The organism is Thiothrix winogradskyi, assembly GCF_021650935.1.
Classification (GTDB): domain Bacteria; phylum Pseudomonadota; class Gammaproteobacteria; order Thiotrichales; family Thiotrichaceae; genus Thiothrix; species Thiothrix winogradskyi.
In genome coordinates, this window is the sequence record NZ_CP091244.1 from 1992284 (window position 1) to 2104169 (window position 111886).

A 111886-nucleotide genomic window follows, 5' to 3' on the forward strand; every position below is an offset into this window, starting at 1 on the left:
ACACTTTGCCATCGACAATGGTCAGCTCGTATTCGCGCCCAGCGGCTGAACCATAGCCGACGCTGGTCGGGGTCAAGGCCAGGTCTTTCCACGCCACATTCGCCGCATAATTTTTGGCTTCGGCATTAGCGCGGTTGCTGTGGGAACTGACGCTGGTAATGCAATTGGATGGGGTTTCTGCGTAAGCCGTATTCAGCGTGATCAGGCTGGCGGCGAGCAGCAAAGAGGCGCGTAAGGTCATTCAATAATCCTTGTGTTATTGGTCGTGTTGTAAGGGAAGACGGCATGGCCCCCAAAAAGATGCAGCCAGAGGGTGAAATTCCTCCGGCTGCATCGTTGACCCCACTTGCCTGATTCAGGTGTTGATGTTGTTTACGGGTGTTGCAGCGTAGCCGCACTAATGACACCGTGGTGTTTGGCTTCCCAGCGGTTGCCCAACCAGAAACCTGTTGCTGCCAATCCTGCCAGCCCTAGCAGTACCACCCACACTGGCAAGCCGAATAATTGCGCCAAGGTCTGTTTCTCTACCCCTTTGGCAGCGGTATAGAAACCATTCAGTGCATCAAACGCGCCAGCGAATACAAATGCACCGATGACCATTCCCAGCATGAAAAACAGTGCATCCAGCCGCCCGCTGAACAAGCCTGCCACCGATGTGCCGGGGCAATAGCCGCCCAGTGACAACCCCGCACCCAGCAATGCGCCACCTGTTGCGGTTGCCCACCAGAAGGTGGTTGGCACTTTCAACTTGTCAGCCTGCAACCACCCCAAGGTACTGAACAACCATAAACCGATGGCAGCCACCACAATGGCAACAAACATCACTTTGAAAACCGCCCAGTCACGCAGGGTGAACTGTGCATTCAGCTTACGCGGGCTGCTTAACCCTGAGCCTTCGAGAAAATAGCCAAAGGCAATACCGAGCAGGAATACCAGCCACATATTGTTTGCAATTACCATGTTCATTCCCAAAGCCTCCGTGTTTGCATGGACACCAGTATGCCTGTGACAAAAAATGCCAACAGGAACACAAAACCCGCCACTGCCAGCGTGGCACTGCCTGATAAGCCCGTACCGCTGGTGCAACCCCTTGCCAAGGCTGCCCCCATTCCGGTCAGGATACCGCCGAACAGTGCCAGCCCCAGACGTGTGCCGACGCGCACCTGTGAGCCACGCTCAATGTGAGGTTTGAAGCGGCGTGCCAGCACACTGCCTACCAGTGCGCCAATAGCGATACCGACGGTTTCCCACGTAATCCAGTCATTCAAGGGGTTGCCACTGGCTAATAGCGGGGCGAAATACCCGTTCGCACTTGCCCATGAGGTGGCAACTGCATTGCCCAACCACGCGGCAAAGCCACGAAATAAACCAAATCCACCCAAGCCGTGGGCAGTGACAACGAACATGCCAAATAAGGTCACACCCAAGCCCACACCCGCGACTAACGGGGACAGGAAAGGTTTGCTAGTCTGTGGTACTCGTTCCATTTTCATCTCCTGTTATCGTTGGAACACAGTTTCACTGTATGCTCAATGTCACAGGAATAAATTGATCTGACTCAAGGAATGCGGGGATTTATGTCGAAGCGGAGGGTTCACGCGGCACAAAGCAGCACACCTTGCCGTCATCGTCATAATGTACCTGGCAGTGGGTTTCCAGATGCGCTTTGAGGCGTTTGCGGGCGCGTTGCAGGCGGGATTTTGCCCCCGGCAGGCTCAAGCCGTGCTGTTGGGCATAGTCGTCCTGCTTCATGCCTTGCAGGTCGCATTGGGTGATGATGTCACGGTCTTCGGGGGGAAGTTCTGACAGGGCGCGGGGCAAGCAATCTGCCAGCGTATCGACGGGAGTGGGTTCAGCGGTTTCAGCAGGCAAATCGTCGGGCAATTCCACCTGTTCACGCCGCACCCGCAAACGGTCTGCTAATGCATTACGCGCAACTTGAAACAGCCATGCCCGCGCATTGTCGATTTCGCAGAACTTTTTGTCTTGCCGCAAGGCTTTCAGAAACAGGTCTTGCAGCATGTCCTCGGCATCGGTGGTATTGCCCAGTTGTTTGCGCAGCCACGCCCGCAGTTCACGCTCGTGGCTGTTCCATGCCTGCATCAGGCAGTTCATCCTAGCAGCACGCCTGCCCGGATGCGGTTGAGGTGCAGCAAGCACCACCACTGACAACGGGGGTGTCAGCTACAGTGTCCGCCGTTTGCGGGGCGGCTTGCTCGTCAAACGCCGCATCCAGCTTTTGGGCAGCTTCGTCACGGATATGACGGGCAATTTCCACCGCTGTGTTGATATGATCTTCCGACACGCCCAACGAGCGCAGGCGTTGCACTTGGCACAGCCCCATTGCCGGATGTTTTGCCGCAATCCCCGCCGCCAGCGATACCAGCGCAACGATGGAGGAATGTAAGGGGACAGTTTCGCTCATAATGTTCTCCGGTTTATTCAGCTTCTAGCTGCATGTAGGTTTGGTGGATATTGCGGCTGTTCCATTCCTTGTGGAATTTGAGGAAGTCGAAACGGGTGTCAGCCGCGAGGCGTTTGACCGCATCACCAATGTCTTCCATGTCGGTAACTGCCTTACCCACTTCTTCGACCAGCCAGCCGAGGTAATCACCCACGGCTTTTTGTGCCGTTGCCATGTCACTGGGGTAGCCATGTCCCGGTACGACGTGTTCGGGCTTAAGTTCCGCCAGTTTGTTGAAGGTTGCCAGCCATGCCTTGACCTTGCTGGTTTCCGGCAACAAGCCGAGCATCCGGTCATTGAACACAATGTCACCCGCAAACACGGTTTTTTCATCCGGCAACCACAGCACGGCATCACCGGGGAAATGCGCCTCACCCAGATAGCGCAGGGAGAAGGCTACGCCGCCCACGGTGAAATCCTTGGTGTCCGCATCCACCACGTTATCCGCAGCGACTGGTTTGAAATCTTCCGGCTTTTTGTCGAGTGCCGTTGCCAGCCGTTGCAGGTTGGGGGCTTTGAAGGCTTCCTGACTGTCTACGGTGCGCTTGAGTGCCATCACCGGGATTTTCTGGGCGATGAAATAACCGTTGCCCATCCAGTGGTGGTCTTGCGAGCCGGTGTTCACCACTTGCTTGATGGGCTTGTCGGTGACTTTTTTGACGGAAGCTTCGATCAGTTTGGCGGCTTCATCCGTGCCGCCGGAACCGACCAGCACCACGCCGTCATCCGTGATGACAAAGCCGAGGGTGTTGTTGAGACCGAGGTTTTCCTTGGTGCGTTGGTCAATGTCGCCGACGAGGGCGTATACCTTGTCAGTGACTTTTTTAGCTTCCAGTTCAAACGCTTGCGCCGGGAGAACCCAGGCGCACAGCGTGAACAGGAGCGCGGTCGTTGTATAGCGCATCCGATGTTCCTTACAGTAACTTACAGTGAATAGTCTTCGTCATACGGTTTGTCGCCTTGCACGATCGGCAGGGTCATTGCGCCATCCCATGCACTCCAACCGCCATTGACGAAACGCACGTCTTTGAAACCCAGACTGCGCAATTGCAGGAAACCCAGACTCATGCGGAAACCGTCGTGGCAATACAGGTACACGGTTTTGTCTTTGGGGATGTCTTTGTACATGGCTTCGAGGTCTTCGGCGGATTTCCAGCTTTGGCTTTGCCCGTCCGTACCGTCAAGGCTGACGATATTCAGCGCACCGGGGATATGCCCACCTTGCACCGCGTGGCGGATGGTTTTGCCGTTGTACATATCCGCTGGACGTGCATCGACCAGTACCACTTTTTCATCGCGGCGTGACACTACGTCGTCGTACACATCCATCCACTCCACCAGCATGTCAGGGTTGGGGTCTTTCAGGGTGACATTGCCTTCTTTCGGGGTGGGTGTTGGCTCTTTGGTAAGTTCGTTGAAACCTGTCCAGCCAATCGTGCCGCCGTCGAGGATTTTCACCTTGCTCATGTCATAGCCGAACAGTTCCAGCGTGCCATACAGGCGGGCAACCAGTGCGGTGCTGGAATCATCGTACAGCACGATGGTAGAATCGTTGTTCACGCCCCATGAACGCAGAGTTTTCTCGAATTTTTCCTTGCTGGGGAAGCGCATGATCGGTTTGGCGAGGTTGTCGCCCAAGTCTTTGAAGCGTTGCACTTGTACTGCGCCTTCGATATGCCCGACGGTGTAGAAACGGTGTGGGTGGTAACGGGCTTCAAGAATTACCAGATTCTTGTTTTTCTCCTTTTCGGCTGCCAGCCAATCGGCATCCACCAGAAAATCACGCCCTTCAGCCCATGCGGGCGATAGCAAAAACACGCTCAACAGCAACAGTGCGGTGCTGATACGTTTCAGGAATACAGTCATCGGGTTCCTCCTCGTGTTGTAACATCTTGTGTATGTCGGTTTGGCACTATATCGCCAGTTTGCTATATCTGTCCATGCGTATATTAAAGCAAAACCCGGACAAGCCGGGCTTTGCTGGCAGCGACGGAGAGAGGTCACTTGTTGACAGGTGAAGCCGGATCAACCAGAAATGCCACTACATCGGCAATCTGTTCCGGTGTCAGGATGCCGTTATGCCCCAAACGCGGCATATTGGAACAGGCGACAAAGGCTTGTGCGTTGTAGATTTTTTCGTAGGCATATTTGACGGTTTCTTCGGTATTGCCCCGGTTTTTGCCGAAATTGGTCAGGGATAACCCCAAATTGCCCGCCGCCACTTCCTTGGGGTCAGCCGCATGGCAGGCGTAGCAGTTGCCACCGCGTACCTTGTCGGCTTTGTCTGGCTCAATACGACCGATGCGCATGGCAAAACCGTCGGTGAAAATGGTCTTGCCTTTTTCCCAGTCCCCCAGCATTTTGCCGCCTTCCGGGTATTTGATGGTGGCTTTTTCGCGCTCCATAATCGCCTTGGCTTCGGCTTCACTGGGTTTGTTGCGGGTAGTGGAACAGGTCTTGAGTGTCTCATCCTGCGTTAGGCGTGACTGATCCTGATTATCCCCTTGCTGGAAACCTGTGGCGATTTGTTGTTCCACCACGGCACTGACATCTTCACCCGCCTTGTCTTCGGCATAAACGCCTGCGGTTGCGGCAATGGCTGTCACCACCGCAGCCAGTAATACTGTACGTTTCATGATTGTGATTCCTTCTGCGTTAGCGTGACATGCCGGGTTGAACCATCGTGCCATCCTTCGCCTGACTGGTCAGGAAAGCGATGATGGAAGTGGTCAGTGGTGAACCGTAGTCCGCATCCGGCAGGCGCATCTGCCAGTGGCAGTCCCACATGCGGTGCTGCATGGTACGTACTACCCCGTGGGAAACCCGGTAGGTTGGCCAGCCACCGACGGTTTTCTGGATACCTTCCTTGTTGTAAGCGTTGACCAGCGGTTGCAGGCGGATGCGGGCATTGTCGGCGGAATGGCAGGTGGCACAGGCAAAGTCCATCGGCCCATAGCGATGCCAGAACAGTTCCTCACCGACTTTGATGGCTTCCTGTTCCTTGGGGTGGTCTGATGGCGCGTTGATTTTCATGCCATCGGATTTGCTGGCAATGTAAGTGGTCAGGGCTTCAAGGTCGGTGTTATCTTCATTGAGGCGCTGATCGGCAAAGGCTTTTTGCTTGAGTTCCTTGGCATCAAAACCTTGCAATTCCACCATGCAGTGCAGCAGGCGGGATTCGGCATCCTGCACCTTGTCAACATCCTTAAAATAGCGTGGCAGTTGCGCGTATGCACCTTCCACTTTGCCAGCACCTAAACCAAAATCGCATTGTTCCAGTGAAGCATTTTTTGGGCCACGCTTTTCTTTGAACAATTCCTCGCCTCGGTCAACCACTAGCAGGCCGGGGTTAGCATCGCGGTCGCCGTAGGTCATTTCACGGTAGGCATCGACATTGGCATCTTCTGCCAAGACAACACCACTCAATAGCAGCCCACACAGGGCAGTTAAGTATTTTTTTGTCATGTACTCCATCCTCCTTTGTCATTACAACCTAGCTTACATCGGCTTCAGCAGAGTCTTTCTCTCCTTTATTATCAGTCCACGCGAGTTTCACTTTGTCACCGGCTTTGCCTGCATAACTAAACGCAAGGTAAGGGTTTTTGGAAACAGAGCCGCCCCAGTTAGCGGTGAGAATGGTTTTATCCCCGGCGGTGACAATGATTTCCTTAATGAAATGCGCAGGAACCAGTTCGCCGGTTTTTTTATCCTTGCGCTGTCCGGTTTCCATTGGGTGGGTCATCAGGGCTTTGACTTCAACCGAGCCGTCTTTGGCTGCTGCTTTCAGTTTGATACTAGACATTGATTTGCTCCTCTAAATTAGCCGCCGCAGCCGCCGATGGTGACTTTGACTTCCTGCTTGGCGGTGTAAGACTTGTCACCGGCTTTAGCAATGGCAACTACGTTAGCCGTTTTGCCCATCTTGATGCGCGTGGAAACTTCCGGTTGTGCGCCTTCACCCAGAATGAACATGGCAGCCAAAGGGGTTGGATTACCGTCCACCAGAATGCTGATTTCGGTTGTACCCGCCACGCCAGATGTCACTGTGACAGGGACAACAGCACCATTTTCAGCGATTTCAGGCGCTTTGATTTTGATGTCAGCGGATTCTTCCGGGGTAACTGCCATGGTTTTGAGGGCATCTTCCATTGACTTGGAATCAAATGCGCCGCCGCCTTCTGCCATTACCATGCGCGGGGTCAGCAAACCTGCGCTAACTGCCATGCCAGCCGCACCCGCAGCCAGTGTGCCTTGTAGAAATGTTCTACGTTTCATGTGTGTTTTCCTCCGATATTAAAAACAGCCGTTACGAACGAAAAGGATTCCCCATTTCCCAGAGAGGAGTCGCTTGCTTGGGACGGGAAATGGGGCAATCACAGGCTCAACGATTAATCACCAAAGTTGATTTTAGTACCGATGGTGATGGTATTTTCTTCCAGATCAGCGGAATCCTTGCGGCTGTTGTAAGCGGCGAAGAGTTGTGATTTCTTGTGGATTTTTTGTTGGACGCCGATACTCCAGTTATCCCAGTCTTTGTTGCCATTGGGGACGCGGCCTTCGTTTTTGCCATAAGCCGCTACTAGCGTGGTTTTTGGCGTGGCATCGTAGGTAGCATTGACATAGGTGTTTTTCCCAAAGCCTAATTCATCCACATCTTCATACAAGGCTGCTACGCCCACTTTATCGGGTTTGTATTGGGCGGCAACTTGCCAACCAGAACCATTCGTAACGCCACTGGAAACATTATCGGCATTCATGTCAATCATGTCGGCGGCAAGGAAAACGGCCTTGTTCTTGTATTTCACGCCAAGACCTGTTGCACTGCCACCCTTGAAATTGACTAATGAACCAGCGTTATTCAATTGGGTGTTGTCAGTATTGGTTGCATACCAGACATTGGCCTTTACCCCTGATCCCAGTTTTGGTGTCTCATACATGAGGGTATTGTTGAAATAATTTGAGTGCAATTCAGATGAGCCTTGGCGACCACCGTTGCGGGATTGCATGGCGGTATCCAGCCACGGGTCAATGGTTGTCAACGAACCTTTGTAGCCGGTGCTCAGGCGACCCGCCCGTAGTGTTCCCATCTTGTCACTTTTCACACCTGCATAGGCTTCACGTAGCAAGACATCGCGTTGTTTACCCGTGCTGTCAGTCGTGCTGTTAGTGGTGTCATATTCCAGTTCCATCTGATAAATGACATCGGTTTCACCGTAACCGGAAGGGAGTGTCCCTTTCACACCCAACAGGGAGGCGTTGCTGTTTAGGGTTGTACCTTCATTGGTAATGTCACCAGATTTGTTGTCAACACTCAAACCGACCCGCCCGTAAAGATTCATGGCCTTGGAATTGGCAATCCAGCCTTCCTCTTTGCTGTCGCCTTTATCACTTTTGTCACCTTTTGCACTCTTTTCCGCTTTGGCAACCGGGGCAGCACTTTGCTTGGTTTCCAACTCGGCAATGCGTTTTTGCATGGTTTCCATTTGTGCTTTCAGGGCTTGCAGGTCATCTGCCGCCATCGCGGGCGTAGCACACACAGCGGCAATGGCAGCCGCTACCAACGTAATGCGTAATGTATTTTGCATGTCGTTCACTCCTCATCCTCTCTATACGGTGTTGTCAAAAAGACACAGCATTATTTATTGCAGACAAGCCCGTTTCATATGATTGTAATCATATTGATTAAAATAAGCTCAATAGCTAGCCTTGCTTGATGGTGTTGTAAAATGGCTCGACCGGCCCCACCACCACATACGCACCAACAGGGCCAGAGGCTTGCTGGAAGCGGGTATCAATGTGTGAATTTTCATGGTCGTACATGCTTTCCCATACCCCGTGCATAATATAGCTACGCAAATTGCCGTCATAGAAAGCGTTTTGCAGGATTTCGGTGGTCACGGCTTTGCGGTAATAGGTATTGTCGGCTGCACCCGCCAGCCCCAATCCAGCCGGGTCATCGCTGGGTTGGAAGGTGGTTTGTGCCGTGGTCAGCAGGGTGCGCACCTTGGTATTAAATTCAGCCAAATACACATTGTTGATCATGACGTGGTTTTCCACCGTCACATAAAGGTTGTTGACCTCATCCGACTGGTTTTTCAGGAAAGTCTCGATGGCTTCGGGGGTGGTATAAATCGCGGTACGGTCGCCTGCCGCCACGGTGACGTAAACACCTTCGTAATGCTCCAGCACAACGCTGGTCTTGGTGGGTGGCGTGGTTGCCCCGTTGTACGCAAACAAGGATGGCTGGATATTATCCACAAACCACTGTTGCACCCCGGATGCCAGCATATTGTCGTAATTGTCGAAACGCACAAACAGGCTGTAGAAATTCGGCACTTTACTGTTACCCACAAAGCCCTGATCCAATGCCCCTTTCATCGAGTTGGGGTAATTTTTAACCATAGTGGATTCGCCCGTCATTTGTTTGAATGACAAGCTCAAGTAACCTGTTTTGGCTTTCATCAGGCCAATCAGTGCATCAATCTTCGCTAGCACGGTGGCTTTTTCGGGGTTGGGAACCCGTATTTCGTAATACATGGTCACCGCCCCAGTGGGCTTGGCTTGGGTAGCTGCCAGTGCGGTATCGGCGGTGGTCGTGGTGGTCACCGCTGTGTTGTTGCCATCACCACCACAAGCAGACACCAACATGCCACCGCCAAAGAGGGCGGCAAAACTCAGAAAGGTTCTTCTTTCCATAACTTTTCTCCTGAAACCAATCCATTAAGCTGACTTAATGAACCGATCCTGCTTAAGGGTGATGTAAAACGGCTCGACCGGGTGGGCAATAAAATACGAACCCACTTGGGATGCTCCGGCTGAAAAACGCGGATCCAGGTGGGAATTCTCATGATCCATGATGGTTTCCCACACCCCGTGCATCAGGTAATTACGTTTTTCACCTTCAGGAAAAGCGTTTTGTAAAATTTCACGGGTCACTGCCTTGCGGAAAAAAGTGTTATCCGCTGCTGCGGGTTGACCGTTTGCCACATAATCCGGGTCACTGTCGTCGTAACCCGCATCCCCCGGAATGGGACGGAAAATGGAGCGGGTATTGCCATTGAGGTTTTCACGCAACAGGTTGTAATGTGCTTCGCGGTTCACATCCATGATCATGTAATGGTTGTTGACCGAAACATACTGCCCCGCCACCTCATCGGATTGTTTGGAGGCTAGGTAAGTGCTGATTTCTTCCGCTGTCATGTAACCGTTTACACGGTCTGCCGCCGCCACGGTGGTGTACACACCTTCGTGAAAATCCAGTGCAATACTGGTTTTGGTAGGCGGGGTCGTCGCCGCGTTATAAGCGAATAAAGATGGCACAATATTGGCTTTAAACCACGCTTGCACCCCAGAGGCGAGCAGGTTGTCGTAGTTGTCAAAACGCAGGAACATCACGTAAAAATAAGGGACTTTGGGGGATGATAAGGTGCCGTCCAGTGTCGCCAAGGCTTCAGCGAGAATGGCTTTTTTAGGGTTGGGGTATGCCCGCCCCATCGTCGATTCACCAATCGTTTGTTTGAAGGACAGGGATAAATAGCCAGCCTTACCCTGCATTAGGGCGATCAGTTCGTCCATTTTGGCGAGGACTGCCGCTTTTTCTGGCGGTGGTACGCGGATTTCGGTGTAATAAGTCACCGCACCGACAGGTTTGGGGTGATTGGTGGTGGCTACCGCCGGGGTTGCTTCGGCGGCTGCGCTGCTGCCTAGCAACAATGTGCCTCCGGCTGCCCCGGAAAGCTCTAAAAATTGTCTTCTGTCCATGAGTACTTCCTGATGCTTACGCTTTATTCACCAAACGGCGGGTTTCGTAGAACGGCTCCACTGGCCCTGCCATCACATACGTGCCGGTTGGGGTGGAAGACTGCACAAAGCGCACATCCAGATGCGAGTTTTCGTGATCCATCACCGATTGCCACACGCCGTGCATCAGGTAGCTGCGGGCAGCGTTGGTTTCCACTTGCAGGTTTTGCAGAATTTCGGTGGTGACAGCGCGGCGGTAGTAAGCGTTGGTGGCTGAACCGGGTTGCCCGATCAGTTGCGGGTCAAGCCCACCGTCAAAGTCGGCATCATTAATGTCCGGGCGATAGGTAGTCTGTGCAGTTGTCAGCAAGATTTTGACCTTCTCATTGAACTCGGCGGTTTTGCTGGAATGGATAGCGACATGGTTTTCTACCGTGATATAGCCCCTGTCCGGTGTGTCTTCTTGTGTTTTCAGGAAGGTCACAATCTCGGCTTCGGTGGCATAAATGGCGGTGCGGTTGCCTGCTGCCACGGTTTTGAAATAGCCTTCGTAGTAATCGAACGCCAAGGCAAGTTTGGTCGGCGGCGCACCGTTTTGACCCGGCTGGTAAAGGTGCAGCATGGGTGCAACGGTGGTATCAAACCAGCTTTCTACCCCTGCGGCTTTGAGCTTGGTATAATTCTCGAAGCGGATAAACAGGGCGTAAAACAACGGCATCCGCCCCGCTTTAAAGCCGTCGGTATAGGCTGTCCCCAGTACACCCTTGAGTTCCTTGGGGTAGTTCTTGACCATTGTGGAATCACCCACCGTGTTTTTCAGCGACAGGCTCAGGAAGCCGTCTTTTGCGGCAAGGCTGGTGCTTAACGCATCCACCGCCGCCAGCATGGTGGCATTTTCAGGGCCAGCAATGCGGAATTCGTAATACAGCGTGACCACACCCGTATGGCTTGCCAGTTCGCTGCTCGCCGCAGTAGTGCTGGTGGTGGCAGTATTTTCAGCACTGGAACTGCCCATGCAGCTTGCCAAGTTCAGACCTGTTGCAGCAACAGCAACCACACCAAAGAAATCCCGACGCTTCATACCTTCCTCTCCTCATTTAATTATCGTGAGGCTGTAGTATTCCGTGTAGGGCAGGGTTTTCATATGATCGTAATCATACGGCTGCGGCAGAGCAGCAAAAAAAGCTGATTTATCCTAGCAAGTGGATGGTGCGCTCGGTACGGCTGATCTTGCCCGCCTTTTCCAGAGCGGCGAGGGTGCGGTAAAGGGTTTCCCGTTGCAGACCCAGCTCATGCGCCCATTCGTACAAATGGCTGGGGTATTCGATCGTCCCGCTGCCACCGGATTCGCACAGCAAATAATGCAATACTCGATCCGCCGCATTTTTCAGGCGCAAGCGTTCGTAACGGGAACATTGCAGCCGCGAGGTGCGGGCAATCGCCAACATCAACTGGAAAGCAAAGTCGGGGTTGGTGGCGAGTTCCTGTTTTAACGCCTGCATGGGGATTTTTGTCACCCGACAATCCGATAACACCACCGCATCACAGACATAACGTTCAACCGCCATGGTCGATTCCCCCAGCAGTTCCCCCGGTCTTGTGCGCAGCATGATGACTTCCGTCCCGTCGCTCAGGTAACGCACAGCCTTGACTTCACCCGATTGCAGGTAAAACAACCCATCCACTGTGTCATTGATGCGGAACAGGCATTCCCCCGCCTGCAATTCCTGCACTTTGGCCTGTTGGGTCAAGCAGGGCGGGAAATAACCCGGTAACAGGGTTTCCGGTTTGTCTGTCATGCGGTTTGCGCCCCTGCTTCATACCAGCCACGGGTACGGTTGACGATGGCGACCACCGACAGCATCACGGGTACTTCCACCAATACCCCGACAACCGTTGCCAGCGCAGCACCAGAATTGAAACCAAACAGCACAATCGCCGTTGCCACCGCCAGTTCAAAGAAATTGCTTGCCCCAATCAGGGCGGAAGGGGCTGCCACACAATGCGCTACCCCGAAATGGCGGTTGAGCCAATACGATAGCATCGAATTGAAATACACCTGAATCAGGATGGGGATTGCCAGCAATAAAATGATCAGCGGTTGCGCCAACACCTGTTGCCCTTGAAAGCCGAACAGCAGCACCAGTGTCACCAACAACGCCACCAGCGAAGCCGGTTGCAGCCTTTGCAAAGTAGCCTCCAGTTTGCCGTGTGTCAGCAAGAAATGGCGTAATAGCTGGCTGACTATCACCGGAATCACGATATAAATCAGCACTGACAAAAACAGTGTATCCCACGGTACGCTGATGGCGGAAATCCCCAACAACAACCCCACCAACGGTGCAAACGCAAAGATCATGATGGTGTCATTCAACGCCACCTGCGACAGGGTGAAGTTGGCATCGCCATTCGACAGGTTGCTCCACACGAACACCATCGCGGTGCAGGGTGCAGCCGCCAGCAGGATCAGCCCTGCAATATAACTATCCAGTTGATCCGCCGGAAGCCAGTCAGCAAACAACACACGAATAAACAACCAACCCAGCAATGCCATCGAAAACGGTTTCACCAACCAGTTGATGAACAGTGTCACCCCAATGCCTTTCCAGTGCTGCCCGACTTCATGCAAGGCGTGAAAGTCGATTTTCAGCAACATCGGGATGATCATCAGCCAAATCAGCAGTGCTACGGGCAGGTTGACCTGCGCCACTTCCAGTTGCCCAATCGTCTGGAACACGGCAGGCAACAGGCTACCCAGCGTGATACCGGCGATAATGCACAGCAGCACCCAGAGGGTCAGGTAGCGTTCAAATACGCCCATCGGCGCACCGGACTGGTGTTTGGCAGTCACTTCACATTGCGCAGACATGGTGTTTACTCCTTGTTGAGTGCTTCGAGGACTGCTGGAACTAGCCGGGTACGGATGTCATCACGAACCCGCAGGAAACTTTCAATGGCTTCCCCGTGAGGGTCATGGAATGGCAAATGGATGGCGGGTACGGGGCGTGGAAAAATGGGGCAGGCTTCCTTGGCGTTGTCACATACCGTGACAACGAGATCAATAGGTTCATCCAGCAGGGTATCTACATCCTTCGGGTATAGCCCTGCTGTTGGCAAACCAGCGAGTTGCAGGGCTTCGATTGCACCTTCTGCTACCTTGGGTTGTGGCTTTATCCCGGCAGACAGGGCGCGTACCTTCCCTGCCAAATCGTGGTTGAGGATAGCCTCAGCCATTTGCGAACGGCAGGAATTGCCGGTGCAGAGGATAAGGACGGTTCTGGATGCTGGCATGGTTATTTCCCCATTGATGTTCAAACGCTACAGGAAGTTTATCATATTCGATTTGACGAATATATAAAAATGGGGGTGCAACGCACCCCCTAGGCTTGGTGATTATTGTTGGTATTATTGAAGGAGATGTTATGACGTTATTTACAGGTCATCGCCCTTCATCGGGGTGAAAGCAGTGGCATTTTTGGCAATCTCCGGCAATTTGTCAGCAGGGACTGTTACCAATCCTTTGTCAGCCAGATAGCCATCTTCACCCATTGCATCCGTACTGACGTATTCCGCTACAAATTCCTTGATGCCTTTAACCTGGTCAACATGGGAGTTTTTCACATACACGTACATGGCACGGGACATGGGGTAAGTCTTGTCGATAACGGCTTCAGGCGAAGGCTTGACCCCATCAAGTGCCAGCCCATTGAGCTTGTCTTCATTTTGCTCAAGGAAACTGAAACCGAACGCTCCCAATGCATTGGCATTGGTTTCCAGCTTTTGCACGATCAGGTTGTCGTTTTCACCAGCTTCAATGTAAGCACCATCTTCACGGATGGTGCGGCACACTGACTCGAATTTTTTCTTGTCGCTGTCATGCAGGGCTTTCAGGGAGTCAATTTTCTTGCAGCCGCCTTCCATACCCAGCTCATTGAAGGAGTCGCGTGTACCAGAAGTTGGTGGTGGGCCGATGACCTCGATCTTGATGGCTGGCAACTCAGGGTTGACTTCATTCCACATCTTATAAGGGTTGGCAACCAGTTCGCCTTTTTCATTGGGAATTTCTTTCGCCAGCGCCATGTACAGGTCTTTCAGGCTGAAGTTCTTGAATTCCGGGCCGGATTTGGATTGTGCAATGGTCAGGCCGTCATAACCCATGTGGATTTCAGTGATGGCATCAACACCATTCTTTTGGCAGTTTTCAAACTCGCTTTTTTTCATGCGGCGGGAAGCATTGGTCAGATCAGGGGTTTCAACGCCTGCACCTGCGCAAAACAGCTTCATGCCACCGCCAGTGCCAGTAGACTCAACTTTGGGGGCTGGACTGCCGGTTTTTTTGCTGAACTGTTCAGCTACGGTGGTGGTAAAGGGGTAAACGGTGGATGAACCCACGATTTCGATGTTATCACGTGCTTGAGCCGCTGTTGCGGACAGTGCCAGTGCAGTGGCAACAGCCAGTACCAGTTTCTTCATTCGAGTATCTCCAAGTGTAAAATTGCGTAAAATCAGATTGATTCGTTATCCGGTTCGCTATTCGTTGCCACAGGCAACAATGTCTGACCAATTTCATCCAGATGTTTTTTCAGGGACAGCTCATCCAGTGAGCGGATAGGCAGGCACGTAAAAATACCAATACGGTTGTAAAGCTGGCGGTAGGTTTCACGGAAAGCAGAGAGCTGGGTAATGTCATCACCTTCCACACTGGCAGGGTCAGCAACTCCCCAATGTGCCGTCATCGGTTGGCCTGGCCATACTGGACACATTTCAGCCGCTGCCTTGTCGCAGACGGTAAACACGAAATCCAGCTTGGGTGCATCCGGGGTTGCAAATTCTGCCCAGTCTTTGCTGCGCAAGTCGGCAGTTTCAAAATTCATCCGCTTGAGCAAGTCGAGGGTGACAGGATGGATTTCCCCGCGAGGGTAGCTACCAGCGCTGTAGGCTTTGAATTTGCCAGCCCCCAAACGGTTGAGGATGACTTCCGCCATGATGCTGCGGGCAGAATTGCCGGTACACAGGAACAGGACATTGAACATTGGGTATGCCTCTTGCGCAATTAAGTGGAGGCATAATATATGGCTATTCAGATATATGAAATGGGGTATGTTTCAGTGTCACAGAAAGTTCATATTAGCCTACGGCTGGCATGAAGTGTTTTGCCGCTCGGAAACGGCAAGGTGTTGCCTGTCTGTCTGGTATAAGGTTTCATGGGATGCACCCGTTTGCAGGCAAGCCAGCGCCTGCACCGCCCACGTCGGCAGCTCAGGATGCAAACGGTAATACACCCACAGCCCCGCCTTGCGGTCTTGTAACAGGCCACTTTCGCGCAGTACCGCCAGATGGCGGGAAATTTTCGGCTGCGCCAGTTCCAGCGCCTGCGTCAACTCACACACGCAACGTTCAGAGCCGTCCACCAGCAACAGCAGGATGCGTAAACGGGTCTGGTCAGACAGGGATTTGGTGAAATCTTCAAGCAGCATGTTCAGTTCCAGCAGGTAAGCGCAGTGACAATAACAAGGCCGCCAGCACAAACCCGGCGGACAACCACAGGCAGCCTTCCAGCCCGTACTGCTGGTACGACCAGCCGGACAGCACCGTTCCCGCCAGCCGCCCACCGGCATTTGCCATGTAGTAAAAACCGACTTTCAAGGCCACCTTGTCGTGGTCAGCATACGCCAGAATCAGGTAGGAATGCAGCGCGGAATTGATCGCAAATACCACCCCGAACACCAGCAAACCCACCACCAGCACCGTGCCCGAATCCCAGCCTTGCGCTAAAGCCAGCGCGATGCCCACCGGAACCAGCATCAGCAGCAACGCCCACACTTGTGCGGAACCTGCCCCCGGTGCATGTTGCTTCAGCCCCAGCAAGCTCGGCGCACTTGCCTGCACCACGCCGTAGCCAATCACCCAAGCTGCCATGAAGGTGCCGACCTGCATGAAATTCCAACCCAGCACTCCGACCATGAACACCGGTACTGCGACCACAAACCACACATCCCGCGCCCCGAACAGGAAAAACCGCGCTGCCGACAGCCAGTTGATAGCGGCATTGTTGGAAAAAACCTGCGTAAATTTAGGCTTATCTTTCGCCTTACCCAAATCATCTGGCAGCAATAGCAAGGTCAGGATGGTCACAGCAAACAGGCTCAACGCCAACACCAGCAAGGCCATCTGAAAACCGATTGTTTGCAGCAAGGCTGCACCGAGGAAAAAGCCCACCCCTTTCAACGCATTCTTGGAACCCGTGAGTATCGCCACCCACTTGAACAGGCGTGCATCCGCCCCTTTCGGCACGAGGGTTTTTACGCTCGATTTCGCCGACATTTTATTCAAGTCCTTGGCAATGCCGGAGAGCGCCTGCGCAAACATCACATACGGCACGGAAAGCCACTGCGTCGGCATCAGCATTCCCAACGCCAGCACCTGCATCGCCATCCCCAAGTGCATGGTTACATTCAGCCCCAGCCGTGCTGCCAGCCAACCGCCGACCAGATTGGTGACAATGCCAAAGAATTCGTAGAACAAAAACAGCATCGCCACCTGAAACGGCGAATAGCCCAACTGGTGGAAATACAGCACCACCAGCATACGGATTGCGCCATCGGTGAGGGTGAAAGCCCAGTAGCCGAGCGTGACAGTGAGGTAGTTGCGCAGGTCGAGGGTCATTACAGACTTGCCACGACTTTGCCAGTGAGTTCCATCATGCGGTTCATATAGCCCCATTCATTGTCATACCACGCATAAATTTTTACTTGTGTGCCATTGATCACCATCGTGGATGGTGCGTCGATGATGGATGAACGCGGGTCGCCTTTGAAATCCACTGACACCAGCGGGCGCTCTTCGTAACCAAGGATGCCTTTCAGGTAGGTTTCGGAGGCTTCCTTGAAATAGCCATTCAGCTCTTCCGCCGTCACTTCACGCGCCGCTTCAAATACAAAGTCGGTCAGGGAAGCATTCAACAGCGGTATGCGTACCGCATGACCGTTGAGCTTGCCCGCCAATTCGGGGAAGATTTTGGTGATGGCTTTGGCAGAACCTGTGGTGGTGGGGATCATGGATTCGCCGCACGCCCGTGCGCGGCGCAGATCCTTGTGGCCCTTGTCGATAATGGTTTGGGTATTGGTAATATTGTGCAAAGTGGTCATGCAGCCGTGCTTGATACCGACCTTTTCGTGCATAACCTTGACCACTGGGGCAAGGCAGTTGGTGGTGCAGGAAGCGGCAGTCAGCAAGTGATGTTCTTCGGGTTTGTACCAATCATCGTTGACACCGTAAACGATGTTCAGCGCACCCTCTACTGGGGCTGCCACGATCACCTTCTTCACGCCTTGGTCGAAATACGCCTGCAATTGCTCGACCTTACGGAACTTGCCACTGCATTCCAGCACAATGTCGCAACCTGACCAGTCAGTGTCTTCGATGGATTTGTTGGAGGTATAAGCAATCGCTGCACCGTCAACGTACATGTTGGCCTCATCCGCGCTGCATTCCGGTTGCCAGATGCCTTGCACGGAATCAAATTTCAGCAAGTGTGCGGAAGTCGCCGCATTGCCTGCAATTTCATTGACCTGTTGGAAGGTGAAAGCCGGGTTGCCCCAGGCTACGCGGATGCCTAAACGCCCCATGCGCCCGAAGCCGTTGATGCCGATGTTTGCCATGACAAATTCCTGAAAGCCAAAAATGAGGCAAGATTATATATGTTAAAACGGATATTATAAATACTTCGATGGTATGTCATCAAAAGTTCATCTTGTGAATATTCAGGTGGTAAGCAAGCCATTTATGGGTAAGCCCACTCTCTTATCCCTGTTTCCCTTACGGCCCTTTTATCCCTTTCCCAGCCCTTTGCCTCAGCCAAGGTACTTCTTGGGGTCAACCGGCTCACCCTCTTCCCTGACCTCGTAATGCAAGTGGTTGCCAGTGGATTTTCCGGTGGAGCCGACAGTACCGAGTTCAGCCCTTTCCTCTACCCTTTGGCCTGCTTCCACCCCCAGTGCTTGCAGATGCGCGTAGCGGGTTTCTACCCCATTGCCGTGGTCAATGATCACCAGATTGCCATAACCACCCCGTTCCCCGGCAAACGCTACGGTTCCGGCGGCGGCGGCTTCAACGGGTGTCCCTGCCGGGGCGGCAATGTCCAGCCCGTGATGGGTTTTCCAGACCTGATCAACCGGGTGGAAGCGTTCTCCAAAACCGGAGCTGATGCGCCCACCGCTTGCCACTGGGTTGCCCTGCGGCACACTGTCGGCAGGTGCAGCAGGCATTTCCGCGTTTGTGCCATTCCCAAACAGTTCATCCTTAATCTGCTGAGTAGAGCCGTGTTCAGAAGGCGCGAGCAGCGGGTGTTGGGCAACCCGGTTAAAACCATAGCCATAATCGGCATTCCAGTCTTGCTCTTGACCTGTCACCGCCCGTTCAACGGCTCCCGCTACCCCAGCCGATAACCCTGATGCGGTAGCCGCCATATCCACCATCCCCTTGTTGGCAAATTTGAGCGTATCCCCCACGGGTTCGAGGACTGCCGCCAGTACATTGTCGGAAGTACGTTCAAGACCCGCCTCTCCCGCATCCCGGTTTGCCATGTCACCGATCAGGGCAGCCTGATGGTCATGCCGCTGTTGCAGGTTATCCCGACCTACTTGGAGGTGATTGCCGTCGTAGGCCATGCCCGCCTGTGCGCCATCACGGATGGCCTGATAGCCTGCCGGGGCGGTACTGCCAATAGCCAGATGGGCTGTATCAGCCGCTTGCCCAATCCTGCCCGCCCCGTCGTTTTGCAGGTGACGGATACTCGTACCGCCTTGGGCGGTGATAGCCGCTTGGTTGGCGGCATGGGTGTCGAATACCCGCCCTTGGGTCGGTGCATCCTCCACACCCAGCAGCGTATGCCCGTGTTTTGCCACGAAGGTGTCCACCAGCTCATTCAAGCGCCATACGGCATGGCTATCCCCCTGTTCGGCGGCACGCTGCATCCCCACAAATTCATCCCGCCCGATACCCAACTCACGCTGCATCAGGTTGCTGATCTCCCCAGAGAAGGTCACGCCGTTTTCTTCCATACGGGCTTGTACCTGTGACCAGTTTTCGGCACGTTGGAAGGAGGCTGCCGCCTTCTCTACCAGCGCGTTGTTTTGCTGGATACCTGCTTGCAAGGCACTGCCTGCTGCATCAGAAACCCCGGCTTGTTGGGTTGCCGCCAGTTGGCTGGAGAGGGAGAGTGCGGTTTGCATGGATTCTTTGAACCCGGTGCTATCGGCAATTTGGGTAGCCTGTTTGTAGGCTTCCTGGGTTCTGGCATTGGAGCCACCCGACAAGCCAATGCCACTGCCAATGCTGCCCAGTAACCCCAAACTGGTGTTGTAACTCATGCCGGTATCTGCCGCCAAACTGGTAGCCGCCTGCTGCATGTTTTCCAAAGCACTGGCGAGTTGGCTGGACTTTTGTTGGGTAGCGGTGTCCGTCGTGTTGAGTGACTGCTGGACTTGGTGGTTGACCGACTGCATCTTGCTGAACAGTGCGGTGGTGGACGCCATGTATTCGCTGGCATCCGTGCGGGCTGCCTGCACCGATTGGCTGGCGCTGGTATTGACCGACGACTTGAGCGCATTGCCCATCTGGGTGTTGTAGGCGTAATCGCTTTTGAGCATGGTGGTGATTGTGCCGCCAGCCCCTGACAGTTGGGTGCTGGTTGTCCCGGTTTCTGCATCCGTGGTAGTGGTCATCCCCGCCGACATACTGCGGTTAATGTCCATCTTGTTGGCGGACATATTGCCCCATCCGGCCTGATCCATCGTCAGGGTATTCATGGTCAGTGAACCGTTGGTCTGTTCGGTGGCGGAGGCTGCCGCTGCGCTGCTGGCAGGCTGCATCAACCCGCTGTAAATGCTGCCACCCGCACTCATCCCGCCTTTGAGTAACATGTAGGCAATCATCGGGATGCTGACCGCCATGTAGCCACCCAATGCCACCATGTCGGCATTCACCGAGACAATCGAATTCAGGCTTTCCAGCGTCATGCCGTAGGAGCCGTCCGACAATAATGCCGAATTCAGGCTATTTTGCGAGCCGTACCAGTACATCACCGAATTGATGATGGCGTAGAGGATAGGCCACATCTGCAACCACACCATGAACAGCGCGTATTGCCCAAACGCCACCAAACCACCCGGCATCAGGATGAACAGGAACACCAGCGGGGCAATGGCGTAGGCAATCGCCTCCATGACCGCTTTCATTACCGGCAAGGTACGCCCTGCCATGTTGCCCATCGTCAAATACATATTGCGCTGTTGCGCTTCCGCCTTGGCCTGATACACCGCTTGCGCCATCGCCTCATTGCCGGAATCAATGCTGGCCCCTTCGAGTGCGCCGGAGACCGCCCTGACCATCATGGCTTGCCGGGTCAGGTCTGCTGCCGTTTGGGTGATCCCCAGAAACGCCGTCGCGGTTGCCCCGCCTGCCCCGGCAAGAAACGCGGCCTGCGCACTGGAGAGGTTCTTGGTAGGCCACAGTTTTTGCCCTGCCATCCCCGCCGCTTTGTAAACCTGCCTATTGAGTTTGCCATCCAGATAGTTCGCGGCGTCCATACACGTCCGCACCACGCCATCGCTCAAGCTGATCCAGCGGTTGGTTTGCCCCTTGGTTTTCAGGTATGCCCACAAATCACTGGCAGTGCTCATCGCATCCAGCGACAAGTCACCGGTGGTGAGCTGTGGGAACAGGCAATGCCCAATGAACTGGTTCATGTCAGCGGAATAGCTGGCATCGGGGAATTCCATCTCGCCGTAGGAGCGCATCACGTTTGCGCCAAACAGCATCCCGTTTTTGCTGTACTGGCTGTCACCAATCGGGGTAATGAAGGTTTCGTAGGCTTTGGTCATCCCCCGACCAATACCGCTGGTGACGTAGGCAAGATAAGCCACCCCAACCGGCACCTCCGTCACTACCGGGGAGGCGACGGTGGGCGGGTCAAGCGGGTCATTGATGATCACATCCACCTTCGGCACAATCAAGCCGGTGTAGAAAAAAGCAAAGAACAGCAGCCACGACCAATCCGCTTGGATGATGCCACCGGATTTGTTGCGCAAGGCCGCCAGCAGCACCCACAACAGCCCAATCAAGCCTGCAATGCGCACCAAGGTCACGTAACTGCTGGAACCCATGAACATCTTGATGGACTGCAAGGCTTCCACCACATACGAGCCACTGCCAAAGGTGTAAATATCCACTGCCAGGATCATGTTAGCGCCTCAAGACTTGTGCCAGCCGCAAACGCTGGGTGAGTGAAGGGGAATAGCGGGCGGTGGCAAACTTTTTCATCTGGGTGTAAGTACTCATGACCGCACCCAAACCGCCACGCTTGACCGTTTCGGCATTCAATTTACCTTGTGCCGCTGCCAACACCCCTTGCAAGTGGTCAGACATCTGCTTGCGCATCCCTTCTGTACCGGCTACGGTGGCTCCGTCGTTGGCGAGTGCCGTCAACAACGGGGTGGCGGCCTTGGAGAAAAAGCGGTAGGTGATTTCCTGAATCAGCAGTTCGCGGTATTCATTGGCTACCATATCCCCACTCATGCCCGCGTCGTATTCGGCCTGGATCAGCGCAAAAAGGGGGTATTCGGACAGCTCCAGCACCGTCAGGGCATCCGAAGCACTGGGGCAAACACTGAGCGGGCAGTTGGCAATATTCTTGTTGGGGTCTTTGACGGACTCCGCCACCCACGCGATTCCGCCCTGAATGCGCTCACGCAACACTGCCAGCTTTTTGCTGTTGGTGTAGGGGATAGCCGCTGGGGTCAGGCATTCCTTATATTCACCACCACAGCTTAGCAAGGTAAAGTTGGCATCCCCACCCCGCAGTTCGTCGTATTGCAGCACGGCAGGAGCGGGTCGGGCTTGCTGCGGGTTTTTGGAATTACCCATCGGGATAATGATGGTTCCCGTGACCGACATGATCAGCTCGGCAAGGCCATCATCCTTGATACCGGCGGATTTCAGCGCCCGCCAGACAATATTGCCTGCCGCCATCTGCTTGAGTTTCTGCTCCTCGGCATCGCTGGCAGCCGGAGTTACACCGGGAACCCAACTGAAATCCCAGCCATCGGTTTGGCATACGGTGCGGGCGGTAAACTCATCCGCCACCACACCCTTGCCGGTTTTGGCACGGTTACAAAAGGCTTCCTTATCCCCGCCCATGGTGCGCCACAACGATGCTCCCATTTTCGTCCCCGCCTCACACGAGTTGATACTGAACTGGTTGGCCTTGTTCGCCCATTCTTGCAACATTTTCATGTTCTGGCTCAACTCGGGTGACATCGAGTCGAGCGCCAGATAGAACGCGGTGGAGACAGCGGATGAACCGATTTGCCGTGCCATCGCCACAATCTGCTCTTTGTTGATAAAGCTGAACCCACCCAGAAACGCATCAATCCCCCCGCAGCCGTACTTCAGGTTAGGAGCCTGGAAGCTGAGTAACTGGTAGTTATTGACCGGGGTGCGGACACGGATACCGCCACCGGAAAAATACCCAGCGGATTGCCCTTGGTACATCGAGGTAGGGGAAATACTGGCTGCACCGCTCAAGGAGCCGTAATAGGCATTCATGTTACTTTCCAGATCGGCTTGCGCCGTGCCGGACAATAGCAGGGCGGCAAGGCACACGGCTTGCGCGGTTTTGGGCAGGGTTCGTAGTAGAGGCTGCATATCAATACACTCCCGGTGGTTGTGTGACCAAGCGCCGTATACGGCTTTCTATTTCGTCTAGCGGCACCACCCCATAGCCCAGCGGCAGGGATGCCTGTGTTTGGGGGTTGACGATGAACATGGCGGGCGCATCCTGTACCCCCATGCGGGCGGCGATGCCGTTATCCGGCTTGGCATCGGGGAAATACGGGTTAGTTGCCCCGTCCAGCGAGACAGCCATCACCGTTATGGGGTATGCCTCCCTCAAGGCTTGCAAAATCCTGCCCTGCTCAACACAGAACGGGCAGTTCTGTTTGAAAAAGAAGAAGATGCCGTTCTCTTTTGCCACGGCATTGAGCGTCGCCTTTTCCTCAGCGCGGGTCAGTTGGCGGTCTACCCGCACTCCGCCTGCCGCCGTGGGGTGGGTAAACGAGTAATCCAGCGTAGGGTCAGCCCAGCGTACCCGTTGCGCCATGTCGGTAAACAGCATGGCGCTATCCATGGCCTGTTCCTGCATTGCCAGATAGGTTGCGACGTTGGGCGGGGTGGGACGCAAGATCGCCGCGTTCTTGGCCTCTTCCAGCCGTGCCTTGAGTGCTGCCATCTCCGCCGTTGCCGTGGGCGGCTGGGTGGATGCTGGTGGGGTGGCAACCACGGGTTTTACCTCCTGCGGTTGAGGTGGCTTGGGTGGCGGCGGTGGTTGTTCCTTCCAGAACCAACCCCGCTCCTTGTCGCCATACCACGGGTCAGCCGCATGGGCAGGCGGCAACCACACGGCAAGGATTGCCAGCCAGCACAAACAATGCAGCATACCCCGCCTTACCATACGACCCGTCCAGCAATCTGGGCAGCACTGATCAAACCAATATCGCTGTAACGGCTGTCGTAGGAATCCGGGTGCGGGGTGGCGACAAAGTAATGCCCGGCGGGGATGATACCTGCCGGTGTCCGTGCCAGCGTTTCCCCAAAACGGTTAACCGCTTTGGCCTTGCCCACCACCTTGCCTGCAACTGTCACCACATCACCGTGCCATTCGATGCTATCCCCCGGCAAGCCCACCACGATTTTCACCCAGACCATGCCGCTGGGGTAATGGCGCACACCCGTCCCGACATGGAAGGCCAGCAATTCATCCCGCAGCACGGGATGCAGCCCCTGTTCTATGATGAAAAACCTGTCAGGCAGGCTGTCGGTTTCATTGCCTGCCAGGCGGTAATGCGCAACCACCCACAGCAGTGCCGCTCCCCAAACCACTCCCACGCCTAATGACAGCAGCAGGTAGTTGCGTAACCTACGGGCTTTTTTCAAGCGTTCCGGTGTTGCCATAGCCTTCCAAACCTTGATTGAATTTGCCGTTACGCTTTTGCACCAATACCCGGAACTCGTCGGTGAAGTCCGGCACACGGCCTTGGTAAGCAAGCGCCTGTGGCTGCACCAGCGTGTAGCCGGGGTGGGCTTCTGTCACCAGATAGTTCAACAGCGGATCAATTTGTGCGGCTGCCCGTGCGGAATCTTCCAGTGCGTGGGCAACGGCTGCCTCACTGTTAGGATCACGCAGTACCCGTTCGTGGTATTCCTGCATGATTTTGGCAATATCCACCGTCGCCAGTTTCAGCTCAGGGGCAACCACGGGCTTGAGCAGCAGTGACGGTAACAACCCTAAGGTGAGCGCCGCGCCGCTGGCACCCCACACCAGCGGTACGGCTGCGTTCACCAGTCCCTGCCACCATGAAGTATTATTAGTCATGCCTTACTGCCTCTTGCCTTACTAACACCTCCACCGCATCAGCCAGGGAGTGGCCTTGTGCCACCAACTGGTTGACCGCGTGTACCTCTTCGGCTTTGGTCGAGTAGACCTTGGCGGTGAACTTGTCCACGATCAGGCGGCCTACCGCACCCCCGCTGGGGGTATGGATGTACACTTCCGAATATTCGCCGTGGCGGGTACGGATGGAGCGCAATAGCCGCCCCAGAAACTCGTCCACATTGAAACGCCCGGATTTTTTCAGTTGCTCAATCGACTCTTCTTTTTGGCGGAGCATGAACACCCAGTCAGAGTTCTCCCACGCCGCCTGTGCAGCGGTATTTTTGTAATAGTCGTTAATCGACTGGGTGGCGGTGAGGAAAGCCCCACCGTATTTGCGCACCCGCCGGTAGCCGGTTTCGATGAACTTCCCGGCTTGCCCACCGTTCATCAAATCCCACGCCTCATCAATGATGCACACCTTGCGCCGGTCACGGTCGCCTAAATACATCTCTTGCTGGATGCGCAGCATAATGATCAACAGCACCACCCCCTGAAGCTCCTTTTTGGATTTCAGCTCTTCCAGCTCCAGGACAATGAATTCATTGTCGAAGGTCAGGGTAGAGCGCCCTTCAAAAAAGCGCCCGTACACACCGTTGCTGGTATAGGGGAACAGGATTTGCCCCATGTCTTGGGCGCGTTTGTCAGGGTGTGCCAACAGTAAGCGGGCTATGTCGGAGAAGGTGGCAGCATTGGTTTTTTCCCGCCATGCCTGCCCAATGGCTTGCTCAATCCATGACATCGACAAATCGTCAATCAAACCTTCTGAGGCAATCGCTTGAGCGACAATCTGCTTGAGCATCGACATTTCGTCGTCGTCAAATTCACGGATATGGGTAAACGGGTTGATATTGATCCCGCTTTGTTCGGTGAACTCGATGAACTGCCCCCCCAGCAATTTGCAGGTACGCTCATAGGAACGCCCCACGTCAATAATCCACGCACGGCCTCCCGTCCCCACCACTGAACTGACGATTTCATTGAGGAAGAATGACTTGCCTGCCCCGGAGGAGGCCACCACCGCACCGTTGTAGTTGCCTTGGTTATTGTCGAACATGTCAATGTACATAACCTGCCCACGCCGCCCAGACAGCAACAATAACGGCGAGCGTGTACCAGACCATTCGCCAATCGCTGGCAAGGTGTTCACGGCATTGAATTGGGTGACGGTACGCAGGCGCTTCATGGCGGCAAAATCTGCTGCCATGTGGGGATCAAACCTGCCGGGGAGGCTAGCCAGGAAGGATTGCACTTGCAGGAAACGGTCAACCTGCAACCCCCAGCCCTTGGACATGTACAGGCTTTTGATCTGGTTTTCTGCCTGATCCGCCAGACCCAGTTGCGCATACAAGGTGATGCCGTGCCAGATCCGCGTCAGCATGATCCCGGCATCCACGTCATCCTGCACTTTCTGCCATTCGCGTCCCTTGCGTGCCAAATCAGGCAGGAACTTTGCCATCGGGGAGTCCGCCGTCTGGATAGCCCGCGCTGACTTGAGGTTCACGGTGCGCCGCAGGGTTTCGGCATCAGGAATCTGGATACAAAGCGTGGAGACAAACGGACACGGTATCTGCAAGGTTTCCTGATAGAAATCGCCAATCATGTCGGTCATCTGTGCCAGCGTCGCTTCTTTGGGGTAATCCTTCACCGACAGGCAGCGGATCGCCTTGTCGCCAATCACCATGCCATCCTTGTCCATTTGCAGGATGGTTTCATGCGACACGGCTTGCTCACGCAGCGGCTGGCTATCGTCATAGTGCAGGGGCTTGGCCTTGAACTCCCCCAGCTTCGCCGGGTTGAGCATCTCATCCAGCAGGTTGAGCAGACCATCCGGCTCCAGCGGGGTGGCAGGGAAACCGGCAGAACGCAACACCCCGGTCAGCCCGTCACGCAACGACAATGCATCCACCACGTCATGGTCATTGGCCTCACCCGGCATGAACACCGCCAACGTTGCCCGGAAGTTGCGCAGCAGGTAGGGAGAGTCCTTGAACAGCGATTTGCGCACCCCGGTGGACAGGTATTCGGCCCGCCGCCGCGCCATGCGCTCATAGATCGAACCCGGTTTGCGGGCAGCAATCCAGTGGTTGAGCAGTGGGCTAATTTCTGGGGATGCCCACAAGCAGAACTGAAGGGTTGCACCCGTCACGTACTGCTGGTTGAACAGGCCGAGCAATACCCGTGCCATTTCATCATTAGCGCCTGCGGGTGTCTGGATTTCCAGAATGAAACCGTAACTTTTCGGCCTGAACTTAGGGTCAATGAAAGGTGCATTCAGGACATTGTGGTACAGCTTGGTTTCAGGGTGATAGGCATAACAGTTCAACAAATCCGCCAAACTGTGCGTCTGGAAAAACTCGCTGAACACTGCCACCGCAGGGGGTGGGCTGCCACGCAGCACCGCTGCATCCGGTGTCACCCGGCGGTTCTTGAAGGCAAACAGGTTGGTGAAGGTTTGCCACATGTTCAGTTACCTGCCGCAAAATCAAGTGCCGATGCGGTTGCCTCGGCGGTGGTCATGGCAGGCTTGGCAGGTTTTGCTGGGGTGTCACCGTCCGCCACCGGCTGCTTTTCAGTAGGCCGCGCCAAGGCTTTATAACCATGGGCGTAAATGCTCTTTTCGGTGTTGGCACGCAGCGTCCACTCGCCACTGTCCGCCACGAAATAGTTATAGGACTGGTCGTGGAACACCCCGTTGTTGTCTTCCCACGGGGCAACCCACACCCGCAGCACTTGCGGGCTGGAACGGATCGCCACCCCTTCCGGCACGTATTGTGTCACCCGTGCGCTGGCTTCTGCCAAGCCGTTGCTGTTTGTTGTACCCGTACTGCTGCCGGAGCTGCCCTTAAGCTTCTTGCCCAGCGCAGACCAATAGGAATCTGTCACTGACTGGCACTTGCCGCCTTGGGGCGAACCGCAGCTATACGTCGGGCTGGTGCTACACCCTGACAGCAGCACCGTGGCTGCCACAACAACCATCATCCCAACGCCGGTCTTCTTCATTTTCATGGTTTGTTACTCCCTTGTAGCCATTGCGTGAGCTTGTCACCCAGCCCCGGCACAACTTGCCCGTCATTCGTCACAAAAAAAGGTGTTCCAACAATCTGGTGCGCCACTGCGTAGTGCGCGGCTTCCGCCAGTGCAGTGCTTTTGTCGGCACGGCATTCATCCGAACCAGCCCTGGGAACGGGCAAGCCCGCCATACCCTTATCCAGAGCCGCTATTGGGTCATCCGCACACAGGATATTGAGGGTTTTCTCACGGGCTTCCGGGTGCAGGTTATCCAGTGGCAGCATGACGTAATGCACCCGGATACCCTTGGCAGCCTGCAATAGCCGGTGGGCTTGTTGGCAATACGGACAGTCCACATCCAGAAAGGCCACCACCTGCTTGCTGGCCTTGGCATCGCCAACCGAGAGGTGGGCAGCCGTGGGGATCTCCTCCCACTTCACCCGGTACGTCGCGGCCTGCAACTTGTCCAGTTTGGGCTGGGTAATGTCCTCGGTGGTTTTTAGATCAAACAAATGCCCGACCACCAGCAAGGGTTTGTCCGGTTGCATGTAGAAAATGTTGCCGCCTGCGGTCACTTCATACAGGCCATCCAGTGCAGTCGTGTCCACTGCCGTGATGTCCGTGCCGGGCAGCAACGCCTTGAATTTAGCCGCCACGTCTTGCGGGGCAGGTGCCGCCTGGCTTGCACCTGCTGCCAGCAACATTGCCAGCACCCCGGTTTGAATGCTCCTATTTGCCTTCATTGCCCTGTTCCCCTTGCCATCTCCATATCCAGCCCCGACAGCAGGATTACGCTGACTTCACGTCCCGCTGACACCTCCAGAATGGGGAAGGTCTTCTCCGCCGCCTTGATGTAGTAATCCGCGAGCTTGTTCATCGCATTGCCTGCCCCTGTGTTCAGGCCAAACTCCAGTGCCTGGTTGGGTGAAACACTGGTGATAGTGCCGCTGCTGGTTTGGGTGGCGGTCGTGGCAGCCTGTGCCAGCCCTTGTCCGATACCGCCCAGTGTGCCTGCCAGCATGGCATTGGCAATCAACGCGCCTTGCTTGGAGACCAGATTGCCCCGCACCCCGGACTTGCCGTCTTCCCCGGCAATGTAGGCATCCAGCTTGGTGTCGATCACCGTGCCATCCTTCAGGACGCAGGAAATCTTTTCGGTGCGCATATTGACCCTCTCCGAGGAAATGTCACCGTAGCCAGAGGCCAGTACATGGCATTCCTTGGCCTTGCTGCGGAAACGGTTGGGCAGGAACGCATTGTCCTTGACCAGCAGCAAAATGGGGTGCGGGTTTTGGCTGGCATTCCCCCCGGTTGGGGCATCCAGGGATGCCAGCAATTCGGCCTTGAAAAATGAGCCAGAGGGGATGTAGGTTTTTTTCTGGGGATGCCCAGCCGCTGCTGGGGCAACTGTCGCCGCCACATTATCTGGGGCGGCGATACGTGCGGTAGGGTTATCACCCACTGCCGTACTGAGGGGTTCCACCGCAGGGCCTTGCACCGCCTCCGCTGGTTTTGCCGCCTCTGGCACGGTGCTGACCGCTGCATGACCATCACCACTTTCATCACCGATGACGATATGCACCATGCCATCGTCAGGCGCTGGGATGGGTGGCGCTGGAATGCCAGCGGCATCCGGCAAGCCTGCTGGAAGCGGCAGCGAGGGAGCTGTACTGGTGGGCAGCGGTGGCACAATGCTGTCCAGTGCTATCCCCGTCGTACCCGTGGGTAGCGCGGGGGGCAATACCAGCCCGCCACTTTTTTCGGCGGCACTTGCTTGCGCCTGTTCCAGTCCCTGCACCTTGTTGCCTTGCTCGCGCATCTGCGCGTTCAGGGTTTCGTTCTCACGTTTGACGGCTTCCATCTGCTGTTTCATGGCCTCGTTATTGCGGGTCATTTCCTGTAAAGCCGCATCGGCTTTGGCTGTCCAGATTTCCTCGTCACTGATCTTGCGGGCAACGGCTTCCACCTGTTCCACTTTGCCGGTGGTCGTCGGTTCATCCGCCGTTTTAGGGGCATCATCCGCCAGCCACATCAGGAAAATCAGCAGCGCAAACAGACCTGCGCCACCACCCAACAACAGCAATTTTTGCTGTTTGGCAACACTGCCCGCAGCAGGGACACTGGCGGCATGGCTCATGATGTTGCCTCCCGCACCAGGTACACATAGGTGAATTCACCGTCCAGCAAGATGGGGTTTTTCACCGCTACCGCCAGTACACCTTTGGCTTGGAACTCGCTTTCGACCATGCGCATTTCTGCACCCGTGCGGTTCGCCAAGGTGTAGACCTCACCCAGCAAGGTATCCCCTTCATACGAGGCGACGCGCTGGTATTCCACGCCCGTCCACAGAGCTTGCGGTTCATGCAGGTCAAGCGCCACAGCGTACCCGGACACATCACGGGTATTGGCTGCCATCACTTGCGTGAGTGCCATGACCTCAGCAGGCAAGGACTGGTCATTCTGGATAATGACCCGCCCAGATTTGGCTTTCTCCACCACCAGTGGTTTGAGGACAATGCTTTCGGAGGGGCTATCCGCCAAGGACAGGTTGAGGTTGAAGGTACGCCCGCCATCATCGGTGACAAACGCCGAGAAGGCAGTTTTGTCACTGCCCGCTTGCTTACGCTTGACCGAACCACCACCGGGTAGGCTAACCTCGTCCAGCACGGTGTCATCCGCTTTGTGGCGCACAAACACCTGCCCGTTGCGCTTGTCCACCTGAAAGCTCAGGTCTTTGCCATCAGACGAGAACACCTGTTCCACCCGCGCACCCAGTACGGTAATGCGGGTCAGGCCATCACGGGAGAGTTTGGCATTCAGGGTCGCGCCGTCCTGGACGGCATATTCCCCCGCTTGTGCTACAGCCCCGCTCAAGAGCATGACCACCACGGCAAAGGGCATAACGTACAGTTTAGGGGGTAGCATTCGGTGCAGCCTCCGGCTTTAGGGTTGCGTTGAGTGGGTCAGAAGCGCTCGCTTCCTTGAATTCGGTCAGGTAAATGCGCCCGGTTTCGATGCTGAAGGCCATCCGGTACAGCGTATCCCGGCTGGAAATCAGCTTGTCACCGACCCAGGTTTTGAGTGCACCCTTGATCGCCACCACTGGCTTGTTGTCCCCCACGGTGTATTCGAGGGGGTAAAACACTTGGGTGAGGTTTTCTTTGCGCATTTTCAGTGCCACCGCATCCATCTGCGCTTTGAGTGCGCCCTTGAGGGCGGGGTGGGCAATAGCTAGCAGCCTGTCCAGGTTGTATGGAGCATTTTTGGCATCCCCGGTCAACGCCAGTTGTGCCACGTAGTCGGCGGTCATCTGAAAATAGTCCGGGGATGCCCCCGCATCCGCGACCCAGAAAGGCTTGCCTGCCGCATTGGCATTCGGCGGGATGAAAATGGTTTTGGTGGAGGTGCTTTTGCCCAACAGTACCAGCACCAGTAGTGCCATGAAGGCCAGCAGGCTGAAGGAGACAAGCTGCCAGCGGCGTTTTTCTGCTTCGACCAGCCCCACGTCTTTGATTTGTTTATCGCGGTTCACCCAACGTACTCCCGGATATAGGATGGAGGGGTGGACTTCATTTTCAGGATGCCCAAGTACCAGTACAGGGCGTGCAGCATGTAATACGCCCCACGGCCTGCTTTCAGTTTGGCCACGGTGTAGCTTGCCAATAACCCCAAGCCAGTCCCTACCACAAACCAGTCAAGTATCAGGCCGATACCAATGGGGGCAACCATCGCCATGAATTCGTCAATGTCCCAGTAAAACGCCCGTGGTGGCGCATCCAGCAAGCGCGGGATGTAGTATTGGCCTAATGCCTGTCGTTGGTTGCTCATGCAGTACTCCCTGAAAAGCACCCCCGTCATGGGGATGCCGTTAGTCCAAGTGGTTCAAGTGGTTATAGGGTGGCTGTCGCAATGCCTTCGAGGACGGCAGGGCCGAACGCGACAAACAGGGCAAACACGATACCGCCGATAGCGGCGATGGGGCTTTGCTTGGCGACACCCACGCCCAAACCCAGCAAGAAGGCAAACAACGCAATGGCCTTACCCAGATAGCCGGATGTCCAATCCTTGATCTTGTCGTAAATCGGCTTGAACTCCGTGGCGGTTGTCCCGGCATCCACGTTGAACGCCAACAGCAGTAGCAAGGCCACTGCGAAAACACCAATCACCAGCTTCTTGTTATCCATCAGCGTCAACACCAGTCGGGTTGAAACATCATCAAACGCCTGGATGGCTGTTTGTGTCATAGGTAAACTCCTGTTGTGTAAAAAGTAAAAACACCACCACACCGATACCCTCCGTGGCTGGCTAATAAGCGTGGTCACTTATTTCACCCTGCTTTCCGTATCCCATTTCCCATGCAGCCACCCCCGCTTTGGGGGTTGGTGCTGCACAGGGGTAGCCATTGCCGCAGGTCACGTATTGGCCATCGCAGCGCCGCTGTCCAATGCGCTGGTAGCCCGGCAAGTACCAGTCAGGCTGTGTCTGGGCAGGGGCAGCCGGTGGGCAAACGCTCAAGACCCCCAAACTCGGCACTATGGCATCCAAGCCCAGCTCCGCGACCTCAGTCAAAGACGCTCCAGACGATTTGTTCATCCTGGCTGCTGGCTGAAGTGACGTTTGCGGCTGGTGGGCGTTTGCGCCCATGAGCGGGGGCCGCTTGGGCAGATTGCACCCTTGCAACATCAATAGCCCCAGCATTGCCGCGCTGCTGAGCCAATGCCCGGAAAACCTTGTTTGCATAAATACGCCTCGCGTTATCTTTTTTGGGGGAGGTACCCGCCCCATACGCACCGATGCCTTGCCAGTTGTAGCCATAGCGGTCGATGCCCTGTTTCAGAATCCATGCCCCGACCTGGAGGTTGGTGCAGGCATCTAACAGTTCGCTTTTGCCAATGCCGTGTTGCGCCAGTTGCGGGAGCCACCAGTCATTGATCTGCATGAAACCGATGTCGAGCGAGCCGTTGGTATTGCGGGCAATCACCCGTGCGCGGTTACTGGATTCGACCTGTGCCACGGCCTTGAGCAAATCCACCGGCACGTCGTAACGGCTGGAGGCTTCTACCCAACACGGCTCATCAGCGGCAGACGCGATTCCGGCAGGCATCACGCCCAGTGCCAGTAACCAGACCAGCCGGGGGATGGCGGGGGAATATTTCAGGGGCATGATTTGCGTGTCCTCCAATAGGTGGCGGCGATGGCAACGGCACTCAACAGGATCAGGACAGGCAGCACTACGCCCATCACCACGTAGTCGTGCCAACGTAACCCTCGGTAGCCGAGGCACTGATACCAGTAGGTCATGCACCAAACTCCTCTTGGAGCATTTCCAGCGGGTCACGCTCAGGGAGACGCACCCGTTGCAGGTCAATGACCAGTGTGGGTGTGCCAGTGATCTGGAATTGCCGGGTGATACGCTCCGAACGCGCCAGCAGTTCCGCCACCGCAGCACCCTGCATGGTCTGGACAAACCGGGCAGGCGCAAGCCCCAGACTGTCTGCCACTGCCACCATGGTTTTTTCATTGGCGGCTTGCTGGTCGGCGTAAATGGCTTTGAAAAAAGCGGTGCGGTACGCCTCGCCCTTGCCCAATACCGCTGCCGCATAGCCTGCCGCCGCGAGCTTCAGGTCATCCGCGCTGGCAACGATATGCACCGGGTAATGCCTTACCGCCGGGTGGAGCGGCAACCAGATGCGCAGTTGCAAAGAGAGCTGGTAGCAATGCGGGCAGCCGAAGGAATACACCTCCAGAAATGAGCGCCCACCGGCAGCTTCCCTTGCCAGCCCCATCAACGGCAGGCTGGTCAGTCCGCCTGCCAACCCCAATAGAAACGTGCGCCGTGTCATCATGGCTTGTCCCCCCTGAGTTCAGTGACCGGTGGTTTCCAGTGTTTGTCTTGGGCTTCTTTGGCGTATTGTTGGTAATTGGTTGATGGCGGCAAACCGTCCGCGCACATGTCCAGTTCGGCGATGATGTAGAACGGCTTACAGGCTTGCTTGTCGCCGCTACAATCTTGGTAGGTCTTGCCCTTGAGCGGCACTAAATCTTGACCAATGCTGGCTTTGACCCGTGCGCATTTGCGCCCTTCGTTGGCGTCAGGTTCATAACGGCTGAGCACGTCAACGGTGAGCTTCAGTGGGTCGCCAGACAAGGTTTGCGTCTGCCAACCTTGTTCCATATCCTGTTCCGCCCGTCCTTCGGCGTGGTCGATGCCGTCCACGACTTGCATCAGGAAAAAGGCAGGTGTGTTGCGGTCATTTGCCGCTGCCACACCCGCAAGCGCTAGGAAGAGAGTGGTTAGGGTAAGTATTAGTATTTGTTTCATGGTTGGTAGTACCGCTTTACCTTGTCGCTGACGATGCTACCCTGCTTCTTGACCAGAGCATCCACTGTTCCAGCCGTCGGTATCTTGGCGTTTTTCATGATGTCGTCGATGAACTCTGCCAAGTCCATTGCCCCGAAATCCAGCCGCTGGAACTCGTCCGGGGTGAAGCCACCGCACGCAGGGGCTTGTCCACTGCCCCAGCTTTTGCCGATCTGCGGCCTGCCTTGTTCCTGGATAATCCGTGCCAGTCTGGAGTTGAAACAGCAATGGCTTTCCTTCCTTACCACGCAATAGCCCAACACCTTGGTGCTGCAATAGCTGCCCACGTAATGGCACAGGTTCGCCCCGCGTTTCATTTGCAAACTGGCTTCGTCTGCGGTGCAGGACAACAACTGCATCAGCAGGTAAATCCCCACTTGCAAGGCAAAGGAATACGGGTCAAAGCTGAAGGCAAACCCGGTCAAACCACCACCGCTGTAACTCACGGTAAGGCCGTAAAGGCTCATGGAGGCCGAGGGGGTTGGGTTCCATGCGCCGGTTCCCCACGCTTCAATCGCCTTGCTGCTCATCCAGTCATTGCCCTTGCTGAACATGAAGTCGTACATATAGCCGCTGGCTTTCTGGAAGCTGTAGTCCAGTACGGCCTTGCCGCCACTCAGCGCCGCACCCGCCAACACACTCTGGTTGGTTTTTGCGCCACCTTTGGCGGTACAGCAGTTTTTGAGGCCAGAGAGCTTGATCTCGCAGCGTTCGGCATTGCCCTTGAAAATCTGCAAGTCAGGGGTCAGGTAAGTGCCTGCTTCGCGGGCGGCTTCCAGCGTGACCACCGTTTTGGCAAAATCGGCATCCGGCGGGTGGCTGCTATCAAAACACTGCCCATTCAGACAAAAGCCGGTGTTGGAGCAATCTTCAGTGGTGGTGGTGCTGCCCGGTGTGGTGCAGCGGTAAGCCCTGTCCCACACCTGACAGGCACCTGTCGGGATGGTTTCCACACAGGATTGGGCGGTGTACTGGCAGCCTTTGGCGGTGAGGTCGGCACAACTGTTGAGGCGTTCCCCCAAACAGGTGTAGGTGTCTTCCCATGCCCAGCAGTCCTTGTAGATGACTTTGCCGTTAATGGTGCGGGTTGCCCCCGGCTCGGTGCAGCGGTGTTCTGCCAAGGTGCAGGTGCTGTTGGCTTTTTCGTCCTGACACTGTGATTCGTCCAGTCGGTCTTCCGTGATGGTGTAGGCATCGTTCAGGTACACCACCCCCGTGGGGGTCGGGCTTACCTTGTCACTGCAACGGTAGTGTTTTTGGTATTTGACACACGCCCCGGAAAAGTCCCGTTCTAGGCAGGTGCTGCTGGTTTCCTTGCAACCTTGCGTGACCAACGCGGCGCAGTAGTTCAGGGATTTGGTTTCGTAGCAGTCGTAGGTATTTTTGTAATCCCAGCACGCACGGGTCACAGGCACGCCGTTGATGGTTTTAGTACCGGTATCCACGCAGGTGCTGGAGACCAGCTTGCATTGGGCTGCCAATGCGGTTTGCACCATCAGCAGGTGAATGAGGGCAAACAGGATAGTGAAAGCTTTAGTGGAGATTTTGCTCATGGGGCATACCCCGTGCAGCCATCAACCCAGCTATCGCTACAAACCGGCGGGCAATATTGGCGCGTCACCATACGGATGGCAGACTCTCCCCGCCCCGCTACTACCGTCCGCATCCAGAGCGTGTTATTGCCTTCACGCAGGTAGGGCTTGATATTGATGTCCAGCGCCTTGTCCCAGGAGGTGCGTAACTCTGGATTGCCTGAATCGTTGGCAGTGTAATACACCCGTGGGCTGTACCAGAGGCACTCACCGTTATCATCCAAGCCTGCACACTCGTTCCGATACTCCAGCCGATCACCACCGTAGGGGCCAACATACACGCTGATGCCATTGACCTGAACCCACAACCAGTCATCAAACCAAGCATGGTCAATCTTGAACAGCGACACATCCGCCAGTTTGCTGATGTTGAAGCTGCTGGAACGGTCATAAACCCCATTGCCCCAGTAGTTGTCACCGACAGTCCCCAAGGTGAGGATAGTATTGCCACCCGCTATGCTGCTGACCCACTGCATGTCACCGGACACTGAACCAAGCTGCACCCCACTGGCGGCACAGCCATCGCTTTGCGTCTGGCACGTTACCGTCAGCTTTTTGTGGCACTCGCGCTGCACTTTCTGTGCGCTGGTAACGTCACACTGGTAGTTCACATCCTTGTCTACCTTGACTACCCGCCCAATGGCACAACGCTTGTCCTCGGTCTTGAGCCATTCTTCACAATGTTCCACCGATTCCAGATCAGGGCTGGTGGTCACGACCTTGGTGCAACCGCCTGTGCCGTTACCACTGCCCAGCCCCGTCAAGCCGTCGCGGGTATCTTTCGTGACACCCTTGGACAGGTTGAACAGGGCATCGTTTTTTTCCAGGGGATATTGCGGCCTGCCATCACTGAGGAAATTGATGGCGTCACATTCCTTGCCCGCAAACCCGGCGGTATCCGCTGTCGTGCAACCGGCCTGTTTGCCCAGGCCATTACCCGACAAGTCCTGCTTGCCATCACCGTACAACCCAGCCTGTTGCGGGTTGGTGGTATAGCCCGGCACGGCACTCGCCGCATTGCCTGCATGGATGGTTCCGGTAGCCGCCGCGCCACCAGCGGCGACAGCACGGCCTTGCTGGAACGCCTCCGTGATGCTGTCGCCCCAGACCACACCGCTGGCAAGCAAACAACACAGAGTTGGCAATAAGTACCCGACCGGCTTGTTCATGGCTTGCCCCCCAACGCCTGCAAGTAACGGCCTGCCGTTGCTGCAAAGCTTGGGTTTTCACCCAGCTTGCGCAGGGCGTATTCCAAGGTCACATCCCCACGCACCGCCACGTAATCTGTCCCCGGCTCACAGGTGCTGTCGTCCTTGGCGGGTGATTTGGCGATGACAAAACTCGGCACATCCTGCACCCCATAAGCACGGAACACGTTGGGATTGACCTGAAACGTGGCATCAGCACCCGGCTCCACCACCGCTTGAATGGCTTTAGCGGTCTTGTCCAGCGAATCCTCCACCAGCCCGCGCAATACCAGTACCGCACCAGCCTTATCAGCCTGCTGGGCCAGATTTTGCAACGCTTCTTTCGGCATGGAAAACGACACCAGCACCAGCAGTTCCGCTTGCTGCAAGGCCGGGAATTGGGGGGCTTCCACTTGGGAAAACAGCTTGTCCAATACACCGGACTGGGGTGTTGCCAGCGGCATAGCCTTGAGGATGCGGGTATGGTTTGCTACGGCATCAGTGTGTAATTCAGGGGAGGCCAGTACTGTCGTGGCTTTGGCAGCAGCGGCATCCACTTGGGCAGGCGTGGGCATGGATAGCGTTTCTGCCCCCACTGGGTTGGAGTGGGCAATGGCTATCAAGAGTGCACTCTGGATCAGTCTTCTCATATCAGAACCCCAACGCCCCTTGGCAGCAGTTACGTTTCCTGAATACCAAGTAGGAAAAGTCTTCGCCCTTGTACGGAAACTCTTTGCCAGCCCCCCACACGGTGGTGGTACGCCCATACGGCTGGCAGCACTTGCCCGCGATTTTTTGGGTTTGCGGCACAGGGAACAGCATCTGGTATTTGTAGTCACTTTTGCCCATCTGAAGCTTGGGGTAGTAACCGCACAAGCCCTCACTGCCACTGGCGGACCAGATCAGCCCTTGGCGGTGCATCTTCGCGGTCAGGCGTTGCAGCAACAGGCTGGATGCCTGCACCCCACCGATATGGTGCTGTACATGCCCATTGAGCGGGTAAAGTGACCCTTGGCAACCGGCACACCAGAACAGCGTGTCGTTGGGGAAACCGGCAGACGCGGTGACGCAATCGGCAGCACACGCGGCTTGCGCAGGCAGGTTGGCAAACAGGGTCACGTCAGGATTAATGAGGTAAGTCAGCTCATCATCTGCCCAGATCGGGTCAAGCTCAGTCAGGTAAGCAATGTCGAACGGGGACTTGTCGAGGCAGGCATTGTCCAGTAGCACTTCCAGCCAATACAGGATCGGGTTCACGTACCAATGGGCTTGGTAAAAACTGTGCGCTGTGCCGGAATCATCCCCGCGTTTGCGTCCGGCTTCAGGCGCATCAAAGCCGGGGTCAAGGTCAATCCCGCCCAAAGAACTCAGGCAGAATGGCTTGCGCACAATGTCCACTTGGCGCACGGGTTCCCAAAAACCGACCTTGATGCCGATTTTGGTTTTGCAGTTACACAATGCCCCACCGGGGTTGCTGGTGTCTTCCTGATCCAGGCTCATGATCTTCGTCCCGCCAATGGTGAGCGGGAAAATGCACGACCAGCAGATGTCGGTGATGGGGTTGGCAAACTTGCCCTCACAGGTTGGCTCAACGGCACTGGCGGGCTGACTCAGCAGGAGTAATGCGCACACGAGGGTGAGGAGGATTTTCATTCGGCGGCCTCCGCTGAGAGGGCAACCGTGTCAATACGCAATACCGTCGCGGCGGGTGACTCTTGGTAGACCAAGGCCGGTACGTGCGTGATCTGGAACTTACCGGTCAGGTTGCCGCCTTGGTCGTAAAATACCGGACGCTGCCATTGGCGCATCAGTGCCATATAGGAACCGGCAACCAGAATGACTTTGACGGGTTTTTTGCTGGTCTTGTAGTAGTGGTCGGCGTAGCGGACTTGCTGCTTGTCCCGCGCATCAATGAACAGCAGGACTTTGCTCAAGCCCATGTAGTCCAGTGGGTTGGCTTGCGTACCGGCTTTCACCACGATGTTACCGTCAGCATCACGGATGTCTTGCGCGGCAGCCACTGAAGGATCGTAGTAGCGAGTGTCGGGTTTGCTGGCGCGGGTAATGCCTGCTATCGGGGTCGGATTTTCGATACCATGCCGTGCCTTATCCTGCATGGCGGTTTGCATGGCTGCCAGTTCACCGGAATTCTGCTTGGCTTGTAGCCGTTCGCGGATAACCTCCAGAAAATCGCGTTCGGTAATCGGGTAAGTTTTGCCTATGGCAGCATCCAGCCCCGCGTGTAGCGGCACGGCAGACAACAGCAAGCCCAGCAAACTTGCTGCGCTCAAAAGCTGTAGGTGTCTCGCGCTGAAAATCGCCATTGGTTTTATTATTGTCCTAGCCTGTTTGCCAAACCGGATGCTTCCCCGTAAGGACATCCGTCTTCCGGGCATCCCCCGATGCCGGGATGGAGTATGGCAAAACAGGGTAGGGCAACCCAGTTTGGGCGCACCGGGGCAAGGCGGGTAAAGCGTAAAAAGTTGACGTTGGCGTGTAGATTGTGATGGGGAGTCAAGCTTGATGCAGACACATCCTGTAGGGCTATGATGCTTATTGTCGTTTCGTTCATTTCGTTTCTGTAAGCTATCCTCTATACTTAAGCAGAGAAATGCGAAGAGAACAACCCAAGGAGTTTGCAGCCATGTCTGCCTTAATCAGCTACCAAATCCCAACCTCGGAGGATGCCCGGCTGGCGGTGGAAAGCAGCCGTTTGCTGGCTACTTGTATCGGCAAGGGGGAAAGTGCCTGCTTGCGGCTGCGCGAGGGGGATGAAATATTACAAGTCCCGGTCAAAGCCATCCGTCTACTGGTGGACATTCTGGAAGCCATGGCGCGAGGGGATGCGGTGTCCCTTATCCCGATCCACAAGGAACTGACGACCCAGGAAGCCGCCAATCTCCTCAACGTGTCACGCCCCTATCTGGTGAAACTGCTGGAAAAGGGGGACATTCCTTTCCACAAGAACGGCGTGCGCCGCAAGGTGCTGTTCAAGGATCTGATGGAATACAAACAGCAACGTGACCAGAGCACTAGGGAGCTGTTGGATGACCTGACTGCCGAGGCGCAGGAACTGGATATGGGGTACTGATGTTTTCAGGCACAAACTTTACCGCCTTGTACGACGCTTGTGTCCTGTATCCTGCCCCGCTACGTGATTTGCTGGTTAGACTGGCGCATACAGGGACGTTCCGGGCGCGTTGGACACAACAAATTCATGAGGAATGGATACGCAATGCTTTGCGCAACAATCCCCGCCTGACCCGTGAACGGCTTGAAGCCACTGCCAGCAAAATGAATGACGCCATCATGGATTCATTGGTGTCAGACTACGCGCCGCTCATTGCAGGGTTGGAACTGCCGGATACGAATGACAGGCATGTACTGGCGGCGGCCATCAAAGGGCAGGCGGAGGTCATTGTCACCTTTAACCTGAAAGACTTCCCGGATCGCTGCCTGCATCCATTCAATATCTGGGCGCAGCACCCTGATGAGTTCATCAGCCACCTAATAGACCTGTCACCTGCCACGGTATTGCTGGCGGCAAGGCAACAACGGGCTGCATTGAAAAATCCACCACGCACCGTCGATGAGTTTCTGGATACGCTGCTCCGCCAACAGTTGCCCCGTACAGTCGCTTTCCTGAAAGAGCGTAAGGATTTGATTTGAGGTTGACGGGCTACCATCAGCTTCACATTTTGTTGGTATCGGTATCTTGGTCAGTTGCAGATGTTTGCTTCATCTTTGGAAATGCAGTGGACTGAAATAAAAAACCCCGCACGCGGCGGGGTCAGTCTTGATGGATTTAATGGTCAGTGCAGCAACCTCCTGTCACACCTTCTCCAACATCCGTTTAGCCAATGCCACCTCCACCGAATCACCATTCGGGTTCAGCACATCCAGCCCGGTATCCGGCATGTCACCGCTGGTGCTTTGACTGATAGCAATCTTCTCCGCCATCAGCGCCAAACACGCGGTTTGTGCCGTATCTGCATAGCCGAGGAAAAACACCTCCACATCCAGCCGTTGCCCAATCCGCCAGGAGCGGCGAGCCGCCTGCTGGAGGGTGTAAACATTGAAGCCAGTCTGCATGAACACGATGCTGGGGAATTCCAGCAAATCCAGGCCAGTTTTCACCAGTTCCGGGTTACAGATCAGCACGTCGATACCCCGGTCAACCCGGTCGAGTATCCAGTCCTCGCGCTGTTCCGTGGAGACCGTGGAACGCAACACGTCGGTACGCAAACCCGCACTGCTGAGCATCTGCTTGAGGCGTTGCGAGGTGTCCTGTGTGCCGGTGTAGGTGGTGTACACCAGCACCCGCCGTCCTTTGGCCTGTTCCGCCTTGCACACTTCCAGCAACCTGTACTCCTTCGGGGTCAGTTCGCCGTCGGCATACAGGGCGGGCACGGCTGCCAAGGTGTCACGGGTGCGGGGATGCCGCACCGCTTCTGCCCGGAAACAGGTTTCCGGCCAGCGCAGCAGGGCATTCAGCACCACCCCCAGCAGGGTAGTGTCACCTTTCGCCAGCGCCTTTTTCATCACTGCCGTCAGTTCAGCCGACAGGGTGTTATAGGCATCGCGCTGTTCGCCGTCCATCGCCACTTCTACGTAATGCTCCCGGTAAGGCGGCAATACGTTCTGGTCGATGTCCCGCAGTTTGAGGAACACCGTGTAGGGCAGGACGTAACGGCAAATGCCCATTGGCCCAAAACCGGGTGCTTTGGCGGTACGCTGCGAGGTTTTCTGCCCACGTGCAGTCTTGTGGCTACCCCCCGACGTGGTTTTGAACACATCCTTGAGGATGCCATGATCACGCATGAAGGCCATCACCGAACTGCCCAAAGAGCGGTGTTTGTAACGGTAGCCGTCCTCGATCATGCGGCGCGGGTTGGCACGCCACAGCAGGTAAAACAGGTCATCGGCATAGCCGCCCATCAATGTTCCGGTCAGCAGCAACACTTTACGGGCTTTGGCAGCCAGTACCCCGAATGCTTGTCCCTGTGCCGAATCAGCGTTCTTGTACTCGTGTGCCTCATCGACCACCAGCAGCCCAAAGTAACCATCCGGCAGTTGTCGTTTGATGAACTCGGTTGGCTGGTAGCCGCCTTGCCCCAACGAGAACTCGGCCTTGCTGAGTGCGCGTTCCATGCGCTCGGCCTGCCGGTCGTTGAACACCAGATTACCGCTGTCATCCATCAAATTGGTGAACTCGTGGATATTGTCAGCCAGCATTTCCCCCAGCATGTCTTCACCAAAGGTGTCGAGCAGCCGGTCGGCAGTTTTCTCACCAATGGTGGGCAATTGCTTGAGTGCATCCGCCACCAACTTGCGCTTGTCCTTCAAGGCTTCCTTGCGTACCAGCGTCCACAGTTGTTCACCACAGACCTTGAGTGCTTTGCCGTCCGCATCCAGATGCACGTGTTGGCAAGCCAGCCGCTGTTCCGGCAGGTGTTGAGTGTTACGGAACGGGTAGCCGTCTGCATTGCGGTATACCGTGCCGCAGCGGGGGCAGGCCAGCACCTCGTGGGAATAGGTTTCCCTGCTGTCCTCATGCCTGCCCCGCAAACGGGTGGTGGCGAAGGCGTGTTGCCATTCGTAGCCCATGCGCATCCGTACCCGTCCGAGCACGAAAAACTCCGGCACATCACGGGTTTCCCCGGCCTTTACCCATTGGCGCAGTTGCAGCAGGCGTGCCAGCGTATCTGCCCCGTTCAACACCCACACACGGGCATTCGGGACGGTTTCTTTGATCTCGCGCCGCCACTTGTAGACCAGATGCGGCGGGGAAATGACCAAGGTGCGCGGGTAGCCTTCCGTCTGTGCCACTGCTGCGGTGCAGATAGCGATTTGGGTTTTGCCCACGCCCATCTCGCCGTTCATGACCGCTGCCTTTTCGGCATGGTCGAACAGCAAGGCGGCGAGTGCCTGCACCGCTTCGCGCTGGGCAGGGAAGGGCGCACGCAGCAACCCATCCATCACCGCATCCCGTAGCGGGCAGGTGTCTTCCGGGTGGAACACCGGCGGGTTTTGCTGGTCAACGGCAGCCCGCAGGGCGGTGCCGAAGTCCTTGACGAATTCCGCCAGGGCAATGACGCGGGCGGGTTGGGTAGCCAGCGGGGTGCTGGCATGAGTATTGGCAATCGTAGTCATGGTGTTTCTCCTGGTTTGGGTCGTAACGTCGGGGGAAACACTTCCCCAGCGGGATGGTTTCATCCCGGCAGGGTTGGTTAACGTTCGTGGGAGTGGTGGATGGGCTTACAGCAGCCCGCGTTCAGCAAATGAGAGGATGCTGTCGCTCCCGACCACAAAATGGTCGAGTACCCGCACGTCAATCAGGTGCAAGGCATCCTTGAGTTTCTGGGTAATGCGTTCATCCGCCTGGCTGGGTTCGACCACGCCAGAGGGATGGTTGTGGACGAACACCACCGCTGCCGCGTTGTGCCGCAGGCAATCCCTGACCACTTCACGCGGGTGGACTGATGCGCCGTCAATCGTGCCAAAGAACAGCTCTTCGGCAGCAATCAGGCGGTGGCGGTTGTCGAGGAACAGGCAGCCGAACACTTCCGCCTTGCGGTTGCCCAGCCAGTTGCACAAGTAGTGGCGCACCACATCCGGGTCGGTCAGGCACAAGCCTTCGCGGCTGCTTAGCGCTTGCAGGGCAATGCCACTGGCGGCTTCAAGGATTTCATCGGCAGTGAATTCGCCGTGGATGCGGTATTTGCCGGAATCCTCCAGCACAAACTGGGTCATCCGGGGTGTCAGGATCATGGTCATGGGGTTTCTCCAGTAACACCGGGGAAACGCAATCCCGGCGGGAGTGGTTGCTCCCGGCAGGGTGAGGAATAAAACAGGTTAGCGGATGGTCAGCACATCCCCGTAGGTACGGCTGGCAGGGGTAAAGTCGAGGGCGCGGATTACCGGCACGAACACATCCGTGTCGATACGCTCCTCGGTGGTCGAGCCGTCAATGTTTTCATGCAGGCGGGTTTCAGTCCTTTTTTCCTTGTGGGTGCTGCCCTTGATCAGGTACACACGCCCATCATCGGCACGCACCACGCCACCCACTTGCCCGGCAGCCAGTGCCAGTGCGGTATGCCATTCGGTCATTTGCCGCAGCGGACGGCGGTTGGTTTGTGCAGCGGCTTGCCGGAACAGGCTGGTGAATTGCTGTTGCAAGGTTCCGCTATGCACGGCAATCTCCTGTTGCAGTTGTGCTGCATCCAGGTTGGCGGACACAAAGCGGAACTGCTTGCGACCTTCCACGAAAGCCGGGACGGCATACGGCGCATCTGTCCACACCTCCGGCAGTTCGTCCGGGACAACATCACCCACCCCAATCGCCAGCAATTGCTTGCGTAGCGTGGCATCCAGGTTGCCAGTGGATTTTTGCTTGATGCCGAACAGCACCACTTGTTTGAACTGCTCAGTGGTGGCACGGAATACCTTCACCTCCCGGAAGTGGCTGGCAATCCAGCCCGCCAACTGCTTGTCGAACGAAGTTGATGGCACAACCAACACCAGTACTCCGCCGACCTGTAACAGGCCGTGGCTACGCTGGTAAAAGTGCTTTTCCAGCCGTGGGCGGCTTTCCTGAAACAGGCTAGGCGCATGATGGCTTTCGTGGTTTTTCAGCATGTCGCCATACGGCGGGTTCAGCCACAACAGGCCAAAGGAACCGTAGGACAGCATGCAACTGTTGAAATCGCCGTGGATGCAGTGATCCAGCACGGTTTTGGCGTGCCAGGCGCGTTCCGCGTCGTATTCAATGCCGAAAGCCAGGCAGCGTTCCTGACCAAGGTGATGTTTACATTCTGCCAGCGCCACCCCTTCACCCGCGCACGGGTCAAGGATGCGGAGCTGGCCTTCGTCAGTCGCCTCCAGCGCCGAGAGGGTGCGGGCAAGGGTGGTTTCATCGGTCGGGTAGTAGCCGTTCTTGGCAAAATTGCGTGCCACACGCGGAAAGACAAGGGCTTTGGACATGATGTGTTTCTCCTCATCAACGTAACAGTCAGTACGCCGGGATAACACACCCCCAGCGGGAAAATGTTTCCCGGCAGGGTTAAAATGGAAAGGTTAGCGGTTAGGCTGCCTGTTTCTCCTGAAACTGGGCCGCAGGATAAAGGCCAATCTTTTTGGCATCCAATATGACAATCTCAGCCACTTCACCACTGGCGGTGTAGCTGGTATTGATGTTCCAGCCTTGCGAGACTTCGCGGACAACCGGTTCATCACTGAAATGGAGTACGAGAATGTCGTCTTCAGGGTAATAAGTTGAATTCATTCTTCCAACTCCCAATGGATTAGGTGAATAAAAATCACTGGAGGTCACTGCCCCAGTAGGATTAGAAGTAAAAAATCCGTGAAGTCCCCTTGCGGGTGGCCACCAACCCAACCCGAAGGTCAGGCCGCATCCAGCAATGGCACAGGATGCTTCAAGGATTTGCTGCCAGCACAAGCCAGCAGCCAAGGGCGCGTTGAGGGTGCAACGCCACACAGGGAAACCTTGCCAGCCGATACTACCCATGACAGTCATCGGCAGGCAAGGCCACCACACCCGGAGGTGTGGTAATGCCCAATTTTAACCTGATTTGGATGGTTCCCAAGGCTTTACTGCCAAGCCACTCATGCGCCGCTCGATTTCGGCAAGGGCTTGTTCCTGGTCAGCTTCTGGCAGGTCTTTACCCATCAGGTTGAGGATATGCCCGGTGGCGGTGCGCGGTTCATGCCCAGCCTGGCACAGCATTTGCGCCAGTTTCACCAAGCTCAGGGTGTCGGCGTTCATGCTGCCACCCCTTGCCTATTGCCCGCCAGTAGGTGTTGTCCGGCAGATTCACCATTCACACCGTGATGCAGGCTCACGCGGGAACCCGCCTCCAGACCGGCTTGTACCCCGTCGGGGTCAAGGCCGTTATGTTGTCGGGTTTTGCGTGCGCCCAGTTTGCCGTACTGGTTTCTTGCCCAGTCATCCAGGTCTGGGTCGGGCTGATGCCCGGCAAAATGGCGGACTGTTTCAGCTACCCGCGCTAACCAGCCTGCGCAGAAAGCGGTGGTGGCTTTGCGGGCATCGTCAGCCGCCCATTTTTTCCTGCGCTGGTCATGCGGTTCCCGTAAATCCCAACCGGGGTCAGTTAGGCTGGCCAACAACTGCTCATGGAACGCGGCACGCTCCATTTCCAAACGTCGCCACAGGATGGCATAGGTGTAGGCTGCCAGTTCCGGGTAGTGGCCTTTGCCAATAAACTCAAAAAAGGTTATGCCCTCTTTGCTGCGGATGAGTGGCTTGCAGGCAAAAGCATCGCCAATGATGGCGACCAGTTTGGCTGCCCTGTCTTTGGCTGGTGGGATTTTGCCGGTTTGTACCGCTTTCACCTCCGCCAGTTTAACGTGTGCTTCAGTAATGCCGTGCTTGTCCATCAGCTTTTTTGCTTGGCGCAATGCGGCTGCGGCTTCGCCGGGGTTATCCGATGCCGTGAGTGCCAGACACTTCTTGATCTTGTTGAGGATGTGGTTGGCTTGCATCACGCAACCTCCGGTGTCAGTTCATACTTCACGAAGGTGTCGTGATACTTCGCTGCCAGCACCAAATAGAAGGCAAAGCGTTCCGCGCTGTGGCGGACGAAGCGGTAACAGTGGAACTGTGGGCAGTCGTCGTAATCACAGGGGTCGGTTTCCAGCCCATCAGCATCGAGGAAGCTATCCTGTGCATGGAGCCGCAGGTCAATGCTTATCATGGTTGCCGGGAGTGCCATCAGCATGGCGTGGGTAGCCTCCCAATCGGCTTGGGTCATGGTCACTTGCACGCTTGCCGGGTAGGTCATGTTGTCGGCAAATTCACCCGTGGCATGGGCAGCCAGGGTACGGAAGGTGAGGGTTTCAAGGGTTGTAGTGGTCATGGTGGTTCTCCATCCAAAAGGTTGAGGGATGCCGGAGAAACATCTCCCATCCGGGAAGCATGTTCCCCGGCTGGGTTGGGATAAACGTCAGTCGCTGGCAATGTCGAGGAAACCGGGGCTGTTGCCTTCGGGGTCGCTCAATACCCAAACGCTCAAGGTTTTGCCGGTTTTGGTCTGTACGCTGAAACCGAAATGCTGCTGACCAAACTGTGCTTCGGGGGAAACGAACGCATTCAGGATGCACCCGCCCACCAGTTGCTGGCTGATGATGTCGGCTTGCCGTTCGGCGGTAGTCTTGCTCATGGTGTTGCTCCTGTTGTGGTTACACTTTGCGCCACTCACCGTGCCGGACAATCCCGTCGGGCAGGTAGGTGACAGTCCTGACACAGCCATGCAGTTGCTCGGCACGGTTCAGGGCAGGTTTCAAGTTGGGGTGGCGCATGATGGCAGTGCCATTGCTGCGGGCAGATTCCCAGCGGCAATAGGCTGTCGCCACCAGCGACAATTTGGGTTTTAGCTTGTGGCGCAGTTTGAGGGTGATACCGTTCAGTTGCATGGTGTTTCTCCTGTGAAAGGGCTTGCAAAGCCACCGGGGAAACACCCCGCACGGGATTGTCTCTCCCGGCGTCGGTTGGTAAGGGTGAAAGGTGTTTCAGTCTTCTTCGGGCAACATAATGGTGATGACATGTTCGCCATGATCACCGGAGCCGGAATGCAGTTTGAGCTTAATGCTGCGTGGTGTTGTGCTGAAACCGTCGCGTTCGATGACGTACAGTTCGTACCGCAGGGTACTGTCACCCCGCTGGTTGGAGGAACGGCGGATGGCGAGTGACGCCATATACAACACATCCCACAAACGACCCGCAGTGCTTTGTCCCAGCGCCTGTTGTTCGGGGCGAACCTCGTTGTTATCCCACTCGACAAAACGCTGATAAACGGCTTCGGTGAGGGCAACAGGAACCTTGAAACCGGCATCACGGGCTTCGCTGCTGGCAGATACATCGACCAGCACACCGTCGGCAATCGCTTGCTGGCGGGTGTAGACACTGATCACATCCGCATCGTCCCAGAAACCACCCACAGGATTGCCGGGTGGCGGGGTAGCCTGTTGCGGATGGCGTTTGGCAAGACCGTATTCGAGGTCGAGGGTCATGCGTTCAGGAATACACAACCTGCCAGCCTCATCCGGCTCCACCCGCAATGCGCCGGAACGGATATTGGCACTGACCAATCCGCCGATATTGCTGCCGAGTTTGAGGTAACTGGCATTGCAGCCGAAACCCTGCAAGGGTTGCAGCCACTGGAGGTCAGCCAGCAACGGCATGACCACGGCCTGCCAGTCATCCAGCAACGGCACTTCGCAGATGTGCCGCACTAATTGCCAGGTGTCCCGAAGCGTTTGCGCGGTTGCCTGTCCCAGATAGGGCAGTGCGGCGGTCTGGGTTGCTTTGTCCGGTGTGGTCAGCAGTGGGTGATAGAGGATCATTTGTGCAACCTCCCCAAACAGGTGGGTCTGCACTTTTGCGCCGTGGTACTCCATCTTCCCCAGCACCTCGCGGCTGAACCAGCCGCTGGCAACGGTTTTTCCATCCTGCTGGACAATGAAGGCATGGAGTTGCCCTGTGGTCATTTTGCCGCGCAGTTCCTGAAAGGCGGTGTCACGCCCCAGCAGGGATAAATACAGGAATTGTCCATCGGGTGCAGCCAGTGCGCCGATACAAAAAATGCCAGACGGCATGATGCCAGTGCAGGTGGGGCCAGCCTCCAGGGTGGCAATGCCAAACGGGGGCTGAGGGGAACCGGCATGGTCGGTGGTTTCGGTGGTAGTCATGGTGTTTCTCCAGAAAGTGTCAAAGCAACAACCGGGGGAACACCACCCCGCCGGGAGGGATGCTCCCCGGCAGGGTCAGGTTGGGAAAATGGTCAGGTTGGGGTGGGTGGGACGATGATTTCGCCGTACAGGGCATCCATGTCATCGTTGTCGGGCATGACCCGCACAATCAGCGTGCCATCGCCATCGCGGCGGATGTACACCAACTCATCACCCACTTTTACCCAGGCAATGGTGTCACCGTCATCGACAATGAACAGATGGTCGTCTGAACAAGCGGAATCAGGGTCACGGATGATGCTAGCCATACCTATGCCTTTTCCCCGTGTTTTGCCCATATCTGGCGTGCCGCCACAAAGCGGTAGCCCAGGCTCTTCAGTCGGTCACATTGCGCCCGCAGTTTGGTACGCGCGATGGTAGGGTCAAGTTTGACTTCATGACCCAGTGGGTAAAGTTCGCCAAAGGTCTCCTTATCCATTAGTTCCTCGCGGAATCGTCTTTCCTCTTCCAGCGTCATGACACCTGTGGCAGCCGTAGTAGCCTCAATTTCAGCGGTTGTAGCCGCATCCACTGGTGCAACGTTCGGTTCTGCTTCTGGAGCGGTGTTGCCGTTTGCCGGGGCAACCGCTTCCTCATCCGCCGGGTCAACGTCCAGCGGCTCCATGTCGGCGGTTTGCTCATCGAAGCCAGCCAGCACAAAGCACGACAATACTGCCCGCAGTTCAATCACGATCTTCCCGCCCGCGATGTAGTGGGAGGGGTAGATTTTGTCGATACAGAAATTGCCGGAGTAAGTCCCGGCTTCGTACTGGTCAAGCTCAGGGTTTTTTACCTCGAACTGACCAATGTGGGTGGACAGCTTGCCGACTTTGAAGCTGCCGCCTGCGCGTTTGGGGATGTCCCGGATCATCAGGGTACCGGGGACGATAACGGTGGATGTGCCAAGGTTGGCGGTATTCAGGGTTGGTTTCATGGTGTTTCTCCTAAGTGAACATCAAAATGGCAGCGGGGAAACACACTTCCCTGCGGGAGTGGTTTGCTCCCGGCAAGGTTAAAAAAGCCCAGATAGGGCGAAGGTCAAGCATGGCCATCAGCCTGTTAAGTCAGGCCGCATCCAGCAATGGCGGAGGATGCTTCAAGGGTAGGTTGCAAGCGGTAACAGCGAGCAGCCAAAGGCTTGTTGAGGGTGCAACAACACACATCGGAAACCTTCCCGCCCGGCACTGCCACGCAGTACCGGCTGGGAAGGCAGCCCGCAGGCCGCCTCAGGTGGAATCAACAGGCGCGGACACGTTCCGCACAAAGGGGCAAGCGTCTGTCTGACCGGCGACGTGCAACCGGCGGGATGGATGGGCCGGACAGCCCACCTGTTGTGCCGGTAGTGTTACCCGCACAACAGGAAGGCCGCCGCTGGCCTGACCCACACTACCTGCGCAAGGCAACAGGCAGTGTGCAGCAATCAACCCCGGTGGGTTGCCATTACCTCACACACTCAATCAGGTGTATTGCCGGGGAAATTCCACCGGGCAAGGCCAAGCCTTTACCCGGTGGGCGATGTGATCAGGCAGCTTCCGCAGCCTCGGCCCCTGCCGCATCCCGTGGGGGTGCGGTGTAAACGCTATTACCATCAACCTTGATCCAGTCGATGCGCAACAGGCGTGCTTTCAGGGCTACTCCCGGCGTGCCGTCTTTCTTTTCGTAGAGGTCGGGGTACAGGTCGCCAAGGTTGAAACCGAGCAACACCTTTTTATCGGCGTTCACGGCGTCCATGCAGCGGCGGATCAGCTTTTCAGCTTCTGCGCCGGAAACCCGGCAATCGAATTTGGTGTACTCGACGTTATCGGCAGAGCCATGCAAGGCGGCAATGGTGCAGGCCAAGAATGGGGAGCCACGTTTTACCGTGACTTCACGGATACGCGACACATAGCCAAGGCCGGACACGTGCAGGTTGAAATAACTTTGGGAGGGGGTAGAAGTGGTCATGGGCGTTCTCCAGAAACGGGCTTAAGGGATCGGGAAAACGCTATCCCCCACGGGAAACGGGTTCCCGGCAGGGTGTTCACAGTGTGAACAGGGGTAGAGCATTCACACCAGCACCAACCGTCAGGTTGTGCCGTCACCGCTTGCGCGTGGTGGGTGACTTTCAAAGGTTGGCTGCTTACTACTGGTAGCAAGGCAACGCAGGGTTTGTTGAGGGTGCAACAACACACGTGGGAAAGCTTGTGCTGGAAATTCTAGGCAGGGTTTGCGGCTGGCGTCAACTTTGGGCGCACCACTGTATCCCTATCCTTTGTACCGTGATGACCGGCAGGAAACAGGGCATCAAGCAGCAAGCGCCTGAATGACCGCAGCAGGGTTCTTGTCCATTACTTGCAGCAAGACCCGTGCCGGGCCGCGAGGGGTACGCAGCCCCTGCTCCCAGTGACGCAATGTCCCCAGTGAAATGCCGAAAGTGGTGCAAAACTTTTGCTGGCTCATCCCGGTTTTCTGACGGATATTTTTCACATCAAGTGCCAAGGGTTTGTGTCCGACGACCTTGGTTGGCTCGCCTTTGGCATGGGCAATGGCGTCATCCAGCCCTGCCATGATTTCAGTGAATGCGTTGCCCATTACGTTCCCCCTTGGCAGGATTTTTTCTGGAAAGGTTCGGTTTCAGCGATGGTTATCATGGGGCTAGCGTATACGCCAATGGCGTATTCCTCAGGTTTTTGTTGATCCAATCCGACCAGTGCGTGGGCAATATCCCACGCACTGGGGTGTTGTTCACACGGGTTGGGCAGATTTGCCCTGGGTCATGGTATAGGTCATTCCTCACCTTTCCTGTCGGTAAATTTCACATTGGCGATCCTGATCATGTCGAGGTCAACACTGCTGGCGTTTAGCATCAGGCGGCTGCGTTCTTCACCGCTGTCGCGGTCAGTCCATTCCTCGTTGACCAGCGTGCCAGTCACCAATACCCGGCAGCCTTTGGCGAGCAGTTTGCTGGCTGTTTCGGCACGTTTGCCCCAGTAGGCCACGTTCAGCCAAAAACCACCCTGTTCGCGGTAATCGTCGCCATCCTGCACCTGCCGGTCAAAGTAGATGCGCAGTTCACACACGGCACGCTTTTCGTTTGCCACGTCCACGTATTTCAGTACCGGGTCATTGCCCAGATTGCCACGGCCTTCAAATCGGTTTGCCATCGGGTATCCTCTTTATGTTGTTGTCAGTGAAAGGTTAGTTGTCATTGGTGTGGTCAGGCTGTTTCAGTGGAAGTTCGGGGCAGTTGCCGCATCATTCCCCGCCAGCTTACAAACTGCTGGAGCAGGCGTTCCAGCCGTAGGCATTCGTAGTTGCAGACTGCCCATGCCTGGTTCAGGTGGATGCGCTTGAATTCCAGTGCCAGCACCTGCCGCCGGGCATCGGCTGACAAGGCTGCAAGGTAGGCTTGCCCCACCGCATCATCCAGTTCAAACCGCCGCCGGGTTGTCCCCACCCGCCAACGCAGCGGGGTGTAGGACTTGTCTGCCAGCCGGATAGGGCGGAAGGGCAGGCTGTAACCGAAGCTGGCATGGAACTCCTGCTGCAATGCCAATAGTTGTTGGTTCAGTTCCGCCAACTGTGCCTGCCTGCGGATAAGGTATTCCCGCGCTTCCCGTGCACCGTCAAAAGGTAAACCGTATAAAGCTGTCATTGCTTATCCCCCTTACCCTTAAAGCCCTTTAGACGGGCTAAGCCGTACCGGGCAACGCTGTACCCGCTCATACCGTACCGCCTTCATGCTGCCACCCCGGCAGTTGCCACCGCATCCGGGGTGTCTGCCAGCAAGTCTTCACGGGTAGCGTCATGGTCATGATCGGTATCTGCATCGGTGGCTGCCTTGCTGCCCGTAGCGGCGCGGGTGATAGCAGGGGCAAACTTCGGGCGCTGGCGTTTTTCCAGTATCTCTACTGGCAGTTGCCCCATGAGTTCGGCGGCTTGGCGGGCAGGTTCGGTGGCTTGCTGCACCTCCGCGCGGGTAATGCCGGTGTAACGGTAGCGGGCAGTACTTTCAAACACTCGCCGCACCATACGGCTGGCCTCGTTCAACACCCCACGCTCGGCAGCGGCATCCATATAGGCGACATGGCGGGCAGTCAGCACCATGCGCACCAGTTCGTCGTAATCGGTAATGACCCGTGTCGTCCAGTAGGCATAGCTGGCGGCAAAGTTCAGGGTAATGCGTAGCGGTTTGGTGGATTGCGCCACTTCCACCTGCATCGCTGGCACAGAATCCAGCAGCTTGCCCAAGCGTTCGCGCAAGCTGGCGATCCCGCTGCTGGTAGTTTCCAGCGCCTCTTCGGCCTGTAGCAGGAACCAGTCGGCGTAAGGGTCATCGTTACGCGCTGCGTCAGCCATCTGGTTGAGGTACTTGCTGAACTGCATCAGCCCCAGGATACGGTGCTGGGTGTCGGTACGTTCGCGGCCTGTCACCAGCATTTGGGCTTGGCGGGTCTGGATGGTGACAACGGTGCCGCCGCGCAGGACGCCGATGGATTCCTGGCTGGCATGAGTGATGTTGGTTGTCGGGACAGTGCTGAAAAAAGCCGGTTTTGCGCCATCTGCCACCGCAGTAGTTCTTCCAGCCATCTCCTGGATCTTGCGTAGTGCTGTAGTACGTGGGCTATCAGGTGTGCTCATCATGTTTTATTGCTCCATGGGTTGTCGTTAAACATTGTTTGCCTACAGGTGTTTCCGCCGGAAACACCTCTTGCAGAGTCGTGCGCTGGTTTGGAAGTGTTTCCGGCGGAAACACCCCGCGTTGGGTTTGGTGCCATCCCGGAAGTGTTTCCGCCGGAAACACCCTCAGGGGATTCTTTTGTGCTTCCCGCCCGTAGTTCGTCAGCCCGTTTTTTCAGGGCGAAGTATTTCTGCTTGGTGCTGGCGAGGTGGGGATCTTCATAGCCGCTAGATCGCGCCATGGTGTCGGCATGGCGGATGTCACCTGCCAACACACTCATTTCACTCAATAACATTTTGAGTTCAGTGCCAGTGTCAACGGGGGCAGCGGTGTCCGCCACCGGCTGGTGGACAGGTATCAACCCACCCGTCCGAGCAAGTTCACATAATTTGCGGGTATAGGGGAAAACACCGTAGCTGAGTGGCTTGGAGATGCCTTGGGCTATTGCTTCCAGTTTTGCCTTGAGTACATCCAGCACATTCTGGCGTAGATTTTCAGGCAGCGCCTCGACTTGCAAACGCACCAGCACTTGGGTGCTTTTGTCGAGTTGGGGTGGAAATTGCAATGTTGGGCTGTTGTTGGCAGCATTTTCTGCTAACGGTGTGAAATCTGTACTGGTAGTGGTAGTAGTTGTTTCTTTATAACTACTATTACTACTACGTAGTACAGAAACTGTACTGTCCATTGGTACAGTTTCTGTACGGGGTATCTTCAACTCACTGGGTACGGATTCTGTACCCGGAGACACAACATGGTCTGGGTGTACTGGGTACAGATTCTGTACTGAGGCAGTTGCAACCGTGTTGTCCGCCTTGCCGACATAATGGCCTGCCTGCATTTCACGGACAGTTTGCAATGAAGTGCCATAAAAATTACCACCTTGCTGGGACAGGAACTGCAATACCCGGCTACGCCTTTCCAGTGGTGGCTCCACTTGGGAGACATCAACGCCAGCCTTGATCTCGTTTTGTAAGTCCCGCAACAATTTGGAGGCCAAACCCTTGACCCGTGGGTGGGGGTTGTTCTGGCCTAAACCCGTATTTTCCAGCCACTCCAGATAATCACTGTCCAGTGTCAGTGTTTCCGCCAGTTGCAGGGGTTCATCATGCAGGGCGTAAATATTGCCCCTGACCCGGCCTTTGCCATCCCGTAGCTTGCTCTTGCAGATGGTCAGCCAGCGGGTTGCCCGCAGGATAGCGAGTGCACGGGAAATGGTGGCTTTGGAACCGACTTGACAGCGCAACATGAGTTCTTCGTAAGTCGGGAAAGCGGTGACGGAATTGCCATCCATGGCGTGTAGCTTGATGATCGCCCAGACATTCCGTTCCAAGGGTTCGAGGATGGGGTCTTCGTACAGCATCCGGGGGAACACCAGTTGCGGATTGCCGAGGAACAATACCCCGTCAAGTGTACCAAGGCGTTGGTTGCCGGGTTTTTGCAGCAGTTCAGTGGCGCTACGTTCGATCATCTGTTGCAGATGGCTGGACATGGTTCACCAGCCTCCTGTCGTGGTATGGCGGTGGCGGGTCTTGACCTGTTGAGCCATCTGTTGCCAGTCCTGCACTAAATCCCAAATGATCCGCAGGGGGTGTCCGGTGATGTCATGCAATTCCAGCAAGGTTTCTGAGGACAGGCTTTTGTCTTGCCGTTCCCATAAGCGGTACAGGTCGTGTTCCTGTTGTTCCGTCAGTTGGCTGTAACGGTATTCCTGAATGCCGAGTTCCTTGCGCACGCGGGTGTAGTGTTTTTTGCTGATTCCCAGCAAGGCTTGCACCATGGCGAGGGAAGCACCTGCTTGCAACAGGCGATGCAGCAACGCGATACGTTGTTGTTCCATTTCCAGGTGCTGGCGTTCATTGGCAATCAGTTCTGCCAATGCTGCTGGATTGATATTCGTGTCGATGCAGAATTGGAGTTGCTGGCTGGTAGCCGTACACAAGGTATCCACCATCCGTTGTTTGACCCGTTGGCGTAACGGGGGAGCCAGGTTCACCAGCAAGGCGGGCAGTATTTGCTTCAACGCTTGGTCTGCCAGTTGGTTCAGGGAATCGGAACCCCTGATAAAGGGTTGGGTCTCTGACTGGTTCATGCGGTAGATACCTCCCACACGGTTGCCCCTTTGCCATGGGTCAGGATCAGGTCGTGGATTTGGCGGGTGTTACGGATGATTTCCACGGCCTTATCAAAATGGTTATCCGGCAGGTAATGCCAGAATAGCCAGTGCCCATTCATGGGATCCATCAGGGGATGTACCGAGAGGCGCATTTGTGGGTCGTCAATCACACTTTGTTCCGGCAGATAACGGATGCGGATAGTGTCAGGGCAACCTGTTGTACCAGTCGTGCTGCTGAAACTGGCACTTTGCTGGCAGAGGAACCACCACAGGGAATGCCCATGCCCCAGTACCAATGCGGCATCCATATCGCCGTGTTCTGTCTTGAGGAACAGGTCATACACCCAGTCAGTGTCGAACACGTCCACCATCAGAAACCCAAAGCCCACTTCCAGTTGGGTCAGGGATTTCTCGCCATTTCTGACATAACGTGCCAGCAAACGGGCATTTTCCCAGTTGCGTTCCCGTAGTGTCCGCAGTTTGGTTAACCAGTTGCCATCAGGGACGATAACCTCACGTTGCGGCTCTGGCAGTGTGGTGGGGTAGGGGAGGCTGTCATCGGATTCCATGAAATGGATGCTGATGTTATCTGTTGCCTGCTCACTATTCCCTTGACCCCAGCCTCCAGACCAGTTGTTGGCAGCCGATGTGTCAGGTTGGTTTGTCGCCGGAGGGGTAACAACAGGTGCAGAAACTGGCAGAGTAGGCGGTGGGCTATGTTTGAGTTCATGACCTTCCAGTGCCAGTTTAAGATTTGCCTGAATCTTGGCTGTTGGGGCTTCGTCTGCCAACGCATGACCTAATTGCTGGATAACCGCCGTTTCCACCGCTTCATAACGCCATTCTTCACCCAAGTTATCTGTTGCTGCCAGTGCATCGGCAAAAACAACATCGCGGAAGGTCTTGCCTTCATCATCGCTTAGGCTGCTATCAGGGAGGGCATGGAACTTCCAGACTTCAAACGCAGCTTTTTCCAGCTTACGCAGTTTTTCCATTTGGTCTTTGCCAGCCCCTGCCGCCAGTACCTGTGGAATTAGCCCGTGCAGACTGAGGGCATATTCCAGTTTCGACAGCATCCCAGCACTGACCGGGAAGCCCCGTGCTTTCAGGGCTTCAGCCAGTTTCCGCAGTGACAAGTCTCCACCAGTTTCTTGCTCCAACTGTGTTTTGGCTTCGCGGATAGCCAATGCCTTGTCAATGAATGTCATGTTCCCGCGCAGGTCGTTCTCACGCAAATGGGCAAGCAGCGCGTCTGTGTCGGATTCAAAGGGATGGAACTCGCAGCGTACCTTGTGGAAACGTTCATCTTTAGTTTCCGCCCACAGTTCTTTCAACACCTTCAAGCGGGTGTTGCCACCTTTATAAATGATGTAATGCGTTGCTCCCGGTCTGCGACTGATGGGGAGAGGGTTGTCCAGCCCTTGATGGCGGATGGACTCCTTGATTTCATCGTAACGTTCGTTGTGGGTGCGACGGGGATTCTTTTCATAAAATCCGATCCGCTCTATTTCCACCAACATGGTGGTGATGGTAATGGGGTCACTGGGTGGGGGGACATTCCCGGACTTGCCGAAATGCCCCTGAAAAATGCTGCTACGTACTGCATCGTTCATTACCCTACCTCCTGCATGACAGGCCGGAAATCGGGGAACAGTTCTGCCACCAACCCCATCAGGGTCAACTTGGGCATCGGGTACTTGCTGAGTTGGTGGACGGGGATACGCAGGGTGGCTGCTTCCCGCCATGCCACTGCGGAGGGTATGGCAGTTTCCAAAATGTTGATGCTCAGGTCATCCGGTTCGGAAGCGGTGGCAGCTTCACGCATTTCCCGTGCAACGTTCGTCGCATCGCGGGTACGGTCAACCCGGTACAGGACACCGTACAAGGGGGCAACTGTAATCCCAAGGTAAGACATGGGCTGGAGGCGTTCCAGCATTCCGAGCGTACCCCGCACGAATTCACGCGCTGACATGGTTTCAGTCGGGATGGGCGAAAGCAGCAGATCGGCAGCCAGCACCGCCGCATCCTGCAACGGGCCAACCGCACCTTGGGTATCTATGAGGATGTAGTCGTAGTTGGCTTTGAGCTTACCCAGTAGGTTTCTGAGCCGGAAACGCCCATCCGGGGTATGCAGTACCCAGTCCTGTAACTTGCCTTCAGGATCATCTGAATAGACCAAGTGACAGCCACACTCGGTGGTACTAATAGTGTTGACCAGATCATTTTGGGTCAGTAGTCTTACCAGACCTCCATCCGCTTGGTGGGTCAACGGAAAATAACTGGATAGTGCGGGTTGCACATCTGCATCGACCAGTAAGACTCGCTGCCCCAAACTGGCAAGCAACCCGCCAAGGTTGGCAGTAAGTGTGGTTTTTCCGACTCCGCCTTTGGTAGAGCAAATGGTCAGGATGGTAGGCTGTTTTGCCTGTTGCATCTCAATCTCCTTGTTTTTAGGAGATGTGAGGTACGATGTTGTAGCCCTTGGTATAGATGCACTGACTTGTAATCAGTAGGTCCCGCGTTCGATTCGTGGTGCCGGCACCAAACAAAACAAAGGGTTGCACTTTTTAAGATGCAACCCTTTTTTGTTTTACGACTCAGCTCCGTCTACCCCCTAATCTGCCAGTTGCTAATTAGCCCATATTGACGTATTTCAGTTCCATATACTCATTAATGCCGTACTTGGAGCCTTCACGTCCGAAGCCGGAACTTTTGACACCACCAAAGGGCGCGACCTCATTGGAAATAAGACCGGAATTGACGCCTACCATGCCGTATTCCAGCGCCTCTGCCACACGCCAAACGCGGCTAATGTCGCGTGTGTAAAAATACGCAGCCAAGCCGTATTCGGTGTCATTCGCCAGTGCGACCGCCTGATCTTCGGTTTCAAAACGGAACAGCGGTGCGACCGGGCCAAAGATTTCTTCACTCGCCAAGCGCATAGCCGCTGTGGTGTGGGTCAACACGGTTGGCGTGTAATAAGTGCCACCGAGTTCATGACGTTTGCCACCGCCGACGATACAAGCACCTTTGGCGAGCGCATCCGCCACCAGCTCCTCCACCTTGCAAATGGCGGCTTCATCAATCAGTGGCCCTTGCTGAGTGCCATCTGTCATACCATCGCCGACTTTCAGTGCAGCAACGGCATTCGCCAGTTTTTCCGCAAAGGCGTCGTATATGCCCGCTTGTACGAGGAAGCGATTACTGCATACACAGGTCTGACCGGCATTGCGATACTTGGAAATCACCGCACCCTGCACGGCTGCATCCAAGTCAGCATCGTCAAACACAATAAACGGCGCATTGCCACCGAGTTCCAGCGACAATTTTTTCAGGGTCGCCGCACTCTGTTGCATCAGCAATTTGCCAATCTCGGTACTGCCCGTAAACGACAGCTTGCGCACCTTGGGGCTGCTGGTTAACTCACCGCCAATCTGTGCCGCTTCGCCAGTCAACACGTTGAACACGCCTTTGGGGACGCCAGCACGTTCAGCCAACACCGCCAACGCAAAGGCTGATAGCGGTGTTTGCTCTGCTGGCTTGACCACAATGGTGCAACCAGCCGCCAATGCGGGGCCAACCTTGCGGGTAATCATGGCAGCAGGGAAATTCCAGGGGGTGATCGCCGCACAAACACCGACAGGTTCGCGCAGGACAATAATTTTGCGGTCGGCTACCGGCGAAGGAATGACATCGCCATAAGTACGCTTGGCTTCTTCGGCAAACCACTGCAAAAATGACGCGGCATAGGCAATCTCACCACGCGCTTCGGCTAGTGGCTTGCCTTGTTCGAGCGTCATAATGGTGGCTAGATCGTCTTGGTGTTCGAGCATCAACTCGTACCAGCGCATCAGCACCCGTGCGCGTTCGGCGGCGGTTTTTTTGCGCCATGCCGGAAAAGCCGCCTCGGCAGCGTCGATGGTGCGACGGGTTTCAGCCGCGCCGCAATTTGGTACAGCGGCAATGACTGCGCCATTAACCGGATTGGTCACGGCAAAGGTTGTGCCGTTGTCGGCATCGACCCATGTACCATCGCTGTAGCATTGGTTGCGTAACAGGCTTGCGTCTTTCAGAACCACTTAATCTCTCCTTGAAATGCTGCTATACCCGCAGCATAGCACTAAATTAAACGCTTAAGCCGCCAGCTTGTGTTGTACCCGGAGCCACTTTTCCAATTTCTGCTGCAACTCCTCTAGGCGCACCGGTTTGGAAAGGTAATCGTTCATCCCGGCTTCGTAGCATTTCTGATCGTCCCCATTCATGGTATGGGCGGTCAGAGCCACAATCGGCAATTCCTGATAGCAAGCATCGTCCAGTTGACGGATTTGGCGCGTGGCTTCGTAGCCATCCATCACTGGCATTTGGCAATCCATTAGTACCATCGAATAACGCTGCTGTTGCACCGCTTGCAAGGCTTCTTTACCGTTGACGGCGAAATCAATATGGGTGTAACCCAATTTTTTTAGCATCGCCAATGCCACTTTCTGATTCACCAAATGGTCTTCGGTCAACAAAATACGCACCGGAACAGCTTCTGGCGTATCCATCTCCGGCGTTGCCGCAAGGCTGAGTTCGGTGCTGCTGGTTTTATCCGTAATCGCGTAAAACCTCGTCCTTCAGGGCGGGGATATAAGCGTCTTCGGCTACCTCTGATGAAGAGTCATCCATTCAGTGGTTTTTTGTCGTAATGCCGCTACACTCTACCCCATGAAACCCATCACCACCACCTTGAAAACGCTCAAAGTTCGCATCCGCGACAAACACGCGCCGGTATTGCGCCAATGGGCGTTTGAGTGCAATCAAGTGTGGAATTCCGCCAATGCCTACAGCGCAGAATACAGCAATATCCCCATTCCCGGCGTGGGTTGGATACGCAGCAATATCACCGCTTTCGATTTAGCCAAACAACAGGCAGCATACAAAAAAGAACGCGGCTTCACGCTGCATTCGCAAACGGTACAAGAAGTCACCGAAGCCCACGCGAAAGCACGAAAACAATTCACAAAAGACAAATTACGCTGGCGGATTTCCGGTGGATCCAAACGTTCACTGGGTTGGATTCCCTTCAAATCCGGGGCAGCGGTGTGGAAAGATGGGCAAGTCCGCTACAACAAACACTTTTTCAAGGTGTGGGATAGCTACGGCTTGTCACAATACGCCTTCCGTTCTGGCTCGTTTTCCGAAGATGCACGGGGTCGGTGGTATTTCAATGTTGTGGTACAAGTTGAAGTTGCACCTCACGACAGCAGGAGTGCGATTGGCATTGATCTTGGGTTAAAAACCACTGCCACCTGTAGTGACGGCACCGTACTGGAACGCCAGCAGCGTTACCGCAACCTTGAAGTGAAACTCGGCAAAGCCCAACGCGCCAAGCAAAAACGGCGGGTGAAAGCGCTTCACGCCAAAATCAAACACCAACGCAAGGACGATACCCATAAATTCACTACCGCACTGGTGCAGCAGCACGGTGCAATATTCGTCGGCAACGTCAATAGTGCTGGCTTGGCAAAAACCACGATGGCGAAAAGCGTCCTGGATGCAGGCTGGTTCATATTGAAGACACAACTGAAATACAAAGCGATAGCGCGGTCAGTGGTGTTTGCAGAAGTCAACGAAGCGTACAGTACCCAGACGTGTTCGTGTTGTGGAAGCATTTCCGCCAACAGTCCGAAAGGTAGGGCGGGTCTTGGAATAAGGGAATGGCGTTGTGCCGACTGTGGCACGCTGCATGACAGAGATGTCAATGCAGCCCGTAACATTCTCGCGGCTGGGCATAGCCGTCTCGCAGGAGGAATCCCCTTCCTTTAGGGAGGGGAGGATGTCAACAGCGGCTTCTGGGTTTGTTGTCCCATTGTTGGCCTGCCATTGGGTTAAATAGCGCAACATGCCTGAATGCTTAATGGGTTTTGTGACCAGTTTCACGCGCTGCCCCAAGCGTGCTTTTTCCAGTGCGGCAACTTGCCGCCCTGTGCCGTAGATCATTACCACCGCTTGGGTATGCTCGCGCACGGCTTGCATGACAGCGATCATGCCAAACGGGTGCTCCGGTTTGTGATATGCTAGGTCAGCATCCAATACAATCAGGTCAAACTGGGGGTTACTTTCTAGCGTCAATAAGAGGCTGTTGAAACTGTCTACCCTGACGGGTTCTAAGCCCCACTGGTGTAACTGTTCGTCATAATAAGGGTTCAGTAAGGGTTTTGCCCCCCACACTAATACCGCAGGTACGCTTTGCAGCACGGGTATTTTGCTCAACTGGCTGATTTCGACACTAATGGATGCCCAGAAGGTGGAGCCAACCCCAACCTGACTTTCCAAACCAATGTCACCACCCATTAATTGAGCAAGTTGACGGCTGATTGCCAACCCCAAACCCGTGCCCCCATGCTGGCGTGTGACCGAGCCATCGACTTGTGAAAAAGCCGTGAACAGTTTGACTTGTGCCTCTGTGGGGATACCACAACCGGTATCCATGACATCAAACCGGAGCACTGCCAGTGTACCGCTTGCTAGTGCATCGCCTGACACGCTGATTTTTAGTATCACATGCCCACGTGCAGTAAATTTAATTGCATTGCTGAGCAAATTGAGCAAAATCTGGCGCAAGCGTAGCGGGTCACTCACGATAGCCGCAGGCACGTCACGCTCCATCAGCAATGCTAATTCAAGACCTTTGCCGTGCGCGTTTTCTGCCAGCAAGTCGATTACCCCTTCGATCACTGGCAATAGCTCAAAGGTAGTGGCGGTGACGGAGAGTTTGCCCGCTTCAATCTTGGAAAAATCGAGAATGTCATTGATGATGCGCAGCAAGGATTCCGCACTTTGCTGCACGGTATGCACCTGATCATGCTGTTCTTTGGTGAGTTTGCTATCGAGCAATAATTCCGTCATGCCAATCACGCCATTCATGGGCGTGCGGATTTCATGGCTCATATTGGCGAGGAATTCAGACTTTAACCGCGCCGACTCCAACGCGGCATCACGCGCCTGAGCCAGATCCTGCTGTTGCTGTAAACGCTGACTAATATCCCGAATAATGCCGGTAAATACCAAGCTATCCCCAAAACGCGCTTCATTCACCGAAAGGTCAATCGGTAAGAGGCTACCGTCTTTGCGTTTCGCCATAAGCTGACGCGGGTTGCCGATAATGTGCTGCTCCCCGGTTTGCAAATACCGCTGGATGTAATGATCATGCTGGATGTGGTGATCCCCTTCCATCAGGATCTTGATGTTTTGCCCCAGTAATTCTTCTGGGGTATACCCTAAAATCGGCAACACCGATTGATTGGTTTCGATGACTACACCTTTGGCATTGATTACCACAATCGCGTCTAGTACCGAATCCACAATGGTACGGGTTTTGATTTCGCTGGCTTTGAGGTTTTCCGCTAAGCGCTCGCGCTCTTCGATCCCTAACACCAGTTTATGATTGGCTAAACGCGCTGCTGTTTCCGACGATTGTGTGGCTTTTAATGAGCCGCGCAGCCCGCGCAATGCCAACATCAACACCAATAGCATCGCCATCCCCAAGCCTAACAGCATGAGAAACGATTCCATCATGGCTTGTTTGGTGGCATTTTCAAAACCACTCAAGGGGCGGTTGACTTCCAATACCCCGCGTACATCGCCCACTTTCCAATCGTTTTTGGGCGTATTCTGGTAAGTGTTATGGCAACCCACACAGCTTTCGGTCAAACGATCCGCACGGGCGTAGCGCAACCGTTGCTGACCCTGTTCGCCCTCAAAGCGCCACACCGCTTTTTCTGGATTTTTGCGCAACTCGACCAGTGCCCAGCGCTCAAAATCATCCCGTGCACCGCCGTCTTTGCGCCAGGGAAACGGCTTGTCGCTGTAAAACCGCACCTCGTATTCGCTGGCTTTTCCGTCGGAAAGGTATTTAGCGAAATCCAGCATCATCGTTGCGGGTAAGGGGAGGGCGTTTTTGCGATGCAGGTAATCGTGGGTAATCTCCAAGCCACTTTCTTTGGCACGTGGCACAAAATGTTCCGAATAAAACGTGCGGAAACGCGACACCGAACCCGCGAACTGGCTGGCTTCGTACACTGCAATCTCTTGATGGATCGACTGATTTTTCTGGTAGCTATACCAAAACACTATGCCTGAACCAATCAACAGCAGAATGGAGAGGATGTACACGATGTAACGGCTGATAAAACCGTCACCCCGTGGGGTAGCGTTTGTTTGAGTTGTCATTGGCTTGTTTTATTAATTTTTTCTATGCATCCATCTTAACAAGAATCCTGCATTTATCCAGTAAAATCATTCGTGCATTCGTGACACGTACTTGCAAACGCGGCAAGAAGCGCGAAAATACCGATTTCACCCTTGGAGTTACCATGCCCATCATCAGCAGCCTGCACATTTACCCGGTCAAATCGCTGCAAGGTATTTTGGGTATCGGTTTGTTGGGGTTGGTGGTAGCGGTTGCCTTGTTGCCAGAAGCACACCGGATTCCGGTCAGCGGCGCAACCGCGAAAGATTGGAATCCGAAATCGTTTTGGTATTACCCGTGGGGGCGTTCCGGCACACACAAGGGCATCGACATTTTCGCCAAAGAAGGCACGCCAGTGGTGGCAGCGACGCAAGGCTTGGTGGTGTATACAGGCGTGGATAGCGTGGGTGGTAATGTCGTGTTGGTGTTGGGCGGCAAGTGGCGGTTTCATTATTACGCGCATTTGCACAGTATTGATGCGCAGGCGTGGCGGTGGGTGAGGGCTGGGGAGCCGCTTGGCACGGTGGGTTCGTCGGGTAATGCTAAAGGCAAGCCGCCGCATTTGCATTACGCGATTCGCACGCCGTATCCGCAGCCGTGGTTGTATGAGGCGGGTGTGCCGCAGGCGTGGAATAAACTGTTTTTTGTTGACCCGAATCGGTGGTTGACGGAAGGGTTGTAAGGTTGCGGAGGAATGAACGTCGATTTTTCAAAGAAATTTTATAGAAATTTGATTTTATTAATATTATTTCTATGAAATTCGTATTAAGCACCTCGATTTCTCGCATTAAGGGTTTCCGAAACTCGTGTTAAGGGTAGGTGATTTTGTGCCGATCAGTTTGTTGCTTGCGCCGTTGCTCGAAGTCGAAGCGTGAATAAAGTATGCGCGGACAAGTTGAGAAATTTCTGAAAGAATAGCCCCTATCCAGACATGAAGAACGGTACAACATGCATCAACTCCACACTGAGACACCATTAGCCAAAGCCATTTTCGAGCTTTTTGGCAATTTTGAGACGGCTTTACGCCATGTAACCGGAGACTTACCAACCGGTTCAATCAGAGCGTTCATCTTTGGTGGCTGCGCTCTGCATATCCATACCAATGCCAGAGGCAGCAACGATCTGGATGTAGAACTCGAAGCCGCTCAACACCTCAAAACCGATGAAATCCGGCTGGAGCTTGATCCCGTGTATTTCGAGGATGAAAATGGCTTACCCTCCATTCTTGAGCTTGATACCCAATTCAATACCGCACTGGCATCCGTTTCCCCCGATTACAAAGAACGGGCAATTCTACTTACTGGCAGGGAAAAACCGCTGCATATTTACTTGGTGTCAGCAGTAGACGTGGCGGTTTCCAAGCTGGGAAGGCTTGCATCAGATGATATGCTGGATATTATTAACCTGTATCAGGTCGGTGGATTTGACCTGCAACTATTTGAAAGTGTTGCCCAAGATGCACTAGACTATTACGCAATACCCAAGCCATTGGAACTGAATATCAAACACGCTTTGCGTGAATTACGGAAGTTGTAAATGCCGACTGATACCACCACCGCTTTCGAGCGTTTAGTCACCCACGACTTTGACCAAGCCTCGCTGGAGGATGTCAAAGCCGTGGCGTTAGGGCTTTGGTATCAGGATTTTGTCCCTGATTTCACACAATTATCCGTAACCAACCTGCAATCACAACTCCGTGCTGGCTATCTGGTTGACCGCCTGTTGCGCTATAACTGTGTATCGGATGAGCGTAAAAAAACCCTGTTTGCCAACGTGACTGCCCTCAAAATACACCTTAAACCGGCAGCTAGCACCAAGCCGAATGTTGAACTGCTGGCTAAAAACTGGGGGCTGGATCAGGACTTGAAGCGGCTTGCCAAAGAACTGCTACCTTATCAGACCCGCCATTACCAGCGATAAATCGCAACATCAGCGCATCCGCTTGGGCAGTGTTTGCCCGCTTCCGGCATTCCGGTTACTATCCGGTCATCATCCCTTATGCTTGACTAATGATGTCTATGACCCCGAACCCGCTGGAAATCGCCCTCGAACGCATCGAAGAATGTCGCCGTACCCACTCGACCGAACTGGATTTGAGCGGGCTTGGTTTGAAAGAAATACCAACACAACTCTCAAAGCTAACGTGGTTAACGAAAGGGAACCTCTAAAAACCCGGCGTATTGCAACGGTTAGCGTTGGCCTATCGGCATTTTGTTAAAAAAACACCAACCCATCTCAATTTTTAGCACACCAAGCCACAATCAGGTTGTTTTTCCGCATTTTTGCTGTTTTTTCGGGAATTTCTCCATCAAATGGGCACAACTCCGCCCTCTCTGAGCGAACAGAGCCGACGCAGGTTATACACGGTTGCTTTGATGCTGAGGCCGAATACTGCCCGTGCCAACCCAATGCTGCGGATGGCTTTGCCACCCATCGCACAGATTGACCCAAACACATGCTCAACCCGTGCGCGGGGTCTGGCGATGCGGGTGTTGCGGCGTTTCTGGCAGTCGGATTGCGGCTTGCCTTTCTTGGCTTTGTGCTGGATGTGTAACCGCCAGCTACCTTGGTTGAGGCGTTGTTCACGGGATTGGTCTTCATAACCTTTGTCCGCCCATACGTCACGGCTGGTGTTGGCTCGGTCAAGCACCGCTTCAAAATGGTTGGTGTCATGCTCTTTGGCGGTGCTGATGTGGCGTTTGCGGATGAGTTTGTATTTCCGATCGGCACTGATACTGAGTTTGTAGCCGTGGTAGCTTTTGCCGTGTTTTTTCGTCCAGCTTGCTTCCGTATCCTTTTGGCGACGTTGGGCAGGTGTCCAGCCAGCGGGTGTTGCCGCTTGTTCCAACAGCGCTTTTTCTTCTTTGTGGAAATGTTGTTTAGGGGCTTCCACCAGCGTGGCATCGACGATTTGACCACCACGGGCAATAAAACCGTGTTGTTGTAATTGCCGTTGGACGGCATCAAACAGGGCATCCGCACCACCTGCCGCACTGATCCGTTCACGGAATACCCACAAGGTATTGGCATCCGGGATCGTGCTGGAATGACGCAGGCCACAAAACCGTTGGAACGACAGCCGGTCAAGCAATTGGTATTCCAATGCCTCGTCCGACAGGTTGTACAGGTGTTGCAACACCAAGACCCGTACCATCAGTTCCGTTGGGTAGGGTGGACGGCCTCCTCGCTTGTCACTTGGGCGTGGGGCGATGTGGTCGATTTCTGCTGCCAAGGCGACAAAGTTGACGTGCTGGTTCAGCGTGGACAGCAGGTCGCCCTTGCGGTCGAGTTTCTGTTCACGCTCTTCGGCGGCAAACAGACTGGTTTTGATGGCACTTTTCTTGGGCATGGCTAGTAACGGGGCGGTGGCTCAGATGAGCATTTTCTCACATTTGTGTGGGTATCAGTGGGTTTTTAGAGGTTCCCGAAATTATATCTTGAAGGTAATTTAATCAAAGATATTTCTATTCTTGGCACATTTTTGCAGTTACAAATACTTATCTTGTCCGAGAATCATGTTAGAGACATCTCTTCCCTTCATACATTGCTACAGTTACGAATTCTTGATCTTTGGGATAATGAAATTACTGACCTCTCCCCTCTCAACTCACTACATCAACTGCAAAAGCTAGATATTGCGGCAAACAATGCTAACAACCTCTCTCATTCCAATAGGATGAACTTAACTGAACTTACCCTAAGTACTAGCGATATTGACACTGTGGAATTTAACGATTTTCCTCATTTGCAAAGGCTAAATTTTGAAGACATCAATGTCAATAAATTAATAATTAAGGATTTGCCAGAAATTCAAAGCCTCAAGATTTTCGCAGGGAAGATTGGGATTTTAGAGTTAATTAATTTACCTCAACTCAAAGAAGTGGAACTAACAGAAGAAAATGAATTTAGAAAATTAAAACTAAAAAATTTGCCAGCACTAAAAACTCTTGATGTTAGCAGTGATAGCGGGGAAATTATATACTTTCAGGTCGAAAATCAATCAAACTTAGAGTCATTGAATATAAGTAACAACAAAATTACGGATATGTGTTTTTTGGAGAATTTGCCACATTTAAAGCATCTTAACCTTGGTGGAAATCAAATTAAGGATGCATCAGCATTAGAAAAATCAAAAAAACTAGAAACCCTTGATCTTTCTGATAACCAAGTGGTTAACATAGCATCCATAAGTCATCTAACTGAATTACGAGAACTTTACATCGCATACCAATGCCAATCAAATGATGAATTATTATTGCCCATAAGCAAGCTTGAAAAATTAGAAACACTATCGGTCAGGGGTAATAAGATTTATGACATATCTCTTTTAAGCAACCTCTGCAAACTACAAATACTTGATCTTGGAGAAAATGAAATCTCTGATTTATCGTCACTGAATACTTTGACATCACTAAAGGCAATTAACCTTGGCAACAACAAGATTTATGATATATCAGGGATACGCAATTTAATAAAATTAGAAATATTGCTCATTGTAAATAACGATGTCTCAGACATATCAGCTTTAAAAAATTTAACAAACCTAAAGACATTGGACTTTGCGCACAATCGAGTTTCGGATATATCCAATTTAGAGAAACTAAAAAACCTAGAAACATTAAGATTTTCACACAATCAGGTGATGGATTTGTCAATCTTGAATTTGTTAAATCATTTAATAAATGTCGACTGCAAAGAAAATCTAGTAAAAAATATAGCTTGCATTAAAGAGTTGATTGCGTCAAAAAGGCTCCGGGAATTTATTGCATATGGCAATCCTATCGAAAAAGTCCCATTTATATTATTAGGAAGAGAGTTTGGGGAGAACTGCATAGAAGGTGTAAGTAATTATTTTCAAGATATTCTTAAAGGCTCGGAAGTTCAACAGCAATTAAAAATTCAGTTTGTTGGCAATGGCCGAGTTGGAAAAACCACACTGGCTTATGAATTAGAACACAAATGTGCTCCTAATAAACCTGTTGATCCGACTCACGGTATAGTCATTAAGGAAATCAGGCAAAGAATTGAAGATGAAGAGCAACCTGTTATCTTGCAACTTTGGGATTTTGGCGGGCAGGAAATTTATCACTCTACCCATCGCCTATTCCTGTCGGATGACTGTCTTTATCTGCTGCTGTGGGCGGAAGAAACCGAAGAACACCCAGATGAAACACGCCACCCAGTCAGCTATTGGCTGGAAGCCATCCATGACCTTGCTCCAAATAGTCCGGTTATTCTGGTCAAAAATCAGATTGACCGCTCTGACTTGTTGCCCACAAGACCAATTGAACTGACTGAAGATATGCCGGGCATTGAACAAATCCGGCAGGAAGTGAAAATATCAGCGATACAATATCGCGGTATTCCTGCTTTGCGTGGCGCTATCGAATCTGTGTTGGAGGAACTGAAAAACCGCGTTTGTTTGGAATTACCGACATCATGGTTACAGGTGCAACGCGAGCTAAAGCAAATTGACCAGGAGACAATCCCCTTCATCCATTTCAAACAGCTTTGCATGAAGGCGGGTGTTGGTCATGCTGAATGGTTCGCAGACTATCTGCACAAAACTGGTGTACTGTTTTACCGCGAACACATGTTTCAGGATCAGGTTATCCTCGACCAAAACTGGGCAATTGAAGCAGTTTACCGCATATTTGACCCCAAAAAACCGCATCGTCGCCGTATTGAGCGCATGGGGGGGCGTTTCAGCGGTGAAGACGCAACTCTGTTCTGGGCAAAAGAAGAGGCTAACGAACACGAAGTGTATGTCGACTTCATGCGCAACTGCGGTATCTGCTATGAACCGCAACAGAATAAAAACCAGCAGGACAACAAACCTTTTACCGAGCGTGAATTCATCATCCCAGCATTGCTGCCGTTAACCAGCAAGGCCAAAACAGCATGGGGCGCTACCCGCCCAGATGACTGGCAACTTGACATCGAATACCCATTCCTGCACCGCAGTATTATCGAACGGATCATCCTGCGCATCGGTGAAACCTATGAAGGTGAATCATGGCGTACCGGCATTTTCTGTCACACTAACGAAGTCCAACTGCTGTTGGAGTGCGAATATACCAATGAGCAGCAATCCACACAGGGACGTTTACGCTTCCATTTACGAGGTAGCCAGCTTGACTGCTTAGCTTTAGAAAAGGTTCTGCGCAAACTGGTTAGACAAACCAGCCCACACCGCCGCTATCAAGAGTTCCTGCGCAAAGGTACTGAAGAACGCGCCCAACTACCCGAATTCAAGGAAAACCCGCAAATGCCAACACCACTGGATGAAAACAAGCCCGCCAGCAAAACCGTCAAGCTATTCATTTCCTATTCCCACGCCGATGAAGCCCACAAAAACGAACTGGAACTCTGCCTGAAAAACATCAAACGTCGTTTACCGTTGGAATATTGGGATGACCGCCAAATGTTCGCTGGTGAACTCGTTGATAACCAGATTCTTTCACGGCTGGAAGCAGCGAATATTGTTGTACTGCTGATCAGCCGCAATTTCTTCGCCTCCGACTACTGTTTCAGCATTGAAATGGAAAAAGCCCTGAAACGCTACGAACAGAATCACAATGTAGTCATCCCGATCATTATCCGCCCTACCGATGATTGGCGTGAATTCGACATCGGCAAAATCACCGCCCTACCCACCGACGGCAAACCCTTAAGCAAATGGGCAGACAAAGACGACTTCTGGGCAGACGTACAACAAGGTATCCGCAAACAAGTCGAAAAACGGCTACAAACATGAGCAAATTCACCACCAAAACCCTCACTTGGCTACGCTGGCTGAGCCTATTGCTGGCACTCACACTGCTGGCAGCCATCAATTTACTGCCCATGCCCGCTCCCGGCGAAGTTATGAGCTTGCAATTGGCATTCACCCCTGACGCTTTCCGCAGCATCCACAGCCAATGGACAGCGGATCAGCGACAAGCCTTCGCCAACCATTTCCCGCTCGATTTCCTGTTCATTGCCGCTTATGCCCTATCCGGTTATCTATGGGCGGGATCAAGGTTGTTCGCAAGTTTGCCAACGGCACTGGTTACGCTGGCTCGTTGGGCATTGCCCCTCGCAGGTGTGCTGGATGTCGGTGAAAATGTGCTGGAAATGTACCTGCTGAAAAAATTGCCAGATTTACCCGCCACAGTGGTCATGCTGGCGGCAACATGCGCCGCGCTGAAGTGGGCATTGACGGGCGTATTTGCACTGCTATTTCTGCGCATCGTTCTGGCTTGAAGCCGCCTTCGGCTCATGAATTCCGTGTTTGGTCAGAATGTACTGAATGCTGTGCGGCAGTTTTGCCCCCGTAAAACGTTCCACGGATTTCCCATCCCGAAATAGCAACACCGTCGGCATAGCACGGATGCCAAAACGCTGGCTCAGTTGCTCATTCTTATCCACATCCACTTTCGCCAGCAGAAACGCGCCTTGGTAATCATCGGCAAATTTAGCCAATAACGGGGTCAGATTCCGGCAAGGGCCACACCATTCGGCATAGAAATCGACCATCACGGGTGTTTTGTGGGAGGTTTCCAGCACCATCTCATCAAATTCATCGGCATTGACGAAGGCTTCGTGCTTGCTACGGTTATCAGAAGGCTCAACCTGCTTGGAGCGTCGCAGCGACCTGACAATCAGAAAAGTAAAAACGGCGACCACAATAGCGGTGAGAATGGCGAGGTGCATAGCATACTCCGTTTATTTTAGGGAATGTAAGTGTTACCATAATACCATTAAGGCAATATATCTGTTACTTAAAATATGTCAAAACTCGAAGCCGTCATGCCCCTTTCCCTCAAACGTGCCATCAAGAAATTAGGGCGCGACATCAATACTGCCCGACGGCGGCGGCAATTGACCGTGGAGATGATGACCCAACGTGCCAGCATTTCCAAGCCGACCTATTTGCGGGTGGAAAAAGGCGATCCCAGCGTTGCCTTTGGCACTTACTGCATGGTGCTGTTCGCGCTGGGCGAAGCCGACCGCATCCAGGATTTACTGGATATTTCACGTGATGAAACCGGCTTGTTGCTGGACGAAGCCCGTTTGCCCAAACGAATAAGACGCAAATCCATCCTCCCGGAAGCTTTATGAACCAACATGATTTCTACCCGGTAACAAACCCATGACCCCAGCCATCAACCTCGCCAAAAAAGCCAAGATCGCCTTCAAGGTACACGAATACACCCACGACCCGGACAACGCCGCCTACGGTTTAGAAGCCGCCGAAAAACTAGGGCTTCCCCCCACGCAAGTATTCAAAACGCTGGTGGTGAGTCTGGATGGCAAAGAACTCGCCGTCGGTATCGTGCCAGTCGCCGCGATGCTCAGCATGAAGCACCTCGCCAAAGCCGCCCACGCCAAAAAAGCTGACATGGCAGACAAAGCACTGGTTGCCCGCACCACGGGTTACGTACTCGGCGGGGTCAGCCCGTTGGGGCAAAAGAAGCTGCTGAAAACCTTCATCGACGAGTCTGCCCTGCAATTTCCGACGATTTACGTGAGTGCTGGGCGGCGCGGGCTGGAAATCGAGCTTGCCCCGCAAGACTTGCAAAGCCTGACCCGTGCGGTGTTCACGCCCTTGATGCAAACCGAGTAACGTTTTTGTGGGGTAAATGATGGCAACAAAACTCGTCCTCCTCCCCGGTCTTGATGGCACGGGCTTGCTGTTCCAGCCGTTACTGGAAGCGTTGGGGGCAGCATTTCCGGTTCAGGTCATTTGTTACCCGCCCGATCAATGCCTGTCGGTGGAAGCACTGGCGGCACAAGTTCGCGCACAAGTGACGTTCGACATCGACACGGTATTGCTGGCGGAATCGTTTTCCGGCTTGATCGCGGTGGAATTGCTGAGGCAGGGAATCCCGTTACGCAGCGTTATTTTTTGTGCGTCGTTTGCCAGTGCACCGCATCCGTGGTTGTTGAAACTGGCGATGCATTTGCCGTTGGAACGTTGGTGGCGGTTGCCGTTACCTGAGTCGTTGCTGCGATTGTTGGGTATTGATGCACGCTTACAAGCCTTGCTGAAACCGGTGCGGGAGCAAGTGCTGCCCAGCGTGGCGGCGTACCGTTTGCGGCTGATTGCAGCAGCACGCCCGTTTGCCTTGGCGCAACGCTGGGAAATCCCCTGTCATTATTTGCGGGCAGTCAATGATTGGGCAGTACCGGAGCGGTGTGCAAATGAGTTACGGCGGTACTTTTACCATGTGGAAATCACCCGCATTGCGCAGTCTGGTCATTTTTTGCTGCAAACGCAGCCAGCGGCGTGTGCGGCGGTGTTAAAACGGTTGATAATAACGATGGAGGAATCACCATGAAACGCTACGGAAAACACTTACTGCTTTGGCTATGCCTGCTGGGGCTGAATGCCTGCGCCACGCCACACCCGGATTGCGAAAAAGCGGATGCGTTTGGGCATTGCCAAAAATGGACGGGAGTTGAGCCGAGTTGCCCTAAACCGGATTTTCTGGGTTTTTGCCCGCCGAGTCGGTAAGTGTTGAATTAAAGGAGTTACTATGCGTTTGAATTTGCCGATGCTATTTGCCGCTATCGCGTTGTTTGTCATTGAGGTGATTATCGCCACCAAGCTCAACGATTACACCTTCATTCGCGCTTATTTCGGCGATTTTCTGGTGGTGATTTTGGTGTATTGCGCGGTGAAAGCTTTTTGGGATGTGGAACCGAAACGGCTGGCAATCGGTGTGTTTGCCTTTGCTGTGGTGGTGGAATTGGCGCAATTGTTCCGTGTGGCGGATGTACTGCAATTGACCGGTTGGGCGCGGGTGGTGGTGGGGACGAGCTTCAGTTTCCATGATGTGTTGATGTATGCGGCGGGGTGTGTGACGGTGTGGTGGGTGGATACGCATTAGCAGTGATGTAAACTGTCAGTATTGCAGAAGGCTATGCAGAACGTTGGATTGCAACCCACGCCCACCAATTTTACACCAATCAACACGTTACGCTTGCTGTTACCGATGTCACTAACGGCACTGTCCTTGGCACGGTCAGCCTAGGTGTACGCAGTACCCAAAAACGCGCCGAACTCGGCTATTGGATCGGTGTTCCTTATTGGGGCAACGGCTATTGCACGGAGGCTGCGCAAGCCCTGATCCACTACGGTTTTGAGGTACTGGATTTACACAAAATCGTCGCACGGCATTTCGTCAGCAACCCAGCCTCTGGGCGGGTCATGCAAAAAATGGGAATGCAGCACGAAGCGGTCTTGCGTGAAGAAGTCCTCAAGGATGGCGTGTATCACGACATGGCGATATATGGGCTGATTAATCCCGCGCATTCCCAGCAACATGTTCCCTAAAAAACCACAGATCATAAATGCAACTTGAATAATTCAACCTATAATTAAAAATCCATTCAACAAGGACAGTTAACAATGCCAATAACACGCACGAACCAAGCCATGTTCGACACAGAACAAGCATATCGGCGCGAGCAACAAAACGATGGAAAGAACCCGCGCACTACCACTATGATTTCCGCATTCCTGATGCAAGCACCTACCACCGCGTTTACAATCAGTGATGAATCACATCACCAAAGAACCTTTGAAAACCCTCACCGCGATGAACCCTTACCCACACCTCAACGGCGCATACTTCGGGCAAAACACCACGCTGACTTTTGGCGACAAACAGGTGATCAGCATGGGAGATCTGCAAATCGTCGATTGAACTGGTGATTTGCAGACTTTTATCCTATATATTAGCGAATAGAGGTAATAATATCGGTAAAATTCCCTCGACTACACAATAATGCGCTGCAACCGAACCGCTTTTTTAACAGTTACCTGCAAACCTATGTAGAGCGTGATGTCAGGGCATTACTCAATCTGAAAGACTTGGGGAAATTTCAACAACTTCTAACCCCGTTGGCGGGAAGGGTCGGGCAAGTCGTGAATTATGCGGCGCTCTCCAATGATGTGGGCGTATCAGCCTCTACCATCCAGCAATGGATTAGCGTGTTGAAGGCATCGTACATCCTGTTTGAATTGCCGCCTTTCTTTGAAAATATTCGTAAACGGGTGGTGAAATCCCCCAAGTTGTATTTCACTGATACGGGTTTAGCCGCTTTTTTGCTGGGCATCCAATCTGCCGAGCAAGTCGCCCGCGACCCGTTACGCGGCAATTTATACGAAAACCTGATGATTTTGGACGTGCTGAAAGCACACCTCAATCGCGGCTTGCGTCCCGACCTGTTTTTCTACCGTGATTCATTGGGTAACGAAGTAGACTTGCTGGTTCGTCAGAATCAGCGGCTATTACCGATAGAAATCAAATCGTCGGCAACCTTTTCCAGCAGTTTTCTGAAAGGCATTGAAAGTTTTCGCGCCACCTCTTCGGATTGTTTGGAGGAAGCCATCGTGTTATACAACGGCGACCAAACCTTCACTATTCACGGTACTCGCATCTTCAATCCGCTGACATCTGGTGAAAGCCCTTACTGCCCTCATCGTTAACCAAAGGACTCTCTGCGGTGAATCACATGGAACGTGCCACCTGGCTCTACGGCACACGAGATAACGTCACGCCCGCCGCTTGCATCATTGTCAGCCGTTTTGCCGCGCAGCTTGGCGTACCGACCGATGCGATTTATCCATCATTACGCTATCACTGGGATGTAACTTGATGCTTAAAAAATTCGTCTTCACGCTGTTAATCCTCCCTTTTCTTGGCGTAGGATTCGCTTTGTTTTTCCCCAGCAAGGCGGCAATCGTGATGGATTACTTCAAGCTTAAAATTACACAACAATACAGTGTGAATGATCGGCTAACGCAATTTGGTACGGCTGTGCAACAACGGCTTGCTGCTGATTTTCAGCAAGCAGGCATTGCGTTGCCGCCTGCTGCCATCACGTTGCTGGCATTCAAAGACAGCAAGCGGTTGGAGCTTTACGCGGCTGACCCAACAGGCGCATGGAGGCAAGTGAAAGCTTACCCCATCCAAGCCGCCAGCGGCATTCTAGGGCCGAAGCTCCGCGAAGGCGACCGCCAAGTGCCGGAGGGCATTTATAACATTGAGTCGTTAAACCCCAATAGCTTGTTTCACGTATCACTGCGGCTGAATTACCCGAATGCATTTGATCGGGCGATGGGGGCGGCAGATGGGCGTGAAAACCTCGGTTCAGACATTATGATTCACGGCAAAGCCCAGTCTATTGGTTGTTTGGCGATGGGCGATGAGGCGGCGGAAGAGTTGTTTGCATTAGCCGCATGGGTGGGCAAGGAAAATATGCGGGTGGTGATTGCCCCGACTGATTTTCGCCAAGCGGGGGCGCAAATTCCCGTTGAAAATGTGCCTGTGTGGGCAACAACACTCTACCCGCAGTTGCTGGCGGAATTGGCGCAATACCCATAACCCGTAACGCAGCCAGCACCAAAATGTGAAGGCATTATGGACATTTACGCCAGTTTCTCTGCCTGAAATTAAGCGCTACTGCCCGATTTTAGCAAACGTTGCCAAATGCTATTCGCAACCACATGCCCAAAACGTTCCTGATAGTAATGCGCGAACGCAAAGCGGATGTAGGGCGGCAGTGTTGTGTGCGCCTTTTTAAACGTCAGGAATATCCAGCGGTGTTCAAAAATATTCAGCACGGCGGCGACATCCCACAATGGCGGCAGAATCAGCGTGACACGTTTGCCCACGCGATTCAGTTCATCCCAAAACGCTTGCGGGTCTTCTACATGCTCAAGGGTGTGTGAACACAATACCTCGTCAAATTCACCGTCTTTGAACGGTAGCTGGTAAATATCGGGAATCAGCATGAAATTGTTCACGCCCGGTTGCGCCACAATATCGGCATTCACGCGCCCGACTGACGTATTGCCGCAGCAAATATTCAAATCCCATCGTTGCTGCTTAATCAGGCGTGGTTTTAAGATGCGATAACTGAGCAGATTTAATGCCAGCAAACCCACCACAATCCCAACAATAATTTCCATGCATACCCTCAATGGTTTGTGTTGATGTGAGGGGCGTAGATTGCCAGAAAATGATGACAGTATGGTTAAGGAATCATGCTATCTGATCAGGGTGAACGTCGCTTAACGCGCCATTTACTGCACTCCCAATACCGCAGCGTTGCGTGTAAACGTCTCCGGCGGCACGCCCAGTGTCTGTTTCAACGCCACATCTCGATCCCAATGGTTGGGAATGTTATTGATGCGGCGCATCTCTTCCTTGGTTAAATTCAGTGGAAAATACCAAGCCGAAGTCAAAATCATATTGGAAAGCGGGAAATCGCTCCCGTACAGCAACCGTCCTTGCAAGCGTGGTTCACGCAATGCCTTGTCCAGAAACCCCAGTTTGTTGACTTGGGTGAGGCTGGAAATGTCGACGTATAAATTCGGGTATTGTGGCAACAGTGGCAAAATACGCTGGTAATTGTCTTCCCCGTGATTTCCCCCCGTGGTGGCAATGTGCGCAGCAATCACCGTGACACCCAAAGATAGCGGCAATTCCAGCCGCTTCGGGTCGCCATAAGCATCATTGGCGGTGCTAAACGAACGTTCCTGCCCCGTGTGGCTCAACAGCGGCAGATTCAACTCGCACATTTTCTGGTAAAACGCGGTGAGTGTCGGGTCGGCAGGGTCGATATGCTGGATATTGGGAATCCATTTCACCAGCACTGCACCTTGCTGTTTCGCCTGTTCGAGTTGGGTAAGTGCATCTTTGCGGTAGGGGTTGATGCTGGCCCCGAAGTAAAACAAATCGGGGTAACGTTTGACTTGTGCCGCCACGTATTCGTTGGGAATGTAAATCTCGGTGCGCGGCAAATCCAGCTCGCCTTGGGTGTCGACCGCGCCATCCATTGCCAATAACACCACACCTTGCACTGCCTGCGAATCCCGTAAGCGTGCTGCGATTTTATCGACCGCAATGCTGTCGCCGTGTTGTTCCAGCTCTTGGAGCGTCACCCCAAAACCCGCAAGGTACTGCTTGAAGCGGAAATTTTCCTGTAATGACGGCGAGATATAACAACCGCTGCCGCCCGCGCCGATGCCTGCAATATGGGTGTGCATGTCGATGATTTTTCCACGATTAATCGGTGCAGGCGGTACAACTGCGCCCGTGAAAAACACCTCGCGCAACAGCAGCAGTACTGCGATTAGCAGGGTGAGCGTTAACGGGAAGCCGATTAGCAGGCGTTTGCGCCATGAGTGATTTTTCATGTGGTTCTGCGGTTTTTTGATTACGATGAATGGGGGATTTTGTTCCTGATTTTCGGTAAAAGTAAAACTCGGTAGCAGCAAGTAGCGGAAATTACGACGTAAAGTAGCGTGTGGTGCGACTTATGAGGCAGGTGTTTTCCATGACGTAGTGCTTGGCGCATGATGTTTCCATTATCAACCAAGTCAAACAGGGAATCCTTATGCGCCACTTGCTCCGTTACCTGCTCATCGCCGTCTTGAGTTTTGCTAGTGTTGGCTGCGCCACGCACGCCTTACATTCCAGCAAAAACACTAGCACTGAAAAAATCAACAGCTTCCTAATCACACCTGATAAAGCCACGTTGGTAGTCGCAGGTGAGCAACACCACTTCATTTTTCCGCTGAATGAGCCGTTGAAATCGGTATTGCAATGGCAGGGACGCGCCAAACTTACCCCGACCTTCGACAACTTCACCGTGAATGCGGGGCAGGGCGTGAGCGGTAGTTATACTTTGCAAGCCGATGTGGGCAAACTCACGGTGGAGGAACACCAATTTTTAACCCAACGCGGCTTCAGCCAACAGGGCAATACCGTGGCATACCGTGCGGCTATTCAGGGAACGCGCTATCTGGCAGGCAACGTGCGAGTGCCGCAAACGGCATTCTTCCGCCAGCCGTATGAATTGACGGTGATTGCGCCGGATGGTGTGACGGATGCAGCCGCGAAAATTGCCCTGACCCCGCTGACACTGGCGGCGGATGGCGTAACCGCTGTGCTGGGCGGGATTGTGCTTGCGCCGTTTTTTGGCTTGCTAATGATGTCCGGCGGGCTTTGAGGTGATAGGATTAGCCCTCCTGATCAGAGGCTAATCTTTCCCCATGTCGAACACTCAACGTTTATTTCACCCGCGCTCACTCAGCAAGGCACTGGCTGCCAACAACAGTCGTGGCTGCTTGACGCAATACGTGGGAAGCGTGGTTTGACAAGGATAAAGCGGTGCTTCAGGATTTGAGCTGCCAGCTTGCCGCGCAAGAACAGGCGTTGAATCGGGAGGTTTACGGGTTGTTTGGGTTGGAAGGAAGCATTTAGTAACGGCGTTACCGCCGTAATCCCCTCACCCCCCAGCCCCCGCACCCAGCCGCTTTCAGCGTCGTCCCTCAAGGGGCGAGGGGGAGCAAGAAAAACAATCTCTTAGCCCCTCGCCCCTTGAGGGAGAGGGGTTGGGGTGAGGGGTAAGTTCGGAGTGATTCAATAAAGTGTTAAAATATGCCTTGTTCACCTGAAGAATTAGGAGATACAGCATGATCCAAGACTCAAACGATTACTGAAAAAAGCAGGCTAAATGATTAACAAGTATCAGAACATCGTCATCCTCACCGGCGCGGGCATTTCCGCCGAATCCGGCATTCAAACCTTCCGCGCCAGTGACGGCTTGTGGCACAACCACCGCATCGAAGAGGTCGCCACCCCGCAAGGTTTCGCCAACAACCCCGCGCTGGTGCACGAATTTTACAACACGCGCCGCCAGCAATTGCTCGACCCCACTGTGCAACCGAATGCCGCCCACCTCGCTCTTGGACGGCTGGAACGCGAACATTCCGGCAATGTGTTGCTCGTTACCCAAAACGTCGATGATCTGCACGAACGCGCAGGCAGCGAAAACTTGCTGCACATGCACGGTGAATTGAACAAAATCCGCTGCAACCATTGCGGCATGGGTTACGACTGCATGGAGGACATCGGCGCACACACCGAGTGTAAAAGCTGCGGCAAAACCGGCGGAATGCGCCCGCATATCGTCTGGTTCGGCGAAATGCCTTTGTATATGCGCCAGATTGAAACCGCCCTGTTACACTGCGATTTATTCATCTCTATTGGCACATCCGGCAATGTGTACCCCGCCGCTGGTTTTGTCGAAGTCGCCCGTGACAGCGGCGCACACACGGTGGAATTAAACCTCGACCCCGGCAGCAATAGTGAGCTGTTTCACCAGTCCATCAACGGCTTCGCCAGCCAAATCGTCCCCGCTTTTGTGGAGCAATATTTATGTTAAAAATCGGTAAGTACAATCAACTGCGCGTTACCAAACTCACCGGCTTTGGGGTGTATCTGGATGGCGGTAGTTACGGCGAAATCCTCTTGCCCAAGCGTTATGTGCCGCAAGATTGTGCCGTCGACAGTTGGCTGGACGTGTTCATTTATCTGGATTCGGAAGACCGTTTGATCGCCACCACCGATAAGCCGCTGGCGGCGGTGGGGGAGGTGGCGTGCTTAACCGTGGTGGATGTGAATCGCGTCGGGGCGTTTTTGGATTGGGGTTTACCCAAAGATTTGCTGGTGCCGCGTCAAGAACAGGCGCATTTAATGCAGCAAGGGCAAGCTTACGTGGTGTGCGTGTATTTGGATGAGAAAACCGAAACCATTGTGGCTTCATCACGGTTGGATTTGTTTCTCAATGAATTCGGTGGGTCGTTTCAAGCGCGTCAGCCGGTGGAGCTAATGATTTACGAACGCACTGAACTGGGTTTCAAAGCGGTGATTGACGCGACGCATCTCGGCTTGCTGTATGCGAATGAAGTGTTTCAGCCTTTGCACATTGGGGAACGGGTGTCGGGATTTATTAAAGCGATTCGCCCCGATCAGAAAATTGATTTGATCCTGCAATTGCCAAGCCCAGTGGTAGAGGATGCCTTGGCGCAGAAAATTCTCGATCATTTGCAGGCGCGTGGCGGCAGTTCGACGTTTACCGATAAAAGTTCGCCGGAAGACATTTACCGTGAGTTTCAGGTGAGCAAGGCGCATTTCAAGCGGGCGATCGGTTTGCTGTATAAGCAACAAAAGATTGTCATGGGTAAAGATCTGATTCGGCTTGCATGATAAATCCATTAAACGGTATCGTGCGGACACATTAATAACGATAGAGAACAGAGGAGAGCCAACCCATGCAGCCAACCACCTACCTTTACGGGTTGATCGTTGTGATCGTCAGTTTATTGCTTAGCCCGCTATTGCAGCACTGGGTTGACCGACCTGTTGCCGTTTTCTTGTTGGTGTTGCCGTTTGTGCTGTTTAGTGCGGTGACGTTCCGGCGGGCGGGCTGTACGCGGGCGGATTGGCAGGCAGTGCGTCACCACGATGATTTGTGGTTGACGATCATGGGCAAGGCGGTTTTCTGGGGGATTTTACTGGCATTGTTGGCGATTTATCCGGCGCATTGGGTGTGGTTGGGGTTAAGCGTTATCGGCTTGTTGATTGGGATACAGATTGCACGAAATCTGTCCGCGACGCATATTGAAACGGGGCTGATTCCGGTCGGTGCGCTGGGGATTATGGGCAGTATGATTGTATTGGGGTGGCAACTCTCGCCGCCATTGCTTGCTGCCTTATTGCTGTTTTTGGGCGTGATGGGCGGAATTTTTGTCGCACCCTTAAACGCTTTGCTGCGTTATCACGTGCCGGTGGCGCAACAGCCGAAAGCGACGGTGATTGATCACTTGGTGCAAAGTGTGGTGATGCTGGCGTTCGTCGGCGTGGCGGCGTTATTGGCTTGGCAGGGATTGGGAGATGCGTTGTTAATGACCATCCTCACCGTGACCACGGCGGCGGGGGCGTTGTATACGTTGTATCACATGCCGCAATCGTTGTTGCGTTTTGTGTTTAGCCGTTTGTTTCGGGCGCGTTACCGCTTGAAAGTGTTGGGATTTGAACACCTGCCCGCATCCGGCGGCGTGTTATTGCTGGGCAATCACATCAGTTTCATCGACTGGGCACTGGTGCAAATGGCAAGCCCGCGTCAACTGCATTTCGTGATCGAAAAAGGCTATTACGAACGCTGGTATTTAAAAAGTTTCCTCAACTGGTTCGGTGTCATTCCCATCAGCAGCGAGGCGAGTGCGGATTCGCTGGAAAAAGTCACGGAAATGCTCAAAGCGGGCGAGGTGGTGTGTTTATTCCCCGAAGGCACGATTAGCCGTACCGGGCAGTTATCCGAATTCAAGCGCGGTTATGAAAAAGCGGTGAAAGGCACAGGTGCGGTAATTGTGCCGTTTTACCTGCACGGTTTGTGGGGCAGCCGGTTTTCGCGTTCCAGCGGCTTTTTGCGCGAAAATCGCCAGTCCGGTTTCAAGCGTGACATCGTGGTGTCGTTTGGTAAAGTCTTGCCGGAAACCATTCCCGCGCACGAATTGAAACAAAAGGTGTTTGATTTGTCGTTTGCATCGTGGGAAGCGTATTCACACCTGATCGACCCGATTCCGGTTAATTGGCTGCGGGCAGCAAAACGCATGAGTTTCCGCATGGCAGCGGCGGATGTGATCGGCGAACCCTTGAGCCATCACCGTTTTATGACGGCGGTATTCCGCTTTGCGGTGCTGATTAAAAAGCTTAGCCCGGAACAGAATATTGGCTTGTTATTGCCGACCAGCGCAGGCGGAGCGATTGCGAATATGGCAGTGCTGACGCTGGGCAAAACCATTGTGAATCTGAATTACACCGCCAGCGGCGAGTCGATTCATAGCGCGGTGCAACAGGCGGGCTTGCAACGGGTTTACACTTCCAAGCGTTTTCTGGATAAGCTGAAAGAACGTGGAATTGATATTCCGGCGATTTTGCCCGATACCCCGCTGACGTTTTTGGAAGATTTGAAGGCGGAAATCCCCAAACACCAATTGCTGACTACGCTGTTGATGGTGATGTTATTGCCAACCCGTTTGTTGCAATGGCTGTACATTCCGAAAATTGATTTGGATACGACGGCAGCGATTCTGTTTTCCAGCGGCAGCGAAGGTGCGCCCAAAGGCATTGAGCTTTCCCACCGCAATCTGGCGGTGAATGCGCGGCAGGTGGCGGATGCGCTGAATACGCTGGATAACGATGTAATCATGGGGACATTGCCGACTTTCCACGCCTTCGGTTTGCTGGCGAGCACCCTGATGCCGTTGTCAGAAGGCATTCCGATTGTATGCCATCCTGACCCGACCGATGCGGTGAATATCGCCAAAGGTGTAGCGCGTTACGAGGCAACCTTGCTGTTTGGCACGGGGACGTTTTTGCGTTTGTATGCGAAAAATTCCCGCGTGCATCCGCTAATGTTCCAGTCCTTGCGCTACGTGGTCGCGGGAGCAGAAAAACTTGCGCCGGAAGTCCGCCGCTTATTCCTCGATAAATTCGGTAAGAAATTGCTGGAAGGTTATGGCGCAACCGAAACCTCACCCGTTGCCAGCGTGAATTTGCCCGATCAGCTTGATACCCATTACTGGAAAGTGCAGGCAGCGAATAAAGAAGGCACGGTAGGTTTGCCATTGCCGGGAACGAGTTTCCGCATTGTTGACCCGAATACGTTGGAAACTTTGCCGACGGGTGCGGATGGCTTAATCCTGATCGGTGGCCCGCAAGTCATGAAAGGCTATTTGAATGCGCCGGAAAAAACCGCGCAAGCGATTGCCGAATTCGACGGGCAACGTTGGTACAAAACCGGCGACAAGGGACATGTGGACGAAGATGGCTTCCTGACGATTGTTGACCGCTATTCGCGCTTTGCCAAACTCGGCGGGGAAATGGTGAGTTTGACAGCGGTCGAACACCAAGTGCGGCAAATTTTGGGCGATGCGGAACTGGAATTGGTCGCGGTCAATTTGCCGGATGATAAAAAAGGCGAGAAGATCGTATTGCTGATGGCGGGAACCTATGACGAAGCGGCGGTAAAACGCAAGTTGTTGGATGGCGGCATGAATGCACTGGCGATTCCCTCCACGATTCGCAGTCTGGCGGAAATTCCCAAGCTCGGCAGCGGCAAGACGGACTTTGGTTCAGCACGGCAGGTGGCTTTAAGTGTTGTCTAATACCGTGAGCCGCTTATCGTTCAAATGCGCGGGAATGGAACAGGTTTTTGCGTCTTACGGCAGTGGGGCAACTATACTTGGGGCAATTTTACTATTCCTCAAAGGAGTTCCCCGATGCTAAAAGTCAGAAATGTCGATCCATTGCAAGCGATTCAATGGTTTAAGCAGGGTTGGCAGGTGTTTATGTCGAATCCCGCGAATTGGGCGCTGATGGGTTTATTGTTCGGTATCATTGTTTTGGTGTCGAGTATGTTGCCGTTCATCGGTGGGGTGGTATTGAATTTGCTGGTGCCGATTTTAACAGCAGGGATGCTACAAGCAGTCAAAAATGCCCAAGCGGGTACTCCCGTAGAAATCACCGATGTATTTGGTATGTTTAAAGATGAACCAAAGCGTAACCAGTTATTGATCGTGGGGGCGCTGATGTTAGGCGGTGGCTTGGTGGCTGCGGTATTGAGTACGCTATTCATCGGTAGCGCTATTCAAGTGGATGAGCTGACCGGGTTGCCGAGTTTCAACTTGGGGCTGAGTGCCTTGTTATTCATGTTTGTGGTGGTGATTTTCTTAGGCATGTTGTTTACGTTCGCACCAGCATTGGTGATTTTTAAGGGCATGAGTGCGATTGATGCGGTCAAAGGGAGCTTGCAAGGCACGTTGGCGAATGTTTTACCTTTCGTGGTGTTTGTCTTGTTTTATGCCGCGTTGGCGTTTGTAGCTTCGATTCCTTTCATGCTGGGCTTTTTGGTGCTGATTCCGGTAATGATGGGCGCGGTGTATGCCGCTTACAAGGATATTTTTGGATGATGGAAAAGCGTCTGGTGGCGAACACGGGCATTGCGGTGAGTCCTCTAGGGTTGGGAACGGTGAAGTTCGGGCGCAATCAGGGGGTGAAATACCCGCAAGGCTTTGAATTGCCGACGGATCGCGAGGTGCGGGAATTGCTCGCGCTGGCGTTCGATCTTGGGATTAACTTGCTGGATACCGCGCCCGCTTACGGCTTGAGTGAAGCGCGTATCGGCAAGTTATTGCCGAATGCTCGCCATGAGTGGGTGATTGAAACCAAAGTGGGGGAACGGTTTGTTGATGGCGAATCCCACTTTGATTTCAGCGCCACAGGGACGCGCCAGAGCGTGGAAAACAGCTTACGTTTGCTGAAAACCGATTACCTCGACATGGTGCTGATTCATTCGGACGGGGATGATGTGCGGATTTTGCGCGAGGAAGCGGTGCTGGATACGCTGTTAACCATGCAGCAGCAAGGCTGGATTCGCACGGTGGGGATTTCCTCCAAAACCGTGGAAGGCGCATTGCTGGCGTATGAATTCGGCTGTGATGTGGTGATGGCGGCTTACAATCCAGTGTATACCGATGAATTGCCAGTGCTGGAAGCGGCAGCGGCGCAACACAAAGCGGTGCTGGTGAAAAAAGCTTTTGCCAGCGGGCATTTGGATAAGTTGGGCGCGAAAAACGGCAATCCGGTGGAACAAGCGCTGGCGTTTATTTTTGCCCAGCAAGGTGTTACTAGCGTGGTGCTGGGGACGTTGAATCCCAAGCACTTGCGGGACAATGTGGCAATTGCTACGGCTTTGTTGGACGAATGAGGCGGTCGTGTTTTTTGCTGAGTTCTAGCCCAAACCAGTGTTCTTATAACGTTGGATTTCGAGCAACTTGGCGTATTTCAGGTAAGACCCCAGCGCATTCAATAGTGAGATGGTGAAGCCGTCAAAGCCGCAGCCAATACCGCCTTTGAGCAAATAGTTTTTCAGGAAAGCTCCCAAGCCATGCAGTGGCGGCGACCAGACGCTAACACGCCGTTGGCTGGTGGCATTGTCGAGTGCGTATTGGGTGGAATACTTATTCAGCTTGTGCAGCATGTCGTGATAGTTGGTGTAGGAATAATGCCGAATGTGCGATTTCAGTGCGGTATGCGCGGTGCTTTCGACTTTTTCATGGCATTGCGCATTGGAAAAACGCACTTTCTCACGGTTGAATAAGCGCCGCACATGATCGGGATACCATGAGGTGCAGCGTATCCATTTGTCATGAAACAGGTTTTTGCGGCGAAACGCATAGGTGTCATACGCGCTATTGGCTAAGTCTAACGCTTGAATGTCGCTGATGGCATCCGCCTCCAAACGTTCATCCGCATCCAAACTCAGTACCCATGCATGTTGGCAGTGGTCTACGCCGTAGTTTTTCTGTGGGCCGTAGCCGAGGAATGCTTGCGAATACACCTTCGCACCCAGTTCGGTGGCAATGGCTACGGTGTCATCGCTGCTGAGGGAGTCAATCACGATGACTTCATCACAGACTTGCCACAGCGATTCAAGGCAGGCGCGAATGTGTTTGGCTTCGTTGTAGGTGATGACTAAGCCGCTAATTTTGGTCATGAATGCTCTCTTGATGATGGTGGTTTAGCCAATGGCTGACAGCGGCGTTTATGGTAGCGGGATTTATCCGTGACAGGCATTCGCTATTGCCATTTTGATCGTTACAACCGGCTTTGCCACAGGGTACGCACGGCATATCAGCTTGAAAAATGGTGATATTGCCGTAGGTTTGTTGCGCTTGGCTGTGTGTTGCTGCGGTTTGCAACGCATTATTCCAAGGCGACCAAATAGGTAGCAGCGTAGGCCCGAAAATCGCGAAAATAGGCTTGTCCTGCGCGGCAGCAATGTGCATGTTCAGGGTATCCCCGCCCACATAAGCCAGTGCCTGTTCACTTAATGCGATGTACTCCTCCATGCTGGTTGCACCTATCCAGTCATGCACATTGGGTAATACCGGCAGGTTGGCTTTAATGTGTAAATCCAACGGTGTTTTTGCGCCCGTGACAATAATCGCAATGCCGAGTTGACTGAGTTTACCGAGCAATGCATGGCGCAGGGCTTCTGGATAAACCTTGTAACCATGTTGTGCTGATGGGTGAAAAATCAGGAATTGTTTGATGTTCGCGGCACGCAATTTTGCTTGCATGGTGTCGTGCGCTGTTGCGCTGTAATGCACTTTACAGGCAACTTTGCCAACAGGAATCCCTAGTAAACGCAGCGGTTCAAGGTTATTTAAGATCATGTGCCGGTGTGGACTGAGCAGATAGTAATGGTTGAGCAGGCGTTTCTTCCACCAATTTTTGCTGGCTTCAACGTCAATCGCACTCATGGCTGTGCGTCCACTAAGACGGGCATACAAGACACTGCTATCCGTAGTTGTGAGTGAAATGGCAAGATCATAGCGTTGGTACAATGTGCGCACGAGTTTCCAGTGCTGCTGCAAACGTGCCCATAACGGTAGTTTTTTCCATTGATACGAGTAGACATGAATCTGACGAATCGGGCGCAAGGCTTTGGCAATTGCCAAGGTGTCATCATTCACCAGCAAATCAATGTCGACTCCCTCATAATGGTCTCGTAAATGCTGAATCAATGGAGACGTTAATAGGACATCACCATTGACCCGGCGAATAATAATGAGGATTTGTTTAACCATGCCGCTGCCCATATTCCGTGTATAACAGCGCTCCTAGCGATAAGAAAAGCAAGCTGAGGTAATGATCCATAATGTAGCCATCGGTAAAAAAAATCACACCGTAAAAAACTGGAAACGCCAGCATAACCGGTTTAAGTGGGCTGTCGGACTGCCGATAGTGGCGTAACATGGTATAAAACAGGTAAAGCAGTACACCTAAACCCAATATTCCAAATTGTACCAATTCTTGTATATACACATTATGCGAATGTTTCAGCTCTTCGCCGCGTGTGGCTTCGGGAAAGTTTTGTTGATTCACACGGCGGTATTCCTGCCGGTAATCCCCTGTGCCTACGCCGAAAACGGGGTTTTCTTTAATAATTTCAATGGAATTTAAGAGCATAATGACCCTTAGCCCTACGCTGGAATTGGGTTCTTGTTGATAGTGTTTCACCTCGTGGATCGCCTGATTGACGCGCTCTTGTACCACGGGGCTGAACAGGTAGGCAGCGGGTGCTAAAGTCATGAGCAATAAGCCGCTCAGTAATACAGATTTCAGCAATTGCCCTTGGTAATACTGAAAAACAAATAAGGCAAGCAACACCAGAAAGACCAGTTGCCCCATACGCCCTTCAGTAAGGAACATATTAAGACCCATGATAATGAAGAGTACGATACCAATTGTTTTGAGTGTTACCGATAAATCTTTACGTAAAAATACAGCATACAGTAATAAGTAGAGAGTGAAGGCTAAAATGGGGTTATAAACAATATGGCTAACAAAGGGGGTCGTGTCATCGCTGTTTTCTAAGCGCAAGACGCTGTAATGAGGCAGTACGTCAAGGTATAGACCGTAAGAAATGCCGACGGCTATCAGCATCGCGAGTATCAACGCAGTAAAATAATGCGGAATGTGTTGTGGGCGCACAACGGTCATTAATATTGGCAGCATGAGGTACTCGACCTCTTTTTTTAGAATAAACCTAGCGCCTCCCCAGTCGCTTGTCCACAATAGCCCCACAAAGTGCAATCCCACAAAGGCGATAGCTGCCCATGCAACTGGATTGTTCTTGATTTTATTGAACTTTTTTGCGAAATCACCTTCGATTAACCACAGTATTAGTATCAGGAATAGCAGGGCGTTACCGATAGCCATGCTCATGGTAAAGGTGAAGATTAGCGCAATAAGTAACCAAGAGTTGATATTTCCAAGCTGCGATTGCCAGCGTTTAAATCCATTTAAGCTTGTATTTTTTATCATGTTAGTTGTTTCATTCCTCGCTTTATGCTGATGCTGACCGTGCCTTGTCACAGAAAAGCAGGCAAAATTAGGAAGAAAAGTTTACCATAAGCAGCCGCAAACACTACTAAACCGAACGTGGAAACAACGATTCAACACACTTTTTTATCCCCGCGTTACTGGCCCACATGGTTAGGGCTGGGGTGTTTATGGCTGGTTGTCCAGTTGCCTTGGCAGTTGCAAATGTGGCTGGGTAAAGTGTTGGGGCTATTAATGTTCCATGCGCTGCCACGACGACGTGCTATCAGTCGAACCAATTTGGAACTGGCTTTCCCCAACCATTCTGCCGCCGAACGTGAACAACTTAATCGGTCGCATTTTATTTCCTTAGGGCGTGGTCTGTTTGAATTGGGTTTGAGCTGGTGGGGCAATCTGGAACGTTTAAACCAACGCACCAGGATCGAAGGCATGGAACATTTGCAAGCCGCGTTGCAACGGGGGGGCGTGGTGTTGCTGAGTGCGCATTTTACCAGTTTGGAACTGGGGGGGCGCTTGTTGGCGCAATATTTCCCCTTGCATGTGGTATACCGCCCGCATCGTAATCCGCTGATTGAATTACGGACCACGCGCTTACGGGCGCAGCGTTACGGTAAAGCGATTCCGCGTGACAATATCCGTGACATGATCCGCAGTTTGCACCAGGGATTTGCCGTCTGGTATGCACAGGATCAAAACTTCGGGCGTAAAAATTCGGTATTTGTGCCGTTTTTTGGTGTGCCAGCCGCAACCAATACCGCAACTAGCCGTTTGGCAGCGTTAGGTAAGGCGCAAGTGGTGCCGTTTTTTACGATGCGTACTGAAACGGGCTATTTGTTACGGTTTTTACCGGCTTTGAAAGCGTTTCCGAGTGATTCGGTGCTGGCGGATACCACCTTAATTAATCAACTGATTGAACAGCAGGTGCGTGAGTTTCCGGCGCAGTATTTGTGGACACATCGGCGTTATAAAGATAAGCCGGAAGGCGGGCATCGTTATGATGATCGTTTATAACGTCATTTTTTGCCTATTGCTGCCGATTATTCTGTTTAAATTGCATACATCCGGTAGTGGGGGGCGTGGTTTTGGCAAGCGTTGGCGGGAGCATTTTGGGTTTATCCCACCTGTTCATGCCGATAAGCCACTGTGGATTCATGCCGCCAGTGTTGGGGAAGTGATCGTTGCGAAACCGTTGATTCAAGCCTTACGTGCCAAATATCCTGAGCTGACCTTGGTGTTGACGACGACGACGCGCACGGGAGCGGATGAGGCGGCTAAGCTGGGGAATGGAGTTATCCACCGTTACGCGCCGCTGGATTGCCCGTGGATGGTGCGCCTGTTTTTGCGTCGTACCCGCCCGCAAGCGTTGCTGGTGATCGAGACTGAGCGTTGGTTGAATTACATGCTGGCTTGCCAGCGTCAGCAAATAACCGTGGTGATCGTGAATGCGCGATTGTCGCCGCGTTCGTTTCAGCGTTATCAACGGTTTCCGGCGTTTTTCCGCTTGTGGGCGGAGCCGGTGCAACAGTTATTGGTGCAACATGCCGATGATGCGGCGCGTTTTCGTGCCTTGGGCGTGGCAGAGGCTAAGTTGCACATCACGGGTTCCATCAAGTTTGATATGACGTTTCCTGACAGCGTGGTGTCGCAAGGGCTGGCGTTGCGGGAGGCGTGGGGAAGCCGTCCGGTCTGGATTGCGGCAAGTACGCACCAAGGCGAAGATGAGCCAGTGTTGCAGGCGTTTAAGCAAGTCTTGGCGCAGATGCCAGCGGCGTTGCTGGTGTTAGTGCCACGCCATCCGCAGCGCTTTGATGCAGTGGCGGCGTTGTGTGCCAGCCAAGGTTTTAGCGCAGTGCGGCGCAGTGTAGCGGGGCAGGTATTGCCCACGACGCAAGTGTATCTTGGCGACACGATGGGCGAATTGCCGCTGATGCTGGCGGCGGCGGATGTGGCATTCGTGGGCGGGAGTTTGGTGCCAGTTGGTGGGCATAATTTGCTGGAACCCGCCGCTTTGGGGAAGCCGTGCCTCACGGGGCCGCATTATTTCAACTTCAGCGATATTACTCTGCAATTGGTGCAATGTGGCGGGGCTGTGGTGGTGCAGGATGCGGAAGCCTTGGCCGTGCAAGTACTCGACTTATTGCAAAACCCCGGTGTGTGCCAACGCATGGGAGCTGCCGCCCAGCAAGTCGTAGCAGCCAATCGTGGCGCGTTGCAGCGCACCCTTCAAGCCTTGGAGCAAGTGCTGCCGTAACCTTCGAGCAATAGTTGCCAGTCGCTTTCCTGCCAATGCAGCGTAGGGTTGAGGTGCAATTCTTTACGGAATGAACGCTGCAAACGCTGCATATTGGCTACTTGCCATGCCCCGCCAGCAGGACGTTGCTTACCTTTATCAAAATCGATCACCCACGCTTTCCCCGCTTTATCCAAGAGCAGGTTATGGCTGTTCAAATCCGCGTGGTCAATATTGGCGCGATGCAAGTGTTGCAGCGTTTGCCCCAGCGTGTGCCATTCGTCACGGCTGAGGGGGCGGGTGCGTAACAGACTGACGACATCGTGTGCGTCGGGGATGCGTTGCAGCAGCAAATCCGCGCGGTAAAACCAGCCGTACCGTTGGATACGGGCTGCCCACGGCGTAGGCACAGGCAAACCTTGCGCCTGCATGGTTTGCAACAAACGGAACTCATCTGCTGCTCGGCTGCGCTGCCATCCCGTAAACCAATAACGGTCATGCAGGAGTTTTCCCAGCCAGCCGCCACGATAATAATGCCGTAATACACCCTGTTGTTGCCCCAGTTGCACAAACCAGGTAATGCCGCGCCCGTGTGATTGCCCAACCACGGCATTCTGCGCTTGCCACCATGCAGGCTCGAAATGTTCCGCTTGAAAGTGTGCCGCGTAGTTCGGGTTTAATAGGTAGGTGGTATTGCGTATTGTGATAATGTCCATAGTGGCTCAACTGGCGGAAGTGGGCGCATTTTACAATTGCCGGGTGAGTTTGCATAATGCTTGCCTTGTTTTATCCCAGTGGTATTCATTTTGGCTTTATTTGCAAGTCCTCCCCGTGCGGTGTGCGTATTGCGTTTGTCAGCAATCGGTGACGTTTGCCACACCTTGGCACTGGTGCAAGCGATTCAACGCGAATGGCCCAGCACTACGCTGGTTTGGGTTATGGGCAAGGTGGAGGCCAGCTTATTCGGTGATTTGCCCAATGTCGAAGTCATCGTGTTTGACAAAAAACAGGGGTGGCAAGCGTATCTAGCGGTCTGGCGGCAATTGCGCGGGCGGCGTTTCGATGCATTATTGCAGGTGCAAGCCGCGTTACGTGCCAGTGTATTGAGCCTAGGAATTCGCGCCCGTTACCGCTTGGGCTTTGATGCGCAACGTGCCAATGATGCCCAGCCATTATTTACCAATGTGAAAGTACCTTCTCCCACAGCACCCCATGTGGTGGATGGGTTAATGGCATTTGCGAAAGTGTTAGGTATACAAGATCTCACGCCGCGTTGGCAGGTAACGATTTCCCCCGCTGATCAGCAATGGGCAAAGTCGCAATTAAACGCAAAACCCAGTGTGATTATTGTGCCTGCTTCCAGTAAAGCCTACAAAAACTGGACGGTTGCAGGGTATGCGGCATTGGCGGAACATGCCGTCAAGAGCGGCTGGCAAGTGGTAGTGTGTGGCAGTCCTGCCCTCAATGAGCAAGCCTTAGCCACGCAAGTGCTTGCTGCTTGCCCAGTGGCGGTATTGAACCAAGTGGGTAACACGACCCTCAAACAGATGTTAGCCTTGATTCAACAAGCCAAGCTGGTGATTGCCCCGGATTCTGGCCCGGTGCATTTGGCGACCTTGGTGGGAACGCCGGTCATCGGCTTGTATGCCCACCATAATCCCGCCAGAGTCGGCGCGTATTTCGGGCAAGCCGAGGCGGTGAGTATTTACCAAACCTTGGTCGAAGCCGAATACGGCAAGCCCTTATCACAGTTACCTTGGCGCACACGGGTCAAGGATAAGAATGCCATGCAACAGCTCAGTATTGCCGCCGTGCTACTGGCGTTTGATCAAGTAAAGGAACGTATCGAATGTTCACTATCAAGTCATTGAAGTCGTCACTGGGCGTGGTTTGGCCGTTTGCCTGCTTTGCATTACTGGGCATGGTATTGCTGTCGTTGAGTCGCTTGGGGTTTATGCTGTGGTACAGCGAGCAAGTGACGGCAGCGCAAGGCTGGGGCGTGATGTTGCTGCAAGGTTTGCGGGTTGATTTGGCGACGGTGGCTTGGCTGTGGGGTTTGCCTGCGGTGTTAACTGTCATCCTCGCGGGTGAGCATTGGTTGGGCAAGCTGTGGCTGGGGTTGATGCGCGTTTGGTTGACCTTTGGCTTGTGGTTGCTGGTGTTTATGGAAATGGCAACACCGGGATTTTTGCTGGAATACGGGTTGCGCCCCAATCAGATTTTTGTGGAATACCTGATTTACCCCAAAGAAGTGTTTAATACGCTGTGGCTGGGGCATAAGTTGGAATTGGCAGCGGGCTTTGTCGTGGGTGGCTTGGCGGTATGGTTGGGGTGGCGCTTGGCAGGGCGTTGCTTGCAGGATTTGCGCTTGCCGCGTTGGTATGTGCGCCCGGTGTGGGTAGTGGTCATGTTGCTTTTGACGGTGTTGGCGGGGCGTTCGACTTTAGGGCATCGGGCATTAAATCCGGCGATGGTGGCGTTTTCGACCGATGCAACCGTGAATGCGTTGGTGACGAATTCGGCGTATTCGCTGCTGTTTGCCGTGTCGCAAATGCGGGCAGAGAGCGGTTCATCAGCAGCCATGTACGGCCAAATGCCTTTGGATAAAATCATCAGCCATGTACGTGAAGCCAGTGGTCGCCCAGCGTCGGCATTTATTTCGGATGCCTTGCCAACCTTGAGTCGCAATACCGCCAGTTACAGTGGTAAGCCGAAAAACTTGGTGATTTTGTTGCAGGAAAGTTTTGGGGCGCAATACGTGGGGGCGTTGGGCGGTTTGCCGCTTTCCCCGAATATTGACCGTTTGGCGCAACAAGGGTGGTTGTTTGAAAACCTGTACGCCACCGGCACGCGCTCAGTGCGTGGCATTGAAGCGGTGGTAACGGGCTTTACCCCAACACCCGCACAGGCGGTGGTGAAGTTGAATAAAAGCCAAACGGGCTTTTTTACTTTGGCACAAGCGTTGGGCAGCAGAGGTTATAGCACTCAGTTTATTTACGGCGGGGAAAGCCACTTTGACAATATGCGCAGTTTCTTTTTAGGCAATGGTTTCCAGCACATTATTGAGCAAAAAGATTACGCTAATCCGGCATTTGTGGGTTCATGGGGCGTGTCGGATGAGGATTTATTGTTGCGGGCGGATGCGGAGTTCAAGCAGATGCACGCGGCGGGTAAGCCTTTCTTTAGCTTGGTGTTTAGTTCCAGTAATCATGACCCGTTTGAATACCCTGATGGGCGGATTGAGCCGTATGAACAGCCTAAGCAAACCCGTAATAATGCAGTCAAGTATGCCGATTATGCCTTGGGTAAGTTTTTTGAGCAGGCACAACAAGCCGATTACTGGAACGATACGGTGTTTCTGATTGTGGCAGATCATGATTCACGGGTGTTGGGGGATGATTTAGTGCCCGTGCCGCGTTTCCATATTCCGGGGGTCATTGTGGGGGGAGGTGTGCCGGTCAAGCGTGATGCGCGGCTGGTGAGCCAGATTGATTTAGCCCCTACTTTGCTGTCATTGATGGGCATTTCGGCGGATTATCCCATGCTGGGGCGCGATTTAACCCAAACGCCAGACGCTTGGGAAGGGCGAGCCATGATGCAGTACGATAAAAATTTCGCGTATATGCAGGGTAAGCAGGTGACGGTACTGCAAGCGGGTAAACCGGCAGCAGGGTTTGTCTATGATAAGCAGCAACAACGTTTGCTGCCGGGGACAACACCCACACCCCAACAAGTGGATGAAGCACTGGCGCATGTGTTGTGGGGTGATGTGGCGTATGATCAGCGTTTATTTACGTTGCCTGTGGTACACTGACATTCGATTTCTGATGAAAAATAAGAGGTTAATGATGAAATTATTTACACCAACGCTAGTGATGATGGCGGTATCGGTTGTTATGCTGAGTGCTTGCGGTGAAAAAGCGAGTGCGCCAGCAACTGAAGCGGCTAAATCTGCCGAGCAAACTGCTCAGGCGATTGCGCCGAGTTCACCGCCGCAAGCAACTGAACAAGTGGCTGCTAATGGCGGTCATCCGGGGCAGACGATTCATGATGCCAACTGCATCAGTTGCCACGATTCCGGTGTGTATACCCGTGCTGACCGCAAAATGACCGATTTGACCATGTTGGCGGGTCAGGTGCGCCGCTGTGATGCCAATTTAGGTACTAAATTGTTCGACGAAGATTTGGATAAAGTCACGGCATTCCTGAACGAAACTTACTACAAATTCCCTAAGTAAGCCGCCCATGAATTACCGCGTCACCATTTTGCAAACCCCGTTTCGATTCGACGTAACCGCAGGGGAAACGGTATTGCAAGCCGCCTTACGGCAGGAAATTCCCGTGCCGTGGGGCTGTGGTGGCGGGGTATGTGGCGTGTGCATGGGTAAAATCGTGTCGGGGGATATGTATTACCCCGACGGCGAGCCGCTGGCGCTGTTTGAAGAAGATGCAGCCGCTGGCATGGGCTTGTTTTGCGTCGGTTATCCCAGCAGCGATTTGGTGCTGGATGTGCCGGAAATGGGCACAGACTGGGAACCTTGGGAAGCCCAATAAGCATAAGCCCCCAGTGCCAAAATCGGTAACAGCAATGCAATCAGCAGCCAATGTTGACGTTTCATACCCGTAACCCCTTTGCCCAAGCGTGTAGGCGGTCGCGTCCGCGATACCATAGCCAAGTAATGCCAATGATCAAACTGCCCGATAGAATCAGCCCCACGCCGGTAGCTGCCAATCCGCCCATTGCCTGAAAATACAGAATCACAAAGCGTAACCCGATCAAAAACGTCACCACATGAAAAGTGCGTTGATGCCCGCTATTCCCCGCGTGTAAGGCATACAAAAATAGAATCGCCAGCGTTAGCAGCGGCGCTCGTAAATCATCGGCTTGCCAAAAACTCACCGCTTCCTGCGCTTCAGAGCCAAACAAGGTGTAACGGCTTTGCCCGTTGAACACCAAATCGGGGTAGTAATACAGCAATAACAAACCCAATGCGCTCAGCAATAACACGCGATTGAGCCAACGGTAGTCGCGGTGTAACAGAATGCCCAGCGCCAATAGTCCCGCCACCATGTAAGCTGGCAGAAACCACGCCAGCGGATAATCCGCCAATTCCCCGCCCGAACGCGCAATATCCGCAAACGCTAAGGCACAGATGGCACTGAGTTGAAACCAAAAAAACAGGCTACTGCGCAAGCTATACAACGCTTTCAGGTACGTGGCAGCGTAATACAGCACCGCGCTTAGCAATGGGGCGAGTAAGAATACCGCTGGTAATGCTTCCAGCCGTTGCCCGCTTGCCACATGGCTGGCAGTGACCAAACTCCAACACATGCCTTGCAGGAATAACGTTACCCAAAATAGCCGTGTCCATAAATGCCGTGCAAATAAAATCTGCAAAAACGTGCTGAATGCCCAAAACAGCAGCGCGTGATACCACTTGCCATTGATGTCGAAGATTTCTGCAATCAGCACAATACTGGCTAAATACAGCACGAGGAAACCTGCCAGCAATATCTCGAACCATACGCTGTGTTGCCGCTCCGGGTATTGCGTGTAAATACCGATGGCTAACAAACCCAGCAATGCAAAATCCACGCCGAGTTTCACGCTATCGGAAATGTTGTGCCAATTTGCCGCAATCAGCGAAAGGATGCCCAGCCCGATAATCGCCGCACCCAGCACCATGAAACTGTACAGCCAGCCATTGGTGACAGGGCGTTGTTTGGCTTCAAAGCTGAGGATATTGGCGTGTTGTGAGGGGGTGATTAGCCCGGCTTGCAGCCATTGGTTGAGTTTTGTGATAGGAGTCACACTTTAATCTATAAGTTTAATTAATAATTGAGGTTTGTCATTGATTGTTAGTGTACTGCCAAATTGGGGGGCGTATGAAGTCTATTCTTGCATGGGGTGTTTTACTATTGTTGGGGTGGGTGGTTCATCCCGTTTGGGCGGCAACGCCTACGAATCTTCCGCCAACCATCAGTGGTACACCAACACTCAGTGTGGTGAGTAATAGCACTTACAGTTTCATCCCTACAGCTAGTGATCCTGAAAAGGCAACATTAAGATTCAGCATCGCTAAAAAGCCGAAATGGGCAACGTTTGATGCTGCGACGGGGGCATTGACGGGTACACCCACTGGTGTGCAAGCAGCGACTTATAGCGGTATTGTGATTACGGTGTCCGATGGCAAACTCAAAAAAAGCTTGCCAGCGTTTAGTATTCAAGTGAATAACCCAGCGCCAACCATCAGTGGTACACCTGCCAACAGCGTACAGGCTAATTCAGCCTACAGTTTCATACCGAGTGCCAGTGATACGAATGGTGACAAGCTTACCTTCAGTATTGCTAAGAAACCTGCGTGGGCAACTTTTAGCACAACGACAGGTGCATTGACAGGTACACCGCCCAGTGCCAGAACGGGTCTTTACAGTGGCATTATTATCACGATTTCGGATGGCAAAACGAAGGTGAGCCTGCCTGTGTTTAGTATTCAAGTGAATAACCCAGCGCCAACCATCAGTGGTACACCTGCTACCAGCGTACAGGCTAATTCAGCCTACAGTTTCACACCGAGTGCCAGTGATACGAATGGCGATAAGCTTACCTTCAGTATTGCTAAAAAGCCTGCGTGGGCAACCTTTAGCGCAACGACAGGTGCATTGACAGGTACACCGCTTGCCAAACATGTTGGTGTCACCAAGGGAATTAGCATCGCGGTAACTGATGGCAAGAATAAAGTCAGTTTGCCTGCTTTTGATCTGCAAGTGTCTGCGGTTGCTCTTAATAAAGCGCCGGTGATTAGTGGTACACCGGCGACGAGTGTAAATACGGATGAAAGCTACAGCTTCACGCCGACGGCCAGCGATGCCGACAGCGATACATTGACTTTCAGCATTGCCAACAAACCCACGTGGGCAGCGTTTGATACCGCAACGGGTAAACTGAGTGGTACACCCACCGATGCAGGCACAACCAGTGGCATTGTGATTAGCGTGACCGACGGTAAATCAGCAGCAGTGAGCTTGCCAGCTTTCGCTCTGCAAGTGGTTCAACAGAATCGCGTTCCAACCATTAGTGGTGTCCCTGCTACATCGGTTAATGTAGGTGCAGTTTATAGCTTCACACCGACGACCAGCGATGCCGACAGCGATACATTGACTTTCAGCATTACCAACAAACCCACATGGGCAGCGTTTGATACCGCAACGGGTAAACTGAATGGTACACCCACCGATACAGGCACAACCAGTGGCATTGTGATTAGCGTGACCGACGGTAAATCAGCAGCAGTGAGCTTGCCAGCTTTCGTTCTGCAAGTGGTTCAACAGAATCGCGTTCCAACCATTAGTGGTGTCCCTGCTACATCGGTTAATGTAGGTGCAGTTTATAGCTTCACACCGACGGCCAGCGATGCCGACAGCGATACATTGACTTTCAGCATTACCAATAAACCCACATGGGCAACGTTTGATACAGCAACGGGGCAGTTGAGTGGTACGCCGGTGTTGGCAGATGTGGGGACGACCACTGGCATTATCATCAGCGTTTCCGATGGCAAGCAAACAGCCAGTTTGCCCGCCTTTGCGCTGCGCGTGATGGAGTCGATCAATCTTGCCCGCCAGTTTGGAGTGGCAACACAGGGGGCTGATTACGACAGCAGTTCTGCCGCTTCTTTGGCAATAGATGGCAATGCGAGCACTTTCAACCACACGACTTGTACTGCCGACAAGAACTGGTGGCAGGTTAAATTACCGAATCCAACCCTGATTTCCAAACTGGTTGTCACTAGCCGTAGCTCATGGGCATCGCGGATCAATGGTGCAGGTGTTTATGTGAGCAATACTCCCTACAATGGCACGTTGAATGAAAGCGATAAAGTAGCCACGCTGAGTGGTATTGCTACCGCACAAACAACAACATTCAGTACCTCAAAGTCAGGGGCGTATGTCATTGTCAAAGCAGCGGCGGACAATTGTTTGCACATGAGTGAGGTAGAGGTGTATGGAAACGCACCAGCAGCACCACATTTGGATCAATCAGCTTATACTTTCCAGTTGAGTAATAGTACTGCGATTGGCAAAACGGTAGGGTAATCGCATTAAAATGGTCTTGACAAAAGTCCCTTAAGCTTGTTTCCTTTCATGCTTTTGGTTGCCTGATGAAACTCCGCCCGACAGCCTCGATACTCGAACACTTTGCTTCAATCCCTGACCCACGCTTAGATCGCCGTAAGCGACACAAACTGAGCGACATTTTCTTTATCACGCTGTGCGCGGTGATTTGCGGCGCGGATGACTGGGCATCCATCGAACAGTTTGGCAGAGCCAAAGAAAAGTGGTTCACCAGCGTACTGGATTTGAAGCATGGTATCCCGTCACACGATACCTTTGGGCGCGTTTTTGGGTTGATCGACACCCAGCAGTTCAGTGAGTGTTTTAGTCGCTGGGTGGCAGACTTGGGCGACCTTAGTGACGGTGAAATCATTGCCATTGATGGTAAATGCCTGCGCCGTAGCCTTGATAGCGCATCAGATAAGTCGGCCATTTACATGGTCAGTGCTTGGGCAACTCAAAACCAGTTGGTGCTAGGTCAGCAGCGGGTGGATGACAAGTCCAATGAAATCACTGCCATCCCTAAACTATTGATGCAACTGGATATTGCAGGAGCAGTGGTGACGCTGGATGCGATGGGATGCCAAACCGCCATTGCCCTACAAATCGTAGACAAAGGTGCAGATTACCTGCTCAGCTTAAAGGGTAATCAAGGCACACTTCACCAAGACGTAAAGCTGTTCTTTGAATCGGCTAACACCTGCCCACCCGTGGGACATGTCAGCTATGACGGTGGACATGGACGGATTGAGACCCGTAGTGTACGCGCCACATCAGCTATCGACTGGTTAAAGAAAGACCATGTTCATTGGCCTAAGCTCACTAGCATCATTGCTGTGACGGCTACCCGCGAATGCAAGGACAAAACCACGGAAGAAACCCGTTACTTCATCACCAGTATGGAAGCCTCAAACCCTGAACGTTTAGGGCAAATCGTGCGTGCGCATTGGGGCATCGAGAACAATTTGCATTGGGTATTGGACTACGCTTTCCGCGAAGATGACCAACGAATGCGTTCCGGTAACAGCGATGCGAATATGGCGGTTGTTCGGCATATTGCCCTCAATTTGGTCAAAACCGAAAAAACCGTCAAGCTCGGCGTGAAAAACAAACGTCTTAACGCAGGCTGGGATGAGGATTACCTACTAAAAATCGTTACAGGCAGACCAGGGGCTACCAAGCCTAAAACTTAGGGCTTTGTAAAACAAGATATATTTAATGCGATTGCCCTAGCAAAACGGTGGGCACGGTCAAAGCGGTTGATTACCAGTTGGACAGTGTTAGTTATGCATTGGAGGGGAGTTCGATTCCCTTTGCGATTGATGCACAAGGTAAAATCACGGTGAAAACGGCATTGCAAGCGGGTGTCACCTATACCTTTGATGTGGTGGTCAGTGATGGTGCGAATGTTAGCCGTGCGCCCATTACTGTTAATGTGACCGCCAGTTCGTCGGTGGAAGATGCCTTGCGTACTGGTAATGCCAGCGTTGCTACCAGCGAAGAATTGCTGGATGCGACCATTGCGGCATTAGCCAGTCAAAAAGCTACCCCGTCATTACTGACTGCGCTGTATGGCTCAAATTCTATTGCTTATACCCCCGGTAATCGCACTCAGTTGATTAATTTCAAACCTTGGGTCGACAGTGTTTTCCCTATTGTGGTGGGAAATAAAGGCAATACCTTGGCAGTGGCAGGCACAACACCCACGGCTCGCTATGCCGCATTTGGTATATCACCGATGGAGTTGTTCCAAGCAAATAAGAGCTTAACGTTTGAAACGCCTTTTAGCCGTTTGTTGGCTTGGTTATTGGCAGGTGAGCCTGTTAATACCAATGCCTTGAGTGGTAATCGTAAAATCGCCCTGTCATTTGTGAGCAGTGAACACACGGAAATCAAGGCATGGATTGCTAAAAAGTACCCCAGTTGGACAGTGACCGACTGTAATACGGTAGCAACCTTAGCAACGTGTTATGGCAGTGCGGATTTGGTGGTAACAGGGTGGCAGGGTAATAATGCTGATGCACAAACCATCCGGCAGGCATTGGCGACGGTGATGACCGCTGGCAAACCTGTGTTGTACCTGCACACTTGGTATGAAGATTATAACGATGTTGCCCACGCGATTGCCGATTTGCTCAAATTCTCACTGCCGTATGGTGGGAATTATTGGGCAAATGATGCGGCTAACTGGACAAATGTCACGGCTATGCAGGCGGCTACTTGGGAAAAACAAGGCTTGGCAGGCGTTGAAACGCTGCTAAAGCACTTCAAAGCCAATGATTACAGCATCGCGACACGGAATACAGCGTTCTATCCGGGGGCAAATAAGGTGCGTGCGATAATGACGTTGTTGGATGAGAGTAAGGTAAACCTATTCCAGAGCAACGAGTCTCGCCTCTATCGCTTATTGGCATTGTTGGGTGACAGTTATCGGCAGGAAGTCGTTTTTCCGATGGATATGGACGCGACAAATGCCACTGTATTCTTGAAATCCTTGTTTGCGGATCATGCAGTGTATAACTACCGCATTCTGAATCCGGTGCAAGCCGATATGGGGAATTTCAGCCGTAGCGATTTCAGCCATATTACTCCTGTTACCAAAACAGTCACGATGACCAGTCGCCAGAATTTCCGGGCTGCTGGGGTGTATGCTTTGCCAGGGAAAACTGTCCGTATTACCCGCAATGACAATAGTAGTACTACCACGAAGGTATTCATCAACAGTTTACGTTCAGGCTCAACGCATGAGTACGAAGCATGGGGTTACAAACGCCCCAAGTTTTTGGAATCTGCGCATGTACCTATTAAGCCCGGTGAAACCATTACGCTAACTTCGCCGTATGGTGGACCTGTCCAAATTGATTTTGGCATGAATGATCAAACAGTGAGTTTTACCTTTGAACAAGTGGGTGAGCACCCGTTCTGGGATGATACCAGCGATAATGCTGATTTTACTGCCAAACTAGTGAAGGGTGACTACGATTGGGCAGAGTTTGTGACTCCGGCATTTGAAATCCATTCCACACTGGAAAAAATGCGCGAATCCGTCAGTAATACCCGTTGGGGTGGGACATTAGAAGGGTTTGCGGCGGCTACCATGCGCTATATCCATAATTTCCCGCACGTATTGGCTGGCTTCAAAGGACCTAATATTGATGTTGTGCCTGAGATTCATGATTTTGCTACCGCAAATGGTTTTACCATTGAAAACTTGGATTTGGTCAAACACATGAATGCGGATCAGGCAACTTGCGGTGCTGGTTGTTCTGGCAACCCGTATGATGCGTATTGGGCGTTCGACCCTATCGGTCATGGCGATATTCATGAAATGGGACATGGGTTGGAAAAAGGTCGCTTCCGTTTAGAGGGGTGGAATTATCATGCGTCGACCAACCCTTACTCGTATTACAGCAAAACGCAGTACTACAAAACCACGGCGGGTGATCCTGATTGTCAGTCATTGCCCTTTAAAGATGCTTTTGTTGCGTTGCAAGCCAGCATTGGGCAAGCCAATCCTGCGGCTTATCTGAAAACCAATTACTGGGATGCAGTGAGTGATAACTGGTCGCGTGGTGCTAGTATGACGATTCAGATGATGATGACAGCCGAGCATCAAGGTGCATTGCAGGACGGTTGGCATTTGTTGGCACGCTTGCACATTCTCGAACGTGAATTCAATCGGGCAAGGATTAATACAACGGCATGGGATGCGAAGAAAACCAGTTTGGGTTTCTCCGGCTATTCCAAGGCTGAAGCAGATGCTATCAGCAGTAACGATTGGATGGTGATTGCGGTCTCGAAAGTGACAGGGATGGATTACCGTGACTATTTCAGTATGTGGGGTCAGGCTTTCAGTACCAAAGCCAATGACCAAGTAATGACGTTTAACCATGCTGCTGCGGAACGCCGTTTCTTTATCACCAGTCCAAGCGGTTATTGTAAGGGCGAAGGGTTTGATGGAAACAACTTGCCCGTCACTGGCAATCAGGTCTGGCCGCTGGCAGGTGCTCAGCCTCGCTTGATGGGGGATAGCTTCCGCTAAGCTGTTACGGAAAAAGAAGCCGTGCCGTTAATCGGTTACGGCTTCTGCTGATGCCAAACGTTGTTATTATGTTGAGCATATCAACATAATAACAACGACTTGCACCATGAAACGATTTTGGTTGACGTTTACTTTATCCTTCGTGTTCTTCATCCAACCCGCCTTCGCCGACGTTGCCCTGCAAGCCAAAGCCTTACTCCAAGGCGCATACGACCCCACCAGCGGCTTAATGCGCGACGATTTACGCAGCAAAGGCTATTTGCCAACGGCTCAACCCTATAACTTTCCACCGTTCAATTACACCGGCAGCGAAACTGCCAGTCCGACGGTGTTAGCAGTGACCGGCGCTAAAGCGGTGGTCGATTGGGTCTTGCTGGATGTGCGCGATAATACCAGCCGCAATTTGCTGGGGCGTAAAGCGGTGTTGGTGCAACGCAATGGTGTGCTGCTTGACCCGCAAACGGGCAGTAATACCCTGAGTTTTACCGGCATAGACGCGGGTACTTACAGCGTTAGCCTTCACCATCGTAACCATTTGGCTACGCTGATGGATGCAGTGGTACTGAGTGCGGCAACGCCGTTGCTGGATTTCACTACCAAGGGGCAGTTGCCTACAGGCGATGTCGATGCCAATGCCAAACTCATCAGCAGTGGTCCCAGTAATGATGTCACGATTTTGCTGGGTTATATCCTGACCGAGCCACAAAATACGCAGCAATCCGCCAATTACCGTCTGAATGGTTATTTCAATACTGACCTGAATATGGATGGGGTAACGGTTTACGCCGGGCCGAACAATGACTTGAATCTGTTGCAATCCAATGTGTTATTGCACCCCAGTAATGCTTCGTTCAGCATGAATTTTATTGTGGATGGGGTGAAGCTCAACCATGCACTCATCCCCTCTGCGCCGTATCTGGAACAAACGCAATACAGCTTCTTGTCACAGCGCTATACGCCGGATGCGACGGTGATCGGGCAGGTAACAGCGGTCGATTACCAACAAGATACCTTGCACTACGCCGTCGAGGGTGAGGTGCCGTTTGTGGTCGATAATCAGGGTGTGATCCGCTCGCAAGGGGAATTGCAGGCGGGGCAGACCTACCACTTCCAGATTGCGGTGAGTGATGGTGCGCAAACCAGCCGTGCTTCGATTGTGGTCAAGGTAACGGATGTCGATGCGGTGGAACAGGCACTGCGTACCGGGGCAGTTACCGCCGTGACGGATACCGAATTGCTGGATGCAGCGCTGGCGACCATTACGGATAACCGGAATATGTTGCTGGATGCCAAAGTCAAACTCTTCAATCTGAATGCGGATGGCACGGCTAAGGCTGATGGTTCGAGCTTGACGGCGTTGGATTGGAACCCGACCCACGATGCCTCGACCTTGCTATCAACCTACGGCTTGAATACGGGTGTCTTGCATACCAATGCGGTGTATACCGATGGTTACACGGTTTACGACAAGGAAATCGGCATTATCGGTGCTAATACGGCACGTTACATGGTGTTTGGTGGCAATCCGTTGCGCACGGGCAATGTTACCAATGCGCAAATGCAGCAATTCATGAAAAACAGTGTGGAGTGGCTGCTCCAGCGTGCAGAGTTGGAAACCAAAGCCTTTAATGTCGTGATGGCGCATTTGGACGAGAGCTATTATTTCAAGGATGAATCCAGCGTGCGGACTTGGTTGGATACGCATTACGCGGGCAAAGTCAGCTACAACGCCGCTAACAGTTGTGACGATGCCAAGCTTGCAGGCTGTGTGGCAGCCAGACCCGACTTGCTGATTGTGTCGCAAGTGGCAAACCCCGGCAGTGATGTTGCCGCAATTGCGGCGAATGTGCAGGCGGCGCTGCAACAGGGTATCCCGGTGCTGTATGTTCACCACGATGGCAATTTGACAGCATTAGGTGAAAAGTTGCTACCGCTGTTCAATGTCACGTATCAGTGGGATAACTACTGGAAAAAGCTCGGTTTGAAAGCGTTTGATGTCACCGCTACGCTGGGTGGTTTGCCCGACAATATCCGCAGTATTCAAACCATGCTGACGCATTTCAAAGCGCAGGATTACGCCTTCGATTGGAGCGTGTGTGCGGATGGTAACTGCGATGCGGTTGTCGGTTGGCAGGAACAGTTCCAGCAGGGCGCAGAAGCGGCACGTAGCATGATGCACGATTTCGATGTGCGCAAGGTGAACCTGTTTACCCAGCAAGATTTCCGTCTGCAAAAATTGTTGGCATTGCTGGGTGACGCTTACCGTCAGGCAGTGCGTTTCCCGATGGATAAAAACACCACCAATACCACCGTGTTCCTGAAATCACTGTTTGCGGATCATGCCGTGTATCACTACCGCACGCTTAACCCCGCGCAGCCGGATATGGGCAATTTCAGCCGCAGTGATTTCAGGCATATTACCCCCGTGACCAAAACGGTGAAGCTGACCAGTCGCCAGCATTTCCGGGCGGCGGGGGTGTACGCGCTGCCGGGGCAAACGCTGAAAGTGACGCGCAAGGATAACAGTGCCACGACCACGGCGCTTTTCGTGAACTCTTTGCGGGTGGGGTCGACACACGAGTTTGAAACCAACGGCTATAAGCGCCCTAAACGGTTGCAATCGGCGGCCTTCCCGCTTCAGCCCGGTGAAACCATTGCGTTTACCTCGCCGTATGGCGGGGCCGTGCAGATTGTGTTCAGTGCGAATGATCAGCCGGTCGAATTCACCTTTGAAAATGTCGGCGAACACCCGTTTTGGGATGGCAGTGAAGACAATGCCAGCTTTAGCGCGAAACTCGCCAAAGGGGATTACGATTGGGCGGAATTCGTGACGCCCGCGTTTGAAATCCATTCGACTCTCGACAAGATGCGTCAATCCGTTAGCAATACCCGTTGGGGTGGCACGTTGGAAGGCTTTGCTGCCGCAACCATGCGTTACACCCACAATTTCCCGCACGTCTTGGCAGGTTTCAAAGGCCCTGGCATTGATGTTGTGCCGGAAATTCACGATTTCGCCGCCGCCAAGGGTTTCAGCATCGACAATCTGGATCTGGTTAAACACATGAATGCGGATCAGGCAACCTGCGGTTATGGCTGTTCGGGCAACCCTTACGATGCGTATTGGGCGTTTGACCCGATCGGGCATGGTGACATTCACGAGTTGGGGCATGGGTTGGAAAAAAGCCGTTTCCGTTTTAGTGGCTGGAATTACCATGCGTCCACCAACCCGTATGCGTATTACAGCAAAACGCAGTATTTTAAAACCACGGGCGGCGAGCCGGACTGCCAGTCCTTGCCGTTTAAAGAGGCGTTTGAAGCACTGCAAGCCAGCGTGGGGCAGGCTGATTCGGCAGCTTACCTCAAGGCAAACTATTGGGATGCGGTGGCGGATAACTGGTCACGCGGCGTGAGCATGACCATCCAAATGATGATGCTTGCCGAGGATCAGGGTAAGTTGCTGGATGGCTGGCATTTGTTGGCACGCTTACACATTCTGGAGCGTGAATTCAACCGTGCCATTGCCAATGATGCGGCGTGGGAGAGCAAAAAAGTGAGCCTGGGTTTTGCGAGCTTCACCCGCACGGAGGCGGCAGCCTTATCCAGCAATGATTGGATGGTGATTGCCTTGGCGCAAGTGACGGGGTTGGATTACCGCGATTACCTGACGATGTGGGGGATCACGTTTAGTGCCAAAGCCGCCGCGCAAGTCGCCGGTTTCAGCTATGCCGCTGCGCCGCGTAAGTACTTTATCAGCAGCCCGCAAGGGTATTGCAAGGGCGAAGGTTTCGATGGAAACAATCTGCCCGTTAACGGCAGCCAAGTATGGCCGTTGGCAGCACAAAGAGTGCGCTTGATGGGAGATAGCTTCCGATAGCGAGAACAAGGCACAATAAGCCATGATTGAACTACGGCAAACTTCAATGGATGGCGAGCTTCACCTTCATTTGCAAGGTGAATGGACGTTTGAGCAAGTTGCGGCGATTAAAGCGGCATTGCAGCAAGTTCAGCCGATTGTGGGTACACCTTTGGTGGTGGATACGCAAGCGGCGGCACGGTTGGATGTGACAGCGGCGTGGTTTGTGTATCAGCAGGAACAATCTTGGATACGGCAGGGCTACGAAGTCCGCCTTGAGCATTTTCCTGCCGAATATCTGGGGTATTTCACCGCCACAGAAGCCTCCAGCTCTTCTCCCTCCCTTGATAAGGGGAGGCTAGGAGGGGTTTCTTTCTCCCACACCCTCACCACTCTGCACTCATTCATCACTTTCTTCGGACACAGCCTGTCCGCCTTATTCACCAGCCTGTTTTCCCCATACCTTTTCCGTTTCCGTTCCGTATTCCATCACGTATTTACCACCGGCATTAGTGCGATTCCCATTGTGGCTTTGATTGCGTGTCTGATTAGTATTGTTATTACCTATCAGGGCGGCGGGCAGTTGCGTGATTTGGGGGCGGAAATCTACACGGTGGATATGGTGACGATTTCGGTATTGCGCGAACTGGGGGTGTTGCTGACGGCGATCATGGTGGCGGGGCGTTCCGGCAGTGCGTTTGCCGCCGAGATTGGTCTGATGAAAACCAATCAGGAAGTGGATGCTTTGCAGGTAATGGGCAAAGATCCGTTCCTGATTCTGGTGGTTCCCCGCTTGGTAGCCTTGGTGATTGCCTTGCCTTTGTTGACCGTGCTGGCGGATATAGTAGCACTGGGGGCTGCGGCACTGATTTGCTCTGCCATTCTGGATATTTCATTTGTGCAATTCTTTACGCATGTACAAACGAATATTGAGTTCCGCACGTTTGCGGCAGGTTTGATCAAAGCGCCGTTTTTCGCTGTGGTGATTGCGTTGATTGGTTGTTGGCAGGGAATGCGGGTTTCCGGCTCTTCTGCCAGTTTGGGGGAACACACCACTCAAGCCGTGGTGGATTCGATTTTTCTGGTGCTGTTGCTGGATGCGTTGTTTTCCATTCTGTTCTACCGGCTGGGGTTTTAATGATGGAAACGCTGATTTCGATTCGTCAACTCGTTACCCAATTCGGCACACAGCGGGTGCATGATGGGCTGAATCTCGACATTTACCGGGGTGAGGTATTGGGTATTGTGGGTGGGTCGGGGTCGGGCAAATCGGTGCTATTGCGTACCATTTTGGGCTTGGATCACGCCTACAGCGGCGAAATCCATTTCAGCGGGCAAGCCTTGACGCACATGCCCGCCGACGATTTTGCCCGTCTGAAACGCGATTGGGGCGTGATGTTCCAGCGTGGGGCTTTGTTTTCTTCGCTGTCTGTGGGGGACAATATCCAGTTTCCATTGCGGGAGTTTTCTGCTTTGAGCGCGGAAGAATGCCGTGAGTTGATGTATGTACGCTTGGAAATGGTGGGCTTGGAACGGGCGGTGGCGGATAAGTTTCCCGCGCAACTGTCCGGCGGCATGGTCAAACGGGTGGCTTTGGCGCGAGCTTTGGTGCTTGACCCGATCGTATTGTTTCTGGATGAGCCAACATCGGGGCTTGACCCCGTATCTGCTGAAGAGTTTGATCAGCTTATCGGTACTTTGCACCGCAATCTCAAGCTGACGGTTGTCATGGTCACGCATGACCTTGATAGTTTATTCTCAACGTGTGACCGCATTGCAATGTTGGTTGACAAGCAGGTGGTGGTGGGGACATTGCGTCAGTTGTTGGCAAACCCTCACCCGCAAATACAGCAATATTTCAGTGGCGGACGTGCGCGTGTGCTGTTGAGGGGAAATTGATTGGAACGGGATACCCACTATTTTCTGGTTGGTTTGTTTGTCATCGTGACTGCCGTGGCGGGGGTTTTGTTTGCCGGATTGTTTTACGACAAACCTTATGTGGATACCGTGCACTATGACATCCATTTCGATACGCCTGTCGAAGGGCTGGAAAAAGGCAGTGACGTCCGTTACATGGGAATCAAGATGGGGGAGGTGACTCAGGTGTTTTTGTTGCCGGATAACCCGGCGCGAGTCGCTGTCAGGGTAATGCTGGAAACAGGGACGCCCGTGAATGCAGCGACGGTGGCTACTTTGCGCCAACAGGGTTTGACGGGTGTGCCGTTTGTGAATTTGGCTCAAGATACTGCGGTGAAACCAGAGCCGCTGGGCGTTAGTGCAGGCAATGCGTTTCCGGTGATTCCCACCAAGCTGACGGATATGGATGCGGTGATACAACAATTGCCAAAGCTGGAGCAAAACTTGAGCACATTGGTGGCAGCAGCCAATGAGGTGTTCAATACGCAGAACCGTGAACACTTGGCAGGTTTGCTGGAAAATCTGCACGAAGCCTCTGCCGGATTGCCGGAATTAATCGCCAACCTCAACCAAACTAGCCGTGAACTCAAGGTATTGGTGGGACATCTCGATGGTGCGGTTCAGCGTTTCGAGCAGGGGTTGGCAGGTAATCTGAAAGCCTTGCAATCCACCTTGGCCTCTATCAAACAGACGTCGCAGCGGGTGGATAAGTTAGTGCAAGACATCGACCGCGTGGTGGTGAACAATGAAGGACGGGTCAATGAATTGCTGGGGGAAGGGGGTGAAAACCTGAAGTCTGTGTTGGATGAATCACGCAAAGCGGCCGTGTCGTTGCGCCAGTTGAGTGAGCGTTTGGAGCGGAATCCTTCCCAGATTATTTACCAGCCTGTGCCGCAGGGAACGGAGTTGCCGCGATGAATTATTGGGTGTTTGCCTTGTTATTGGCGTTGTTGTCGGCTTGTTCTGTGCCGTTCAAAAGTGATTTGCCGGTCGAGCAGACTTACCGTTTAGCACCGTCGGTGGCTAGCGCATCACAACGACTGAACGCAAATGTGTATGTGCCGAAAGTGACCGTCAGCCCTGCGCTAGACAGTGACCGGATTGTGTTGATCAAACCGCTTTTGCAGCAGGATTTTATTGCGCATAGCCGCTGGCCTGATGATTTATCGAACTATTTGCACGCGGTGATGCTGGATGCGTTGGCGCGGAGCGGCAGTTTTCAGTCGGTTTCCGCGCAGATGCTGGGTAAGGATGATAATTACAAATTGCTGTTGCGGGTTGCCAGCTTTCAGGCGGAATACCCACCCGCTGGCAAAGGCAGTGCAGCCGTGGAAATCGTGATGGATGCTTCACTCGTGCGGGTAAGGGATCAGCATTTGCTAGGGCAGCACCGTTATGCTGTGCGTAAGGAGCAGATTCCCGTCAGCACCAGCAAGATTGTGGCAGCCTTGAATCAGGCGTTGAGTGAAGTCATCGGCGCATTATTGGCGGATTTACAGCGGGACTTGTAAGGCTTCCTGCATCGCTTGCGGGCTGACGGGGTATTTCAGTACCGCGTGAATCGGGAATAACTCCAGCAACTTATCGACGTATTGCGCTTCATTGGGTGGCACGAACACGATCACTTTGGTGTGCGGGGAAAAACGTTGCAATGCCCGCAAGGTCACATCCAGATTGCACACATTTGCTCCGGCGTAATTGTTGCCAAAGCCGTAGATGAATTCGCCGACTAGAAAATCCGGTGCTTGTTGCTGCACCGCTTTGTGCAATTTGCGAGCGGCGGTGAAGCGTTGTTCCGCAATACCAAGTTGCTGATACAACGTACTGAAGTTGGGGTGTATCGCTGATTCGATCAAAGAAAAAAGTGTTTGCATAATTCCGCCATAATAACCCTGTCACTGCCAATTATCGCACGATAGGGCATAATGTCTGTATTCTTGCAACACACTGAAAACAACATGGCAAACAATCACCTTATTCCACGCCACCGCACCGTTCCTGTGAAGGTTGGCAATGTCACCGTTGGTGGCGATTACCCGGTCGTGGTGCAATCCATGACCAACACCGACACGGCGGATGCGGTACGCACCGCAGCACAATGTGCGGAACTGTTTCACGCAGGCTCAGAGTTGGTACGTATCACCGTCAATTCTTTGGAAGCCGCGCAAGCTGTCCCCGAAGTGCGTGAACGCCTCGATAAAATGGGCTGTAATGTACCGCTGATCGGCGATTTCCATTTCAACGGACACAAGCTACTGACCGCTGTGCCCGAATGTGCGCAAGCCCTCGCCAAATACCGCATCAACCCCGGCAATGTCGGGCGCGGCAAAAAGCGCGATGAGCAATTCGCGCAAATGATCGAATTTGCCTGCCGCTATGACAAGCCGGTGCGCATCGGCGTGAATTGGGGGTCGCTCGATCAGGAGTTGCTGGCAAGAAAGCTCGACGAAAACAACCAACGTGCGCAACCGCTGGAACTCTACGACGTAATGCACGCCGCGCTGATCGAATCCGCGCTGACCAGTGCCGCCAAAGCCGAAGAATACGGTCTGCCGCACGATCACATTATTTTGTCGTGCAAACTCAGTGAAGTGCAGGGTTTGGTGCGGGCTTACCGCGATTTGGCGAGCCGTTGCGATTACCCCTTGCACCTCGGTTTGACCGAAGCGGGCATGGGCAGCAAGGGCATTGTGTATTCCACAGCGGCACTCGCGGTGTTATTGCAAGAAGGCATTGGCGACACCATTCGCATTTCCCTCACCCCTGAACCGCACGCCAAGCGTGAAAAAGAAGTAATCGTCGGGCAAGAAATCTTGCAAGCACTCGGTTTGCGCTCGTTCACTCCGCAAGTGGTGGCTTGCCCCGGTTGTGGGCGCACCTCCAGCGACTATTTCCAACACCTCGCCGAAGACATTCAAAACTGGCTGCGCGAACAAATGCCGGTGTGGAAAGACAAATACGCAGGCGTGGAAAGCATGTCGGTCGCGGTCATGGGTTGTGTGGTTAATGGCCCCGGCGAAAGCAAACACGCTAACATTGGTATCAGTTTACCGGGCAGCGGCGAAGTGCCGGTTGCGCCGGTTTACGAAGACGGACACAAAACCGTTACGCTGAAAGGCGATAATATTGCACAAGAGTTTCAGGCATTGGTCGAGGCTTACGTGCAACGAACGTTTAAATAAGCCCTCACCCCAACCCCTCTCCCAAAGGTAGAGGGGCTAAGAAATACAACGTCTTACTCCCCCTCTACCTCTGGGAGAGGGGGTTGGGGGGTGAGGGTTCTTCAACCCAAAGGAGTACAACATGAAAAAACTATCACTGCTGGCAATCGCTGGCTTATCCCTGCTGGCAAGCA

Annotated in this window: 121 protein-coding genes and 2 pseudogenes (2 of these 123 cut by a window edge); 44 read left to right on the forward strand and 79 right to left on the reverse strand. The window is 53.4% G+C overall.

The genetic code is table 11. The annotated features are described in order from the left end of the window. The 45 genes from L2Y54_RS10135 to traW form a co-directional block, all read right to left on the reverse strand. A protein-coding gene (locus L2Y54_RS10135; RefSeq protein ID WP_236501759.1) for a hypothetical protein crosses the window boundary here: on the reverse strand, positions 1-241 show its beginning. The gene continues 455 nt to the left of window position 1, outside the view; 241 of the gene's 696 nt are visible here — the first part of the coding sequence; it begins with the start codon at positions 239-241; its stop codon lies beyond the left edge, outside the window. Positions 242-372: 131 nt separating this feature from the next. Continuing rightward, positions 373-966 carry a DUF6691 family protein gene (locus L2Y54_RS10140; protein ID WP_236501760.1) on the reverse strand — a complete coding sequence of 198 codons (594 nt, stop codon included), beginning with the start codon at positions 964-966 and terminating at the stop codon, positions 373-375. Beyond that, positions 963-1487, reverse strand: a complete 525-nt coding sequence (locus L2Y54_RS10145) for a YeeE/YedE thiosulfate transporter family protein (RefSeq protein WP_236501761.1) — start codon at positions 1485-1487, stop codon at positions 963-965. Before L2Y54_RS10145 ends, L2Y54_RS10140 begins: the two co-directional genes overlap by 4 nt. Before the next feature lie 88 nt (positions 1488-1575). Next, entirely contained in the window at positions 1576-2115 is a 540-nt protein-coding gene (locus tag L2Y54_RS10150) for a sigma-70 family RNA polymerase sigma factor (protein WP_236501762.1), read from the reverse strand. A 1-nt stretch (position 2116) separates the two neighbouring features. After that, on the reverse strand, positions 2117-2425 hold the full coding sequence (locus L2Y54_RS10155; protein WP_236501763.1) for a hypothetical protein: 309 nt from the start codon (positions 2423-2425) through the stop codon (positions 2117-2119). 13 nt (positions 2426-2438) lie between these two features. Further along, positions 2439-3368, reverse strand: a complete 930-nt coding sequence (locus L2Y54_RS10160) for an MBL fold metallo-hydrolase (protein ID WP_236501765.1) — start codon at positions 3366-3368, stop codon at positions 2439-2441. Between the two features lie 20 nt (positions 3369-3388). After that, positions 3389-4330 (reverse strand): sulfurtransferase, encoded by a 942-nt coding sequence (locus L2Y54_RS10165; protein ID WP_236501766.1) that lies wholly within the window; start codon positions 4328-4330, stop codon positions 3389-3391. Positions 4331-4464: 134 nt separating this feature from the next. Continuing rightward, the gene (soxX, locus tag L2Y54_RS10170; RefSeq protein WP_236501768.1) at positions 4465-5100 is read right to left on the reverse strand and encodes a sulfur oxidation c-type cytochrome SoxX; all 636 of its coding nucleotides are present in this window, start codon (positions 5098-5100) and stop codon (positions 4465-4467) included. A 19-nt stretch (positions 5101-5119) separates the two neighbouring features. Continuing rightward, entirely contained in the window at positions 5120-5929 is an 810-nt protein-coding gene (gene soxA, locus L2Y54_RS10175; protein ID WP_236501769.1) for a sulfur oxidation c-type cytochrome SoxA, read from the reverse strand. 28 nt (positions 5930-5957) lie between these two features. Beyond that, positions 5958-6266, reverse strand: a complete 309-nt coding sequence (gene soxZ / locus L2Y54_RS10180) for a thiosulfate oxidation carrier complex protein SoxZ (RefSeq protein WP_236501770.1) — start codon at positions 6264-6266, stop codon at positions 5958-5960. A gap of 17 nt (positions 6267-6283) precedes the next feature. Beyond that, on the reverse strand, positions 6284-6739 hold the full coding sequence (gene soxY / locus L2Y54_RS10185) for a thiosulfate oxidation carrier protein SoxY (RefSeq protein ID WP_236501771.1): 456 nt from the start codon (positions 6737-6739) through the stop codon (positions 6284-6286). A gap of 113 nt (positions 6740-6852) precedes the next feature. Next, a complete protein-coding gene (locus L2Y54_RS10190) occupies positions 6853-8049 on the reverse strand; it encodes a porin (RefSeq protein WP_236501772.1) in 1197 nt (398 codons plus the stop codon). Between the two features lie 115 nt (positions 8050-8164). After that, positions 8165-9160 carry a hypothetical protein gene (locus L2Y54_RS10195; protein WP_236501773.1) on the reverse strand — a complete coding sequence of 332 codons (996 nt, stop codon included), beginning with the start codon at positions 9158-9160 and terminating at the stop codon, positions 8165-8167. A gap of 24 nt (positions 9161-9184) precedes the next feature. Then, positions 9185-10225 (reverse strand): hypothetical protein, encoded by a 1041-nt coding sequence (locus L2Y54_RS10200; protein WP_236501774.1) that lies wholly within the window; start codon positions 10223-10225, stop codon positions 9185-9187. Between the two features lie 16 nt (positions 10226-10241). Continuing rightward, on the reverse strand, positions 10242-11285 hold the full coding sequence (locus tag L2Y54_RS10205; protein ID WP_236501775.1) for a hypothetical protein: 1044 nt from the start codon (positions 11283-11285) through the stop codon (positions 10242-10244). A 109-nt stretch (positions 11286-11394) separates the two neighbouring features. Beyond that, a complete protein-coding gene (locus tag L2Y54_RS10210; protein WP_236501777.1) occupies positions 11395-12003 on the reverse strand; it encodes a Crp/Fnr family transcriptional regulator in 609 nt (202 codons plus the stop codon). After that, complete coding sequence (gene arsB / locus L2Y54_RS10215; protein WP_236501778.1) at positions 12000-13073, reverse strand: ACR3 family arsenite efflux transporter; 1074 nt, start codon at positions 13071-13073, stop codon at positions 12000-12002. Before arsB ends, L2Y54_RS10210 begins: the two co-directional genes overlap by 4 nt. 5 nt (positions 13074-13078) lie before the next feature. After that, positions 13079-13495: an arsenate reductase ArsC gene (locus L2Y54_RS10220; RefSeq protein ID WP_236501779.1), complete on the reverse strand. Its 417-nt coding sequence runs from the start codon at positions 13493-13495 to the stop codon at positions 13079-13081. 141 nt (positions 13496-13636) lie between these two features. Further along, on the reverse strand, positions 13637-14677 hold the full coding sequence (locus L2Y54_RS10225) for a substrate-binding domain-containing protein (RefSeq protein WP_236501780.1): 1041 nt from the start codon (positions 14675-14677) through the stop codon (positions 13637-13639). Between the two features lie 32 nt (positions 14678-14709). Further along, positions 14710-15237 (reverse strand): arsenate reductase ArsC, encoded by a 528-nt coding sequence (locus tag L2Y54_RS10230; RefSeq protein WP_236501781.1) that lies wholly within the window; start codon positions 15235-15237, stop codon positions 14710-14712. Between the two features lie 99 nt (positions 15238-15336). Next, a complete protein-coding gene (locus L2Y54_RS10235) occupies positions 15337-15681 on the reverse strand; it encodes a metalloregulator ArsR/SmtB family transcription factor (RefSeq protein WP_311196236.1) in 345 nt (114 codons plus the stop codon). After that, positions 15671-16870 (reverse strand): organoarsenical effux MFS transporter ArsJ, encoded by a 1200-nt coding sequence (gene arsJ, locus L2Y54_RS10240; protein WP_236501782.1) that lies wholly within the window; start codon positions 16868-16870, stop codon positions 15671-15673. The genes L2Y54_RS10235 and arsJ overlap by 11 nt, the downstream gene beginning before the upstream one ends. Further along, on the reverse strand, positions 16870-17865 hold the full coding sequence (locus L2Y54_RS10245) for an ArsJ-associated glyceraldehyde-3-phosphate dehydrogenase (RefSeq protein WP_236501783.1): 996 nt from the start codon (positions 17863-17865) through the stop codon (positions 16870-16872). The genes arsJ and L2Y54_RS10245 overlap by 1 nt, the downstream gene beginning before the upstream one ends. A 192-nt stretch (positions 17866-18057) precedes the next feature. After that, positions 18058-21447, reverse strand: a complete 3390-nt coding sequence (locus tag L2Y54_RS10250) for a conjugal transfer protein TraG N-terminal domain-containing protein (RefSeq protein ID WP_236501784.1) — start codon at positions 21445-21447, stop codon at positions 18058-18060. Between the two features lies 1 nt (position 21448). Then, positions 21449-22909 (reverse strand): conjugal transfer protein TraH, encoded by a 1461-nt coding sequence (locus tag L2Y54_RS10255; protein ID WP_236501786.1) that lies wholly within the window; start codon positions 22907-22909, stop codon positions 21449-21451. 1 nt (position 22910) lies between these two features. Further along, positions 22911-23699: a conjugal transfer protein TraF gene (locus L2Y54_RS10260; RefSeq protein WP_236501788.1), complete on the reverse strand. Its 789-nt coding sequence runs from the start codon at positions 23697-23699 to the stop codon at positions 22911-22913. 8 nt (positions 23700-23707) lie between these two features. Continuing rightward, complete coding sequence (locus tag L2Y54_RS10265) at positions 23708-24214, reverse strand: S26 family signal peptidase (RefSeq protein ID WP_236501790.1); 507 nt, start codon at positions 24212-24214, stop codon at positions 23708-23710. Next, a complete protein-coding gene (locus tag L2Y54_RS10270; protein ID WP_236501791.1) occupies positions 24180-24635 on the reverse strand; it encodes a hypothetical protein in 456 nt (151 codons plus the stop codon). Before L2Y54_RS10270 ends, L2Y54_RS10265 begins: the two co-directional genes overlap by 35 nt. After that, on the reverse strand, positions 24628-27156 hold the full coding sequence (traC, locus tag L2Y54_RS10275) for a type IV secretion system protein TraC (protein WP_236501792.1): 2529 nt from the start codon (positions 27154-27156) through the stop codon (positions 24628-24630). Before traC ends, L2Y54_RS10270 begins: the two co-directional genes overlap by 8 nt. A 2-nt stretch (positions 27157-27158) precedes the next feature. Beyond that, on the reverse strand, positions 27159-27701 hold the full coding sequence (locus L2Y54_RS10280; protein ID WP_236501793.1) for a TraV family lipoprotein: 543 nt from the start codon (positions 27699-27701) through the stop codon (positions 27159-27161). After that, positions 27698-28447 (reverse strand): DsbC family protein, encoded by a 750-nt coding sequence (locus tag L2Y54_RS10285; protein WP_236501794.1) that lies wholly within the window; start codon positions 28445-28447, stop codon positions 27698-27700. The genes L2Y54_RS10280 and L2Y54_RS10285 overlap by 4 nt, the downstream gene beginning before the upstream one ends. Further along, positions 28444-29841, reverse strand: a complete 1398-nt coding sequence (locus L2Y54_RS10290) for a TraB/VirB10 family protein (protein WP_236501795.1) — start codon at positions 29839-29841, stop codon at positions 28444-28446. Before L2Y54_RS10290 ends, L2Y54_RS10285 begins: the two co-directional genes overlap by 4 nt. Continuing rightward, positions 29838-30629, reverse strand: a complete 792-nt coding sequence (locus tag L2Y54_RS10295) for a TraK domain-containing protein (RefSeq protein ID WP_236501796.1) — start codon at positions 30627-30629, stop codon at positions 29838-29840. The genes L2Y54_RS10290 and L2Y54_RS10295 overlap by 4 nt, the downstream gene beginning before the upstream one ends. Further along, positions 30616-31236, reverse strand: coding sequence for a type IV conjugative transfer system protein TraE (locus L2Y54_RS10300; protein WP_236501797.1), 621 nt, complete (start codon positions 31234-31236; stop codon positions 30616-30618). The genes L2Y54_RS10295 and L2Y54_RS10300 overlap by 14 nt, the downstream gene beginning before the upstream one ends. Beyond that, the gene (gene traL, locus L2Y54_RS10305) at positions 31233-31532 is read right to left on the reverse strand and encodes a type IV conjugative transfer system protein TraL (RefSeq protein WP_236501798.1); all 300 of its coding nucleotides are present in this window, start codon (positions 31530-31532) and stop codon (positions 31233-31235) included. The genes L2Y54_RS10300 and traL overlap by 4 nt, the downstream gene beginning before the upstream one ends. A gap of 62 nt (positions 31533-31594) precedes the next feature. Further along, positions 31595-31948, reverse strand: coding sequence for a TraA family conjugative transfer protein (traA, locus tag L2Y54_RS10310; protein WP_236501800.1), 354 nt, complete (start codon positions 31946-31948; stop codon positions 31595-31597). A gap of 61 nt (positions 31949-32009) precedes the next feature. After that, on the reverse strand, positions 32010-32273 hold the full coding sequence (locus tag L2Y54_RS10315; RefSeq protein ID WP_236501802.1) for a hypothetical protein: 264 nt from the start codon (positions 32271-32273) through the stop codon (positions 32010-32012). Further along, the gene (locus tag L2Y54_RS10320; RefSeq protein WP_236501803.1) at positions 32266-32964 is read right to left on the reverse strand and encodes a lytic transglycosylase domain-containing protein; all 699 of its coding nucleotides are present in this window, start codon (positions 32962-32964) and stop codon (positions 32266-32268) included. Before L2Y54_RS10320 ends, L2Y54_RS10315 begins: the two co-directional genes overlap by 8 nt. A 37-nt stretch (positions 32965-33001) precedes the next feature. Next, positions 33002-33550: a DsbA family protein gene (locus L2Y54_RS10325; RefSeq protein WP_236501804.1), complete on the reverse strand. Its 549-nt coding sequence runs from the start codon at positions 33548-33550 to the stop codon at positions 33002-33004. After that, positions 33547-34026 carry a hypothetical protein gene (locus tag L2Y54_RS10330; protein ID WP_236501805.1) on the reverse strand — a complete coding sequence of 160 codons (480 nt, stop codon included), beginning with the start codon at positions 34024-34026 and terminating at the stop codon, positions 33547-33549. Before L2Y54_RS10330 ends, L2Y54_RS10325 begins: the two co-directional genes overlap by 4 nt. Then, a complete protein-coding gene (locus L2Y54_RS10335; protein ID WP_236501806.1) occupies positions 34023-35618 on the reverse strand; it encodes a conjugal transfer protein TraN in 1596 nt (531 codons plus the stop codon). Before L2Y54_RS10335 ends, L2Y54_RS10330 begins: the two co-directional genes overlap by 4 nt. Then, positions 35615-36826, reverse strand: a complete 1212-nt coding sequence (locus L2Y54_RS10340) for a hypothetical protein (protein ID WP_236501807.1) — start codon at positions 36824-36826, stop codon at positions 35615-35617. The genes L2Y54_RS10335 and L2Y54_RS10340 overlap by 4 nt, the downstream gene beginning before the upstream one ends. Continuing rightward, positions 36823-37494, reverse strand: a complete 672-nt coding sequence (gene trbC, locus L2Y54_RS10345; protein WP_236501808.1) for a type-F conjugative transfer system pilin assembly protein TrbC — start codon at positions 37492-37494, stop codon at positions 36823-36825. The genes L2Y54_RS10340 and trbC overlap by 4 nt, the downstream gene beginning before the upstream one ends. A gap of 1 nt (position 37495) precedes the next feature. Further along, positions 37496-38497: a conjugal transfer pilus assembly protein TraU gene (gene traU, locus L2Y54_RS10350; protein WP_236501809.1), complete on the reverse strand. Its 1002-nt coding sequence runs from the start codon at positions 38495-38497 to the stop codon at positions 37496-37498. Further along, complete coding sequence (gene traW, locus L2Y54_RS10355; RefSeq protein WP_236501810.1) at positions 38494-39135, reverse strand: type-F conjugative transfer system protein TraW; 642 nt, start codon at positions 39133-39135, stop codon at positions 38494-38496. Before traW ends, traU begins: the two co-directional genes overlap by 4 nt. Positions 39136-39455: 320 nt before the next feature. Between traW and L2Y54_RS10360 the strand changes: the two genes are divergently transcribed. Both L2Y54_RS10360 and L2Y54_RS10365 read left to right on the forward strand, forming a co-directional pair. After that, positions 39456-39935: an excisionase family DNA-binding protein gene (locus tag L2Y54_RS10360; RefSeq protein WP_236501812.1), complete on the forward strand. Its 480-nt coding sequence runs from the start codon at positions 39456-39458 to the stop codon at positions 39933-39935. After that, positions 39935-40513, forward strand: coding sequence for a PIN domain-containing protein (locus L2Y54_RS10365; RefSeq protein WP_236501813.1), 579 nt, complete (start codon positions 39935-39937; stop codon positions 40511-40513). The genes L2Y54_RS10360 and L2Y54_RS10365 overlap by 1 nt, the downstream gene beginning before the upstream one ends. Positions 40514-40675: 162 nt before the next feature. Here the strand turns inward: L2Y54_RS10365 and L2Y54_RS10370 are convergent, their stop codons facing one another. From L2Y54_RS10370 to L2Y54_RS10385, 4 genes are all read right to left on the reverse strand, one after another. After that, positions 40676-42997: a DEAD/DEAH box helicase gene (locus L2Y54_RS10370; RefSeq protein WP_236501814.1), complete on the reverse strand. Its 2322-nt coding sequence runs from the start codon at positions 42995-42997 to the stop codon at positions 40676-40678. Between the two features lie 105 nt (positions 42998-43102). After that, on the reverse strand, positions 43103-43621 hold the full coding sequence (gene radC, locus L2Y54_RS10375) for a RadC family protein (RefSeq protein ID WP_236501815.1): 519 nt from the start codon (positions 43619-43621) through the stop codon (positions 43103-43105). A 78-nt stretch (positions 43622-43699) separates the two neighbouring features. Then, positions 43700-44827 carry a DUF6094 domain-containing protein gene (locus L2Y54_RS10380; protein WP_236501816.1) on the reverse strand — a complete coding sequence of 376 codons (1128 nt, stop codon included), beginning with the start codon at positions 44825-44827 and terminating at the stop codon, positions 43700-43702. A gap of 100 nt (positions 44828-44927) precedes the next feature. Next, positions 44928-45128, reverse strand: a complete 201-nt coding sequence (locus L2Y54_RS10385) for a DUF2283 domain-containing protein (protein ID WP_236501817.1) — start codon at positions 45126-45128, stop codon at positions 44928-44930. Between the two features lie 78 nt (positions 45129-45206). Here L2Y54_RS10385 and L2Y54_RS10390 point away from each other — a divergent pair, with 78 nt between their 5' ends. Beyond that, positions 45207-45416 (forward strand): hypothetical protein, encoded by a 210-nt coding sequence (locus L2Y54_RS10390; protein WP_236501818.1) that lies wholly within the window; start codon positions 45207-45209, stop codon positions 45414-45416. 9 nt (positions 45417-45425) lie between these two features. Here L2Y54_RS10390 and L2Y54_RS10395 read toward each other — a convergent pair whose 3' ends face one another. The 8 genes from L2Y54_RS10395 to L2Y54_RS10430 all read right to left on the reverse strand — a co-directional run bounded on the left by L2Y54_RS10395 (position 45426) and on the right by L2Y54_RS10430 (position 49544). Next, positions 45426-45629 carry a hypothetical protein gene (locus tag L2Y54_RS10395; RefSeq protein WP_236501819.1) on the reverse strand — a complete coding sequence of 68 codons (204 nt, stop codon included), beginning with the start codon at positions 45627-45629 and terminating at the stop codon, positions 45426-45428. After that, positions 45626-46366 (reverse strand): DUF2786 domain-containing protein, encoded by a 741-nt coding sequence (locus L2Y54_RS10400; RefSeq protein WP_236501821.1) that lies wholly within the window; start codon positions 46364-46366, stop codon positions 45626-45628. Before L2Y54_RS10400 ends, L2Y54_RS10395 begins: the two co-directional genes overlap by 4 nt. Then, on the reverse strand, positions 46366-46740 hold the full coding sequence (locus L2Y54_RS10405; protein ID WP_236501822.1) for a hypothetical protein: 375 nt from the start codon (positions 46738-46740) through the stop codon (positions 46366-46368). Before L2Y54_RS10405 ends, L2Y54_RS10400 begins: the two co-directional genes overlap by 1 nt. A gap of 87 nt (positions 46741-46827) precedes the next feature. After that, positions 46828-47043 carry a hypothetical protein gene (locus L2Y54_RS10410; RefSeq protein WP_236501823.1) on the reverse strand — a complete coding sequence of 72 codons (216 nt, stop codon included), beginning with the start codon at positions 47041-47043 and terminating at the stop codon, positions 46828-46830. A 19-nt stretch (positions 47044-47062) separates the two neighbouring features. After that, positions 47063-47296: a hypothetical protein gene (locus L2Y54_RS10415; RefSeq protein ID WP_236501824.1), complete on the reverse strand. Its 234-nt coding sequence runs from the start codon at positions 47294-47296 to the stop codon at positions 47063-47065. A 96-nt stretch (positions 47297-47392) separates the two neighbouring features. Continuing rightward, on the reverse strand, positions 47393-48571 hold the full coding sequence (locus L2Y54_RS10420) for a DUF6573 family protein (protein WP_236501825.1): 1179 nt from the start codon (positions 48569-48571) through the stop codon (positions 47393-47395). 92 nt (positions 48572-48663) lie between these two features. After that, a complete protein-coding gene (locus L2Y54_RS10425) occupies positions 48664-48879 on the reverse strand; it encodes a hypothetical protein (RefSeq protein ID WP_236501826.1) in 216 nt (71 codons plus the stop codon). A 2-nt stretch (positions 48880-48881) separates the two neighbouring features. Continuing rightward, complete coding sequence (locus L2Y54_RS10430) at positions 48882-49544, reverse strand: DUF3275 family protein (protein WP_236501827.1); 663 nt, start codon at positions 49542-49544, stop codon at positions 48882-48884. Between the two features lie 213 nt (positions 49545-49757). Between L2Y54_RS10430 and L2Y54_RS10435 the strand changes: the two genes are divergently transcribed. Then, positions 49758-50186 carry a hypothetical protein gene (locus tag L2Y54_RS10435; protein ID WP_236501828.1) on the forward strand — a complete coding sequence of 143 codons (429 nt, stop codon included), beginning with the start codon at positions 49758-49760 and terminating at the stop codon, positions 50184-50186. On the opposite strand, the gene L2Y54_RS10440 is transcribed toward L2Y54_RS10435, so the two are convergent. The 11 genes from L2Y54_RS10440 to L2Y54_RS10490 form a co-directional block, all read right to left on the reverse strand. Continuing rightward, entirely contained in the window at positions 50132-50554 is a 423-nt protein-coding gene (locus L2Y54_RS10440; protein ID WP_236501829.1) for an STY4534 family ICE replication protein, read from the reverse strand. The two genes, L2Y54_RS10435 and L2Y54_RS10440, sit on opposite strands and share 55 nt — an antisense overlap. A 339-nt stretch (positions 50555-50893) precedes the next feature. Beyond that, entirely contained in the window at positions 50894-51181 is a 288-nt protein-coding gene (locus L2Y54_RS10445) for a helix-turn-helix domain-containing protein (protein WP_236501830.1), read from the reverse strand. Between the two features lie 194 nt (positions 51182-51375). Continuing rightward, entirely contained in the window at positions 51376-51753 is a 378-nt protein-coding gene (gene ssb, locus L2Y54_RS10450) for a single-stranded DNA-binding protein (RefSeq protein WP_236501832.1), read from the reverse strand. Positions 51754-51806: 53 nt separating this feature from the next. After that, positions 51807-52244 (reverse strand): hypothetical protein, encoded by a 438-nt coding sequence (locus L2Y54_RS10455; RefSeq protein WP_236501833.1) that lies wholly within the window; start codon positions 52242-52244, stop codon positions 51807-51809. An 83-nt stretch (positions 52245-52327) separates the two neighbouring features. Next, entirely contained in the window at positions 52328-53233 is a 906-nt protein-coding gene (locus L2Y54_RS10460; RefSeq protein ID WP_236501834.1) for a PFL_4669 family integrating conjugative element protein, read from the reverse strand. Next, positions 53230-54759 (reverse strand): STY4528 family pathogenicity island replication protein, encoded by a 1530-nt coding sequence (locus L2Y54_RS10465; RefSeq protein ID WP_236501835.1) that lies wholly within the window; start codon positions 54757-54759, stop codon positions 53230-53232. The genes L2Y54_RS10460 and L2Y54_RS10465 overlap by 4 nt, the downstream gene beginning before the upstream one ends. A 3-nt stretch (positions 54760-54762) precedes the next feature. After that, the gene (locus tag L2Y54_RS10470) at positions 54763-55359 is read right to left on the reverse strand and encodes an STY4526/YPO1902 family pathogenicity island replication protein (protein WP_236501836.1); all 597 of its coding nucleotides are present in this window, start codon (positions 55357-55359) and stop codon (positions 54763-54765) included. Then, complete coding sequence (locus tag L2Y54_RS10475; RefSeq protein ID WP_236501837.1) at positions 55356-56996, reverse strand: ParB family protein; 1641 nt, start codon at positions 56994-56996, stop codon at positions 55356-55358. The genes L2Y54_RS10470 and L2Y54_RS10475 overlap by 4 nt, the downstream gene beginning before the upstream one ends. Then, positions 56996-57817, reverse strand: coding sequence for a ParA family protein (locus tag L2Y54_RS10480; RefSeq protein ID WP_236501838.1), 822 nt, complete (start codon positions 57815-57817; stop codon positions 56996-56998). Before L2Y54_RS10480 ends, L2Y54_RS10475 begins: the two co-directional genes overlap by 1 nt. A gap of 199 nt (positions 57818-58016) precedes the next feature. Continuing rightward, positions 58017-59462 (reverse strand): NAD-dependent succinate-semialdehyde dehydrogenase, encoded by a 1446-nt coding sequence (locus L2Y54_RS10485; protein WP_236501839.1) that lies wholly within the window; start codon positions 59460-59462, stop codon positions 58017-58019. Between the two features lie 54 nt (positions 59463-59516). Beyond that, positions 59517-59930 (reverse strand): response regulator, encoded by a 414-nt coding sequence (locus L2Y54_RS10490; protein ID WP_236501841.1) that lies wholly within the window; start codon positions 59928-59930, stop codon positions 59517-59519. 160 nt (positions 59931-60090) lie between these two features. On the opposite strand from L2Y54_RS10490, the gene L2Y54_RS10495 reads away from it, so the two are divergent. Next, positions 60091-61191: an RNA-guided endonuclease InsQ/TnpB family protein gene (locus L2Y54_RS10495; protein WP_236498883.1), complete on the forward strand. Its 1101-nt coding sequence runs from the start codon at positions 60091-60093 to the stop codon at positions 61189-61191. Positions 61192-61713: 522 nt separating this feature from the next. Here L2Y54_RS10495 and L2Y54_RS10500 read toward each other — a convergent pair. Next, positions 61714-63597 (reverse strand): annotated as a pseudogene (locus L2Y54_RS10500) (PAS domain S-box protein); the annotation flags it as partial. Positions 63598-63740: 143 nt separating this feature from the next. Here L2Y54_RS10500 and L2Y54_RS10505 point away from each other — a divergent pair. The 4 genes from L2Y54_RS10505 (at position 63741) to L2Y54_RS10520 (ending at position 65784) form a co-directional block, all read left to right on the forward strand. Then, positions 63741-64298, forward strand: coding sequence for a M23 family metallopeptidase (locus L2Y54_RS10505; RefSeq protein WP_236501843.1), 558 nt, complete (start codon positions 63741-63743; stop codon positions 64296-64298). 266 nt (positions 64299-64564) lie between these two features. Next, positions 64565-65152 carry a DUF6036 family nucleotidyltransferase gene (locus L2Y54_RS10510; protein WP_236501845.1) on the forward strand — a complete coding sequence of 196 codons (588 nt, stop codon included), beginning with the start codon at positions 64565-64567 and terminating at the stop codon, positions 65150-65152. Further along, on the forward strand, positions 65153-65536 hold the full coding sequence (locus L2Y54_RS10515; protein WP_236501846.1) for a hypothetical protein: 384 nt from the start codon (positions 65153-65155) through the stop codon (positions 65534-65536). A gap of 89 nt (positions 65537-65625) precedes the next feature. Further along, the gene (locus L2Y54_RS10520) at positions 65626-65784 is read left to right on the forward strand and encodes a hypothetical protein (protein ID WP_236501847.1); all 159 of its coding nucleotides are present in this window, start codon (positions 65626-65628) and stop codon (positions 65782-65784) included. Positions 65785-65924: 140 nt separating this feature from the next. On the opposite strand, the gene L2Y54_RS10525 is transcribed toward L2Y54_RS10520, so the two are convergent. Then, positions 65925-66965: an IS5 family transposase gene (locus L2Y54_RS10525; RefSeq protein ID WP_236497348.1), complete on the reverse strand. Its 1041-nt coding sequence runs from the start codon at positions 66963-66965 to the stop codon at positions 65925-65927. 372 nt (positions 66966-67337) lie between these two features. Between L2Y54_RS10525 and L2Y54_RS10530 the strand changes: the two genes are divergently transcribed. Beyond that, positions 67338-70373 (forward strand): leucine-rich repeat domain-containing protein, encoded by a 3036-nt coding sequence (locus L2Y54_RS10530; protein ID WP_236501848.1) that lies wholly within the window; start codon positions 67338-67340, stop codon positions 70371-70373. Next, positions 70370-70861: a hypothetical protein gene (locus tag L2Y54_RS10535; RefSeq protein WP_236501849.1), complete on the forward strand. Its 492-nt coding sequence runs from the start codon at positions 70370-70372 to the stop codon at positions 70859-70861. Before L2Y54_RS10530 ends, L2Y54_RS10535 begins: the two co-directional genes overlap by 4 nt. On the opposite strand, the gene trxA is transcribed toward L2Y54_RS10535, so the two are convergent. Then, entirely contained in the window at positions 70835-71311 is a 477-nt protein-coding gene (gene trxA, locus L2Y54_RS10540; RefSeq protein WP_236501850.1) for a thioredoxin, read from the reverse strand. The genes L2Y54_RS10535 and trxA overlap by 27 nt on opposite strands. A gap of 75 nt (positions 71312-71386) precedes the next feature. Between trxA and L2Y54_RS10545 the strand changes: the two genes are divergently transcribed. The 11 genes and pseudogenes from L2Y54_RS10545 to L2Y54_RS10585 all read left to right on the forward strand — a co-directional run bounded on the left by L2Y54_RS10545 (position 71387) and on the right by L2Y54_RS10585 (position 75993). Then, positions 71387-71719: a hypothetical protein gene (locus L2Y54_RS10545; RefSeq protein ID WP_236501851.1), complete on the forward strand. Its 333-nt coding sequence runs from the start codon at positions 71387-71389 to the stop codon at positions 71717-71719. A gap of 31 nt (positions 71720-71750) precedes the next feature. After that, positions 71751-72224, forward strand: coding sequence for a Cys-tRNA(Pro) deacylase (ybaK, locus tag L2Y54_RS10550; RefSeq protein ID WP_210219158.1), 474 nt, complete (start codon positions 71751-71753; stop codon positions 72222-72224). 16 nt (positions 72225-72240) lie between these two features. Further along, complete coding sequence (locus tag L2Y54_RS10555) at positions 72241-72939, forward strand: alpha/beta fold hydrolase (protein ID WP_236501852.1); 699 nt, start codon at positions 72241-72243, stop codon at positions 72937-72939. Further along, positions 72936-73115, forward strand: a complete 180-nt coding sequence (locus L2Y54_RS10560) for a hypothetical protein (protein WP_236501853.1) — start codon at positions 72936-72938, stop codon at positions 73113-73115. Before L2Y54_RS10555 ends, L2Y54_RS10560 begins: the two co-directional genes overlap by 4 nt. Positions 73116-73137: 22 nt before the next feature. Then, on the forward strand, positions 73138-73491 hold the full coding sequence (locus L2Y54_RS10565) for a ribosomal maturation YjgA family protein (RefSeq protein ID WP_236501854.1): 354 nt from the start codon (positions 73138-73140) through the stop codon (positions 73489-73491). A gap of 47 nt (positions 73492-73538) precedes the next feature. Then, positions 73539-73772 (forward strand): annotated as a pseudogene (locus tag L2Y54_RS21870) (GNAT family N-acetyltransferase); the annotation flags it as partial. Positions 73773-73811: 39 nt separating this feature from the next. Beyond that, positions 73812-73937 carry a GNAT family N-acetyltransferase gene (locus L2Y54_RS21705; RefSeq protein ID WP_255697936.1) on the forward strand — a complete coding sequence of 42 codons (126 nt, stop codon included), beginning with the start codon at positions 73812-73814 and terminating at the stop codon, positions 73935-73937. A gap of 223 nt (positions 73938-74160) precedes the next feature. Next, positions 74161-74310 carry a hypothetical protein gene (locus L2Y54_RS10570; RefSeq protein WP_236501855.1) on the forward strand — a complete coding sequence of 50 codons (150 nt, stop codon included), beginning with the start codon at positions 74161-74163 and terminating at the stop codon, positions 74308-74310. A gap of 167 nt (positions 74311-74477) precedes the next feature. Further along, entirely contained in the window at positions 74478-75095 is a 618-nt protein-coding gene (locus L2Y54_RS10575) for an ATP-binding protein (RefSeq protein ID WP_236501856.1), read from the forward strand. Between the two features lie 26 nt (positions 75096-75121). After that, a complete protein-coding gene (locus tag L2Y54_RS10580; protein WP_236501857.1) occupies positions 75122-75265 on the forward strand; it encodes a hypothetical protein in 144 nt (47 codons plus the stop codon). Continuing rightward, positions 75265-75993 carry a L,D-transpeptidase family protein gene (locus L2Y54_RS10585; protein ID WP_236501858.1) on the forward strand — a complete coding sequence of 243 codons (729 nt, stop codon included), beginning with the start codon at positions 75265-75267 and terminating at the stop codon, positions 75991-75993. Before L2Y54_RS10580 ends, L2Y54_RS10585 begins: the two co-directional genes overlap by 1 nt. Positions 75994-76061: 68 nt before the next feature. Here L2Y54_RS10585 and L2Y54_RS10590 read toward each other — a convergent pair whose 3' ends face one another. Continuing rightward, complete coding sequence (locus L2Y54_RS10590; protein WP_236501859.1) at positions 76062-76580, reverse strand: methyltransferase domain-containing protein; 519 nt, start codon at positions 76578-76580, stop codon at positions 76062-76064. A gap of 114 nt (positions 76581-76694) precedes the next feature. Continuing rightward, a complete protein-coding gene (locus L2Y54_RS10595) occupies positions 76695-77810 on the reverse strand; it encodes an amidohydrolase family protein (RefSeq protein ID WP_236501860.1) in 1116 nt (371 codons plus the stop codon). A gap of 200 nt (positions 77811-78010) precedes the next feature. On the opposite strand from L2Y54_RS10595, the gene L2Y54_RS10600 reads away from it, so the two are divergent. The 6 genes from L2Y54_RS10600 (at position 78011) to L2Y54_RS10625 (ending at position 85231) form a co-directional block, all read left to right on the forward strand. Beyond that, positions 78011-78625: a hypothetical protein gene (locus L2Y54_RS10600; protein ID WP_236501861.1), complete on the forward strand. Its 615-nt coding sequence runs from the start codon at positions 78011-78013 to the stop codon at positions 78623-78625. A 507-nt stretch (positions 78626-79132) separates the two neighbouring features. Then, positions 79133-79843, forward strand: a complete 711-nt coding sequence (gene cobB / locus L2Y54_RS10605; protein ID WP_236501862.1) for a Sir2 family NAD+-dependent deacetylase — start codon at positions 79133-79135, stop codon at positions 79841-79843. Continuing rightward, on the forward strand, positions 79837-80667 hold the full coding sequence (locus L2Y54_RS10610) for a CvfB family protein (protein WP_236501863.1): 831 nt from the start codon (positions 79837-79839) through the stop codon (positions 80665-80667). The genes cobB and L2Y54_RS10610 overlap by 7 nt, the downstream gene beginning before the upstream one ends. A gap of 65 nt (positions 80668-80732) precedes the next feature. Then, positions 80733-83630, forward strand: a complete 2898-nt coding sequence (locus L2Y54_RS10615) for an AMP-binding protein (RefSeq protein WP_236501865.1) — start codon at positions 80733-80735, stop codon at positions 83628-83630. Positions 83631-83744: 114 nt separating this feature from the next. After that, a complete protein-coding gene (locus L2Y54_RS10620; protein WP_236501866.1) occupies positions 83745-84434 on the forward strand; it encodes a BPSS1780 family membrane protein in 690 nt (229 codons plus the stop codon). After that, positions 84431-85231 carry an aldo/keto reductase gene (locus L2Y54_RS10625; protein ID WP_311196237.1) on the forward strand — a complete coding sequence of 267 codons (801 nt, stop codon included), beginning with the start codon at positions 84431-84433 and terminating at the stop codon, positions 85229-85231. The genes L2Y54_RS10620 and L2Y54_RS10625 overlap by 4 nt, the downstream gene beginning before the upstream one ends. A 24-nt stretch (positions 85232-85255) precedes the next feature. On the opposite strand, the gene L2Y54_RS10630 is transcribed toward L2Y54_RS10625, so the two are convergent. The 3 genes from L2Y54_RS10630 to L2Y54_RS10640 are packed head-to-tail and all read right to left on the reverse strand — an operon-like array spanning position 85256 to position 88356. Beyond that, positions 85256-86020, reverse strand: a complete 765-nt coding sequence (locus tag L2Y54_RS10630; RefSeq protein WP_236501867.1) for a glycosyltransferase family 2 protein — start codon at positions 86018-86020, stop codon at positions 85256-85258. Beyond that, the gene (locus L2Y54_RS10635; RefSeq protein WP_236501868.1) at positions 86007-87116 is read right to left on the reverse strand and encodes a glycosyltransferase family 9 protein; all 1110 of its coding nucleotides are present in this window, start codon (positions 87114-87116) and stop codon (positions 86007-86009) included. The genes L2Y54_RS10630 and L2Y54_RS10635 overlap by 14 nt, the downstream gene beginning before the upstream one ends. After that, on the reverse strand, positions 87109-88356 hold the full coding sequence (locus tag L2Y54_RS10640) for an O-antigen ligase family protein (RefSeq protein WP_236501869.1): 1248 nt from the start codon (positions 88354-88356) through the stop codon (positions 87109-87111). Before L2Y54_RS10640 ends, L2Y54_RS10635 begins: the two co-directional genes overlap by 8 nt. A 117-nt stretch (positions 88357-88473) precedes the next feature. Between L2Y54_RS10640 and lpxL the strand changes: the two genes are divergently transcribed. Both lpxL and waaA read left to right on the forward strand, forming a co-directional pair. Then, positions 88474-89385, forward strand: a complete 912-nt coding sequence (gene lpxL, locus L2Y54_RS10645) for an LpxL/LpxP family Kdo(2)-lipid IV(A) lauroyl/palmitoleoyl acyltransferase (RefSeq protein ID WP_236501870.1) — start codon at positions 88474-88476, stop codon at positions 89383-89385. Then, positions 89369-90625: a lipid IV(A) 3-deoxy-D-manno-octulosonic acid transferase gene (gene waaA / locus L2Y54_RS10650; RefSeq protein WP_236501871.1), complete on the forward strand. Its 1257-nt coding sequence runs from the start codon at positions 89369-89371 to the stop codon at positions 90623-90625. Before lpxL ends, waaA begins: the two co-directional genes overlap by 17 nt. Here the strand turns inward: waaA and L2Y54_RS10655 are convergent. Then, positions 90598-91320: a 3-deoxy-D-manno-octulosonic acid kinase gene (locus tag L2Y54_RS10655; RefSeq protein WP_236501873.1), complete on the reverse strand. Its 723-nt coding sequence runs from the start codon at positions 91318-91320 to the stop codon at positions 90598-90600. The two genes, waaA and L2Y54_RS10655, sit on opposite strands and share 28 nt — an antisense overlap. 90 nt (positions 91321-91410) lie before the next feature. On the opposite strand from L2Y54_RS10655, the gene L2Y54_RS10660 reads away from it, so the two are divergent. Genes L2Y54_RS10660 through L2Y54_RS10675 form a run of 4 tightly spaced genes read left to right on the forward strand, consistent with a single transcriptional unit; the run spans position 91411 to position 95158 of the window. After that, positions 91411-92475: a glycosyltransferase family 9 protein gene (locus tag L2Y54_RS10660; RefSeq protein ID WP_236501874.1), complete on the forward strand. Its 1065-nt coding sequence runs from the start codon at positions 91411-91413 to the stop codon at positions 92473-92475. Beyond that, complete coding sequence (locus tag L2Y54_RS10665) at positions 92454-94418, forward strand: LTA synthase family protein (RefSeq protein ID WP_236501875.1); 1965 nt, start codon at positions 92454-92456, stop codon at positions 94416-94418. Before L2Y54_RS10660 ends, L2Y54_RS10665 begins: the two co-directional genes overlap by 22 nt. Positions 94419-94449: 31 nt before the next feature. Continuing rightward, positions 94450-94842 carry a hypothetical protein gene (locus tag L2Y54_RS10670; protein ID WP_236501876.1) on the forward strand — a complete coding sequence of 131 codons (393 nt, stop codon included), beginning with the start codon at positions 94450-94452 and terminating at the stop codon, positions 94840-94842. A gap of 7 nt (positions 94843-94849) precedes the next feature. Then, positions 94850-95158, forward strand: coding sequence for a 2Fe-2S iron-sulfur cluster-binding protein (locus L2Y54_RS10675; RefSeq protein WP_236501877.1), 309 nt, complete (start codon positions 94850-94852; stop codon positions 95156-95158). A 61-nt stretch (positions 95159-95219) separates the two neighbouring features. Here the strand turns inward: L2Y54_RS10675 and L2Y54_RS10680 are convergent, their stop codons facing one another. After that, a complete protein-coding gene (locus L2Y54_RS10680; protein WP_236501878.1) occupies positions 95220-96416 on the reverse strand; it encodes a DUF2157 domain-containing protein in 1197 nt (398 codons plus the stop codon). 74 nt (positions 96417-96490) lie between these two features. Between L2Y54_RS10680 and L2Y54_RS10685 the strand changes: the two genes are divergently transcribed. From L2Y54_RS10685 to L2Y54_RS10720, 8 genes are all read left to right on the forward strand, one after another. Further along, positions 96491-98701 carry a discoidin domain-containing protein gene (locus L2Y54_RS10685; protein WP_236501879.1) on the forward strand — a complete coding sequence of 737 codons (2211 nt, stop codon included), beginning with the start codon at positions 96491-96493 and terminating at the stop codon, positions 98699-98701. A 65-nt stretch (positions 98702-98766) separates the two neighbouring features. After that, complete coding sequence (locus L2Y54_RS10690) at positions 98767-99912, forward strand: ISAs1 family transposase (RefSeq protein WP_236499760.1); 1146 nt, start codon at positions 98767-98769, stop codon at positions 99910-99912. Positions 99913-100223: 311 nt separating this feature from the next. After that, a complete protein-coding gene (locus tag L2Y54_RS10695; RefSeq protein WP_414718470.1) occupies positions 100224-102761 on the forward strand; it encodes an ImpA family metalloprotease in 2538 nt (845 codons plus the stop codon). A 106-nt stretch (positions 102762-102867) separates the two neighbouring features. Beyond that, the gene (locus tag L2Y54_RS10700) at positions 102868-106635 is read left to right on the forward strand and encodes an ImpA family metalloprotease (protein WP_236501882.1); all 3768 of its coding nucleotides are present in this window, start codon (positions 102868-102870) and stop codon (positions 106633-106635) included. 22 nt (positions 106636-106657) lie between these two features. Continuing rightward, on the forward strand, positions 106658-107752 hold the full coding sequence (locus L2Y54_RS10705) for an ABC transporter permease (protein WP_236501883.1): 1095 nt from the start codon (positions 106658-106660) through the stop codon (positions 107750-107752). Further along, positions 107752-108513 (forward strand): ABC transporter ATP-binding protein, encoded by a 762-nt coding sequence (locus tag L2Y54_RS10710; RefSeq protein WP_236501884.1) that lies wholly within the window; start codon positions 107752-107754, stop codon positions 108511-108513. Before L2Y54_RS10705 ends, L2Y54_RS10710 begins: the two co-directional genes overlap by 1 nt. Next, the gene (locus L2Y54_RS10715) at positions 108514-109449 is read left to right on the forward strand and encodes an MlaD family protein (protein WP_236501885.1); all 936 of its coding nucleotides are present in this window, start codon (positions 108514-108516) and stop codon (positions 109447-109449) included. Next, on the forward strand, positions 109446-110042 hold the full coding sequence (locus L2Y54_RS10720) for an ABC-type transport auxiliary lipoprotein family protein (protein ID WP_236501886.1): 597 nt from the start codon (positions 109446-109448) through the stop codon (positions 110040-110042). The genes L2Y54_RS10715 and L2Y54_RS10720 overlap by 4 nt, the downstream gene beginning before the upstream one ends. On the opposite strand, the gene L2Y54_RS10725 is transcribed toward L2Y54_RS10720, so the two are convergent. After that, entirely contained in the window at positions 110025-110405 is a 381-nt protein-coding gene (locus tag L2Y54_RS10725) for a hypothetical protein (RefSeq protein WP_236501887.1), read from the reverse strand. The genes L2Y54_RS10720 and L2Y54_RS10725 overlap by 18 nt on opposite strands. An 84-nt stretch (positions 110406-110489) precedes the next feature. Here L2Y54_RS10725 and ispG point away from each other — a divergent pair, with 84 nt between their 5' ends. Both ispG and L2Y54_RS10735 read left to right on the forward strand, forming a co-directional pair. Beyond that, on the forward strand, positions 110490-111713 hold the full coding sequence (gene ispG, locus L2Y54_RS10730; RefSeq protein ID WP_236501888.1) for a flavodoxin-dependent (E)-4-hydroxy-3-methylbut-2-enyl-diphosphate synthase: 1224 nt from the start codon (positions 110490-110492) through the stop codon (positions 111711-111713). A 121-nt stretch (positions 111714-111834) separates the two neighbouring features. After that, positions 111835-111886 carry the start of a dienelactone hydrolase family protein gene (locus tag L2Y54_RS10735; RefSeq protein ID WP_236501889.1) on the forward strand. 728 nt of this gene lie beyond the right edge of the window, so 52 of the gene's 780 nt are visible here — the first part of the coding sequence; its start codon is at positions 111835-111837; the stop codon falls past the right edge of the window.

What these genes read in the sequence shown, in the direction of transcription:
- L2Y54_RS10140 (WP_236501760.1), bottom strand. Translation starts at nt 966, where the DNA reads ATGAACATGGTAATTGCAAACAATATGTGGCTGGTATTCCTGCTCGGT.
- L2Y54_RS10145 (WP_236501761.1), bottom strand. Translation starts at nt 1,487, where the DNA reads ATGGAACGAGTACCACAGACTAGCAAACCTTTCCTGTCCCCGTTAGTC.
- L2Y54_RS10150 (WP_236501762.1), bottom strand. Translation starts at nt 2,115, where the DNA reads ATGAACTGCCTGATGCAGGCATGGAACAGCCACGAGCGTGAACTGCGG.
- L2Y54_RS10155 (WP_236501763.1), bottom strand. Translation starts at nt 2,425, where the DNA reads ATGAGCGAAACTGTCCCCTTACATTCCTCCATCGTTGCGCTGGTATCG.
- L2Y54_RS10160 (WP_236501765.1), bottom strand. Translation starts at nt 3,368, where the DNA reads ATGCGCTATACAACGACCGCGCTCCTGTTCACGCTGTGCGCCTGGGTT.
- L2Y54_RS10165 (WP_236501766.1), bottom strand. Translation starts at nt 4,330, where the DNA reads ATGACTGTATTCCTGAAACGTATCAGCACCGCACTGTTGCTGTTGAGC.
- soxX (WP_236501768.1), bottom strand. Translation starts at nt 5,100, where the DNA reads ATGAAACGTACAGTATTACTGGCTGCGGTGGTGACAGCCATTGCCGCA.
- soxA (WP_236501769.1), bottom strand. Translation starts at nt 5,929, where the DNA reads ATGACAAAAAAATACTTAACTGCCCTGTGTGGGCTGCTATTGAGTGGT.
- soxZ (WP_236501770.1), bottom strand. Translation starts at nt 6,266, where the DNA reads ATGTCTAGTATCAAACTGAAAGCAGCAGCCAAAGACGGCTCGGTTGAA.
- soxY (WP_236501771.1), bottom strand. Translation starts at nt 6,739, where the DNA reads ATGAAACGTAGAACATTTCTACAAGGCACACTGGCTGCGGGTGCGGCT.
- L2Y54_RS10190 (WP_236501772.1), bottom strand. Translation starts at nt 8,049, where the DNA reads ATGCAAAATACATTACGCATTACGTTGGTAGCGGCTGCCATTGCCGCT.
- L2Y54_RS10195 (WP_236501773.1), bottom strand. Translation starts at nt 9,160, where the DNA reads ATGGAAAGAAGAACCTTTCTGAGTTTTGCCGCCCTCTTTGGCGGTGGC.
- L2Y54_RS10200 (WP_236501774.1), bottom strand. Translation starts at nt 10,225, where the DNA reads ATGGACAGAAGACAATTTTTAGAGCTTTCCGGGGCAGCCGGAGGCACA.
- L2Y54_RS10205 (WP_236501775.1), bottom strand. Translation starts at nt 11,285, where the DNA reads ATGAAGCGTCGGGATTTCTTTGGTGTGGTTGCTGTTGCTGCAACAGGT.
- L2Y54_RS10210 (WP_236501777.1), bottom strand. Translation starts at nt 12,003, where the DNA reads ATGACAGACAAACCGGAAACCCTGTTACCGGGTTATTTCCCGCCCTGC.
- arsB (WP_236501778.1), bottom strand. Translation starts at nt 13,073, where the DNA reads ATGTCTGCGCAATGTGAAGTGACTGCCAAACACCAGTCCGGTGCGCCG.
- L2Y54_RS10220 (WP_236501779.1), bottom strand. Translation starts at nt 13,495, where the DNA reads ATGCCAGCATCCAGAACCGTCCTTATCCTCTGCACCGGCAATTCCTGC.
- L2Y54_RS10225 (WP_236501780.1), bottom strand. Translation starts at nt 14,677, where the DNA reads ATGAAGAAACTGGTACTGGCTGTTGCCACTGCACTGGCACTGTCCGCA.
- L2Y54_RS10230 (WP_236501781.1), bottom strand. Translation starts at nt 15,237, where the DNA reads ATGTTCAATGTCCTGTTCCTGTGTACCGGCAATTCTGCCCGCAGCATC.
- L2Y54_RS10235 (WP_311196236.1), bottom strand. Translation starts at nt 15,681, where the DNA reads ATGCTGCTTGAAGATTTCACCAAATCCCTGTCTGACCAGACCCGTTTA.
- arsJ (WP_236501782.1), bottom strand. Translation starts at nt 16,870, where the DNA reads ATGACCCTCGACCTGCGCAACTACCTCACTGTCACGCTCGGCTACTGG.
- L2Y54_RS10245 (WP_236501783.1), bottom strand. Translation starts at nt 17,865, where the DNA reads ATGGCAAACATCGGCATCAACGGCTTCGGGCGCATGGGGCGTTTAGGC.
- L2Y54_RS10250 (WP_236501784.1), bottom strand. Translation starts at nt 21,447, where the DNA reads ATGATCCTGGCAGTGGATATTTACACCTTTGGCAGTGGCTCGTATGTG.
- L2Y54_RS10255 (WP_236501786.1), bottom strand. Translation starts at nt 22,909, where the DNA reads ATGCAGCCTCTACTACGAACCCTGCCCAAAACCGCGCAAGCCGTGTGC.
- L2Y54_RS10260 (WP_236501788.1), bottom strand. Translation starts at nt 23,699, where the DNA reads ATGCTGCATTGTTTGTGCTGGCTGGCAATCCTTGCCGTGTGGTTGCCG.
- L2Y54_RS10265 (WP_236501790.1), bottom strand. Translation starts at nt 24,214, where the DNA reads ATGGCAACACCGGAACGCTTGAAAAAAGCCCGTAGGTTACGCAACTAC.
- L2Y54_RS10270 (WP_236501791.1), bottom strand. Translation starts at nt 24,635, where the DNA reads ATGACTAATAATACTTCATGGTGGCAGGGACTGGTGAACGCAGCCGTA.
- traC (WP_236501792.1), bottom strand. Translation starts at nt 27,156, where the DNA reads ATGTGGCAAACCTTCACCAACCTGTTTGCCTTCAAGAACCGCCGGGTG.
- L2Y54_RS10280 (WP_236501793.1), bottom strand. Translation starts at nt 27,701, where the DNA reads ATGAAAATGAAGAAGACCGGCGTTGGGATGATGGTTGTTGTGGCAGCC.
- L2Y54_RS10285 (WP_236501794.1), bottom strand. Translation starts at nt 28,447, where the DNA reads ATGAAGGCAAATAGGAGCATTCAAACCGGGGTGCTGGCAATGTTGCTG.
- L2Y54_RS10290 (WP_236501795.1), bottom strand. Translation starts at nt 29,841, where the DNA reads ATGAGCCATGCCGCCAGTGTCCCTGCTGCGGGCAGTGTTGCCAAACAG.
- L2Y54_RS10295 (WP_236501796.1), bottom strand. Translation starts at nt 30,629, where the DNA reads ATGCTACCCCCTAAACTGTACGTTATGCCCTTTGCCGTGGTGGTCATG.
- traL (WP_236501798.1), bottom strand. Translation starts at nt 31,532, where the DNA reads ATGAGCAACCAACGACAGGCATTAGGCCAATACTACATCCCGCGCTTG.
- traA (WP_236501800.1), bottom strand. Translation starts at nt 31,948, where the DNA reads ATGACACAAACAGCCATCCAGGCGTTTGATGATGTTTCAACCCGACTG.
- L2Y54_RS10325 (WP_236501804.1), bottom strand. Translation starts at nt 33,550, where the DNA reads ATGATGACACGGCGCACGTTTCTATTGGGGTTGGCAGGCGGACTGACC.
- L2Y54_RS10330 (WP_236501805.1), bottom strand. Translation starts at nt 34,026, where the DNA reads ATGAAACAAATACTAATACTTACCCTAACCACTCTCTTCCTAGCGCTT.
- L2Y54_RS10335 (WP_236501806.1), bottom strand. Translation starts at nt 35,618, where the DNA reads ATGAGCAAAATCTCCACTAAAGCTTTCACTATCCTGTTTGCCCTCATT.
- L2Y54_RS10340 (WP_236501807.1), bottom strand. Translation starts at nt 36,826, where the DNA reads ATGAACAAGCCGGTCGGGTACTTATTGCCAACTCTGTGTTGTTTGCTT.
- trbC (WP_236501808.1), bottom strand. Translation starts at nt 37,494, where the DNA reads ATGAGAAGACTGATCCAGAGTGCACTCTTGATAGCCATTGCCCACTCC.
- traU (WP_236501809.1), bottom strand. Translation starts at nt 38,497, where the DNA reads ATGAAAATCCTCCTCACCCTCGTGTGCGCATTACTCCTGCTGAGTCAG.
- L2Y54_RS10360 (WP_236501812.1), top strand. Translation starts at nt 39,456, where the DNA reads ATGCGAAGAGAACAACCCAAGGAGTTTGCAGCCATGTCTGCCTTAATC.
- L2Y54_RS10365 (WP_236501813.1), top strand. Translation starts at nt 39,935, where the DNA reads ATGTTTTCAGGCACAAACTTTACCGCCTTGTACGACGCTTGTGTCCTG.
- L2Y54_RS10370 (WP_236501814.1), bottom strand. Translation starts at nt 42,997, where the DNA reads ATGACTACGATTGCCAATACTCATGCCAGCACCCCGCTGGCTACCCAA.
- radC (WP_236501815.1), bottom strand. Translation starts at nt 43,621, where the DNA reads ATGACCATGATCCTGACACCCCGGATGACCCAGTTTGTGCTGGAGGAT.
- L2Y54_RS10380 (WP_236501816.1), bottom strand. Translation starts at nt 44,827, where the DNA reads ATGTCCAAAGCCCTTGTCTTTCCGCGTGTGGCACGCAATTTTGCCAAG.
- L2Y54_RS10385 (WP_236501817.1), bottom strand. Translation starts at nt 45,128, where the DNA reads ATGAATTCAACTTATTACCCTGAAGACGACATTCTCGTACTCCATTTC.
- L2Y54_RS10395 (WP_236501819.1), bottom strand. Translation starts at nt 45,629, where the DNA reads ATGAACGCCGACACCCTGAGCTTGGTGAAACTGGCGCAAATGCTGTGC.
- L2Y54_RS10400 (WP_236501821.1), bottom strand. Translation starts at nt 46,366, where the DNA reads ATGCAAGCCAACCACATCCTCAACAAGATCAAGAAGTGTCTGGCACTC.
- L2Y54_RS10405 (WP_236501822.1), bottom strand. Translation starts at nt 46,740, where the DNA reads ATGACCACTACAACCCTTGAAACCCTCACCTTCCGTACCCTGGCTGCC.
- L2Y54_RS10410 (WP_236501823.1), bottom strand. Translation starts at nt 47,043, where the DNA reads ATGAGCAAGACTACCGCCGAACGGCAAGCCGACATCATCAGCCAGCAA.
- L2Y54_RS10415 (WP_236501824.1), bottom strand. Translation starts at nt 47,296, where the DNA reads ATGCAACTGAACGGTATCACCCTCAAACTGCGCCACAAGCTAAAACCC.
- L2Y54_RS10420 (WP_236501825.1), bottom strand. Translation starts at nt 48,571, where the DNA reads ATGACTACCACCGAAACCACCGACCATGCCGGTTCCCCTCAGCCCCCG.
- L2Y54_RS10425 (WP_236501826.1), bottom strand. Translation starts at nt 48,879, where the DNA reads ATGGCTAGCATCATCCGTGACCCTGATTCCGCTTGTTCAGACGACCAT.
- L2Y54_RS10430 (WP_236501827.1), bottom strand. Translation starts at nt 49,544, where the DNA reads ATGAAACCAACCCTGAATACCGCCAACCTTGGCACATCCACCGTTATC.
- L2Y54_RS10440 (WP_236501829.1), bottom strand. Translation starts at nt 50,554, where the DNA reads ATGACCACTTCTACCCCCTCCCAAAGTTATTTCAACCTGCACGTGTCC.
- L2Y54_RS10445 (WP_236501830.1), bottom strand. Translation starts at nt 51,181, where the DNA reads ATGGGCAACGCATTCACTGAAATCATGGCAGGGCTGGATGACGCCATT.
- ssb (WP_236501832.1), bottom strand. Translation starts at nt 51,753, where the DNA reads ATGGCAAACCGATTTGAAGGCCGTGGCAATCTGGGCAATGACCCGGTA.
- L2Y54_RS10455 (WP_236501833.1), bottom strand. Translation starts at nt 52,244, where the DNA reads ATGACAGCTTTATACGGTTTACCTTTTGACGGTGCACGGGAAGCGCGG.
- L2Y54_RS10460 (WP_236501834.1), bottom strand. Translation starts at nt 53,233, where the DNA reads ATGATGAGCACACCTGATAGCCCACGTACTACAGCACTACGCAAGATC.
- L2Y54_RS10465 (WP_236501835.1), bottom strand. Translation starts at nt 54,759, where the DNA reads ATGTCCAGCCATCTGCAACAGATGATCGAACGTAGCGCCACTGAACTG.
- L2Y54_RS10470 (WP_236501836.1), bottom strand. Translation starts at nt 55,359, where the DNA reads ATGAACCAGTCAGAGACCCAACCCTTTATCAGGGGTTCCGATTCCCTG.
- L2Y54_RS10475 (WP_236501837.1), bottom strand. Translation starts at nt 56,996, where the DNA reads ATGAACGATGCAGTACGTAGCAGCATTTTTCAGGGGCATTTCGGCAAG.
- L2Y54_RS10480 (WP_236501838.1), bottom strand. Translation starts at nt 57,817, where the DNA reads ATGCAACAGGCAAAACAGCCTACCATCCTGACCATTTGCTCTACCAAA.
- L2Y54_RS10490 (WP_236501841.1), bottom strand. Translation starts at nt 59,930, where the DNA reads ATGGATACGCCAGAAGCTGTTCCGGTGCGTATTTTGTTGACCGAAGAC.
- L2Y54_RS10495 (WP_236498883.1), top strand. Translation starts at nt 60,091, where the DNA reads ATGAAACCCATCACCACCACCTTGAAAACGCTCAAAGTTCGCATCCGC.
- L2Y54_RS10505 (WP_236501843.1), top strand. Translation starts at nt 63,741, where the DNA reads ATGCCCATCATCAGCAGCCTGCACATTTACCCGGTCAAATCGCTGCAA.
- L2Y54_RS10510 (WP_236501845.1), top strand. Translation starts at nt 64,565, where the DNA reads ATGCATCAACTCCACACTGAGACACCATTAGCCAAAGCCATTTTCGAG.
- L2Y54_RS10515 (WP_236501846.1), top strand. Translation starts at nt 65,153, where the DNA reads ATGCCGACTGATACCACCACCGCTTTCGAGCGTTTAGTCACCCACGAC.
- L2Y54_RS10520 (WP_236501847.1), top strand. Translation starts at nt 65,626, where the DNA reads ATGATGTCTATGACCCCGAACCCGCTGGAAATCGCCCTCGAACGCATC.
- L2Y54_RS10525 (WP_236497348.1), bottom strand. Translation starts at nt 66,965, where the DNA reads ATGCCCAAGAAAAGTGCCATCAAAACCAGTCTGTTTGCCGCCGAAGAG.
- L2Y54_RS10535 (WP_236501849.1), top strand. Translation starts at nt 70,370, where the DNA reads ATGAGCAAATTCACCACCAAAACCCTCACTTGGCTACGCTGGCTGAGC.
- trxA (WP_236501850.1), bottom strand. Translation starts at nt 71,311, where the DNA reads ATGCACCTCGCCATTCTCACCGCTATTGTGGTCGCCGTTTTTACTTTT.
- L2Y54_RS10545 (WP_236501851.1), top strand. Translation starts at nt 71,387, where the DNA reads ATGTCAAAACTCGAAGCCGTCATGCCCCTTTCCCTCAAACGTGCCATC.
- ybaK (WP_210219158.1), top strand. Translation starts at nt 71,751, where the DNA reads ATGACCCCAGCCATCAACCTCGCCAAAAAAGCCAAGATCGCCTTCAAG.
- L2Y54_RS10555 (WP_236501852.1), top strand. Translation starts at nt 72,241, where the DNA reads ATGATGGCAACAAAACTCGTCCTCCTCCCCGGTCTTGATGGCACGGGC.
- L2Y54_RS10560 (WP_236501853.1), top strand. Translation starts at nt 72,936, where the DNA reads ATGAAACGCTACGGAAAACACTTACTGCTTTGGCTATGCCTGCTGGGG.
- L2Y54_RS10565 (WP_236501854.1), top strand. Translation starts at nt 73,138, where the DNA reads ATGCGTTTGAATTTGCCGATGCTATTTGCCGCTATCGCGTTGTTTGTC.
- L2Y54_RS21705 (WP_255697936.1), top strand. Translation starts at nt 73,812, where the DNA reads ATGCAAAAAATGGGAATGCAGCACGAAGCGGTCTTGCGTGAAGAAGTC.
- L2Y54_RS10570 (WP_236501855.1), top strand. Translation starts at nt 74,161, where the DNA reads ATGAATCACATCACCAAAGAACCTTTGAAAACCCTCACCGCGATGAAC.
- L2Y54_RS10580 (WP_236501857.1), top strand. Translation starts at nt 75,122, where the DNA reads ATGGAACGTGCCACCTGGCTCTACGGCACACGAGATAACGTCACGCCC.
- L2Y54_RS10585 (WP_236501858.1), top strand. Translation starts at nt 75,265, where the DNA reads ATGCTTAAAAAATTCGTCTTCACGCTGTTAATCCTCCCTTTTCTTGGC.
- L2Y54_RS10590 (WP_236501859.1), bottom strand. Translation starts at nt 76,580, where the DNA reads ATGGAAATTATTGTTGGGATTGTGGTGGGTTTGCTGGCATTAAATCTG.
- L2Y54_RS10595 (WP_236501860.1), bottom strand. Translation starts at nt 77,810, where the DNA reads ATGAAAAATCACTCATGGCGCAAACGCCTGCTAATCGGCTTCCCGTTA.
- L2Y54_RS10600 (WP_236501861.1), top strand. Translation starts at nt 78,011, where the DNA reads ATGCGCCACTTGCTCCGTTACCTGCTCATCGCCGTCTTGAGTTTTGCT.
- cobB (WP_236501862.1), top strand. Translation starts at nt 79,133, where the DNA reads ATGATTAACAAGTATCAGAACATCGTCATCCTCACCGGCGCGGGCATT.
- L2Y54_RS10610 (WP_236501863.1), top strand. Translation starts at nt 79,837, where the DNA reads ATGTTAAAAATCGGTAAGTACAATCAACTGCGCGTTACCAAACTCACC.
- L2Y54_RS10615 (WP_236501865.1), top strand. Translation starts at nt 80,733, where the DNA reads ATGCAGCCAACCACCTACCTTTACGGGTTGATCGTTGTGATCGTCAGT.
- L2Y54_RS10620 (WP_236501866.1), top strand. Translation starts at nt 83,745, where the DNA reads ATGCTAAAAGTCAGAAATGTCGATCCATTGCAAGCGATTCAATGGTTT.
- L2Y54_RS10625 (WP_311196237.1), top strand. Translation starts at nt 84,431, where the DNA reads ATGATGGAAAAGCGTCTGGTGGCGAACACGGGCATTGCGGTGAGTCCT.
- L2Y54_RS10630 (WP_236501867.1), bottom strand. Translation starts at nt 86,020, where the DNA reads ATGACCAAAATTAGCGGCTTAGTCATCACCTACAACGAAGCCAAACAC.
- L2Y54_RS10635 (WP_236501868.1), bottom strand. Translation starts at nt 87,116, where the DNA reads ATGGTTAAACAAATCCTCATTATTATTCGCCGGGTCAATGGTGATGTC.
- L2Y54_RS10640 (WP_236501869.1), bottom strand. Translation starts at nt 88,356, where the DNA reads ATGATAAAAAATACAAGCTTAAATGGATTTAAACGCTGGCAATCGCAG.
- waaA (WP_236501871.1), top strand. Translation starts at nt 89,369, where the DNA reads ATGATGATCGTTTATAACGTCATTTTTTGCCTATTGCTGCCGATTATT.
- L2Y54_RS10655 (WP_236501873.1), bottom strand. Translation starts at nt 91,320, where the DNA reads ATGGACATTATCACAATACGCAATACCACCTACCTATTAAACCCGAAC.
- L2Y54_RS10665 (WP_236501875.1), top strand. Translation starts at nt 92,454, where the DNA reads ATGTTCACTATCAAGTCATTGAAGTCGTCACTGGGCGTGGTTTGGCCG.
- L2Y54_RS10670 (WP_236501876.1), top strand. Translation starts at nt 94,450, where the DNA reads ATGATGAAATTATTTACACCAACGCTAGTGATGATGGCGGTATCGGTT.
- L2Y54_RS10675 (WP_236501877.1), top strand. Translation starts at nt 94,850, where the DNA reads ATGAATTACCGCGTCACCATTTTGCAAACCCCGTTTCGATTCGACGTA.
- L2Y54_RS10685 (WP_236501879.1), top strand. Translation starts at nt 96,491, where the DNA reads ATGAAGTCTATTCTTGCATGGGGTGTTTTACTATTGTTGGGGTGGGTG.
- L2Y54_RS10690 (WP_236499760.1), top strand. Translation starts at nt 98,767, where the DNA reads ATGAAACTCCGCCCGACAGCCTCGATACTCGAACACTTTGCTTCAATC.
- L2Y54_RS10700 (WP_236501882.1), top strand. Translation starts at nt 102,868, where the DNA reads ATGAAACGATTTTGGTTGACGTTTACTTTATCCTTCGTGTTCTTCATC.
- L2Y54_RS10705 (WP_236501883.1), top strand. Translation starts at nt 106,658, where the DNA reads ATGATTGAACTACGGCAAACTTCAATGGATGGCGAGCTTCACCTTCAT.
- L2Y54_RS10710 (WP_236501884.1), top strand. Translation starts at nt 107,752, where the DNA reads ATGATGGAAACGCTGATTTCGATTCGTCAACTCGTTACCCAATTCGGC.
- L2Y54_RS10720 (WP_236501886.1), top strand. Translation starts at nt 109,446, where the DNA reads ATGAATTATTGGGTGTTTGCCTTGTTATTGGCGTTGTTGTCGGCTTGT.
- L2Y54_RS10725 (WP_236501887.1), bottom strand. Translation starts at nt 110,405, where the DNA reads ATGCAAACACTTTTTTCTTTGATCGAATCAGCGATACACCCCAACTTC.
- ispG (WP_236501888.1), top strand. Translation starts at nt 110,490, where the DNA reads ATGGCAAACAATCACCTTATTCCACGCCACCGCACCGTTCCTGTGAAG.